104 protein-coding genes, 1 pseudogene and 1 riboswitch (2 of these 106 cut by a window edge) are annotated in these 114,194 nt (G+C 71.3%); of the genes and pseudogenes, 44 read left to right on the top strand and 61 right to left on the bottom strand.

From position 1 onward, the window contains the following. A protein-coding gene (locus tag AB0I04_RS15445; protein ID WP_360884320.1) for an ABC transporter ATP-binding protein crosses the window boundary here: on the top strand, positions 1-649 show its 3' end. It extends 1,136 nt beyond the left edge of the window; the window shows 649 of its 1,785 coding nt (coding positions 1,137-1,785); the start codon falls outside the window, past its left edge; the stop codon is at positions 647-649. Positions 650-823: 174 nt separating this feature from the next. On the opposite strand, the gene menD is transcribed toward AB0I04_RS15445, so the two are convergent. Continuing rightward, entirely contained in the window at positions 824-2,485 is a 1,662-nt protein-coding gene (gene menD / locus AB0I04_RS15440) for a 2-succinyl-5-enolpyruvyl-6-hydroxy-3-cyclohexene-1-carboxylic-acid synthase (RefSeq protein WP_360884316.1), read from the bottom strand. Further along, complete coding sequence (locus AB0I04_RS15435) at positions 2,482-3,435, bottom strand: o-succinylbenzoate synthase (protein ID WP_360884314.1); 954 nt, start codon at positions 3,433-3,435, stop codon at positions 2,482-2,484. The genes menD and AB0I04_RS15435 overlap by 4 nt, the downstream gene beginning before the upstream one ends. Before the next feature lie 470 nt (positions 3,436-3,905). On the opposite strand from AB0I04_RS15435, the gene AB0I04_RS15430 reads away from it, so the two are divergent. Then, a complete protein-coding gene (locus tag AB0I04_RS15430; RefSeq protein ID WP_360884583.1) occupies positions 3,906-4,397 on the top strand; it encodes a helix-turn-helix domain-containing protein in 492 nt (163 codons plus the stop codon). On the opposite strand, the gene AB0I04_RS15425 is transcribed toward AB0I04_RS15430, so the two are convergent. Next, the gene (locus tag AB0I04_RS15425; RefSeq protein WP_360884312.1) at positions 4,391-5,290 is read right to left on the bottom strand and encodes a 1,4-dihydroxy-2-naphthoyl-CoA synthase; all 900 of its coding nucleotides are present in this window, start codon (positions 5,288-5,290) and stop codon (positions 4,391-4,393) included. The genes AB0I04_RS15430 and AB0I04_RS15425 overlap by 7 nt on opposite strands. 188 nt (positions 5,291-5,478) lie before the next feature. Between AB0I04_RS15425 and AB0I04_RS15420 the strand changes: the two genes are divergently transcribed. After that, positions 5,479-6,660 carry an AMP-binding protein gene (locus tag AB0I04_RS15420; protein ID WP_360884309.1) on the top strand — a complete coding sequence of 394 codons (1,182 nt, stop codon included), beginning with the start codon at positions 5,479-5,481 and terminating at the stop codon, positions 6,658-6,660. Here the strand turns inward: AB0I04_RS15420 and AB0I04_RS15415 are convergent. Together AB0I04_RS15415 and AB0I04_RS15410 are read right to left on the bottom strand one after the other, a co-directional pair. After that, the gene (locus tag AB0I04_RS15415) at positions 6,657-7,064 is read right to left on the bottom strand and encodes a ribonuclease domain-containing protein (RefSeq protein ID WP_360884307.1); all 408 of its coding nucleotides are present in this window, start codon (positions 7,062-7,064) and stop codon (positions 6,657-6,659) included. The two genes, AB0I04_RS15420 and AB0I04_RS15415, sit on opposite strands and share 4 nt — an antisense overlap. Positions 7,065-7,397: 333 nt before the next feature. After that, on the bottom strand, positions 7,398-7,820 hold the full coding sequence (locus AB0I04_RS15410; protein WP_360884304.1) for a ribonuclease domain-containing protein: 423 nt from the start codon (positions 7,818-7,820) through the stop codon (positions 7,398-7,400). A gap of 432 nt (positions 7,821-8,252) precedes the next feature. Between AB0I04_RS15410 and AB0I04_RS15405 the strand changes: the two genes are divergently transcribed. Beyond that, positions 8,253-8,468, top strand: coding sequence for a hypothetical protein (locus tag AB0I04_RS15405; protein ID WP_360884301.1), 216 nt, complete (start codon positions 8,253-8,255; stop codon positions 8,466-8,468). A gap of 276 nt (positions 8,469-8,744) precedes the next feature. Continuing rightward, on the top strand, positions 8,745-10,112 hold the full coding sequence (locus tag AB0I04_RS15400; protein ID WP_360884298.1) for an RNA polymerase sigma factor: 1,368 nt from the start codon (positions 8,745-8,747) through the stop codon (positions 10,110-10,112). 78 nt (positions 10,113-10,190) lie between these two features. Here the strand turns inward: AB0I04_RS15400 and AB0I04_RS15395 are convergent, their stop codons facing one another. After that, positions 10,191-11,126: an NADP-dependent oxidoreductase gene (locus AB0I04_RS15395; RefSeq protein WP_360884295.1), complete on the bottom strand. Its 936-nt coding sequence runs from the start codon at positions 11,124-11,126 to the stop codon at positions 10,191-10,193. 112 nt (positions 11,127-11,238) lie between these two features. Between AB0I04_RS15395 and AB0I04_RS15390 the strand changes: the two genes are divergently transcribed. From AB0I04_RS15390 to AB0I04_RS15380, 3 genes are all read left to right on the top strand, one after another. Beyond that, positions 11,239-11,652 (top strand): helix-turn-helix domain-containing protein, encoded by a 414-nt coding sequence (locus AB0I04_RS15390; protein ID WP_360884292.1) that lies wholly within the window; start codon positions 11,239-11,241, stop codon positions 11,650-11,652. Then, positions 11,649-12,245 (top strand): GNAT family N-acetyltransferase, encoded by a 597-nt coding sequence (locus AB0I04_RS15385; protein WP_360884289.1) that lies wholly within the window; start codon positions 11,649-11,651, stop codon positions 12,243-12,245. The genes AB0I04_RS15390 and AB0I04_RS15385 overlap by 4 nt, the downstream gene beginning before the upstream one ends. Before the next feature lie 265 nt (positions 12,246-12,510). Beyond that, positions 12,511-13,773 (top strand): cytochrome P450, encoded by a 1,263-nt coding sequence (locus AB0I04_RS15380; protein ID WP_360884286.1) that lies wholly within the window; start codon positions 12,511-12,513, stop codon positions 13,771-13,773. Here AB0I04_RS15380 and AB0I04_RS15375 read toward each other — a convergent pair whose 3' ends face one another. The 7 genes from AB0I04_RS15375 to AB0I04_RS15345 form a co-directional block, all read right to left on the bottom strand. Continuing rightward, on the bottom strand, positions 13,774-15,027 hold the full coding sequence (locus AB0I04_RS15375; protein WP_360884283.1) for a cytochrome P450: 1,254 nt from the start codon (positions 15,025-15,027) through the stop codon (positions 13,774-13,776). A 101-nt stretch (positions 15,028-15,128) separates the two neighbouring features. Further along, complete coding sequence (locus AB0I04_RS15370) at positions 15,129-15,905, bottom strand: CbiX/SirB N-terminal domain-containing protein (protein ID WP_360884280.1); 777 nt, start codon at positions 15,903-15,905, stop codon at positions 15,129-15,131. Continuing rightward, positions 15,902-17,086, bottom strand: a complete 1,185-nt coding sequence (locus tag AB0I04_RS15365; RefSeq protein WP_360884277.1) for a uroporphyrinogen-III synthase — start codon at positions 17,084-17,086, stop codon at positions 15,902-15,904. The genes AB0I04_RS15370 and AB0I04_RS15365 overlap by 4 nt, the downstream gene beginning before the upstream one ends. After that, positions 17,083-17,454 (bottom strand): nitrite reductase small subunit NirD, encoded by a 372-nt coding sequence (gene nirD / locus AB0I04_RS15360; RefSeq protein ID WP_360884274.1) that lies wholly within the window; start codon positions 17,452-17,454, stop codon positions 17,083-17,085. Before nirD ends, AB0I04_RS15365 begins: the two co-directional genes overlap by 4 nt. Before the next feature lie 47 nt (positions 17,455-17,501). Continuing rightward, positions 17,502-19,982, bottom strand: a complete 2,481-nt coding sequence (nirB, locus tag AB0I04_RS15355) for a nitrite reductase large subunit NirB (RefSeq protein ID WP_360884272.1) — start codon at positions 19,980-19,982, stop codon at positions 17,502-17,504. A 94-nt stretch (positions 19,983-20,076) separates the two neighbouring features. Beyond that, positions 20,077-21,519 (bottom strand): FAD-dependent oxidoreductase, encoded by a 1,443-nt coding sequence (locus AB0I04_RS15350; protein ID WP_360884269.1) that lies wholly within the window; start codon positions 21,517-21,519, stop codon positions 20,077-20,079. Then, positions 21,516-23,618: a molybdopterin oxidoreductase family protein gene (locus tag AB0I04_RS15345; protein ID WP_360884266.1), complete on the bottom strand. Its 2,103-nt coding sequence runs from the start codon at positions 23,616-23,618 to the stop codon at positions 21,516-21,518. Before AB0I04_RS15345 ends, AB0I04_RS15350 begins: the two co-directional genes overlap by 4 nt. A gap of 223 nt (positions 23,619-23,841) precedes the next feature. Between AB0I04_RS15345 and AB0I04_RS15340 the strand changes: the two genes are divergently transcribed. After that, positions 23,842-25,176 (top strand): nitrate/nitrite transporter, encoded by a 1,335-nt coding sequence (locus tag AB0I04_RS15340; RefSeq protein ID WP_360884263.1) that lies wholly within the window; start codon positions 23,842-23,844, stop codon positions 25,174-25,176. Between the two features lie 48 nt (positions 25,177-25,224). Here AB0I04_RS15340 and AB0I04_RS15335 read toward each other — a convergent pair whose 3' ends face one another. Both AB0I04_RS15335 and AB0I04_RS15330 read right to left on the bottom strand, forming a co-directional pair. Then, on the bottom strand, positions 25,225-26,253 hold the full coding sequence (locus AB0I04_RS15335; RefSeq protein WP_360884260.1) for an RNA polymerase subunit sigma-70: 1,029 nt from the start codon (positions 26,251-26,253) through the stop codon (positions 25,225-25,227). Continuing rightward, positions 26,250-26,666, bottom strand: coding sequence for a VOC family protein (locus AB0I04_RS15330; protein WP_360884257.1), 417 nt, complete (start codon positions 26,664-26,666; stop codon positions 26,250-26,252). The genes AB0I04_RS15335 and AB0I04_RS15330 overlap by 4 nt, the downstream gene beginning before the upstream one ends. A gap of 313 nt (positions 26,667-26,979) precedes the next feature. Here AB0I04_RS15330 and AB0I04_RS15325 point away from each other — a divergent pair, with 313 nt between their 5' ends. Next, positions 26,980-28,734 carry an HD domain-containing protein gene (locus AB0I04_RS15325; protein WP_360884254.1) on the top strand — a complete coding sequence of 585 codons (1,755 nt, stop codon included), beginning with the start codon at positions 26,980-26,982 and terminating at the stop codon, positions 28,732-28,734. A gap of 136 nt (positions 28,735-28,870) precedes the next feature. Here AB0I04_RS15325 and AB0I04_RS15320 read toward each other — a convergent pair whose 3' ends face one another. Next, complete coding sequence (locus AB0I04_RS15320; protein ID WP_360884251.1) at positions 28,871-30,460, bottom strand: carboxyl transferase domain-containing protein; 1,590 nt, start codon at positions 30,458-30,460, stop codon at positions 28,871-28,873. 358 nt (positions 30,461-30,818) lie between these two features. Between AB0I04_RS15320 and AB0I04_RS15315 the strand changes: the two genes are divergently transcribed. Further along, positions 30,819-31,247, top strand: a complete 429-nt coding sequence (locus AB0I04_RS15315; RefSeq protein WP_360884249.1) for an SRPBCC family protein — start codon at positions 30,819-30,821, stop codon at positions 31,245-31,247. Positions 31,248-31,729: 482 nt separating this feature from the next. On the opposite strand, the gene AB0I04_RS15310 is transcribed toward AB0I04_RS15315, so the two are convergent. Both AB0I04_RS15310 and AB0I04_RS15305 read right to left on the bottom strand, forming a co-directional pair. Further along, the gene (locus AB0I04_RS15310; RefSeq protein ID WP_360884246.1) at positions 31,730-32,092 is read right to left on the bottom strand and encodes a nuclear transport factor 2 family protein; all 363 of its coding nucleotides are present in this window, start codon (positions 32,090-32,092) and stop codon (positions 31,730-31,732) included. Between the two features lie 79 nt (positions 32,093-32,171). Beyond that, a complete protein-coding gene (locus tag AB0I04_RS15305) occupies positions 32,172-33,587 on the bottom strand; it encodes an MDR family MFS transporter (RefSeq protein ID WP_360884243.1) in 1,416 nt (471 codons plus the stop codon). An 88-nt stretch (positions 33,588-33,675) separates the two neighbouring features. Here AB0I04_RS15305 and AB0I04_RS15300 point away from each other — a divergent pair, with 88 nt between their 5' ends. Beyond that, positions 33,676-34,290 carry a TetR/AcrR family transcriptional regulator gene (locus AB0I04_RS15300; protein WP_360884580.1) on the top strand — a complete coding sequence of 205 codons (615 nt, stop codon included), beginning with the start codon at positions 33,676-33,678 and terminating at the stop codon, positions 34,288-34,290. Positions 34,291-34,321: 31 nt separating this feature from the next. Next, complete coding sequence (locus AB0I04_RS15295) at positions 34,322-34,906, top strand: TetR family transcriptional regulator (RefSeq protein WP_360884240.1); 585 nt, start codon at positions 34,322-34,324, stop codon at positions 34,904-34,906. A 37-nt stretch (positions 34,907-34,943) separates the two neighbouring features. Here AB0I04_RS15295 and AB0I04_RS15290 read toward each other — a convergent pair whose 3' ends face one another. Together AB0I04_RS15290 and AB0I04_RS15285 are read right to left on the bottom strand one after the other, a co-directional pair. Beyond that, the gene (locus tag AB0I04_RS15290) at positions 34,944-35,789 is read right to left on the bottom strand and encodes an NAD(P)-dependent oxidoreductase (protein ID WP_360884237.1); all 846 of its coding nucleotides are present in this window, start codon (positions 35,787-35,789) and stop codon (positions 34,944-34,946) included. 68 nt (positions 35,790-35,857) lie between these two features. Further along, a complete protein-coding gene (locus AB0I04_RS15285; protein WP_360884234.1) occupies positions 35,858-36,439 on the bottom strand; it encodes a TetR family transcriptional regulator in 582 nt (193 codons plus the stop codon). Between the two features lie 117 nt (positions 36,440-36,556). Here AB0I04_RS15285 and AB0I04_RS15280 point away from each other — a divergent pair, with 117 nt between their 5' ends. From AB0I04_RS15280 to AB0I04_RS15260, 5 genes are all read left to right on the top strand, one after another. After that, a complete protein-coding gene (locus tag AB0I04_RS15280; RefSeq protein ID WP_360884232.1) occupies positions 36,557-37,396 on the top strand; it encodes a serine hydrolase in 840 nt (279 codons plus the stop codon). Between the two features lie 26 nt (positions 37,397-37,422). Beyond that, complete coding sequence (locus AB0I04_RS15275) at positions 37,423-38,034, top strand: hypothetical protein (protein ID WP_360884229.1); 612 nt, start codon at positions 37,423-37,425, stop codon at positions 38,032-38,034. 82 nt (positions 38,035-38,116) lie between these two features. Continuing rightward, positions 38,117-38,386: a hypothetical protein gene (locus AB0I04_RS15270; protein WP_360884226.1), complete on the top strand. Its 270-nt coding sequence runs from the start codon at positions 38,117-38,119 to the stop codon at positions 38,384-38,386. Between the two features lie 10 nt (positions 38,387-38,396). Next, positions 38,397-40,199 carry a glutamine--fructose-6-phosphate transaminase (isomerizing) gene (glmS, locus tag AB0I04_RS15265; RefSeq protein ID WP_360884223.1) on the top strand — a complete coding sequence of 601 codons (1,803 nt, stop codon included), beginning with the start codon at positions 38,397-38,399 and terminating at the stop codon, positions 40,197-40,199. Further along, positions 40,199-40,798, top strand: coding sequence for a LysE family translocator (locus AB0I04_RS15260; RefSeq protein WP_360884220.1), 600 nt, complete (start codon positions 40,199-40,201; stop codon positions 40,796-40,798). Before glmS ends, AB0I04_RS15260 begins: the two co-directional genes overlap by 1 nt. A 6-nt stretch (positions 40,799-40,804) precedes the next feature. Here the strand turns inward: AB0I04_RS15260 and rho are convergent. Beyond that, positions 40,805-41,917: pseudogene (gene rho, locus AB0I04_RS15255) on the bottom strand (transcription termination factor Rho); the annotation flags it as partial. Positions 41,918-42,315: 398 nt separating this feature from the next. Here rho and AB0I04_RS15250 point away from each other — a divergent pair. Both AB0I04_RS15250 and AB0I04_RS15245 read left to right on the top strand, forming a co-directional pair. Then, positions 42,316-43,563, top strand: a complete 1,248-nt coding sequence (locus AB0I04_RS15250; RefSeq protein WP_360884217.1) for a histidine kinase — start codon at positions 42,316-42,318, stop codon at positions 43,561-43,563. Beyond that, entirely contained in the window at positions 43,560-44,207 is a 648-nt protein-coding gene (locus tag AB0I04_RS15245) for a response regulator transcription factor (protein WP_360884214.1), read from the top strand. Before AB0I04_RS15250 ends, AB0I04_RS15245 begins: the two co-directional genes overlap by 4 nt. A 33-nt stretch (positions 44,208-44,240) precedes the next feature. Here AB0I04_RS15245 and AB0I04_RS15240 read toward each other — a convergent pair whose 3' ends face one another. Together AB0I04_RS15240 and AB0I04_RS15235 are read right to left on the bottom strand one after the other, a co-directional pair. Next, positions 44,241-44,909 carry a lysophospholipid acyltransferase family protein gene (locus AB0I04_RS15240; RefSeq protein ID WP_360884212.1) on the bottom strand — a complete coding sequence of 223 codons (669 nt, stop codon included), beginning with the start codon at positions 44,907-44,909 and terminating at the stop codon, positions 44,241-44,243. Between the two features lie 125 nt (positions 44,910-45,034). Then, on the bottom strand, positions 45,035-46,399 hold the full coding sequence (locus AB0I04_RS15235) for an MFS transporter (RefSeq protein WP_360884210.1): 1,365 nt from the start codon (positions 46,397-46,399) through the stop codon (positions 45,035-45,037). A 77-nt stretch (positions 46,400-46,476) separates the two neighbouring features. Between AB0I04_RS15235 and AB0I04_RS15230 the strand changes: the two genes are divergently transcribed. Further along, positions 46,477-47,004 carry a helix-turn-helix domain-containing protein gene (locus AB0I04_RS15230; protein ID WP_360884208.1) on the top strand — a complete coding sequence of 176 codons (528 nt, stop codon included), beginning with the start codon at positions 46,477-46,479 and terminating at the stop codon, positions 47,002-47,004. Positions 47,005-47,051: 47 nt separating this feature from the next. Here AB0I04_RS15230 and AB0I04_RS15225 read toward each other — a convergent pair whose 3' ends face one another. Together AB0I04_RS15225 and AB0I04_RS15220 are read right to left on the bottom strand one after the other, a co-directional pair. Then, positions 47,052-47,678, bottom strand: coding sequence for a maleylpyruvate isomerase N-terminal domain-containing protein (locus AB0I04_RS15225; RefSeq protein ID WP_360884206.1), 627 nt, complete (start codon positions 47,676-47,678; stop codon positions 47,052-47,054). Positions 47,679-48,116: 438 nt separating this feature from the next. Beyond that, the gene (locus AB0I04_RS15220; protein WP_360884204.1) at positions 48,117-48,527 is read right to left on the bottom strand and encodes a plectin; all 411 of its coding nucleotides are present in this window, start codon (positions 48,525-48,527) and stop codon (positions 48,117-48,119) included. Positions 48,528-48,637: 110 nt separating this feature from the next. Here AB0I04_RS15220 and AB0I04_RS15215 point away from each other — a divergent pair, with 110 nt between their 5' ends. The 3 genes from AB0I04_RS15215 (at position 48,638) to AB0I04_RS15205 (ending at position 50,891) form a co-directional block, all read left to right on the top strand. Next, complete coding sequence (locus tag AB0I04_RS15215) at positions 48,638-49,180, top strand: helix-turn-helix domain-containing protein (protein ID WP_360884201.1); 543 nt, start codon at positions 48,638-48,640, stop codon at positions 49,178-49,180. Between the two features lie 174 nt (positions 49,181-49,354). Next, on the top strand, positions 49,355-50,221 hold the full coding sequence (locus AB0I04_RS15210; RefSeq protein ID WP_360884198.1) for an oxygenase MpaB family protein: 867 nt from the start codon (positions 49,355-49,357) through the stop codon (positions 50,219-50,221). A gap of 466 nt (positions 50,222-50,687) precedes the next feature. Continuing rightward, positions 50,688-50,891, top strand: coding sequence for a DUF5999 family protein (locus tag AB0I04_RS15205; RefSeq protein ID WP_360884577.1), 204 nt, complete (start codon positions 50,688-50,690; stop codon positions 50,889-50,891). A 50-nt stretch (positions 50,892-50,941) separates the two neighbouring features. Here AB0I04_RS15205 and AB0I04_RS15200 read toward each other — a convergent pair whose 3' ends face one another. Beyond that, on the bottom strand, positions 50,942-51,544 hold the full coding sequence (locus AB0I04_RS15200) for an alpha/beta family hydrolase (RefSeq protein WP_360884195.1): 603 nt from the start codon (positions 51,542-51,544) through the stop codon (positions 50,942-50,944). Positions 51,545-51,657: 113 nt separating this feature from the next. Beyond that, the gene (locus AB0I04_RS15195; protein WP_360884192.1) at positions 51,658-53,760 is read right to left on the bottom strand and encodes an AAA family ATPase; all 2,103 of its coding nucleotides are present in this window, start codon (positions 53,758-53,760) and stop codon (positions 51,658-51,660) included. Positions 53,761-53,954: 194 nt separating this feature from the next. Here AB0I04_RS15195 and AB0I04_RS15190 point away from each other — a divergent pair, with 194 nt between their 5' ends. Further along, on the top strand, positions 53,955-55,082 hold the full coding sequence (locus AB0I04_RS15190; protein ID WP_360884189.1) for a VIT1/CCC1 family protein: 1,128 nt from the start codon (positions 53,955-53,957) through the stop codon (positions 55,080-55,082). 740 nt (positions 55,083-55,822) lie between these two features. Here the strand turns inward: AB0I04_RS15190 and AB0I04_RS15185 are convergent. Then, a complete protein-coding gene (locus AB0I04_RS15185) occupies positions 55,823-55,948 on the bottom strand; it encodes a hypothetical protein (RefSeq protein ID WP_360884187.1) in 126 nt (41 codons plus the stop codon). Between the two features lie 555 nt (positions 55,949-56,503). Between AB0I04_RS15185 and AB0I04_RS15180 the strand changes: the two genes are divergently transcribed. Continuing rightward, positions 56,504-56,920, top strand: a complete 417-nt coding sequence (locus AB0I04_RS15180; RefSeq protein ID WP_360884186.1) for a PPOX class F420-dependent oxidoreductase — start codon at positions 56,504-56,506, stop codon at positions 56,918-56,920. A 12-nt stretch (positions 56,921-56,932) separates the two neighbouring features. On the opposite strand, the gene AB0I04_RS15175 is transcribed toward AB0I04_RS15180, so the two are convergent. Beyond that, positions 56,933-57,640, bottom strand: coding sequence for a TetR/AcrR family transcriptional regulator (locus AB0I04_RS15175; protein ID WP_360884183.1), 708 nt, complete (start codon positions 57,638-57,640; stop codon positions 56,933-56,935). A 211-nt stretch (positions 57,641-57,851) separates the two neighbouring features. Here AB0I04_RS15175 and AB0I04_RS15170 point away from each other — a divergent pair, with 211 nt between their 5' ends. After that, positions 57,852-58,757, top strand: coding sequence for an SDR family NAD(P)-dependent oxidoreductase (locus AB0I04_RS15170; RefSeq protein WP_360884181.1), 906 nt, complete (start codon positions 57,852-57,854; stop codon positions 58,755-58,757). A 29-nt stretch (positions 58,758-58,786) separates the two neighbouring features. Further along, on the top strand, positions 58,787-59,002 hold the full coding sequence (locus AB0I04_RS15165) for a 4-oxalocrotonate tautomerase family protein (RefSeq protein ID WP_360884178.1): 216 nt from the start codon (positions 58,787-58,789) through the stop codon (positions 59,000-59,002). Positions 59,003-59,151: 149 nt separating this feature from the next. On the opposite strand, the gene AB0I04_RS15160 is transcribed toward AB0I04_RS15165, so the two are convergent. Then, positions 59,152-62,295 carry a glycosyl hydrolase gene (locus AB0I04_RS15160; protein ID WP_360884175.1) on the bottom strand — a complete coding sequence of 1,048 codons (3,144 nt, stop codon included), beginning with the start codon at positions 62,293-62,295 and terminating at the stop codon, positions 59,152-59,154. 49 nt (positions 62,296-62,344) lie between these two features. Continuing rightward, the gene (locus AB0I04_RS15155) at positions 62,345-63,979 is read right to left on the bottom strand and encodes a hypothetical protein (protein ID WP_360884172.1); all 1,635 of its coding nucleotides are present in this window, start codon (positions 63,977-63,979) and stop codon (positions 62,345-62,347) included. A gap of 164 nt (positions 63,980-64,143) precedes the next feature. Here AB0I04_RS15155 and AB0I04_RS15150 point away from each other — a divergent pair, with 164 nt between their 5' ends. Further along, complete coding sequence (locus tag AB0I04_RS15150) at positions 64,144-65,319, top strand: ROK family protein (protein WP_360884169.1); 1,176 nt, start codon at positions 64,144-64,146, stop codon at positions 65,317-65,319. Between the two features lie 36 nt (positions 65,320-65,355). Here AB0I04_RS15150 and AB0I04_RS15145 read toward each other — a convergent pair whose 3' ends face one another. The 6 genes from AB0I04_RS15145 to AB0I04_RS15120 all read right to left on the bottom strand — a co-directional run bounded on the left by AB0I04_RS15145 (position 65,356) and on the right by AB0I04_RS15120 (position 70,693). Beyond that, positions 65,356-66,489, bottom strand: coding sequence for a tetratricopeptide repeat protein (locus tag AB0I04_RS15145; protein WP_360884166.1), 1,134 nt, complete (start codon positions 66,487-66,489; stop codon positions 65,356-65,358). A 506-nt stretch (positions 66,490-66,995) separates the two neighbouring features. Then, entirely contained in the window at positions 66,996-67,661 is a 666-nt protein-coding gene (locus AB0I04_RS15140) for a hypothetical protein (protein WP_360884163.1), read from the bottom strand. A 118-nt stretch (positions 67,662-67,779) separates the two neighbouring features. After that, positions 67,780-68,979, bottom strand: a complete 1,200-nt coding sequence (locus AB0I04_RS15135; RefSeq protein ID WP_360884159.1) for a DNRLRE domain-containing protein — start codon at positions 68,977-68,979, stop codon at positions 67,780-67,782. Positions 68,980-69,099: 120 nt separating this feature from the next. Beyond that, entirely contained in the window at positions 69,100-69,543 is a 444-nt protein-coding gene (locus tag AB0I04_RS15130) for an alpha/beta hydrolase (RefSeq protein WP_360884156.1), read from the bottom strand. Positions 69,544-69,649: 106 nt separating this feature from the next. Next, entirely contained in the window at positions 69,650-69,811 is a 162-nt protein-coding gene (locus tag AB0I04_RS15125; protein WP_360884153.1) for a DUF397 domain-containing protein, read from the bottom strand. A gap of 24 nt (positions 69,812-69,835) precedes the next feature. Next, positions 69,836-70,693 (bottom strand): helix-turn-helix transcriptional regulator, encoded by an 858-nt coding sequence (locus tag AB0I04_RS15120; RefSeq protein ID WP_360884150.1) that lies wholly within the window; start codon positions 70,691-70,693, stop codon positions 69,836-69,838. 330 nt (positions 70,694-71,023) lie between these two features. Here AB0I04_RS15120 and AB0I04_RS15115 point away from each other — a divergent pair, with 330 nt between their 5' ends. The 3 genes from AB0I04_RS15115 to AB0I04_RS15105 are packed head-to-tail and all read left to right on the top strand — an operon-like array spanning position 71,024 to position 72,915. After that, the gene (locus tag AB0I04_RS15115; RefSeq protein ID WP_360884148.1) at positions 71,024-71,449 is read left to right on the top strand and encodes a hypothetical protein; all 426 of its coding nucleotides are present in this window, start codon (positions 71,024-71,026) and stop codon (positions 71,447-71,449) included. A 14-nt stretch (positions 71,450-71,463) separates the two neighbouring features. Next, positions 71,464-72,066 carry a cell wall protein gene (locus AB0I04_RS15110; RefSeq protein ID WP_360884145.1) on the top strand — a complete coding sequence of 201 codons (603 nt, stop codon included), beginning with the start codon at positions 71,464-71,466 and terminating at the stop codon, positions 72,064-72,066. 18 nt (positions 72,067-72,084) lie between these two features. Further along, the gene (locus AB0I04_RS15105; RefSeq protein ID WP_360884142.1) at positions 72,085-72,915 is read left to right on the top strand and encodes a MauE/DoxX family redox-associated membrane protein; all 831 of its coding nucleotides are present in this window, start codon (positions 72,085-72,087) and stop codon (positions 72,913-72,915) included. 209 nt (positions 72,916-73,124) lie between these two features. Here the strand turns inward: AB0I04_RS15105 and AB0I04_RS15100 are convergent, their stop codons facing one another. Beyond that, positions 73,125-74,324, bottom strand: coding sequence for an MFS transporter (locus AB0I04_RS15100; protein ID WP_360884139.1), 1,200 nt, complete (start codon positions 74,322-74,324; stop codon positions 73,125-73,127). An 82-nt stretch (positions 74,325-74,406) separates the two neighbouring features. Here AB0I04_RS15100 and AB0I04_RS15095 point away from each other — a divergent pair, with 82 nt between their 5' ends. Further along, positions 74,407-74,865: a helix-turn-helix domain-containing protein gene (locus tag AB0I04_RS15095; RefSeq protein ID WP_360884136.1), complete on the top strand. Its 459-nt coding sequence runs from the start codon at positions 74,407-74,409 to the stop codon at positions 74,863-74,865. Positions 74,866-74,875: 10 nt separating this feature from the next. On the opposite strand, the gene AB0I04_RS15090 is transcribed toward AB0I04_RS15095, so the two are convergent. Continuing rightward, on the bottom strand, positions 74,876-75,172 hold the full coding sequence (locus AB0I04_RS15090) for a MoaD/ThiS family protein (RefSeq protein ID WP_360884133.1): 297 nt from the start codon (positions 75,170-75,172) through the stop codon (positions 74,876-74,878). After that, positions 75,169-76,284, bottom strand: coding sequence for a sialidase family protein (locus AB0I04_RS15085; RefSeq protein WP_360884130.1), 1,116 nt, complete (start codon positions 76,282-76,284; stop codon positions 75,169-75,171). The genes AB0I04_RS15090 and AB0I04_RS15085 overlap by 4 nt, the downstream gene beginning before the upstream one ends. 276 nt (positions 76,285-76,560) lie before the next feature. Here AB0I04_RS15085 and AB0I04_RS15080 point away from each other — a divergent pair, with 276 nt between their 5' ends. Then, the gene (locus tag AB0I04_RS15080; RefSeq protein WP_360884127.1) at positions 76,561-76,989 is read left to right on the top strand and encodes a hypothetical protein; all 429 of its coding nucleotides are present in this window, start codon (positions 76,561-76,563) and stop codon (positions 76,987-76,989) included. A gap of 65 nt (positions 76,990-77,054) precedes the next feature. On the opposite strand, the gene gcvP is transcribed toward AB0I04_RS15080, so the two are convergent. Continuing rightward, positions 77,055-79,892 (bottom strand): aminomethyl-transferring glycine dehydrogenase, encoded by a 2,838-nt coding sequence (gene gcvP, locus AB0I04_RS15075; RefSeq protein ID WP_360884124.1) that lies wholly within the window; start codon positions 79,890-79,892, stop codon positions 77,055-77,057. A 160-nt stretch (positions 79,893-80,052) separates the two neighbouring features. Next, a riboswitch (glycine riboswitch) is annotated at positions 80,053-80,149 on the bottom strand. Between the two features lie 167 nt (positions 80,150-80,316). Between gcvP and AB0I04_RS15070 the strand changes: the two genes are divergently transcribed. After that, positions 80,317-81,204, top strand: coding sequence for a hypothetical protein (locus tag AB0I04_RS15070; RefSeq protein WP_360884121.1), 888 nt, complete (start codon positions 80,317-80,319; stop codon positions 81,202-81,204). A 98-nt stretch (positions 81,205-81,302) separates the two neighbouring features. Here AB0I04_RS15070 and AB0I04_RS15065 read toward each other — a convergent pair whose 3' ends face one another. Then, positions 81,303-82,211, bottom strand: coding sequence for an ABC transporter permease (locus tag AB0I04_RS15065; RefSeq protein ID WP_360884118.1), 909 nt, complete (start codon positions 82,209-82,211; stop codon positions 81,303-81,305). Beyond that, on the bottom strand, positions 82,208-83,167 hold the full coding sequence (locus AB0I04_RS15060) for an ATP-binding cassette domain-containing protein (RefSeq protein WP_360884115.1): 960 nt from the start codon (positions 83,165-83,167) through the stop codon (positions 82,208-82,210). Before AB0I04_RS15060 ends, AB0I04_RS15065 begins: the two co-directional genes overlap by 4 nt. A gap of 120 nt (positions 83,168-83,287) precedes the next feature. On the opposite strand from AB0I04_RS15060, the gene AB0I04_RS15055 reads away from it, so the two are divergent. Then, positions 83,288-84,031 (top strand): TetR/AcrR family transcriptional regulator, encoded by a 744-nt coding sequence (locus AB0I04_RS15055; RefSeq protein WP_360884112.1) that lies wholly within the window; start codon positions 83,288-83,290, stop codon positions 84,029-84,031. Between the two features lie 85 nt (positions 84,032-84,116). Continuing rightward, complete coding sequence (locus AB0I04_RS15050) at positions 84,117-87,026, top strand: flippase-like domain-containing protein (protein ID WP_360884109.1); 2,910 nt, start codon at positions 84,117-84,119, stop codon at positions 87,024-87,026. A 112-nt stretch (positions 87,027-87,138) separates the two neighbouring features. Here the strand turns inward: AB0I04_RS15050 and AB0I04_RS15045 are convergent, their stop codons facing one another. Then, positions 87,139-88,029 carry a LysR substrate-binding domain-containing protein gene (locus tag AB0I04_RS15045; protein WP_360884106.1) on the bottom strand — a complete coding sequence of 297 codons (891 nt, stop codon included), beginning with the start codon at positions 88,027-88,029 and terminating at the stop codon, positions 87,139-87,141. Between the two features lie 99 nt (positions 88,030-88,128). On the opposite strand from AB0I04_RS15045, the gene AB0I04_RS15040 reads away from it, so the two are divergent. After that, positions 88,129-89,055 (top strand): DMT family transporter, encoded by a 927-nt coding sequence (locus AB0I04_RS15040; protein WP_360884103.1) that lies wholly within the window; start codon positions 88,129-88,131, stop codon positions 89,053-89,055. A gap of 3 nt (positions 89,056-89,058) precedes the next feature. Beyond that, a complete protein-coding gene (locus tag AB0I04_RS15035; protein WP_360884574.1) occupies positions 89,059-90,030 on the top strand; it encodes an MFS transporter in 972 nt (323 codons plus the stop codon). A 34-nt stretch (positions 90,031-90,064) separates the two neighbouring features. On the opposite strand, the gene AB0I04_RS15030 is transcribed toward AB0I04_RS15035, so the two are convergent. The 8 genes from AB0I04_RS15030 to AB0I04_RS14995 form a co-directional block, all read right to left on the bottom strand. After that, positions 90,065-91,066 carry a glutathione S-transferase C-terminal domain-containing protein gene (locus tag AB0I04_RS15030; protein WP_360884100.1) on the bottom strand — a complete coding sequence of 334 codons (1,002 nt, stop codon included), beginning with the start codon at positions 91,064-91,066 and terminating at the stop codon, positions 90,065-90,067. Positions 91,067-91,079: 13 nt separating this feature from the next. Further along, the gene (locus tag AB0I04_RS15025) at positions 91,080-91,673 is read right to left on the bottom strand and encodes a MerR family transcriptional regulator (RefSeq protein WP_360884097.1); all 594 of its coding nucleotides are present in this window, start codon (positions 91,671-91,673) and stop codon (positions 91,080-91,082) included. Positions 91,674-92,076: 403 nt separating this feature from the next. Further along, positions 92,077-92,547, bottom strand: a complete 471-nt coding sequence (locus AB0I04_RS15020; protein WP_252781406.1) for a bifunctional nuclease family protein — start codon at positions 92,545-92,547, stop codon at positions 92,077-92,079. A 101-nt stretch (positions 92,548-92,648) separates the two neighbouring features. Continuing rightward, the gene (locus tag AB0I04_RS15015; protein WP_360884094.1) at positions 92,649-93,359 is read right to left on the bottom strand and encodes a MerR family transcriptional regulator; all 711 of its coding nucleotides are present in this window, start codon (positions 93,357-93,359) and stop codon (positions 92,649-92,651) included. 146 nt (positions 93,360-93,505) lie between these two features. Beyond that, positions 93,506-94,069, bottom strand: coding sequence for an FHA domain-containing protein (locus AB0I04_RS15010; protein ID WP_360884091.1), 564 nt, complete (start codon positions 94,067-94,069; stop codon positions 93,506-93,508). A 310-nt stretch (positions 94,070-94,379) separates the two neighbouring features. After that, on the bottom strand, positions 94,380-95,060 hold the full coding sequence (locus AB0I04_RS15005; protein ID WP_360884088.1) for a DUF881 domain-containing protein: 681 nt from the start codon (positions 95,058-95,060) through the stop codon (positions 94,380-94,382). Then, a complete protein-coding gene (locus tag AB0I04_RS15000; RefSeq protein WP_345430249.1) occupies positions 95,057-95,389 on the bottom strand; it encodes a small basic family protein in 333 nt (110 codons plus the stop codon). Before AB0I04_RS15000 ends, AB0I04_RS15005 begins: the two co-directional genes overlap by 4 nt. Further along, positions 95,386-96,234, bottom strand: coding sequence for a DUF881 domain-containing protein (locus AB0I04_RS14995; RefSeq protein WP_360884086.1), 849 nt, complete (start codon positions 96,232-96,234; stop codon positions 95,386-95,388). Before AB0I04_RS14995 ends, AB0I04_RS15000 begins: the two co-directional genes overlap by 4 nt. A 243-nt stretch (positions 96,235-96,477) precedes the next feature. Between AB0I04_RS14995 and AB0I04_RS14990 the strand changes: the two genes are divergently transcribed. After that, positions 96,478-96,918, top strand: coding sequence for a hypothetical protein (locus tag AB0I04_RS14990; RefSeq protein ID WP_360884084.1), 441 nt, complete (start codon positions 96,478-96,480; stop codon positions 96,916-96,918). A 12-nt stretch (positions 96,919-96,930) separates the two neighbouring features. Here AB0I04_RS14990 and AB0I04_RS14985 read toward each other — a convergent pair whose 3' ends face one another. The 7 genes from AB0I04_RS14985 to AB0I04_RS14955 form a co-directional block, all read right to left on the bottom strand. After that, the gene (locus AB0I04_RS14985; RefSeq protein WP_360884081.1) at positions 96,931-98,028 is read right to left on the bottom strand and encodes an alpha/beta hydrolase; all 1,098 of its coding nucleotides are present in this window, start codon (positions 98,026-98,028) and stop codon (positions 96,931-96,933) included. Continuing rightward, positions 98,025-100,526 (bottom strand): mannose-1-phosphate guanyltransferase, encoded by a 2,502-nt coding sequence (locus AB0I04_RS14980; protein ID WP_360884078.1) that lies wholly within the window; start codon positions 100,524-100,526, stop codon positions 98,025-98,027. The genes AB0I04_RS14985 and AB0I04_RS14980 overlap by 4 nt, the downstream gene beginning before the upstream one ends. Positions 100,527-100,554: 28 nt before the next feature. Then, complete coding sequence (locus tag AB0I04_RS14975; RefSeq protein WP_360884075.1) at positions 100,555-101,148, bottom strand: CDP-alcohol phosphatidyltransferase family protein; 594 nt, start codon at positions 101,146-101,148, stop codon at positions 100,555-100,557. A 764-nt stretch (positions 101,149-101,912) separates the two neighbouring features. Further along, positions 101,913-102,890, bottom strand: a complete 978-nt coding sequence (locus AB0I04_RS14970) for an aldo/keto reductase (protein WP_360884072.1) — start codon at positions 102,888-102,890, stop codon at positions 101,913-101,915. A 9-nt stretch (positions 102,891-102,899) separates the two neighbouring features. Next, complete coding sequence (locus AB0I04_RS14965; protein ID WP_360884069.1) at positions 102,900-103,175, bottom strand: hypothetical protein; 276 nt, start codon at positions 103,173-103,175, stop codon at positions 102,900-102,902. A gap of 356 nt (positions 103,176-103,531) precedes the next feature. Then, the gene (locus AB0I04_RS14960) at positions 103,532-105,145 is read right to left on the bottom strand and encodes a beta-N-acetylhexosaminidase (RefSeq protein ID WP_360884066.1); all 1,614 of its coding nucleotides are present in this window, start codon (positions 105,143-105,145) and stop codon (positions 103,532-103,534) included. 263 nt (positions 105,146-105,408) lie between these two features. Then, positions 105,409-106,215: an aminoglycoside phosphotransferase family protein gene (locus AB0I04_RS14955; protein ID WP_360884064.1), complete on the bottom strand. Its 807-nt coding sequence runs from the start codon at positions 106,213-106,215 to the stop codon at positions 105,409-105,411. A 217-nt stretch (positions 106,216-106,432) separates the two neighbouring features. Here AB0I04_RS14955 and AB0I04_RS14950 point away from each other — a divergent pair, with 217 nt between their 5' ends. The 4 genes from AB0I04_RS14950 (at position 106,433) to AB0I04_RS14935 (ending at position 112,229) form a co-directional block, all read left to right on the top strand. Beyond that, complete coding sequence (locus tag AB0I04_RS14950) at positions 106,433-109,093, top strand: methyltransferase domain-containing protein (protein WP_360884061.1); 2,661 nt, start codon at positions 106,433-106,435, stop codon at positions 109,091-109,093. Further along, complete coding sequence (locus AB0I04_RS14945) at positions 109,093-110,700, top strand: glycosyltransferase family 39 protein (protein WP_360884058.1); 1,608 nt, start codon at positions 109,093-109,095, stop codon at positions 110,698-110,700. The genes AB0I04_RS14950 and AB0I04_RS14945 overlap by 1 nt, the downstream gene beginning before the upstream one ends. A 64-nt stretch (positions 110,701-110,764) precedes the next feature. Beyond that, positions 110,765-111,634 (top strand): hypothetical protein, encoded by an 870-nt coding sequence (locus tag AB0I04_RS14940; RefSeq protein WP_360884055.1) that lies wholly within the window; start codon positions 110,765-110,767, stop codon positions 111,632-111,634. A gap of 157 nt (positions 111,635-111,791) precedes the next feature. Continuing rightward, entirely contained in the window at positions 111,792-112,229 is a 438-nt protein-coding gene (locus AB0I04_RS14935; RefSeq protein ID WP_360884053.1) for a DUF6578 domain-containing protein, read from the top strand. A 30-nt stretch (positions 112,230-112,259) separates the two neighbouring features. Here the strand turns inward: AB0I04_RS14935 and AB0I04_RS14930 are convergent, their stop codons facing one another. Both AB0I04_RS14930 and AB0I04_RS14925 read right to left on the bottom strand, forming a co-directional pair. Next, positions 112,260-113,201: an ornithine cyclodeaminase family protein gene (locus tag AB0I04_RS14930; RefSeq protein ID WP_360884050.1), complete on the bottom strand. Its 942-nt coding sequence runs from the start codon at positions 113,199-113,201 to the stop codon at positions 112,260-112,262. After that, a protein-coding gene (locus AB0I04_RS14925) for a proline racemase family protein (RefSeq protein ID WP_360884047.1) crosses the window boundary here: on the bottom strand, positions 113,198-114,194 show its 3' portion. The gene runs 8 nt beyond the window's last position; only the last 997 of its 1,005 coding nucleotides appear in the window; its start codon lies off the right edge, out of view; it ends in the stop codon at positions 113,198-113,200. The genes AB0I04_RS14930 and AB0I04_RS14925 overlap by 4 nt, the downstream gene beginning before the upstream one ends.

Raw genomic sequence — 114,194 nt, 5'->3', positions numbered from 1 at the left:
CAAGACGACACTGGCCAAGCTCCTCACCGGGATGTACCGGCCGACCGCCGGGCGGATCCTGATCGACGGCATCGACCTGGCCGCCCTGTCCCCCGGCGAGTGGCGCGCCCACACGACCGCGGTGTTCCAGGACTTCGTCCGCCCCAGCCTCGTCGCCCGTGAAGCCGTCGGCATCGGTGACCTGCCCCGCGTCGACGACGAGGAGGCGGTGCGCTCCGCACTGACGGCCGCAGGCGGCGACGGCCTGACGGCCAGGCTGCCCGACGGGCTCGCCACTCCCCTCGGCAACTGGTTCACCGGCGGCGAGCAGCTGTCCGGCGGGCAGTGGCAGCGGATCGCACTCGCCCGCGGGCTGATGCGCTCCGAACCGCTGCTGACCGTCCTCGACGAGCCGACCGCGAGTCTGGACCCCGCCGCCGAGGCCGAACTGTTCGGCCGATTCGCCGAACTGTCCCGATCCGGGCAGCGGACCGGCGGCGTCACCCTGCTGGTCTCCCACCGGTTCTCCACCGTGCGGACGGCCGACCTGATCATCGTGCTGGACGGCGGCCGCATCACGGAGGTGGGCGACCACGAGACGCTGCTCGCCCAGGGAGGCGGCTACGCCCAGCTGTTCACCCTGCAGGCCAGGGCGTACGAGACCGGCTGAGCGGACCCACGCCACACCGGCGACACCGCACGAGGCGACGCCGCACGGACCCGCGCTGCATCGGCGACACCGCACGCACCGCGCCGCGCGGGCCAGACCGGACGGACCGCGCCGCACGGGCGACGTTGCGTGGACCGCGCCGCGGGGCGACGCCGCGCGGGCCGTGCCGGACGGTCAGACGCCCAGGAGCGTCCGGACCGCGTCGTGCGCCGCATCGCGCATCCGGGCGTGGAACTCGGCGTTGGCCACGCGGTCGGTCCGCGCCTCCACGATCCGCAGGCCCTCCTTCGCCACGACCTTCGGCAGGTCGCTCAGGGTTTCCAAGCGGGCGTACGGGATGCCGTGCGCCGCCGCGATCGAGGCGATGTCGACCTCGTGCGGCGTCGCGAACACCCGCTCGAACGGCTCGGGGAACGTGGCCTGCGGCAGCAGCGAGAAGATCCCGCCCCCGGCGTTGTTGATCACGATGATGGCCAGGTCGGGACGCTGGTCCTGCGGGCCGATGATCAGGCCGTTCTGGTCGTGAAGGAATGCCAGGTCGCCCAGCAGGGCGTAGGACCGGTTGCCGTGCGCCAGCGCCGCCCCGATCGCCGTCGAGACCAGCCCGTCGATGCCGCTCGCCCCCCGGTTGGCGAGGATGCGGATGCCCCGGCGCGGATGCATCGTCTGGTCGAGGTCGCGGATCGGCATGCTCGCCGCCGCCAGCAGCAGCGAACCTCCGGGGATCGCCGCCACGAGGTCGCGGGCGAGTCGCGGCTCGGTCAGGTCTTCGGTGGCCTCCAGAACCCCGTCCACGGCGTTGCGCGCGATGAGGTCGGCCGTCCGCCAGGACTTCAGCCACGAGTCGTCACCCGAGACGACCGGGATCTCCGCCTCCTGCGCCACCTGCGTCGCCGACCGCACGGGGTCGGGCCAGCGCGCCAGCGACGGCGAGACGACGACATGCTGCTCGGCGCGGCGCAGGAACGACAGCAGCGGGCGGGACAGCCCCGGCTTGCCGAGCGTCACGACGACGTCCGGGTGGTGCCGGTCGACGAATTCCGGCACGCCCAGCAGGAAGTGGTGCGCCGACAGGGCGTGGTCGCCGTAGCGGGCGTTGCCGTTGGGCTCGGCCAGCACGGGCCAGCCCGCCATCGACGCCGCCGCGACGTAACGCTTGACGTTCACCGCGCCGTCGCCGACCACGAGGACCCCGCGCCGGGTCGGGGGAACGTGCAGCACCGAGCCCGGCGTCGCCGCCCGTACCTTGGTCCAGGCGCCGGTGACGTCGCCATCGAGCGGCTCGCACCAGTCCTCGTCCCCGTCGGGGATCAGCGGCTCACGGAACGCCACGTTCAGGTGGACCGGCCCCGGGTCGGGCTCCTGCGCCACGTGCCAGGCGCGGCTGGCCAGCGACCGCCAGTACGCCACCATTCCGGGGCGCTCCTCGGGCGTGCCGACCTCGCAGCTCCAGCGCACCGCCGAGCCGTACAGCTTGATCTGGTCGACGGTCTGGTTCGCGCCGGTGTAGCGCAGCTCCGGCGGCCGGTCGGCGGTCAGCACGAGCAGCGGCACGCCGGCCTCGTGCGCCTCCACCACGGCCGGGTGGAAGTTCGCGGCGGCGGTGCCGGACGTGCAGACCAGCGCGACCGGGCGGCCGCTGCGCTTGGCGATGCCGAGCGCCAGGAACGACGCCGACCGCTCGTCGATGCGGACGTGCAGGCGGATCTTCGACTGCTGGTACAGCGCCAGGGCCAGCGGCGCCGACCGCGAGCCGGGCGCCAGGACCGCGTCGCTCATGCCGCAGCGCATCAGCTCGTCGACCAGCACGGCCGCCAGCGCGGTCGCCGGGTTCATCGCACCGCCTCTGGGTTCGTCGCCGGCGGGGCGCCGCCCAGCTCCTCCTGTGCCTCGGCCGCCCGGCGCCGCCAGGCCGCACCGTCGATCTCGTACCGGCGCAGGGCGTCCTCGTCCACCTCGGGCCGGCGCACGTCGATCGCGCCGTCGGTCACGGTCAGCGGGTCGGAGACGACGTCGCCCTCCAGGAGCGCCAGGGTCCCGAGCCCGCAGGCGTAGGGCAGCTCGGGCAGGGCGGCGGCCAGCGCGGCCCCCGCGGCGAGCCCGACCGAGGTCTCCACCGCGCTGGAGACGACCACCGGGAGACCGCACGCCTCGGCCACGCGCAGCGCGGCGCGCACCCCGCCCAGCGGCTGCACCTTGAGCACGACGACGTCGGCGGCCTCGGCGGCACGGACCCGCAGCGGATCCTCGGCACGGCGGATCGACTCGTCGGCCGCGATCGGCGTGTCCACCCGCCGGCGTACGAGCGCGAGCTCGTCCAGCGTCGCGCAGGGCTGCTCGGCGTACTCCAGCTCGCCCAGGAGCCCGAGCATGCGGACGGCGGTGTCGGGGTCCCAGGCGCCGTTCGCGTCGACCCGGACCTTCCCTCCGGGCCCGAGCGCGTCCCGGACCGCCTCGACGCGTGCCAGGTCGTCCGCCTCGGACTGCCCGGGCTCGGCGACCTTCACCTTGGCCGTACGGCAGCCGGAGACGCGGGTGATCCGGTGGGCCGTCTCCGGGTCGACGGCCGGGACGGTGACGTTGACCGGGATCCGGGACCGCAGCGGCGTGGGCCATCCGTCATGCGCCGCCTCACGGGCCGCGGCGAGCCAGCGGGCGCACTCCTTCGCCCCGTACTCCGGAAAAGGGGAGAACTCCCCCCATCCGGCCGGGCCGCGGACCAGCATCCCCTCTCGCCGTGTCACCCCGCGAAACCGCGTGCGCATCGGGATCGCGAACGCGCGCAATGGCCTGACCCCCTGTCCGAAGACGCTTCCTCCCGCCTTACCTTAGGGCCGCGTGCGCCCCACCCGTGCACGGGACGGTCAGTAGTACCAGGGGGAACGATCTTGACGGTTCCGAAGGCCCGGCCGAGGCGACCCGAGGGTGCCTGTCGCACGAGGGTGATGGCTCACCCGCAACTGGAACCAGCCCGCAGACGGCGCGAAGCACCTGGCCCGAGTGAGGCAGTCGGCCGCCGCGCTCCGTGCTCGAACCCGAACAGATCGGTTTGCCCACAGGCTGACCGGCATGCGCACCCGACCGGAAGCGTTCGCGCTCGCGGCAACGGGGCTGCTCGACGGGCGGACCGCGACCACCCACTGGCGGATGGCCGACGAACTCGCGCGCCGCTACCCGAAGGTCGAGGTACGTCCGCACGCGCTGTACGCGGACCACGGGGACGTCGCGACGAGCGCCGGCACCGGCGCCGCGGTCGATCTCGCGCTGGAGCTCGTACGCCGGGACTTCGGCGCGGCGTACGCGGCCGAGGTCGCACGGCACATGGTGCTCCCGCCGCACCGGAACGGCGGGCAGCGGCAGTACGCCCGCGTCTCACCCCGGCGAGACGTTCCCGAGGAGGAACGTCTGTCATCGATTCTGGAGTGGGCCGAGGCGCACCTCCACGAGCCGATCAGCGTCGGCCGCCTCGCGTCGCGCGGCGGTCTCGCCGCGCACGCTGGCGCGGCTGTTCGAGCGGCACCTCGCCACGACACCGGGGAAATGGCTTCTCCGCCGGCGCATCCAGGAGGCGTGCTCACTGCTCGAGCGCACGGACACGCCCGTGGACGTGGTGGCAGCCGCCGCCGGATTCCCGACCCGTCCAACTTCCGGCGTCGCTTCGCCGACGAACTGGGCACGACGCCCAGCGCCTACCGGCGGACCTTCACCGTCCCCCGGTGACGCGGGCGCCGCAGTGCGGCCTCAGTAGTACCAGGGGAAACGGGACCAGTCCGGGGCGCGCTTCTCCAGGAAGGAGTCACGGCCCTCGGCGGCCTCGTCGGTCATGTACGCCAGGCGGGTGGCCTCACCGGCGAAGACCTGCTGCCCGACCAGACCGTCGTCGATGAGGTTGAAGGAATACTTCAGCATTCGCTGCGCGGTCGGGCTCTTGCCGTTGATCTTCCGGGCCCACTCGAGCGCGGTCCGCTCGAGGTCGGCGTGCGGTACGACGGCGTTGACCATGCCCATCCGGTGTGCCGCCTCGGCGTCGTACGTCTCTCCCAGGAAGAAGATCTCCCGGGCGAACTTCTGCCCGACCTGCCGGGCGAGGTACGCCGAGCCGAACCCGCCGTCGAAGCTGGCGACGTCCGCGTCGGTCTGCTTGAACCGCGCGTGCTCGCGGCCGGCGAGGGTCAGGTCCGCGACGACGTGCAGGCTGTGCCCGCCGCCGGCCGCCCAGCCGGGCACGACGCAGATGACGACCTTGGGCATGAACCTGATCAGCCGCTGCACCTCCAGGATGTGCAGCCGGCCGGCGCGCGCGGGGTCGATGGTGTCGGACGTCTCGCCTTCCGCGTACTTGTAGCCGTCGCGGCCCCGGATCCGCTGGTCACCGCCCGAGCAGAACGCCCACCCGCCGTCCTTGGGGGACGGGCCGTTCCCTGTGAGCAGCACGCATCCCACGTCGCTGGACATGCGGGCGTGGTCCAGTGCCCGGTACAGCTCGTCGACGGTGTTCGGCCGGAACGCGTTGCGGACCTCCGGCCGGTTGAACGCGATGCGCACCGTGCCCTGGTCGACCGCGCGGTGATACGTGATGTCGGTGAAGTCGAAGCCCTCGACCGTTTTCCACGCGTCCGGGTCGAACAGCTCGGAGACCATGCGGTGTTCCCTTCCAGCCCGTCGGCGGCCCGCCGCCTGCAGGCGCCCGCTCTATTCAAGCGCCTCCGGCTCGCCGCCTCGCAGCCGGTTCCCTCGGATCTGCGAGGTGAGATCACGCCGCACGCCTTTACATAGTAATTTAACCCTCAACGGAGACCTGCCGGGACCTGGCTAAGCTGATCGTCGTCATGAGCCGAAGCCTGCACGCCGTCGTCCTGCCGCCCGGACCCGCCCTGTTCCGCCGTCTCGAGGCGGCGCTCGACGGCAGCGGTCCGGCGATCTGCCCCCTCTCCCCGGAGCTGCCCGCCCCAGCGCTCGGCAGGTTGCTCGACGCGCTGCGTCCCACCTGGGTGGAGACCGACGCCGGGAGACAGCGGTACGACTGCGGCGCCGGCTGCGCGCCGGGCCCCGCCGTGGCGGGCGACACCGCCGTGCTGATCGCCACGTCGGGGTCGACCGGCGCCCCGAAGGTCGTGGAGCTGTCGGCGGCCGCGCTCCGGCACTCGGCGACGGCGACGCTCTCGCGGGTGGCCGCGCGGCCGGGCGAACGCTGGCTGTGCTGCCTTCCGCCCAGCCACATCGCCGGGGTTCAGGTGCTCGTGCGGTCCCTGGTCGCGGGCACCGACCCGGTGATCCACCCGCGCTTCGACGCCGAACGCGTGGCCCGGTCCGGCGCCGCCCACCTCTCGGTGGTGCCCACCCAGTTGCGCCGGCTCCTCGACGCGGACGTCGACCTGGGCGGCTTCCGCTCGATCCTGCTCGGCGGGGCGGCGGCGCCTCCCGGACTGGTCGAGACGGCGCGGGCACGCGGCGCCGGGGTCTTCACGACGTACGGGATGAGCGAGACGTGCGGGGGCTGCGTCTACGACGGAGTCCCGCTCGACGGCGTCTCCGTCGACATCGGCGCCGACGGGCGCATCCGGCTGGCCGGGCCGGTGCTGTTCACCGGCTACCGGCTACGGCCCGACCTGACCGCCGCCGTGCGCGACGGCGCCTGGTTCGTCACCCAGGACCTCGGCGCCCTCGAGGACGGGCGGTTGCGCGTGCGCGGCCGCGCCGACGACGTGATCATCACCGGCGGCGAGAAGGTCGTGGCGGGCGAGGTCTCGGCGGTGCTGGCCCGCCATCACGCCGTACGGGACGTCGCCGTCGTCGGCCGCGCCGACCCCGAGTGGGGCGAACGCGTGACCGCTGTGGTGGTCCCGGGCGACGACCCGCCCGGCCTGGAGGAGCTCCGCGCTTGGGTCCGCGCGGAGCTCCCCGCGTACGCCGCACCGCGTCAGCTGGAGCTCGTCGAGGAGCTTCCGCTACTGCCGTCCGGCAAGCCGGACCTGGAGCGTCTGCGCCGCGGTGCGTTCCGGGCGGACTAGAGCTGGTAGAAGTCGGTGTAGTGGTTCGGCGAGAACCAGACCACGCCGCTGCTGCGGTTCACGACGATCCGGTACGCGTCGCGGTGGGCGCCCTTCGCTCGTGAGTACACGTCGTACTCGTTGTAGGTGGCGCCGCTGGGCAGCTCGCCCTCCCGGTTGTCGAACCGCCCGCCGGTGTAGTTGTACTTCCCGTCCGGCCAGGAGTACCAGCCACTGCTCGCGGGGTAGCCCTTCGAGGCCCAGATCGAGCTGGCGGAGCGTGCGTCGGCGCACCGCGAGATCGTGCAGGAGTTGTAGACCGACGCGTGGGCGGGAATGGTTGTGACCACTCCGGTCACCGACGCGGCGGCGAACGTCACGGCGAGGCGCGTCGTCCAGGAGGAGCGGGGATTGCGGGTGTGCACGGAGCCTCCTTGTAAGGGGGACGGACACCGCCATGATCATTCCTCGCGGCCCGCGGATAAAGACCCCACGTACCAAGAAGGGGTGAATCTTTCGTTGCCTCATCGTCGCGGAGGGGACACCTCGCCTGCCAGTAACTCGCAGTACCCGGATCGTCGCCGGCGCTGGAAGCACGTCTGATCCACGAACCCAGAGGAGCTCCGCGCGTGGGTCCGCGTGGAGCTCCTCTGAGTACGCCGTACCACGGCGATTCGAACTCGTCGGCTGCGCCCCTCCGGCGAACCCGGCCTGGAGCGTCTGCGCCGGGCGTGAGCCGAAGGGCGATGCCGGCGGGACTAGAGCTGGTAGAAGTCGGTGTAGTGGTTCGGCGAGAACCACGTCATGTGGGTCTTGCGGTTCACGACGATCCGGTACGCGTCGCGGTGAGCGCCCTTCGCCCTCGGGTACACGTCATACTCGGAGTAGGTCGCGCCTCGGGGCAGCTCGCCCTCCCGGTTGTCGAACCGCCCGCCGGCGAAGTTGTACTTCTTTCCGACCGGCCAGCGGTACCAGCCTCTGGCGGTCGGATAGCCCTTCGAGGCCCAGATCGAGCGGGCGGAGCGGGCGGCGGCGCACTGCTTCTTTGAGATCGTGCAGGACTTGTAGACCGACGCGTCGGCCGGGATGGCGCCGACCACGCCGACCACGGAAGCGGTCGCCGCGAGCGTGATGGCGATCCGGCCGGGCCAGGAGGAGCGGGGGCGTTGGCGGATGTGCACGGAGCCTCCTTGCGAGGGTGCGGGGAACACGCCCTTAATGATCTTCGTTCGCGCCACGCAGATAAAGATCTTCGTCAGGAAACATAGTGAATTCTTCTGCTGACGCTTCGTCACTGCAGCCAACGACGGGGCCGTCACGGGTGTGGCCGTCACGCGGTATCCCGATCATCGCCACCGCCGGGAGCGTCTGATCGGTGAGGAGACCCGCCCGGCGTTTCGGGGCCACGGCACCGCGGGCCCGCAGCTCTGAGAGAATCCGTGACCGTGGTGGTACGCCCTGCATTCGCCCTGTTGGTGTTGATCGCCGTCGCGGGTTGCTCGAGTGAGCACCGTCCGGCGGCGCGGCCGAGCCGGCCGCTGGTGATCCCGACGCCGTCGCCCTCCCCCACCGGTAAACCGCGGCCGGCACGGCCCGGAACGGAGTGCGGGCAGGTGACGACCGTGACCGGCGGACAGGCCAGGGTCCAGGTCGTACGGGGGCGCACGACCTGCGTCGAGGCGATGCGGGTCTTCGAGAAGTACAACGACCCCGACACTCCGGCCGAGGGAACGGCGGGGCTGGTGGTCATCGGCCACTGGACCTGCGCGACGCGGGGCGGGATCACCACGTGCACGTCGAAGGCCGCGACGATCCGGACTCATCCCTGAGGTCGATGCGGTCCAGGTGGCGATCGAGGCCGACGTGGCGTTGGTCACATGGGAATGCGACGCGCCGGTCGGGCGTCATCGCAGGTGAGAACGTGTGCTGATAGCCTATGGGGTTGGCGGGCGAGCAGTCTGTGCGCCGTCTGGACGCGGGCGCGCATGAACTTTTTCGCCCTGCGGGAACAACCCGGGCACAATCGCGCGTTTCAGCATAGAGCACGACGCAAAACGGACATCGCGTCCCGTACCGCTAGGAGACGAAGGGAGGGAGGTGTCCTCATGCCGCGAAACGCTGCTGCGACCATGCCCGCAGGGCCTACGCCTCTCGAGGAACTTCTCGACCGTGGCCGTTCCCAGGGGCACCTCTCGCTGGACGAGGTGCGGTCGGCCTTTCAGGAAGCCGGTATCACCCCCACGCAGGGCCGCTCCATCATTCGCGAGCTGACCGACGCCGGAGTCCGGCTGGCCAGTGAGGACAAGGCCGAGGCCACATCCACCAAGAAGAAGGGTACGGCCACTGTCAAGAAGGCCAAGCCCTCTCGCGCCAAGAGCTCGGCCAAGACCACCGGCGGCAAGACGAAGGCCACGGCGGCCAAGACCAAGACCGCCGAGGCCGAGCCGGAGGCACCGGCCACGGACGCCCCGGCCGAGCCCGACAGGGTGGACGCCCCGGCCAGCGAGCTGGAAACCGACGACTTCGAGATGGACGCCCCCACCGACCTGGACGACCAGTCCTCGGTCATGGGCGACTCGGTGCACACCTATCTCAAGGCCATCGGCCGCAGGCAGCTGCTCACCGCGGCTCAGGAGGTCGAACTCGCCAAGCGCATCGAGGCCGGACTGTACGCCGAGCACAAGCTGGAGACGGGCAGCGGGCTGTCCGAGAGCGACCGCGAGGGCCTCGAGCTCGTCGCCGAGGACGGACGCCGGGCCAAGGCCCACATGCTGGAGGCGAACCTGCGGCTCGTGGTCTCGGTGGCGAAGAAGTACGCCGACCGCGGCCTGTCGCTGCTCGACGTCGTCCAGGAGGGCAACCTCGGCCTGATCCGCGCGGTGGAGAAGTTCGACTACACCAAGGGGTACAAGTTCTCCACGTACGCGATGTGGTGGATCCGGCAGGCCATCCAGCGCGGCTTCGCCGACTCCGCCCGCACGATCCGGCTGCCCGTCCACGTCCTGGAGATGCTGAGCAAGCTCAGCCGGGTCGAGCGGGACATGCACCAGCGTCTCGGCCGCGAGCCGACTCCGGAGGAGCTGGCCGTGGAGCTCGACAAGAGCCCCGCCCAGGTCCAGGAGCTGCTGCGGACGAGCCGGCAGCCGATCAGCCTCGACTCGACGATCGGCGAGGACGGTGAGACCCGCATCGGCGACCTCATCGAGGACACCGACAGCCCGGAGGCGTCCGAGCTGGTCGACCGGCAGCTGATGGCCGACCAGCTGCGCCGGGCGCTGTCCGTGCTCTCGCCGCGCGAGGAGAAGATCATGGCGATGCGGTTCGGGCTGTACGACGGCACGCCCCGCACGCTCGACGAGATCGGCAAGCACCTCGGGCTGACCCGCGAGCGGATCCGCCAGCTCGAGAAGGAGTCGCTGTCCAAGCTGCGGCACCCGAGCAACGCCCAGCCGCTGCTCGACTTCGCCAGCTGAGCGGACCGACCCGATCGCGCGAAGGCCCGCCGGGAGCACCCGCTCCCGGCGGGCCTTCGCGCTTCGCCCCCCCGGTTCTCAAGGGGTGAGGACCGGGCGGCCGCGCACGCCGCCCTTCTCCAGGAGCCGATGGGCGGTGGCGACGTCCGCCAGCGGGAACGTGCCCGCGACCCGCGGCGTGACGCGCCCGTCGGCGGCGAGCAGGGCCAGCTCGGCCAGGCGCGGTCCGTCCGCGCGGATCCACACGTTGGCGACCCGGGTGCCGCGCAGCGGGACCGGGGCCGCCCCGCCGACGACGGCGGCGAACGCCCCACCGTTCCGTACGGCCTCCAGCGCGGCGGGCCCGACGACGGCCGCGTCCAGTGCGGCGTCGACGCCGCCGGGCACGGCCGAGCGGACGGGCGCCGACAGTTCGCGCGTGCGGGGCACGAAGATCTCGGCGCCCAGGCCGCGAACGAGTTCCTCGTCCTGCGCTCCGGCGACCGCGACGACGCGGATCCCGCGCAGCGCCGCCAGCTCGGTGGCGAACCCGCCCACGGCGCCTGCCGCGCCGGTGACCAGCAGGGTCTGCCCGGCCCGCAGATCCAGGAGGTCCAGGGCCTGGTCGGCGGTGAGGACGTTCAGCGGGAGGGTGGCCGCCGCCTCCGGCGACAGCCCGGCCGGCGTTCGCGCCACCGCGGTCGCGTCCAGGACGACCTGCTCGGCGTGCGTACCCAGGGCGAGGTCGAGCCGGTCGGACAGCCCGATGACCTCGTCCCCCGGCGAGAACCCGGCCACGGCCGGGCCGACCGCGTCGACGAGACCGGCGACGTCCCAGCCGAGACCGGTCACGTCCCTGGGCGCCATGAGCCCGCCCTGGACAAGATGCCCGGCCCGGGTGGCCAGGTCCACGGGGTTGACGGCGGCGGCGCGGACGCGGATGCGGACCTGCCCTGGGCCCGGCTCGGGGACCTGGACCTCGGCGAGCTCCAGGACCTCCGGGCCTCCGTAGGAACGAACGATGACCGCGCGCATGGTGTGGTCCTCTCTGCGTGCGTGGATCGGCATGACACGGCGAACCTACGGGCTGCTACTCTCCATCGGTAAGTACGTACCTAGAGGTGCGTAACAGACCCACGGGAGCGCCATGCCCACCCAGACCGCCGCCCAGCGACGGGCCGAGGCCCGTGCCGCCTATGACGCGTACATGGCCGCCTGCCCCGCTCGTGACCTGCTCGACCGGATCAGCGACAAGTGGATCACGCTGATCCTCAACGCGCTCGCCGACGGCCCGCGGCGCTACAGCGACCTGGGCCGGACCATCGCGGGCGTGAGCCAGAAGATGCTCACCCAGACGCTGCGCGCGCTCGAACGGGACGGGATGGTGACCCGCACCGTCACTCCGTCCGTGCCGGTCCGCGTCGACTACGAGCTGACCCCGCTCGGCGTGAGCCTGCTGCCGCTCGTCCAGGCGGCCAAGGCGTGGGCCGAGACGCACATCGAGGAGGTGCACACCGCCCGCGCGGCCTACGACGCCACCGGGGAGAATGGGCACCCGTGAGTCCCCTCATCGAAATCCACTGGCCGGCCGCGGCCGACGAGCGTCTGCGTGCCGGCGTGCACCGCGTGATCCACTCCGTCGTCGAGCTCGGCGGAGCCGTCGGCTGGCTGACCCCACCCGACCGGGCGGAGACCGACCGATGGCTGGACGAGGTCCTCGACCGCACCCAGGCCGGCGACGCCGCCCTGGCGTTCGCCCTCCTCGACGGCGAGGTGGCCGCCGGCGGCCTGTGGCGGCGCGGCGCCACCGACGTCTTCCGCCATCAGGCAGAGGTGCAGAAAGTCATGGCCCACCCGATGGCGCGTGGGCTCGGGCTCGGCCGGCTCGTCCTGGAGGCGCTCATCGACGACGCCCGCACGAACGGCATCGAGGTACTGATCCTCGGCGCGCGGGGCAACAATCACGGCGCGATCGAGCTGTACGAGCGGCTCGGCTTCCGCGAGTGGGGCCGGCTGCCGAACGCCATCGAGGTGGGCGACGAGCGCTACGACGACGTGAAGATGTTCCTCGAGCTGGGACGACCGCCGCACGTCATCCTGCGCGGCTCGCCGCCCGACGGTCCCGGCTCGTCTCCCCGGCGAAGGCAGCCGTGACCGCAGCGCCTGTCTCAAAGTCCCGGTGTCCTATCGACACTGGTCTCGGCCTGGTGCTCGACGGCGTCGCCGCCCGGCTCACCGGCCGCTGACGCCCCGCCCGGAGGCGACTCCTGATCGATCACCGGTTCCTTGGACCCGGTTCCCGTGGGATTCTCCCCGGCACTGGCCCTCGACGGATCTTGATCGTAGTCTGCCGTACGCGAACCGTGACATCGCGCCGGCGCGCGTCGCCGGCGATCTGAGCGCATCATCGGAGAAGGCCATGACCGACCCTCGACCTGCCACCGTCCCAGCCGACGCTCCGTCGGGCGGCTGTCCCGCCCACCCCGGCGCCGTGCCCTTGTACGGGCCGAAGTTTCTGCGCAATCCGTCGGAGTTGTACCGCGAGATGCGGCAGGAGCACGGCTCGGTCGTTCCCGTGGTGATCGAGGGCGACATCCCCGCCTGGTTCGTGATCGACTACCGGGAGGTCCGTCACGTGCTGAGCAACCCGGACATCTTCGCCCGCGACTCCCGCCGCTGGAACGAATGGGACAACATCCCGCCCGACTGGCCGCTGATGCCGTTCGTCGGCTACCAGCCCTCCACATTGTTCGCGGAAGGCGACGAGCACCGGCGCCGGGCGGGTGCGATCAGCGACGGTCTGTTCGCCGTCGACCAGTTCGACCTGCGGAACCAGTCCGAAAGAATCGCGGACGACCTGATCGACACGTTCGCCGCTTCGGGCGAGGTCGACCTGATGGCCCAATTCGCGCACCCGCTGCCGCTGCTCGCCGTCGCCAAGATCTTCGGCCTGCCGGAGGCGGAGACACCGGGCCTGCTGCGGGACATGATGACCACGGTCAACGGCGACGAGGGCGCGCTCGAGGCGTACCAGGGCATCTGCGCGACGATGCAGCGGCTGGTGGCGCACAAGCGCGAGCAGCCGGGCTCGGACTTCGTCACGCGGGTGCTCAATCATCCCGCCGGACTGACGGAAGATGAGTTCATCTCCGACCTGGTCCTGGTGATGACCGCCGCCCAGCAGCCGATGGCGTACTGGATCGGCAACACCGTCCGGCTGATGCTGACCGACGACCGGTTCTCCATGAACATCTCCGGTGGCCGCCGCAGTGTCGGCCAGGCGCTCAACGAGGTGCTGTGGGAGGACACCCCCACGCAGAACTACCTGGGCCGCTGGGCGGCCCGGCCGGTGCGACTCGGCGGACGGCAGATCAACGCCGGTGACCTGCTCGTCCTGGGCCTGGCGGCGGCCAACAGCGACCCACAGGTCCGCCCCGCGTCCGAGCTCGCGGTCGGCAACCAGGCCATGATGTCGTTCAGCTATGGCGAGCACCGGTGCCCGATTCCGGCACCGGAGCTCGCCGAGGTGATCTGCCAGGCCGCGGTCGAGGTGCTCCTCGACCGGCTTCCGGACCTCCGGCTGGCGGTGGACGCCGAGGACCTGGCGTGGTCGCCGTCCGTCTGGATGCGCGGCCTGGTCTCCCTGCCGGTGGGATTCACCCCGATGTACGTCTCCGCCTGATCAGCCGGTGGCGCTCGGCTCCTCCACCGCGACGCGGGCCGCCACCGGCCGGAACACCAGGGGAAGCGTCACGAGGCCGCGGGTGAACACCCCCTGTTCGGCCGGTGCGGCCCCGTCCCGGAACGCGATGTCGTCCATGGCGTCCAGCAACTGGTTCGTCGCCACCTCCACCTCGGTCTTGGCCAGCATGGCGCCGACGCAGAAGTGACGCCCGAGGGCGAAGGCCACGTGGTCGGCCGCCGCGGAGAACGCGGTCGAGGCCGCCAGGTCGTCGCGGAAGACGTCGAACACGTCCGGGCGGGAATAGCGCCGGGGGTCGCGATTGGCGGCGCCGACCGCGCACACGACGGTGCCGCCGGCGGGCACGGTGCCACCGCTGAGCGTGACGTCCTCGGCCACCTGGCGGATGACCATGTGCACCGGCGGGGTGTACCGCAGCGTCTCGGCGAACGCCTTCGGAATGAGCGTGCGGTCGCGGCGTACGGCGGCGAGCTGGTCGGGGTGCTCGAGGAGGTTCCGGAAGAGGCTGGAGATGGCGCGGTCGGTGGTCTCGCCGCCCGCGGCGAGCAGCAGGCTGCAGAAGGCCCGGATGTCGTCGTCGGTCATCTTGGTGCCGTCGATCTCGGCGGCGCAGAGCGTCGACAGCAGGTCGTCCCCTGGGTTCGCCCGGCGCTCCTGGATGATCGGAATGAGGTACTCGCCCAGCTCTCGGCGGGTCCGCTCGCCGTCCGCCGTCACCTCCGGGTCGCCCGCCAGGTTGCCGAAGACCGCGATGATGGCGGTGTACCACCGGTGGAACCGGTCGTGATCCGCCGTGTCCAGGCCGAGCATGTCGGCGATGACGTTGATCGGGAACCGCGTCGTGAATTCCGCGACCAGATCGACGGTTCCACGGTCGGCGAAACGCTCGATCAGTTCGCGGGAGTTGCGCTCGATGACCGGCAGGAATTTCTCCTGGAGTTCGTTCCCTCGAAACGCCGGCGCCACCAGCGCGCGATGTACGGCATGCTCCCGGCCGCTCATCTGCAGAATGGTCCGCCCGTGCACGGGCTCGAGCTGCCACTCGTAGTTGTCGGTGGTGAAGACCGGATCCCGGAAGGCGCGTTGCACGTCCTCATAGCGTGAGATGACGTAACCGCCGCTCGACTCCTGCCTGATCAATGGCGATTCTTCCAGCATCAAGCGGTAGACCGAATACGGGTCTGCGGCGAATTCCGGGGACAGGATGTCGGGCACCACTGATGGCGTGGCCATGAACGCGCTCCTCGATCGGCGGCCAATACCGGTCAAGGCTACGTATAGGTTTCTGTCAGGTCCATACCCGAGTCAGCGGGCACGGAGGTCGTTGATTCATCTCACCCGGCGCGGCTGACCGCTCGGCGGTCCCGGCTCCTCGCCTCGGCGGCGACGGCGGCCATCGCCTCGTCGTAGCGGCGGAGGACGACGCGCGCCAGCGCGTCGTGCACGCCCAGGGGCGGTGCGACCACGTCGGCGCCAGCGGCCGCCAGGCGGTCGTGGAAGTGGCCGGGGGCCAGCAGGTAGGACGCGACCGCGATCCGGCGGGCGCCCTGGGCGCGCAGCCCGCGGACCACCTCGGTCAGGTCGGGTCCGGCGCCGGCCGCGAGGCCGTACGCCACGGGGCGGCGCAGGCGGCGGCCCAGCAGGTGCGCGGCGGAGGCGGCGTCGGCCAGTCCCTCCGGGCTGGAGGTGCCGGCCGCGCCCAGCACGACCGCGTCGGCGTACCGGCCCGTCCCCAGCCGGTCCACGAGGGCCCCGGCGAGCAGCGGATGCGGTCCCAAAGGCCCCGCGACGGCGACGTCGGGGCCGACGCGGCCCGGGATGTCGATCAGGGCGTGGTAGCCGCGGCCGAGCATGAGCGGCACGGCGACCACCGGACCCGCGACCGCCGGACCCGCCACCACCGGACTCGCCACCACCGGACTCGCGACCACCGGGCCCGGGACGGCCGGGAACACCGTCAGCGCGTCCTCCAGGGACGGCGCGGTGATCTCGGCGTAGGACTCGATGACGGTCAGGCCGGGGCGCAGGGCGCGCACCCGGTCGAGCAGGGCCCGGATCACGGCGACGCCGGCGGGGTCCCGGGTGCCGTGCCCGACGGCGAGCAGCGTCATACCGGCTCCGGGGCGCCGGCGAACGGGGCCCGCTCGGTGCGGAGCGGGTCGCAGGCCAGCCGGTAGCCGCGTTTGACCACGGTCTCGACGAGCCCGTTGCGGCCCAGTCCCCGGCGCAGTCGTGCCACCGCCATCTCGACGGCGTGCTCGTCCGGATGCGGGCGCCCCTGGCCCGTTCCACCTGGCAGGGAACGGCTGGGCAGCACCGTGCACAGCTCGGCGCGCGAGACGACGTGCCCGGGCCGGCGGGCGAGTGCACGGAGGATCGCCATCGGGGCGGGCGCGATCGGTCTGATCTGCCCGTCGATCACCACGGCGTGGCCGCGCAGCTCGAGGGCATGGCCGTTCACGGCGATCCGCCTCGACCGCCGCACGGGCAGCTCGGCGGCGAGCGCCCGGACCAGGGCGCCGAGGCGGGCGCGCTCGGGGCGTACCGTCGCCACGCCCCGCTCCTCCAGCGGCGCGGCGGTGACCGGCCCGACGCAGGCGGCGACCACCTGGGTACGCAAGGCCTCCAGCAGCAGGTCTTCGAGGGTGTCCTCGGCCGCGACGGCCAAGGTCGCCGACACCGCCGGCGCACTCGTGAACGTGATCGCGTCGACGGTGCCGGCGACCGCCTGCCCGACCAGTCGGCGCAGCGGCGTCGGGTCGTCCGTACGGGACCAGCGGTACACCGGGATCTCCACGACCTCGGCGCCCGCGCGGCGGAGCGCGCTCGTCAGGTGGGGCGTCGGTTCGCCGTACAGCTGGACCGCGATGCGGCGCCCCCTGAGGTCCTCCTCCAGGAGGTGGCGGAGGACCTCGTCGCAGTTCTCCGACTCCGGCGACCACTCCTCGGCCATCCCGGCGGCGCGCACGGCTCCGCGGGCCTTCGGCCCCCGGGCCAGGATGCGCACGTCGCCGAGCCGCTTGATCAGGTCGTCGCGCAGCCCCCAGCCGTCCGCCGTCTCCAGCCACGCGCGGAAGCCGATTCCGGTCGTGACGACCACGTCGTCGACCGGGTCCGCGAGGATGTCGCGGGTCGCGTCGAGCAGCTCGGCGTCGTCGGCGAGCGGCACCAACCGGATCGCGGGGGCGTACACGACGCGGGCGCCCTTGCGCTCCAGCAGCGCGGACAGCTCCTCGTGACGGCGCGCCGCCGTGACGCCCACCGTGAATCCGGCCAGTGGCTCGTCCTTCACGACGCGGCCACCTCCACGCGGCCGCCGCTACGCCGTATTCGGAAGGTCCGCACCGAGACCTCCGGCTCGTCCAGGCAGCGGCCCGTGGTCAGGTCGAACACCTGCTTGTACATCGGGGACGCCACGGTGGGCTGCCCGCCGCGGCATCCGACGATCCCCCACGCCAGGACGTTCGCTCCGCTGAACGGGTCGTGACTCGACAGGGCGTACAGCTCACCGTCGTGGGTGCGGAAGATCGCGACCTGGCGGTCGCCGACGAGCGCGCAGACGCCGCGCTCGGGCTGCAGGTCGTCGTAGTCGCACACCGTGGTCCAGCGTGTCGCGGTCAGCGTGCCGGTGCCCGCCGGCGCCTCACAGATCTCGGTCATCGAATGCTCCCTTCACTCCGCGATCTCCGGACGTGCCTCCGCATCGGTCACGGGGTCACCTCCGCCATGGCCGGCTTGATCTGGTCGCGCTCGGGCTCGAAGACGATGCTCGGATCGGGCGTGCCCGGCGCGTTGACGAACGAGACGAAGCGGCGCAGCTTGTCGGGGTCATCGAGGATCGCCCGCCACTCGTCGGAGTAGTCCTCCACGTGCCGCTCCATCGCGGCGTCCAGCTCCGCGCAGATGCCGAGGCTGTCCTCGGTGATCACCTCGCGCAGGTAGTCGAGACCGCCGTCGAGGCTCTCCATCCAGGACGCGGTGCGCTGCAGCCGGTCGGCGGTGCGGATGTAGAACATCAGGAACCGGTCGATGTAGCGGATCAGCGTGTCCTCGTCCAGGTCGCTGGCGAACAGGTCCGCGTGGCGCGGCCGCATCCCGCCGTTGCCGGCGACGTAGAGGTTCCAGCCCTTCTCGGTGGCGATGACCCCGAAGTCCTTACTCTGGGCCTCGGCGCACTCGCGGGCGCACCCGGACACCGCCGACTTGATCTTGTGCGGGGCCCGCAGGCCGCGATAGCGCAGCTCGAGGCGGATCGCCAGGCCGACCGAGTCCTGGACGCCGTACCGGCACCACGTCGAGCCGACGCAGGACTTCACCGTGCGCAGCGCCTTGCCGTACGCGTGGCCGGATTCGAAGCCGGCGTCGATCAGCTTCTTCCAGATGTGCGGAAGCTGCTCGACACGGGCCCCGAACAGGTCGATCCGCTGCCCGCCGGTGATCTTGGTGTAGAGGCCGAACTCCCGGGCGACCTCGCCGATGACGATCAGCCGCTCCGGCGTGATCTCACCGCCGGGGATGCGGGGCACGACCGAGTAGGTGCCGTTCTTCTGCATGTTGGCGAGGAACCGGTCGTTGGTGTCCTGGAGGCCGGCCTGCTCGCCGTCGAGGATGTGGCCGTTGCCGAGGCTGGCCAGGATCGAGGCGACCGCCGGCTTGCAGATGTCGCAGCCGCGACCGCGCCCGTGCTCGGTGATCAGCTGGGAGAAGGTCGTGATGCCGCGCACCCGGATGATGTCGAACAGCTCCGCGCGGCTGTGGTCGAAGTGCTCGCACAGCGCCTTGCTGACCTCGATGCCCGCGGCGGTCAGCTCCGCGTCGAGGATTTTCTTCACCAACGGCACGCAGCTGCCGCATCCGGTTCCGGCCTTCGTGCACGACTTCACGGCCCCGACGTCGGTGAGCTGCTCGTCGGCGATCGCGCAGCGGATGGCCCCGGCCGTCACGTTGTTGCAGCTACAGATGACCGTCGACTCCGGCAGCGCGCCGCCCGCCGCCTCGGTGCCGCCGAACAGCGCCTGCTCGGGTGTCCCGGGCAGCTTCGCGCCGACGAACGCGCGGAGCGTCGGGTACGACGAGGCGTCGCCGACGAGCACGCCGCCGAGGAGGGTCTGCGCGTCGTCGCTGACGACGAGGCGCTTGTAGATCCCGGCGACCGGGTCGGTGTAGATCACGTCGAGGGCGTCGGCGGACGGGTCGCCGAAGCTGGCGACGTCGACGCCCATGAGCTTGAGCTGGGTCGACAGGTCGGCGCCGGTGAACCGCGCCTCGCCGTCCAGGAGCCGGTCCGCGACGACCTCGGCCATGGTGAAGCACGGCCCGACCAGGCCGTAGACCATTCCGCCGATGAGCGCGCACTCGCCGATCGCGAAGATGCGGGGGTCCTCGGTGCGGCAGGTGTCGTCGACGACGATGCCGCCGCGCTCCCCCACCGCCAGGCCGGCCGCGCGGGCGAGATCGTCGCGCGGGCGGATGCCCGCCGAGAAGACGACCACGCCGGCGTCCAGGACGACGTCCCCGGCGAGGCGCATGGCGCCGGGCTCGATGCGCTCGATTCCGGCACCGATATGCACGGTCATGCCGAGAGCCTCGATGTGGCGGCGCAGCATCGCGCCACCGCCCTCGTCGAGCTGGCGCGGCATCAGCCACGGCGCCACCTCGACGACGTGGGTGTCCAGGCCGAGCCCCTGCAGCGCGCGGGCGGCTTCCAGGCCGAGCAGTCCGCCGCCGACGACCACACCGGCCCGCGGCCTTGACGTAGTAAGGTCGCCGCTTTCAGCAGAGCCGCTTCCGGCTGCGGCGCGCAGCGCGTCCAGGTCCTCGATCGTCCGGTAGACGAAGGCGTGCTCTGCGCCGGGCACCGGCGGCACGAACGGCACCGACCCCGTGGCCAGCACCAGCGCGTCGTACGGCAGGGTCTCCCCCGCGTCCGTGGTGACGGTGCGCGCGGTCCGGTCGATCGCGGCGATCCGCTCCCCGGTCCGTACGGTCACGCTCTCGTCGTGAGCCGGGTAGCCGAGATCGGCGTCCTCGGTGAGGTAGGACGTCAGCGCCACCCGGTCGTACGCCGTACGGGCCTCCTCGCCCACCACGGTGATCTGCCACCGGTCGGCGGAGTCGCGCTCCCGCAGCGCCTCGACGAGGCGATGTGCCGCCGGACCGTGCCCTACGACGACAAGACGGCCAGTCATCCGATTCAATCCTCCCCGACGCGCTTGACCTCGATCTTGACGATCAGGCGTTTCGCGTCTGCGTCCCGCTTGTTACCGCTGTGCTACAAGCCGCTCACGTACGGCCTGACCTGGTGGGAGACGTCACCTCCTGGGTGCCGAGCCACTCGAGGATGCCTTCGACGGTGTCGCGGCAGCCGCCGCAGCCGGTGGTGGCGCGGGTCTCGGCGGCGACGTCGGCGACGTCGCGCCCGCCCGCCTCCCAGCAGGCGCGGATCCGGCCCTTGCTGACGTTGTTGCACGCGCAGATCGTCGCCGCGTCCGGCATGCGAACGGGCGTCTCGGCGGGCGTGACCGGGTTCAGCCCGTGGAAGAGCAGCCCCAGGCGGTCGGACGGCACGGGCGCCGCGCGGTCGTACAGCTGGGTCAGCAGCCCCGCCGTGGTCGTCTCGCCGATCAGGATCGCGCCGATGAGGCGGTCGTCCCTGATGACGACCTTCTTGTACGTGCCGCGCGTCGGGTCGGCGAAGCGGACGACCTCGGCCTCGTCGTCGCCGAGCGCGGTCTCGCCCATGGCGGCCAGCTCGATCCCGGCCGCCTTGAGCCGGGTGACCTGCCGCGAGCCCTCGTACCGGGCGTCGCCGCCGGTGAGCAGGTCGGCGAGGATCCTGGCCTGCTCCCACGCGGGCGCGACCAGCCCGTACACCGTGCCCTGATGCTGCGCGCACTCCCCGATCGCGTGGACGTCGGGGTCGTCGACCGAACGGAGCCGGTCGTCGACGACCACGCCCCGGCCCACGGTGAGGCCCGCCGCGCGAGCGAGCCCGGTCTCGGGGCGGATGCCGCAGGCCAGCACCACCAGGTCGGCGGGCAGGACCGTGCCGTCATCCAGCTCGACGCCGGTGACACGCCCGTCCTCGGCCCGCGCCCCGGTCAGCCGCGCCCCGACGAGCGTACGGACCCCGAGGTCCCCGATCGTGCGCTGCAGCACGCCGCCGGCCTCGGCGTCCAGCTGCCGCTCCATCAGATGCCCGCCGAGGTGGACGACGGTGACCCGCAGCCCGCGTCCGGCCAGCCCGCGGGCCGCCTCGAGGCCGAGCAGCCCGCCTCCGACGACGACCGCGGACTCGGCGTCGTCCGCGAGGCCCATGATGTCCCGGCAGTCGTCGAGCGTGCGGAAGGCGACGACGCCGTCGGCGTCCAGTCCGGGCAGCGGCGGCACGACCGGGGCGCTGCCGGTGGCGAGCACGAGCGTGTCGTACGGGGTGACCGTCCCGTCGGCCGAGGTCACCGTCTTGCGCTGCCGGTCGATCGCGACGACCTCCTCCCCGAGCCGGGCGTCGACGTCGTTCGCGGCGTACCACCCCGGATCGGTCAGGCCGATGTCGCCGGGCGCGGCGATGCCGGCCAGGACGTTCGACAGCAGTACGCGGTTGTACGGCTGTGCGGCCTCGGCCCCGAACACGGTGATCCGCGGTTCCTCGTCGCGGGCCCGCAGCTCGGAGACGAGCCGGGAGCCCGCCATCCCGTTGCCGACGACCACGATTCGCTTCTTCACGGCTTCTCCACTCGGACGGCGCAGACTTTGAACTCCGGCATCCGGGATGTCGGATCGAGTGCCGGGTTGGTGAGCAGGTTGGCGCGTGCGGGACCGGCCCAGTGGAAGGGCATGAACACGGTGTCGCGCCGGATCGCCCTGCTGAACCGCGCCTTGGCGACGGCGCCGCCGCGCCGGCTGGTGACGCGGATCTCGGCCCCCTCCTCGATGCCGAGGCGCTCGGCCAGGTCGGGATGGATCTCCACGTACGCTTCAGGCACCGCGTCCACCAGCGCGCGTATCCGCCGGGTCTGCGCGCCGCTCTGGTAGTGCGCGAGCACCCGGCCGGTCGTGAGGTAGACGGGGTAGTCGGCGCTGATGTCCTCGGCGGGGCCGCGGTGTTCGACGGGGACGCACCGGGCGCGCCCGTCCGGTGTGGCGAACCGGTCCAAGAAGACGCGCGGCGTCCCCGGGTGGCCCTCGCCCGGGCAGGGCCAGAAGACCCCGGTCTCGGCGACGATGCGCTCGTACGTGATGCCGGAGTAGTCGGCGATCCCGCCGGCGCTGGCCGCACGCAGTTCGTCGAACACCTCGGCCGGTTCGACGCTGAACCTGCCGGGCGCTTCGAGGCGCTCGGCGAGCGCGGCCAGGATGTCCAGGTCGCCGCGGACCTGCGGCGGCCTCGGCACGGCCGCGCGGCGCAGGAGCACGCGGCCCTCCAGGTTCGTGATCGTGCCGGTCTCCTCGGCCCACTGCGCCGTCGGCAGCACGACGTCGGCGCGCGCGGCGGTCTCGGACGGCACGAAGTCGGCCACGACGAGGAGGTCGAGTGCCGCGAGGCGCTCCTCGATCCGGCCCGCGTCCGGGGCCGACACGACGGGGTTGGAGCCGAACAGCAGCAGGGCGCGCGGCCCGCCGGGCGTGCCCAGGGCGCCCAGGAGTTCGGTGGCCGACAGCCCGGGCCCCGGCAGGTCGTCCGGATCGATCCCCCAGACCCGGGCGACGTGCTCGCGTGCCGCCGGGTCGTCGATCTTCCGGTAGCCCGGCAGCTGGTCCGCCTTCTGCCCGTGTTCCCGGCCGCCCTGGCCGTTGCCCTGTCCGGTCAGGCAGCCGAACCCCGACCCGGGACGCCCCGGCAGGCCGAGCGCCAGCGCCAGGTTGATGAAGGCGGTGACCGTGTCGGTGCCGGTGGCGTGCTGTTCGGCGCCGCGCGCGGTGAGGATGAGCGCGTTCGCGGCGTCGCCGAGCAGGCGCACGGCCTCGCGCATCTTCGGCACCGGCACGCCGGTGATCCGCTCGACGCGGTCCGGCCAGTACCCGTTGATCACGGTGCGGACCGTCTTGAACCCCGTGGTGCGCTCGTCGAGGTACGCCTTGTCGATCAGTCCCTCGGTGATCGCCAGGTGCAGCAGCCCGTTGGCCAGGGCCAGGTCGGTGCCCGGCGTGACCTGCAGGTGCAGGTCGGCGCGGCGGGCCGTCGAGGTCTCCCGCGGGTCGATGACGATCAGCTTTCCGCCGCGCTCGCGCTGGGCGGTCAGGTGCCGGACGAACGGCGGCATCGTCTCGGCGACGTTGCCGCCGGCCAGCAGGATCGTGTCCGCGGCGGCGATGTCGGTGATCGGCGCGGGCAGGCCCCGGTCCATGCCGAATGCGCGGTTCTGCGCGGCGGCCGCCGAGGACATGCAGAAGCGGCCGTTGTAGTCGATGTTCGGGGTGCGCAGCGCCACCCGGGCGAACTTGCCGAGCTGGTAGGCCTTCTCGTTGGTCAGCCCGCCGCCGCCGAAGACCGCCACGGCCTCGTCCCCGTACGCGCATTGGATCCGGCGGATCTCGGCCGCGATCCGGTCCAGCGCGGCGTCCCAGGACACCGGCTCCAGAGGAGCGTCCCGGTGCGCCCGCATGAGCGGGACGGTCAGCCGGTCCGGGGCCGTGAGCAGCTCCCCCGCCGTCCACCCCTTCTGGCACAGTGCCCCACCCCCTTGGCTACGCCCCACCGCCCCCGGGGCTCCACCTCCGCCGCCGTTGGCCGGGATGTCGTCGCGCGGCGCGATCGTGCCGGGGCCGACGAGCATCCCGCACTGCAGCGCGCAGTACGGACAGTGCGTAGGTGTGGGCGACATGCCTCGATCGTGTGGTTGAGGCGTTTCGCGACGACGTCCCTCGTGTTACCGGCCCGCAACAAGCACTTCACCAGGGCCGCTGACCTGCGGTGCGATGAACGGAACCTCACAGCGCGGCCCGAATAGGGTGCAGGGAAGTTATCACTGCCGCATTACGCGACACACACCGAGGAAACGGGCGGCTCCTAGCTTCGGCGCAGCACCCCAGCCAGGAGGAAGCCGAATGACCACCATCGAAGAACGCCTTCCCGGCGCCGGCCCCGCCGGGCGCCGGTGGATCGCGGACTGGCAGCCGGAGGACCACGACTTCTGGAAGGAGGCCGGGGCCAAGGTCGCGCGGCGCAACCTCATCTTCTCGATCTTCTCCGAGCACATCGGGTTCTCCGTGTGGAGTCTGTGGTCGGTGCTCGTGCTGTTCCTCGGCCCCGCGTACCACATCGACCCCTCCGGGAAGTTCCTGCTTACGACGGTCCCCACGGCGCTGGGCGCCGCTCTGCGCCTGCCGTACACCTTCGCGGTCGCGAAGTTCGGCGGCCGTAACTGGACGATGTTCAGCGCCTCGCTCCTGCTCGTCCCGGCGGTCATGGCCGCGATCCTGGTCAAGCCGGGCGTGTCCTTCAGCACCCTGCTCATCCTCGCGGCGGTCGCCGGTGTCGGCGGCGGCAACTTCGCCTCGTCGATGGCCAACATCAACGCCTTCTACCCGCAGCGGCTCAAGGGCTGGGCACTCGGCATCAACGCCGGCGGCGGCAACATCGGCGTGGCCGTCGTCCAGCTGGTCGGGCTCGCCGTGCTGGCGACGGCGGGCAAGGACCACCCGCGCCTGGTGGCCGGGATCTACATCCCCTTCATCGTGCTGGCCGCGCTGGGCGCCGCGCTGTGGATGGACAACCTCGCCGGCATGCGCAACGACAAGCGCGCGATGCGGGATGTCGTCAAGGACCCGTACAGCTGGGTCATGTCACTGCTGTACATCGGGACGTTCGGATCGTTCATCGGATTCGGCTTCGCCTTCGGCCAGGTGCTGCAGGTGCAGTTCAAGGCCGACTTCGACACCCCCATCAAGGCGGCGTACCTGACGTTCCTCGGGCCGCTGCTCGGCTCGCTGATCCGGCCCGTCGGCGGCTGGGCCGCGGACCGGCTCGGCGGTGCCAAGGTCACCTTCTGGAACTTCGTGGCGATGGCGATCGGCGCCTCGATCGTCCTGACCGCCTCGGTCGAGAAGTCGCTGCCGCTGTTCCTCACCGGGTTCGTGCTGCTGTTCATCTTCAGCGGCTTCGGGAACGGCTCGACGTACAAGATGATCCCCGCGATCTTCAGGGCCAAGGCCCCGAGCGAGGACGAGGCCCGGCGCCTGTCCGGCGCCCTGATCGGGGTGGCCGGCGCGATCGGCGCCTTCGGCGGCGTTCTCGTGAACCTGGCCTTCCGCCAGTCGTTCCTGACCTACAAGACGGGCAATGGCGCCTACGTCGCGTTCATCGCCTACTACGCCCTCTGTTTCGCCGTGACCTGGGCCGTCTTCCTCCGCCGGTCCCCGCGGCGGCTGCCCGGAATCTGAACCCCGGTGCTGCCCCCGGCCATGCCCGGGGGCAGCACCGTGTTCGCCTCAGAGCGTCGGCGGGAGACCGAAGGCCGGGAACAGCGCCGGGCCGAACGTCGTGATCTCCTGGATCCGGCCGTCCTCGACCCGCAGGACGTCGAACTTGAACGCCCTGTACTCCGAGTCACCCGGCCGGCGCAGGTAGCTCGCGGCGGTCGGCATCCGATTGGCCGACGTCGCGACGAGACGCCAGTCGCCCTCGCGGTCCTCCCCGAACGCCCGCTCGAGCAGCGGCGCGATCGCCGCCAGGCCCTCGTAGCAGAAGGGGTGCGGCGGCATCGTGATACGCAGGTCCTCGGACGCGATCGCGATCGCGGCGGCGGCGTCGCACCGCTCGTGCGCGTCGATGAACCGCTCGAGCAAGGTGCGTTCCGTCCCGCTGAGCTCTCCCGCGGACCATTCGCTGCGTCGCGCCGGCAACTGCCGCTGCATCGTGGCACGAGCCCGCTGCAGCGCGCTGTTGGCCGCGGCGACGCTCGTGTCCATCAGCTCCGCCGTCTCCGCCGCCGACCTGCCGAGCACGTCGCGGGCGATGAACGTCGCGCGCTGTCGCGGTGGCAGCGCCTGCAAAGCCGCGACGAACGCCAGCTCGATCGTCTCCCGCTCGACGACGACCTCGTCGGGCCCCTCGACCGCGGGCGCGGCCTCGTCGAGCAGACCGTCCGGATACGGCTGGAGCCACGGCACCTCGGCGAAGGAGGATACGGCCGTACGGCGCGATCCGCGCCGGAGCTGGTCGAGGCAGACGTTGGTCGCGATCCGGTAGAGCCAGGCGCGGAACAGCGTGCTGCCGTCGAAACCCTCCCGGCCCCGCCACGCCCGCAGGAACGTCTCCTGCACGGCGTCCTCCGCCTCGTCGAAGGAGGCCAGCATCCGGTAACAGTGGACGTGCAGCTCCCGCCGGTGCCGCTCGGTCAGGGCGGCGAACGCCGGCTCGTCGCCCGCGACGGCCGCCGCGATCTCATCGCTCGCGCTCATGCTCATCATGTCGGAGACCTCATCGCTCGCGCTCATCATCATGCCGGAGGCGATCATGCCTCGCCGCCGCGGCTCCGGACCTCCTGCAGCACCCAGCCGTTGCCGTCGGGGTCGCTGAAGGAGGCGAAGGTGCCGTAGTCGCGGCGCTCGGGGTCGTGGCCCGGCATCTGTCCCCCGGCGCCGAAGTGATAGGCCTCCCCGACCTCCAGTCCGCGCTCGGCGAGCTCGGCGCGCGCGGCGTCGATGCCGGCGACCACCAGGTGCAGGCCCTGCAGGGACCCGGCCGCCTCCTTGTTCTTCATGATGCTGATCGAGCACGCCGATCCGGGCGGCGTGAGCTGCACGACCCGGAAGTCCTCCCCGGCGCTGAAGTCGACGTCCACCGTGAACCCCGCCTTCTCGGCGTAGAACGCCTTGGCGCGGTCTACGTCGGCGACGGGTACGACGATGAGCTCGAGTTTCATGTCCATGCTGCGGCCTCTCGGATCGGGTCGGTCGGTCGGTCACCGACGTTCTGGACCATGTAACGACGGCCGCCACGAGAACTCATCGGTGCTGCGATGAGAAAATCCGATCGTCTCCGGCCGGCCCTGGCATGCCCAGGGAATCACGGCAGCGTCGGCGGGTATCGGGTGAAGGGGAGGCGCGTCGCGGCGAAGGCGTGTTGGATGAGGCGGAGGACCGAGCACCGGCAAGGGCGGACGGATGGGTGAGGAGTCGATCGGTAAGGCGGCGACGGCCGGCGGTCCGCGTCGGGCCCACCGCCTCGGCCGGTTAATCCAATTGACCGACCCGGCGGGGTTCTTCCGCCGGGACCATGAGGATCGTGCGGCCGATCCGCTGATCGCCGCGCACAAGACGCATTTCCCGAAGGCCGACGTACGGCGGTTGCGATACGCCTACACGATGGCCGAGCGGTACCACCGCGGGCAGACCCGTAAGTCCGGTGCGCCGTATGTGACGCATCCGCTCGCGGTCGCGCTCATCCTGGCCGATCTGGGCATGGACACCACCACGCTGGCCGCCGCGCTGCTGCACGACACGGTCGAGGACACCGACCTGACGCTGGGCCAGGTTCACGCCGAGTTCGGCGAGGAGGTCGCCGTCCTCGTCGACGGCGTGACCAAGCTGGACGGCTCCAAGTGGGGCGACCGAGCGGAGGCCGAGACGTTCCGGAAGATCATCCTGGCGGCCGCCGATGACCTCCGTGTCCTAGTGATCAAACTCGCCGATCGGGTGCACAACCTGCGGACCCTGCGGTTCCATCCGAAGCCGGAGAAGCGCCGGCGGATCGCACGGGCGTCCCTGGAGTTGCTCGTGCCGTTCGCCGAACGGCTGGGCATCTACGTGTTCAAGCGCGAGATGGAGGACGTCGCCTTCGCGTGCCTGCACCCGGAGGGGTACGAGCGCACGCGTGACGCGGTCGCCGGCAGCGCCACCGACCGCGCCGCCCGGCTCGACCCGCTGCTCGAACAGCTCCGTGAGGCCCTCACCGCCGCGCGCCTGAAAGCACGCGTGGTCTCCCGGGACCGGCACCTGTTCTCCCTGCACCAGGACCGCCGCATGCCGCCGATCAGCCCGGCCGATCCACCGCGGATGGGCGAGGCGGCCCGGGTCACCGTGCTCGTCGACGGCGACGCCGCCGACTGTTATGTCGCGCTCGGGGCGATCCATGGGCTGTGGCGCCCGATGCCGGGCCGGATGAAGGATTTCATCGCGCTGCCGAAGTACAACATGTATCAGTCGCTGCACACCTCGGTGGTCACCGCCGGCGGGGAGGTCCTGGAGTTGGCGGTCCGCACTCCGCAGATGCACCGGATCGCCGAGTACGGCATCATCAGCCAGATCCAGGACGCCGCCCAGGCGTCCGGCACCCACGCCCGCGCGGCCGCGCACCGGGCCGACCTGCAGTGGCTGCGGAACCTGCTCGCCTGGCAGGCGCACGCCCCCTCGGCGGAGTTCCTCGACAGCCTGCGGGTGGACCTGCGCAGCGCCGGGATCGTGACCTTCACCCAGGCCGGGGACGTCGTCACGCTCCCGGCCGGCGCGACCGCCATCGACTTCGCCTACGCGCTCGACACCGACACCGGCCACCGCGCCGTCGGCGCACTCACCAACGGGCGCCTGTCCCCGATGACGGCGCCGCTCGAAGACGGTCAGGTGGTGGAGATCCTCACCGCAGGCGAGGCCGGGTCCGGCCCGCCCGAGATGTGGCTGGAATCCGCCCGCACCGGACACGCCCGCGTCCACATCGCCCAGTGGCTCGCCGACCGGCACACCGAGACCACCGGGCTCGCCGGACGGCGGCTGGTCGCCGACGCTCTCGCCACACGCGGGGAGAACATTCTGGACCTGGAGAGCGACGGCACGATGCTGCAACTGGGCACCGAGTTGGGCTACTCGAACCTGGAGGCCTTGTATGCGGCCGTGGCCGTCGGCGTCGTCACCGTCGATGAGCTCACCGGCCGCCTGACCGTCCTGCAGCAGCGCGAGGCCGAAGAAGCCGCCGCCCTGCGGGAGGACGACGCGGGCGAATGACCGCGCCCGTCGCCGGCCCCGGGCGGTTCGGCAGACCGCCCGTCGGCGACTCGCTCGGCGTCCACTTCTGCTCCCTGAGCGGCGGCTACGGGACCAGCGGGACGTCCGCAGAGTGATCGACCAGCTTGTCGGCACCTTAGGGACGGGTCCCGAAGGAAGGGGGGCCGGTGAGTTCGGGCAGGATCCGGTACGCGTCGCGCACCCAGGCGCACAGCAGCGGCCTGCTGTCGCGCGGGTCGATCAGGTCTTGGACGCCGAACCGTTCGGCGGTGCGGAACGGCGAGGCGATCGCGGCGAGCGTCCGCCGGATCCGTTCGATCTCCGCCTCGGGGTCCTCGGCCTGTTCGAGCTGCGCGCGGAACGCCGCCTCGATCCCGCCCTGGAGCGGCAGCGAGCCCCAGTCGCCCGACGGCCAGGCCCAGCTCCGGCCCGCCCGGTGCCGGTTGACGATCCCCGCGCCGCCGACGCCGTACACCCGGCGCAGGATCAGCTCCGCCTGCGGCACTCGCGCCTGGTAGACGGCCGTGATGGCGCGGGCGCCGGCCCGGATCGTGCCGCGCTCCTCGGCGACCCGTCCGATCGTCATGCCGCCCTGGTCGGTGAGGCTGACGATCGGGAGGTGGAACGTCTCGCACAGGTCGACGAGGCGCGTGATCGCCTGAGCGCCCTCGACCGACATGGTGGCGCCCCGGTACGGGTCGGTGGCGAGGACTCCAACGGGATGGCCGTCGAGCCGGGCGAGCGCGGTGACGGTCGCGCCGCCGTACTCCGCGTAGCGGAACACCGATCCACGATCGAAGATCGCCTCTATGATCGGTCCGATCCGATACGGCCGTCGGGCGTCACGCGGAACCGCACTCAGCAGCGACTCCTCGCGGCGATCGGCCGGATCGCCGGAGGGGACCACCGGCGGCAGCTCGTACACGCTGCCCGGCAGGTACCCCAGGAAGCCACGGATGACGGCGAAGGCGTTGTCCTCCGTGTCCACGAAACGCTCGATCGTGCCGTTGCGGCGATGGACGGCCGCTCCGCCGAGCTCCTCCTTCGTGAGGTCCTCGCCGGTTCCGCCGCGGACGACGGGCGGCCCGGCGGTGAACAGCTGGCCGATGCCCTCGACCATGACGGCCAGGTGGGACATGACCAGGCGTGCGGCGCCGAGCCCGACCGTCGGGCCCAGGCACGCCGCCACGACCGGAGCGAGCGAGAGGTTGCCGACCACGTCGTCCCACGCCGGATTGACCGGGAGGTAGCTGTAGCCCGCTTCCTGGGCCATCTTGACGCTGCCGCCGCCGCTCGCGCCGTCCAGCAGCCGGACGACCGGCAGCCGCATCCGCCCGGCGTACTCCTCGGCGTAGATCTGCTTGGCGTGGATCGCCGCGTCGCCGGAGCCGCCGCGCACGGTGAAGTCGTCCGCGCCGACCATCACGGGACGCCCGTCGACGCACGCGGTACCGGCGACGAAGTTCGCCGGCAGGACGGAGGTGAGCCGGCCGTCGTCGGCGTGGTCGGCGAAGCCGGTCAGCGCCCCGATCTCGGCGAAACTGCCCGGATCGACGAGCCGGTCGATGCGTTCCCGTACGGTGAGCCGGCCCGTCTCGTGCTGGCGCCGCACCTTCGCCGGCCCGCCCATGCGCCGCGCCATCGACCGGCGATGACGGATCTCTTCGACCTCGGCCGTCCAGTCCTCCGGCCCGGGAGCCGTCTCCTGACCGTCCGCTTCGCTCACCTGGGCCTCCCTCGGTCGGGCGATCGAGTAGCGGACATACCGACTAGACGGTATGTATACGCCAGACCGACCCTACGTAGACCGTACGGCCGTGGCGGAGGTACTCGATGCGTTCCGCCCGCCGCCATGCTGCTTGACCATGTCCGCGGCTCAGTCGGGCACGCTCCCCCGCAGGTCGAGGTCGAGTCGCTGAAACACCGCTCCAGGCCTCGCGGCGTAGGTAGATGTCGTGTAATCTAATGTCGTGTAATCGACTCTACGGGAGGTCATCCATGAGCCACTCCGACACGATCACCAGCGTGCCGGTCATTAGCACCGGCACTGTCGCCATCCGTCCCGAGCACGTCCGCCACTGAGCATGGGCTTTCACGTGGTCGTGGACATCGGCTGTCCGTCTGCCGAGGTGTTCGCCTTCCTCACCGACTTCCGCAACATGCCCCGTTGGTACACCGCGGTCGAGCGAGTCTCGGCGCGGCCGGGCGGGTCAGGCTTCCGCATGGTGCGGTCGCTGCCCGGCGGCCCGGCGCACAACGACGTCGAAATGATCACACATCGGCCGAATGAGGAAGTCACGTTCGTCTCGGTCAATGGTCCGACGCCCTTCCGATACCGGTACCGCGTCGAGCCGGTCCCCGGCGGGACGAGGCTGACGCTCGACGGTGAGATCAGCGGGGAAGGCCTGCCCGGCCCCGCCGTTCTCCTCGGCGGGCTCGCGGAACGGCTGTTCAGACAGGGGATGACGAGGAATCTGCGGGCCCTGAAACACATCCTCGAAGGCCGGGAATGACCCGCAGGGTCTGCACCGACTCTGGCGACCGGCTCGCCCAGTGGCGATCGAACGACGGGAGCATAGGCACCCCGAACATGAAGAAAGCCCCCGGCGGTTCTCGCCGAAGGCGTGATCTCAACTCAGATTAGGGATTCTTGAACGCAGGTGGCCGCTATGACTAATTGCGCCACACTGGAACTGTTGCAGGTGTTACGCCGCCAGTTCCACCCGGCAAGCCATGCCTGCGTGCGATGGGCGGACACATACGAAGTGCCCGTCGGTAAGTCTGACAAGGTGCTCGTCCTCCTCGACCGGGTACAGGACCCCGTCGCGATCGAGGAGGACGCCACCAGTAGGTTCATGGGAAGTCACCAGATCATTGTGTCGGGTCGGGGTGACAGTCTGCTAGGCGATTACGTTCGCCTGTGGCGACGACGTCGCCGAGTGCGTCGGCGATGATCAGGCAATCGGCCCGGCCGTCAATCACAGGGCCGCCCGGATCAACCTTCGGCGAAGAGGGGTGCCAGGTCGATGAAGATCCGGTAGTCCTCGATGAGGCCGTCGTCCCGGTTGGAGCGGTAGATCGTCACGACCGGGACGGTGACCGTGGTGCCGTCCTTGCGGGTGTAGGTCACGTTCGACTCGGCGATCGTCGCGGGGCCCTCCTCCCACTGGTCGATGAGCTCATGCGACACGCCCGCGATGCCGGTGCAGAACGAGGCCCAGGTGTCGCGGACGGCCTGGCGGCCGTGGACCGGTTCCGCGTTGCCGAAGCGCATGACGACGCCCTCGGCCAGGTGCGCGGCGTACCGGTCGGCGTCCATGGAGTCGATGTCGTCGAACAGGTTCTTACGGGCGGGCATGGGGCTCCTCCATTGCCTCGGCGGGACGTGGCCCAGTGTCCCAAGATCATCCGCTCGGCGCGACGATATCCGGCAGGACTCAGGCGTCCTGCGAACCGGCGGGGAGCCAGAGCGCGAGCACGATCGCTGCGGCGGTGAATCCGATCGACCACCAGAACGCGACGTCGAACGCGCTCGCCCGGCCGGCCGGGCCGCCGTCGGCGTGGGCCGCGATGGAGCGTTGCAGCACCACCGCCAGGACTGCCGTGCCGAAGGATCCCCCGACCTGCTGCGCCGTGCGGGTGATGATGCTCGCGTGGGGTACCGCCGCGCGGTCGAGTCCCAGGTAGGCGCCGGCCATGACGGGGCCCGTCACGGCGCTCAGCCCCACCCCGCGGACGACGAGTGCCGCGACCAGCCACCACTCGCGGGTCCCGGTGGTGACGAAGGCGAACGGTACGGTGGCCGCCGCGACAAGAACGAGTCCGGCGAACGCCACCCACCGTGGGCCTATCCGGTCGGTGAGGACGCCGGCCGGTCCCCGGCTGACGAGCGCGCCGACGCCCTGGGCGGCGATCAGCAGGCCCGCCGTGAACGCGTCCTGCCCGCGCACCTGCTGGAAGTACAACGGGACGAGCAGCATGGCGCCGTACAACGCGAAACCCGACAGGAAGAGCAGGCCTCCGGCGGCGCTGAATGAGGTGACGCGGAACAGCCGTACGTCCACGAGGGCGTCATCACCGACGACCGACGCCCGGACGGCGAAGACCGTGATCAGCGCGGCGCCGGCCGCCATCGGGACGAGCACGGAGGCATGCCCGAAGCCGCCGTCCCTACCGACCTGGGCCAGGCCGTACACGACGGCGGCGATGCCGGGTGACAGCAGGGCGAGACCGACGCCGTCCAGGCGTGACCTTCGGGTGGCCGGAAAGTCCGGCATCAGCCGCCAGGCCAGGACCAGGCCGACGAGGCAGAAGGGGACGTTCACCCAGAAGATCCAGCGCCAGCCCAGGTGCCGGACGATCAGGCCTCCGGCCATCGGCCCGAGGATGGGCCCCAGGAGGGCCGGGAACGAGATCAGCGCGGTGACGCGGCCGAGCGACCGGCCGCCCGCCGCCTGGAACAGCAGCGTCTGAAGGACGGGCAGCATCAGGCCGCCGCCGGCGCCCTGCACGATGCGGCACGCGATGAGGGCGGGGGCGTTCCAGGCGAGGCTCGCGCCGACCGAACCCGCGAGAAAGATCGCGAGTGCGCTGAGCCAGACGTTCTTGCCGCCCCACCGGTCGACGAGCCAGCCGGTGACCGGGACGGCCATCCCGAGCGCGAGGAGGTAGCCGGTGGTCACCCACTGGATGGTGGAGACGGTGGCGTGCAGCTCGCCGCCGAGCGTGTCGAGGGCGACGTTGACGATCGTGGTGTCGAAGACCACGGCGAGCACACCGACGAGCAGGACGAGTGCGAGCCGGACAAAGGCCGGATCCAGGCGTTCCCTGGCCGGTGTGGGAGTGGCGGACATGGCGGTTCCTCAGAGATGGAAATAAGATACGGCTCTGTATCTACATCGAGAACCAGCCCGCCGTCAATAAGATACGGATGTGTACCTAATGGACCGTCATGTCTCCTCGCGCCGCCGTGGACAGGAGTTGGAGGACGCGCTGCTCGACGCGGCCTGGGACGAATTGACCGACGTCGGGTACGGCCGCTTCACGATCGAAGGCGTGGCGGCCCGGGCCGGCACCAGCCGGCCGGTCATCTACCGCCGCTGGCCGAACCGGTCGGATCTCGCCGTCGCCGCCGTACGGCACCACGGCGCCAAGGATCCGGTCGCGACGCCCGACACGGGATCGGTCCGCGAGGACCTGATCGAGCTGCTGCGCAGAGCCTCGTCACACCGGGCCGAGATCGCCGCCCTGTTCAGCGTGCAGATGGGCGAGTACTTCTCCGAGACGGGCAAGAGCCCTGAGGACTTCCGCCAGGAGCTGCTGAGCGGCAGGCGGCAGCCGTTCGGCGTCGACGAGGTGCTGCGCCGGGGGATCGAGCGCGGCGAGATCGACCCGGACCGGCTGACCCGACGGATCGCGGAGCTGCCGACCGACCTCCTCCGGCACGAGCTGCTCATGACACTGCAACCGGTGCCCGACCCGACGATCACAGAGATCGTCGACGACATCTTCCTCCCGCTCGTGCGAACCCCCGATCGGCCGCCCGTCCATATTTGACCGGTCGGTCTGGAATGGCTAGCGTCCTTACGTGGCAAGGACCAAGGAGTTCGACCCGGACGCCGTGCTGCAGAAGGCGATGGAGCTGTTCTGGGAGCGCGGGTACGAGGCGACGTCGATGGCCGACCTCGTCGAGCATCTCGGCATCGCGCGGGCGAGCATCTACGCCACCTTCGGCGGCAAGCACGACCTCTATCTCAAGGCGTACGAACGGTACGCACAGAGCCGCGACCCCAACGTCGTCGAGGCCCTCTCCCAACCGGGTCCCGCCCTGCCCGCCGTACGGGCGCTGGTGCGCGCCTACGCCGAAGAGTCGGCGACCGACCCGCATCGACGTGGCTGCATGGTCGTGAACACCGCGGTCGAACTCGGGAGCCGTGATCCGCAGGCCGCCCGCCAGGTGGGGGCGAGCTGGGACATCGTGGAGACCGCCCTCACCTCGGCGCTGACCAGGGCCCGGGCCCAGGGCGAACTGTCGGCGGACAAGGACCCGCGGGCGCTGGCCCGCTTCCTGCTCGTGCTCCTGCAGGGGATGCGGGTGCTAGGCCGGGCCCATCCCGATCCGGCGCGGCTCCGCGACGCCGCCGAACAGGCCCTCGCCGCGCTCGAACGGTGAGACCACCCGCCACGGCGAGTGGTCCGATGCCCGTCGATCAGGAGAAGCTCGCGAAGTAGCCGGCGGCCATGTCCTCCTCACCGTGGCCGGCGAGGGCGGCGCGCCGGAAGCGTTCGCGGGCGGCCTCGATGACGTCCATGCGGACCCCGGCGGAGCGGGCGGCCTCGCCGATCAGACGGGTGTCCTTCTCGGCGTTGGTGACGGTGAAGGTCGGCGCGAAGTCGCCGTCGACGATGGCGGCGGCCTTCTGCTGGAGCATGGCGCTGTTCATCGGGCCGGCGCCGACGACGTCGCGGAACGCCTGCGGGTCGACGTCCAGCGCCTTCGCCAGGGCAAGCGCCTCGCCGACCCCCGAGATGAGCGTGAGTGCCCAGGTGTTGGTGACGAGTTTGAGCCCGCTGCCCGCCCCGGCGGGGCCGAGCCAGAGCGTCTCCTTGCCGACCGCGTCGAACACCGGCCGCAGGGGTTCCCGCGCGCCGTCCGGACCGGAGGCGAGGACGATGAGCTGTCCCTGTTCGGCCGGCCGGCGGCTGCCCTGCACCGGGGCGTCGACGAAGACGAGGCCGTGCCGGTCGGCGATCTCGACGAGGCCGTCGAGGGGAGCGAGGCCGACCGTGCTCATCTGTGCCCAGATCTGCCCCTCCCGCAGACCCGGCGCGGCCTGTTCCATGGCCTGGCGCACGGCCGCACCGTCGTTCAGCATCGTGATGATCACATCGGCGCCCTCGGCCGCCTCGGCGGGGGTACCGGCCACCTTGAGCCCGTCGACGGCCTCGGCCTTCGCACGCGTACGGTTCCAGGCTCGCAGGTCGAGGCCCGCGGCGAGCAGGTTACGGGCCATCGCCGCGCCCATGATCCCGGTGCCCAGCAGTGCGACGGTCATCGGTCACTCCTATTTCTTGACTGTTCGTTACAGATTTGCGGCGCGAAGAGACCCCGAAGGACCTCGGGTCACGGCAGCACGGCGAGCGCCGTCTCGACCACACCGGCCAGGCGGCGCCGGTCCGGCCCGGCCTTCGCCATGACGCGAAGACCCTGGATGGCGGTGAGGAAGAAGTCGGCCAGCCGGGGGACGTCGGTGTCCGGCGGGAGCTCACCGCGCTCACGCGCCCGCGTCAGCGCGGCGGCGATCGACTCGCGGACTCCCCTGAGGGCGTCCACGACGATGCGGTCCGAGACGGCGTCGTGCGGAAGCCGCTCGATCGCGGTGTTCGTCACCAGGCAGCCGCGCCGTTCGGCGTCCTCGGCGGCCTCGTCGACCAGGGCGAGCAGCAGGTCGCCGACGACCTTCCGGATCGGGACGTCGCGGTCGAGCCGGTCCGTCATCTTCACGGACGACATCTCGACGTACCGCCGGAGCGCCGCCTCGTACAGCCCGTCCTTGCTGCCGAACGCGGCGTACAGCGAGCCGCGCCCCAGCCCGGTGGTCTCCACGAGGTCCTGGATCGACGTGGCCTCGTAGCCCCGCCGCCAGAACAGCTCCATCGCCCGCCGCACCGCCGTGTCGGTGTCGAACTCCCGCGTCCGCGCCATGGCCCGCACGATAGTGCTATCTGTAACGAACGGTCAAGATTCCCTCCAGGCAATGCCGAGACCAGGCGACTACTTTCTGTTAGTATCCCAATGCAATCCGTCACACCGGTGGGGGCCATGAGAACACAACGAACGATCGCCGCCGTCACGTCCATGCTCGCCGCCGCGTGCGCGGCCGCTGCGTCTCCCCTCCCCGCCCGCGCCGCCGCCCCCATCTGCGCGTCGGACCACGCCCCCGCCCTCGCCGCCCGCCTGTCCGCCGACATCCCCGCGGCGCTCCGTGGCCGCCGCGGGCCGATCGCGGTCGGCGTCTTCGACCGTCCGACGCACACCCGTTGCGGGCTCGCCGCCACGACGCACTTCCAGTCGGCCAGCGTCGTCAAGGTCACCATCCTGGCCGCGCTGCTGCGCCGGGCCGAAGAGGCCCGCCGAGGGCTGACCACTCAGGAGCAGCGGCTGGCCGAGAGCATGATCACCCGGTCGGACAACGCGGCCGCGACCGCGCTGTGGAACGAGGTGGGGCAGGCGGGCATCCGGCACTTCCTGGCCCTCGCCGGGATGGCCGACACCCGGATCGACGCGTCGGGTTACTGGGGCAAGACGCAGATCACCGCCGGCGACCAGCTCGTCCTCCTGAAGCTCCTGACGTTCAGTGGCACCACGGCGCTCGGCGCCCCCTCGCGGGCGTACGTCCTCCGGCTGATGGCCGCGGTCGTGCCGGGCCAGCGCTGGGGCACCCCGGCCGGCGCCCCGGCGGGGGTGAACGTCCACGTCAAGAACGGCTGGGTCGATCGGTCCGACGGCGCCGGATGGCGGGTCAACAGCCTCGGCACGTTCGACGGCCACGGCAAGGACTACCAGATCGTCGTGCTCACCCAGGGGAACCCGACGGAGGCGTACGGCCACGAGACCATCGAGGGCCTCGCCCGCGTCATCCACCGCGACCTCAACTCCTGACGGAAGCTCCCGAGGAAAGGATGCACATGAGGCACAGCAACCTCGTCGCGCTCGGCGCCATGGCGGCGCTCGCGACCGCCGTCGCGCCCACCACGCCCGCCGGCGCGAACGGCCCGCTCCCCAACCCCGCGGGCATCGCCCAGCATCAGGACACGGCGGCGACACCGGCCGCGGCGATGATCCCGACCAAGCGGAGCGTCGCCATCGCCCGTGCCCGGACCTGGCTCACCGCCTGGAACGGCGGCCCCGTTCCCTACAGCCAGACGCGCTACCTGAACGGCTGGCGCACCGACTGCTCGGGCTACGTCTCCATGGCCTGGAACCTCCGGAACGCGAACGGCACACCGCTCAACCACAACACCGACAGCATGCTGCGCGGCGGGTACGGCACACCCGGACCGGTCGTCCACCCCATCGCGTGGGGCGACCTGCGGCCGGCCGACGCGATCGGCTTCCTCGGCGCGGGCAGCATCGGCGACGCCGGGCACGTCATGCTCTTCGAGCAGTGGGCCAACCCCGCACACACCGCGTACTGGGTGTACGAGCAGGCCGGCGACGGCGGCACCCACCACCGCGTCCACCCGATCACCTACAACCACTACAAGCCGTACCGGTACAACAAGATCCTCGAGGGCTGACCCCTCGCATCACCGAGAATCCTGCCCGATTGCGGGCAGGATTCTTGCGTTTGTCCGTAGTGAACCGGCAACATCGACGCTCGTGTCCGGACACCCCCACGAAGAGCTCGTCGCGCACCTCAGCCGTACCTCGCCGCTGACTCCTGGCGAGGCGGCGCGCGTCGTCGCCGACGTGCTCGCCTACTTCGCCGAGCCCGCCGAGGACTTCGTCCGCCGGCGGCACGCGGAGCTGAAGGCGCGCGGGCTGACCAACGACCGGATCTTCGAACGCATCGCCGCCGAGCTGGCGTCGCGGCGGGTCGCTCCCCCCGAGCTCTCGCTGCGCCAGCTCCGCCGGATCGTCTACGGATGAAGGAGACCCCATGTGCGGAATCGTGGCCTACGTCGGTCCCAGGGACGCCGTCCCGATCCTGACCGAAGGGCTGGCCAGGCTGGAGTACCGGGGCTACGACTCGGCGGGCCTGGCCGTCGTCGGCCGCTCAGGTGACCTGCGGGTCCGCAAGGCGAAGGTGCGCGTCGGCGAGCTGGCCGCCGACCTGCCCGCCCGGTTCAAGGGCGCCCCGGGCATCGGGCACACCCGCTGGGCCACGCACGGCGAGCCGAGCGACCTCAACGCCCACCCGCACGTCGCCGGGACCATCGCCATGGTGCACAACGGCATCATCGAGAACGCCGACGAGCTGCGCGCCGAGCTGGTCGCGGACGGCGTCGTCCTCACGTCCGAGACCGACAGCGAGGCGCTGGCGCACCTGATCGCCCGGTCCGGCGCGGCCGAGCTGGAGGACGCCGTACGGGAGGCGCTGTCCCGGGTCGTCGGCACGTACGGGATCGCCGTCGTGGACACGCGCCACCCGGACGTGCTGGTCGCCGCCCGCAACGGCAGCCCGGTCGTCCTCGGCATCGGCGAGAAGGAGATGTTCGTCGCCTCCGACGTCGCCGCGCTGGTCCGCTACACGCGGCAGGTGGTGCACCTGGACGACGGCGAGCTGGCGACCGTACGGTCCGACGGGTTCCGCACGTCGACGCTCGACCGGCGGGCGACCCGCAAGGAGCCCTCCGTCATCGAGGCGGAAGAGGCCGCGTACGACGCCGAGGGCTACACGCACTTCATGCGCAAGGAGATCCACGAGCAGCCCGCCGCCGTGGAGCGCACGCTGCGCGGCCGGGTGGACCTGCGGTTCCACACCGCGCACCTGGGCGGCCTGAACCTCGACCCCCGCGAGGCGCGGGAGATCCGCCGCGTCAAGATCCTCGGCTGCGGCTCCGCGTACTACGCCGGGCAGGTCGGCGCGCAGCTCATCGAGGAGCTGGCGCGGATCCCGGCCGACGCCGAGCCCGCCTCGGAGTTCCGCTACCGCAACCCGGTCGTCCAGGCGGACACGCTGTACGTCGCGGTGAGCCAGTCCGGAGAGACGTACGACACGCTCGCGGCCGTCCAGGAGCTGAAGCGCAAGGGCGGACGGGTCCTCGGCGTCGTGAACGCCGTCGGCAGCGCGATCGCCCGCGAGTGCGACGGCGGGGTGTACCTGCACGCCGGCCCGGAGATCGCCGTCGCCTCGACCAAGGCGTACACCTCCACGGCGGTGGTCTTCGCCCTCATCGCGCTGCACCTCGGACGGATCCACGACCTGTCCCCCGCCGACGGCCGCCGGATCGCCGAGGGCCTGCGCGCCCTGCCCGCGCAGATCGAGGAGATCCTCAAGCAGGAGGACCGGATCGCCGAGCTCGCCCGCGAGTTCGCCGCCTACCGCAGCATGCTGTTCATCGGGCGGGTGCGCGGCTGGCCGGTCGCCCGGGAGGGCGCGCAGAAGCTCAAGGAGGTGTCCTACGTCCACGCGGAGGCGTACCCGGCGAGCGAGCTCAAGCACGGCCCGCTCGCGCTGGTCAGCCCCGAGCTGCCGGCCGTCGCGGTGGTCCCGGACGACGAGCTGCTGGAGAAGAACCTCTCGACGCTGGGCGAGATCCGCGCGCGGCGCGGCCGGGTGCTGACGGTCGGGCATCGGGAGCTCGGCGACGACGCGATCGTCATTCCGAAGAACGAGCCCGAGCTCGATCCGATCCTGCTGTCGATACCGCTGCAGCTGCTGGCCTACCACGCGGCGGTGACGCTGGGCCACGACGTCGACAAGCCGCGCAACCTCGCCAAAAGCGTGACGGTGGAGTGATGGGGCTCCTGACGTTCGCGGGGGTCGCGGCGCTGCTCACGCTGGTGCCGGGACCGGACTCGCTGCTCGTGCTGCGGACGGCGATCGCGTACGGCCGCCGCGCGGCGTTCATCGCGGCGCTGGGCGTCCAGGCGGGCTGCCTCTGGTGGGGCGCGGCGGCCGGGTTCGGCCTGACCGCGGTGCTGGCGGCCTCGCACACGCTGTACACGGTGCTGCGCTGGGCGGGCGCCGCCTACCTTCTCTACCTGGGCGTACGGCTCCTGGTGAGCCGACAGGAGGCGACCGGCGACGCGGCCGAGTCCCCCGGGCGCGGCTGGTTCCTCCGCGGCCTGCTCACCAACGCGCTGAACCCGAAGGTGGGGGTGTTCTACCTGTCGCTGCTGCCGCAGTTCGTGCCGGCGGGCGCGCCGGTGCTGCCGTGGAGCCTCCTGCTGACGAGCGTGCACGTCGCCGAGGGCGTCGCCTGGTGCACGGTGCTGGCCGTGCTGGCCGACCGCCTCGGGCGGCTGCTGCGCCGGCCCGCCGTGGGCCGCGTGCTGGACCGGGTCGCGGGCACGGCGTTCCTCGGCTTCGCGCTCCGGCTGGCCCTGCGGCCGTGAGGGACGTTATTTGGCGGTCTCCCGCATGACCTGCAGGAGGAACTCCGCGTTGGTCGGCGTGTCGCGCAGCTTGCCGATGAGGAGCTCGGCCGCCTCCTGCGGGCCGAGCGTGTGCAGGACCCGGCGCAGCCGGCCCACGACCTCGAGCTCCGCCGAGGACATGAGCAGGTCGTCGCGGCGGGTGCTGGATCCGGTGACCTCGACGGCCGGGAAGGTCCGCTTGTCGGCGAGCTCGCGGCTCAGCCGCAGCTCCATGTTGCCGGTGCCCTTGAACTCCTCGAAGAAGACGTCGTCCATGCGGGAGCCGGTCTCGACGAGCACGGACGCGAGGATGGTCAGCGAGCCGCCCTCCTCGATGTTGCGGGCGGCCCCGAGGAACCGGCGGGGAGGGTGGATCGCCGTCGTGGCCACACCGCCCGCGAGGATCCGGCCGCCGGCGGGTGCGGCGAGGTTGTACGCCCGCCCGAGGCGGGTGATCGAGTCGAGGATGACGACCACGTCGCGGCCGAGTTCGACGAGCCGCTTGGCGCGTTCGATGGCGAGTTCGGCGACGGCGATGTGCTCGGCGGCGGGGCGGTCGAAGGTGGAGTGGACGACCTCCGCGTCGACGGACCGCCGCATGTCGGTGACCTCTTCGGGTCGCTCGTCGACGAGCACGATCATCAGGTGGCATTCGGGGTGATTCGCGCGAATGGCGGTGGCGAGGGCCTTCAGCATCATCGTTTTGCCCGCCTTCGGCGGGGCGACGACGAGCCCTCGCTGTCCCTTTCCGATCGGCGCGATCAGGTCGACGATCCGGCCGGCCAGGTCATTACGCCCGGTCTCCAGACGGAGCCGTTCCTGGGGATACAGCGGTGTCAGCTCGGCGAAATGCGGCCGTGCCGTGGCGTTCTCCGGCGGCAGCCCGTTCACCGTGTCGACACGGACCATGGCGTTGAATTTCTCCCGCTTGCCGTCCGGCCGCGGGCGGCGCGCCGCCCCTTCGATGAGGTCGCCGGTGCGCAATCCGTGCTTACGGACCTGCGCGAGGGAGACGTACGCGTCGGTGGGGCCCGGAAGATGGCCGGAGGTCCGGACGAACCCGTGCTTGTCGCCGATCTCGAGGATGCCCGCGACGGGAGTGGCGGGGGCGTCCCGCTCAGCCGGCGCACGGGGCGGGGTGGTGGTGGTTTCGAGGGTGCTGGTCATGGAATTCCTTTCGAAATGCGGCGCCGTCAGCACGGCGCGCGAGAAGAGGGGGCGGCCGGTCGGGCCGCCGTGGGCGGGTACGCGAGAGCGGTACCCGAGGAGAAGGAGGCCTTTTCGGGGGTGAATCGTCGCCTGCCGGAAAATCAACGGCGGCGGTGGGACAACGCCCGGCTGGGAAAGCGCCTCATCCGACGGAGCGGGAAAGCCCGGCGCTGCGCACAAGATATAACACAGGTCGCGCCCCGACACCAGCCGAGGGAATTCCCCGCCCGCGGAACTGGCTCCCGCGGGGGAGGCGCGGCGCCGCCTCGTTCTGCCAGGATCTCAGCGTGAAGTCCCTGGTCCGCCCCCTCGTCAGCGTGACGACCTACCGCCGTTGGACGTTCCTCTTCGGCGGCACGGCCATCCTGGTGCCGTACATCCTGATCTACGCCGGGCTCCTGCAGATCATGGGCCACGCCGACCGGCAGGCCGCCGACAAGGTCCTGGAGAGCCTGGTCATGCTGGTGGTCTACACCGCCATCTCGAGCGCGGTGGCCTTCATCCCCGCGGTGCGGATCCTGTCCCGGACGGCGGCGGAGACGCTCCTCGGCGTCCGGCTGCCCGCGGAGACCGCGGAGGGCATGCGCTCCTGGCGGTCCCGCCGGCGCACCGCCGCCTGGTGGGTGCTGCACATCGGCGTGGGTGGCGGCACCGGCATGCTCGCCGTCGTCGCCCTGCCGCTGGCCCTGTTCCTGCTCCAGACGCCGTACACCGGCGAGCGGATCGGCCGGGAGTTCCTCGGCCGGTACTCGGAGTTGCCCGTCTGGTCGACGGTGGCGCTGGGACTGATCATCCTGCCGCTGGTCGTCTACCTCGGGGCGGGCGTCGGCGCGGTCCTCGCGCGGGTGGCGCCGGCCCTGCTCGGCCCGTCGCCGGCGGACCGGCTGGTCCAGCTCGAGCGCCGCGCGGAGCAGCTCATCGAGCGCAACCGGCTCGCGCGCGAGTTGCACGACTCCATCGGGCACGCGTTGACCGTCACCACGCTTCAGGCGGGCGCCGCCGTCCGCCTGCTGGACTCGGATCCGGAGTTCGCCCGCCGCGCGCTGTCGGCGATCGAGGAGACCGGGCGGACGGCCCTGGAGGACCTCGACCACGTGCTCGGCCTGCTGCGGGAGGACCCGAGCGCCCGGACCCCACAGCGTACGCTCGCCGACGCGGAGGCCCTGTTCGAGCAGACCCGGTCCGCCGGTGTGGAGGTGCGCGCCGAGGTCGGGGAGACCGAAGGCATCCCGTCGGTGGTGTCCCGCGAGGCGTACCGCATCCTGCAGGAGGCCCTGACGAACGTCCTCCGCCACGCCGGTAAAGTGCCCGTCGACGTGCGGCTGGGCGTGCGCGCCGAGCGCCTCGAACTGGAGGTGACCAACCCCGTCGCGACCGCCGCCGCGCCCCGATCCGGCGGCGGCAGCGGACTGCGCGGCGTCCGCGAGCGCGTCGCCCTCCTGGGCGGGCGGTTCACCGCCGGTCCCGACGGCGCGCGGTGGCAGGTGCGCGTCACGATCCCGGTCGTCCCCCTGATGGAGCTGCAGCAACAGTGACCGACATCCTCATCGCCGACGACGAGCCGCTCATCCGCACCGGACTGCGCGCCATCATCGACGCGGAACCCGACTTCACGGTCGTCGGCGAGGCCGCCGACGGCGCCGAGGTGCTGCCGATGGTACGCACGCTGCGGCCCGACCTCGTCCTGATGGACGTCCGCATGCCCGCGGTCGACGGGATCCAGGCGACCCGGACGATCCTCGGGGCGGTCCCCGAACCACCGCGGATCCTGGTGGTCACGACGTTCGAGAACGACGACTACGTGTACGAGGCGCTGCGCGCCGGGGCCAGCGGCTTCCTGCTCAAGCGGGCCCGCCCGCCGGAGATCCTGCAGGCGATCCGCACCGTCGCGCTCAGCGACTCGCTGCTGTTCCCGGCGGCGATCCGAGGCCTGGCGGCCCGGCACGCGGCGGGCCGCGAGACCGACCGGATCCGGCGGGCGCGGCTCACCGAACGGGAGGAGCAGGTGCTCACCCTGATGGCTCGGGGCCTGTCCAACGCGGAGATCGCGGCCGACCTCGTGGTGAGCGTGGAGACGGTCAAGACCCACGTCGGGAACCTGCTGGCCAAGCTGGGGGCGCGCGACCGTACCCAGGCGGTCATCGTGGCCTATGAGTCCGGCTTCGTCCGTCCTACATGAGCTCTAACCGCGACGGGCGCGGGTCTGTTCCCGTCAGCCGTTCTTCGCGGCGGCGGCCTTCTTCACCGAGGCGGCGTAGACGTCGACGTACTCCTGCCCGGACAGTTTCTGGATCGCCGCGATGACCTCGTCGGTGACGGCACGCGGGTCGGCGTCCTCCGGGAACCGCAGGGGCTCCCCGAAGCGCACCTCGACCCGCATGATCTTCTTCGGCATCTTGTGCCCCATCGGCTGGACCTGGTCGGTGCCGATCAGCGCGCAGGGCACCACCGGCGCGCCCGACGCGAGGGCCAGCCGGGCGACGCCCGTCTTGCCCCGGTAGAGCCGGCCGTCCGGGGAGCGCGTGCCCTCCGGGTAGATCCCGAACAGCCGGTCCTCCTTGAGCACGCGCAGCGCCGTGTCGAGCGCGTCGGCCGCCTCCGACCCGCCCCTGCGGTCGACCGGGATGGTGCCGACGCCGCGGAAGAAGGCCGCGATCAGCCGCCCCTTCAGCCCGGTGCCGACGAAGTACTCCTCTTTGCCGATGAAGACCACCTTCCGCGGCGCCATGAGCGGCAGGAACAGCGAGTCGCAGAACGACAGGTGGTTCGAGGCCAGGATCGCGGCCCCGTCGGGAACAGTGCCGGTCACCTTCGGCCGGAAGACGACCCGCAGGAGGGGTCCCAGCAACACGTGCTTGAGGAGCGAGAAGAACACGGTCACCCTTTTCCACGGACGCGTGCCCGACAGTCTGGCGTCTCGGCTCCGTAACGTCCTTCCCTTTGAGTAACAAGAAATGTGTCACGGTTCTTGTACCGCGCCATCACTTGACGTACAGAGCGGCGACGCTAGCCGCGGCGGCCCACCGCGACGGCGGCCACCGCCCCGGCGAGGGCGATCGCGGCGGAGACGGCGAGGGCGACGTCCGTCCCCCGGGTCAGCGTCGGCGCCGACGTGGCGATTGCGACCACGATGGCCACTCCGACCGATGCCCCGATGTACCGTGCGGTGTTGTTCGCGCCGGAGCCCATGGCCGTACGGGACGGGGGCACGCTCTCGACGGCCAGCCGGGCGAGGGCGGCGTTCAGCAGGCCGCTGCCCACCCCGCTGACCACCAGGCCCGGGGCGAGCCGCCACCATCCCCAGCCGGCCGACAGGCCCATCAAGGCGACGTCGCCGAGCGCGCACAGCACCAGGCCGGCGGCGATGAGGTGCCGGCCCCGGGCCGCCACGCGGCGGACCTGGAGGGAGACGGCGAACGACACGCCGGCCCACAGGCTGAGCACGGCGCCCGCGAGCAGCGGCGGCTCCCCGAGGACGCGGCCTACCATCGTCGGCAGGTAGCTCATCACCCCGATCACCGCGACGCCGGTGAAGAACGCGCCCCCGGTAGCCACGACGAAGTCCGCCCGGCGGAACAGCCGCAGGTCGAGCAGTGGCTCGCGGATCCGCGACTCGACGACCACGAACGCCGTGAGGAGGGCGGCCGCGGCGGCGAACAGGACGAGCACCTCCGCCCTGGCCCATCCTCCGCGCCCCAGGGTGATCGCGCCGAGCAGCGCCGCCACTCCGGTCCCGAGCGTCAGCACTCCGGGCAGGTCCGCGCTGCGCCGGTGTTCGGCCCGGGACTCGCGCAGCCCGGTCACGGCCGCCCCCGCCAGCACCGCCGACGCGACCGCCGCGACGACGTACCACGCCCGCCAGCCCGCGAACTCGGCCAGCCCGGCGGACGCCTCCGGCCCGAGCGCGATGCCGAGCCCGAGCATCGCGCCCCACACGCCCGTCGCCCGCGCCCGCTCCGGGCCGGTGGGAAAGGCGTGGCCGATGAGACCGAGCCCGGCCGCCAGCAGGGCCGCGGTCGCACCGCCCTGGAGGAGACGGCCGGCGACGAACGCGAAGGTCGTCGGGGCGAAGGCGCACAGGACGCTGGACATCGCCAGGGTGAGCGCGCCCGTGACGAAGACCCGCTTGCGCCCGTGGTCGTCGGCGAGCCCGCCCACGGCGAGCAGCAGCACGGCGGTGCCGAGCGCGATGCTCCCGAGGATCCACGTCTGACCCGCCGTTCTGGCGTTCAGGTCGCGTGCCATCGCCGCGAGCGTCGAGAAGGTCGCGTTGTAGTTCATCAGCGCGAGCATCGTCGCGGCGGAGACGACGGCGAGGGTCCGTCCCTCCCGGACGCGTTCGCCGACCCGTACGGCCGTCTGCACTGCCATCACCTCGGTTCAATCAATGAACTAAGAACGGGCCGACTGTAACACCATCGGTTCGTTGAATGAACTAGCCTGTGCGCATGGCACTCGGGAAGGACTACGTCGCGCAGGACTGCGCGCTCGCCCGCGCTCTGGAACTGCTCGGCGAGCGGTGGACGCTGCTCATCGTCCGCGACGCCTTCTACGGAGTCCGCCGTTACGGCGACTTCCTCGCCCACCTCGACATCCCCCGGGCGGTGCTCGCGGCGCGCCTGCAGGCCCTCGTGGACGCCGGAGTGCTCGACCGGCGGCCCTACCAGGAGTCACCCCGGCGTCACGAGTACGTGCTGACGGAGCGCGGCCGTGAACTCTGGCCGGCGCTGAACGCGCTCGGCCACTGGGGCGGGGAGTACCTCTCCCCGGCCGGACCGACCCGGCTCTACACCCATCTCCCCTGCGGCACCCGCGTCGGCCGGACGGGCACCTGCGCGGCGTGCGGACGGTTCGCCCGGCCGGAGGAGCTGGAGGTGCGACCCGGCCCGGGCGCCGACCGGCCGCACCGCGACGATCCGGTCTCGCGCGCGCTGCGGCGCCCGCACCGCCTACTGGAGCCGCTGCTCACCGAGTGAGCCCACCTGGCCGCCACAACCCGCTCACCGAGTGAACCGGTCGGCCGTCACTCGGGATGCCAGTCCGGCGAGCGTCCTGACGCGCGCAGCACCGCCTCCCACTCGTCTCCCCTGCCGGGTGCCGGCAGGTGCGGCACCCCGGTGCGCCAGGCAGCGGCGATGACGTCGGGGCGACGGGGGCGGTGGTCCTTGTCGAGCGCGCGGGCCAGATCCCAGGCGTGCAGGTGCCACTCGACGCACACCGCTCCGGCGTAGTCGCCCGCGGTCAGCTTGGTGCCCCGGTAGGAGAGGTACGGCTCGTCCCACACGTCGAGCAGCCGGTCGGAGTACGCCTCGGCCGAGACGGCGAACGCGATGATGTGCTCGCGCCCCGTCGCGGGCGGCAACACGGCCAGCTCGGCGGCGTTCTGCCGGGACAGCTGGCGCATCATGAGGGCGGCCGGGGCGTCCTGGGCGAACAGCCGCGACAGCCGGCTGTTGGGGGCGTCGTTGAGGTACTCGTGGAAGTTCTCCGCGACGCAGCGCAGGTGACCGGCCAGGTCGATGGCCTGCCACTCCTTGCACGGCGTCGGCACGGACCAGTCCGAGAAGTGCGCGGCCAGCTCACAGATCGCGAGGACGCCTTCTCGGCATGCGCCGAGAAGGTCTCGCCGATCCGGCGGCGTGCGCTCCAAGTCATCCCCCCGGACAGAGCACTTCCTGCTGGCCCGCATCGCCGTGGCCGGGACGGCCGCTGTTGCCCACGACGACACCTGAGTCGGTAGAGTCTCAGAGTTCATCGGCCCGTGCCACTCCGACCTGGCCGTGTTCACGCTGGTGGGGCACTGTCTTGTACCCCTTGGATGAAAACCAGCGGCGATTTCATGGACAACTGGCGACGGCGCGAGCGAAGCGCACCGAGGGTCAAGCCGCTCCATCGGTCAGGTCACCCCGTGATCCCCCGCGGCGTGGCGCTGTCATGGTGACGGGACCTCCCCCGGCGAGGCGGGCCGCGGAGGCACCGCGGCCGGATCACCGTCCGGCCCCCGCCGGCGGCGCTCCGCCGACGCGCGGGGCCGCGGCCGGGTGACACCGGGCCGGTCGCCCCGCGCGACCGGGCGCGCGGTGGTCGCTCAGACGTGGGCGGGCGGCGTGGTGCGCAGCGCCAGTTTGTGGGCCTCGCGCAGCGTGCGAAGCCGGTCGACCTCGTCGACGTACGGGCGGACGCCCGGCTTGGCCTGGGCCTTGCGCGCGGCGATCTGGGCCGCACGGCGCTGCTTGGCGTCCCCATGCTCGTACGTCTTCGGGCCCATCGCCGACCGCTGCGCCGCCTCGGCGGCGAGGAGCGCGTCGTACAGGGCGCGATCGTAGGCGACCGCCAGCGGGCGCAGCTCGTCGAGGGCACGGCCCTCGACCTGAGCGGCGTGGAACTCCCGCTCGGCGTCCTGCGCGGCGGCGAGCCGGTCGTGCAGCTCCGCGGCGAGCTTCTTGTCCGCGGCGTGGCGCTCAGCGACCTCCGGGCTCACCTTGCGACCCAGGACCATGGCGGCTCCCCTTCTCTCGATGCTCTCCGAGCCAAGGGTAGAGGGTACGGCACTGGGACATGCGGCCGGGATGCTTTCGCGCAACCGCCTTTACGCAGTAAGGTGCGATCATGTCGCAGCGGGCACCGCTCACGCGTGAGCGCATCATCGAGACCGCGCTCCACCTCATCGACGGCCAGGGGCTCGGCCGGCTGACAATGCGCCGCCTCGGCGACTCGCTTCAGGTCGAGGCGATGGCGATCTACCATCACCTCCCGCACGGCAAGGAACAGCTCCTCGAGCAGCTGATCGCCCACGTCGCCGCGCTGCCGGTGCCTCCCGGCGAAGGCGACCCGCGTGAGCGGCTGCGCTCCTGGGCACGGACCTACCGCGACCGGCTGCTCGAGCACGTCGGCGTGATGCCGCTCATCGTCACCCGCCGCAACCCGGGAGCGCTCGTCACGACCACCGTCTCCGTACGCGAGGTGCTGCGCGCGGCCGGACTTCCGGAGTCCGAGGCGGCCGTCGGCGCCCACGTCCTGCTCGGCTACCTGCTCGGCACGGTGGCCCTCGAGGCCCGCGAGCGCGCCGCCGGGACCGCGTCCGGCGAGGACGTGGACTGGGACACACGCTTCCTCGCAGGCTTGGACCGCGTCCTCACCGGGATCGTCTGACCGCAGCGCCCCGGGCCTGGACCGCGCCCCCCGGACCGCCTGACCGGGCGACGCCCTCATCCCCCTGGAGATAGGTGCGCCCGCTGTGGGCTCGGCTACTGCGTCGTCCGGCGATCTCGCCTACGATCATGGCAGTCCGATTCCGGTAATTGCCCCCTTACACGGAGAATCTGGATGGCCCGCTATACCCGACTCCGGCAGATTCAGGCCCTCGACCCCGAGCGCGACTACCAGGACATCTTTCGGATCAGCGCCGAATACGAGTTCCCCTGGGATCTTCAGCGGTCGCTGGAGCTCGCGCTGTTCCGCACCTTCGCGGTGCCGTCGATCGGCGAGCTCCTCGACCACACCGGGGAGTTCGCCCGGAAAGGTCAGAAACGCTACGACGACACCGTCGCCCTGCTGTACGAGATGACGCAGGACGGCGGGCTGGACGCCGAACGCGGCCGGGCCGCCCTACGCCGCATGAACCGGATCCACGGCCGGTACTCGATCTCGAACGACGACTTCCTCTATGTCCTGGCGACGTTCGTGGTGGTCCCCGTGCGCTGGATCTCCGAGTACGGCTGGCGGCCGTACAGCAGGCACGAGGTGCGCGCCGCGACGAACACCTTCCGCCACATCGGCCGCCTCATGGGACTGAAGGAGATCCCGGAGACCTACAGGGAATTCGCCGACCTCCTCGACCGTTTCGAACAGAAGAACTACGCCTTCAGCGACGCCAACCACCAGGTGGCGGAGGCGACGATCGCGATCTTCGAGGGATGGTTCCCGAGGTTCCTGCGCCCACTCGCCCGGCGAGGGCTGCTGTCGGTGACCGACGCGCCGCTGCGCCAGGCGCTCGGTCTGCCCCGCGCGCCGCGGGTCCTGGAGATCGCCGCGCACCGGACGCTGAAGCTGCGCGCGCTCGCCGTCCGGCTGATGCCTCCGCGCCCGTCCTCCCGGCCGAAGAAGCCATACACCCGCTCGTACCCCGGCGGCTACACTCTGGAGGATATCGGCCCGGCCTGGGTCAACGACCTCGGTCGGCGGACGGCCTGACCGGCCTTCCGCACGGGCGTGGGCGGCGGGATCGCCGTGGATCGCGAATGGCGCCGTCGCCGCGGCGCGTACGGCCGGCCGATTCGGGGGTGCAAAGACGCGCTCCGCTACATGACCGAAAACTGCCCTGCGCCTGGCCGTCGCCCGGGTGCCGCGGGGAAAGACGGGCCGCACCCCGTGCCCGTCCGGCCCGACGAAACGCGGGCGATGCACCGTTCGACCTGCGTGATCGGGCCACCGCGCCAGATCGTTGTCTGTACCGAGAGTTGTTCTTTGGCCGATTTGGATGCGGGTACGGACCGATAAGCCGTAAAGTGATCTCTGTCACGAGGAGTCACTGGGGGCCATCGGAAAAAACCGCCCGGCTGGGCTATGTCCGCACGCGGGCGAACCGCAGCACACTCGAAGACGTCTTAGTGACATGAAGCAACCGAACCTACGAGTAGTCGAGACCGGAGGCACGCACATGTGCCCGCACGAGCCGCCATGCCCCTCGGCGACCGCACCCGACCGTGAGGCCGCTCGGACCATCACCTGCCACCCCGAGCAGGGGTGGAGCCTGCTCTGCAACGGGGTCGTGCTGTTCGAGGACACCGGCGAACTGCTTCCCGACGGGGGAATCATCGCACCCCACCGCCCGACCGACCTTCCGGAGCACACGGCGGCGTGACGCGTTCTCTTCGGGGGACCTGTCCATAATGATGATCGAACCCGGGGGACTCAGCACGTACCGGCGCTCCATCGGCGCAGCCACTCCCCCACCACCGCCCCCACCGCGGCGGGCCTCCTGGCCAGATCATGCCGTTCCCCCGGCAGGATCTCGACCCGGGTGGCATCCGCGGGATCCGGGACACCGAACGGATCACGGTCGCCGTTGACGACCACGACCTCCACGCCCGCCGCCCTCAGCTCGGGTGCACGGGAACGTTCGGGCCTTCCCGGCGGGTGCAGCGGAAACGCGAGCGCGATCACTCCGCGCGCCCCGGCCTTGAGCGCCGTACGGCACGCGACACGCGCGCCGTTGCTCCGCCCGCACTGAATCAGCGGTACATCAGGAAACCTCTCACGGAGCGCGGCGATCACCGTGAGCCAGGCCTCGTCCTGGCGTTCCGCGGACCCGGGCGCACGCCGTCCGGCACGGCGAAACGGCTGGAGGACGCGGGCCACGGCCCCATCGACCGCGAGCGCCTCCTCGCGGACGGCCAGCAGGTCGGGCGCGTCGATCCCGCCGTTCGAACCGTGGGTCATGACCAGGAGGAACGCCGGCTCCGCCGGCGCGTCCAGGGTGACCGCGGCCGGACCCTGCGGGGTCGCGATGTCCATGCGAAAACCGTACTCCCCGGCCGGATGGCGCCTTCAGCCGAGGTGCCGGCTCACAGGGGTGCCGGCTCACAGGGAAACAAGCCCCGGCGACAAGGGCGGTCACCGACGGCGGATCAGGAGCCGGCGTGTGCCGTACGGCCGAGCCCGAAGGCGACCGCGGCGTCCAGCGGGAGGGCAGCTCCCTCGGCGAATGCCTGGCCGAACCGGTCCGGGCCGAGCGTTCCACGGAGCACGCCCTCACACCACCGGTGGGGCTCCGCCAGCCCATGGAGCCGATCCACCGACGATCCGATCGAGTGCCACATGGAGTCCGCGGCACCGAGCAGGCGGGCGGCGGCCTCCGCGTCCGCGTCCGTCGTCGCCCAGGCGAGAGACTCCAGGCAGAACGTCATCCCCCATCGGTCCCCCAGCGTGTGCTTGAGGTCGAGCGCCGCGCGCAGCAACGGCCTGGCTCCCGCCGCGTCGCCGAGTTGCCAGGTGGCGATCGCCGTCGCCCACAGCGCGTGGGCCTCCGAGAAGGCCGCGCCGTGCTCCCGGGAGATCGCCAGGGATCGCTCGGCGCAGGCGAGCGCCGCCTCATGGTCGCCGAGAGCACTGTGGAGGATGCTCAGGTGGAACAGCGTGAGCCACTGGCCGTCCGCGTCGTCGGCGGCCCGGCTGCTCTCCAACGCCCGGGTCATCAGTGCCTGGGCGTCCGCGAACCGGCCCTCGAACAGCGCCGCCAGGCCCGCGCACTGCACCGCACGTCGTTGCGCCAGCGGGTAGCCGATCCGCTCGGCGAGGTCCCGGCACTGGTCCAGAAGGTCCACTGCCGTCGTCGTGTCCCCCTGCAGGATGCCGAGCCGGCCCGCTACCCACAGCGCGTCCGCCCGGGCGCGGCCCGAGGCCCGGCGGTGTTCCAGGGCCCGGTCCAGCCAGTGACGGCCTTCGCTGAGCAGTCCCCTCGTGATGCAGTAGCGGCCCAGGTCGGTCGCGATCCGCACGGCAAGCGTGTCCTCGCCGGGAGCGGCCAGCGAGTGGTCCGCCGCAGTGCGGAGGTTGGGATGCTCGAGGCGCAGCCGGGAGAGCCAGAGTGCCTGACGAGGGGTCATGAACTCCGTCATGGCACGCTCGGCCATCGCGAAGTAGTGGTCACGGTGCCGGTCCCGTACCCGGGTCTCCTCAACCGAGCGGGCCAGCATCTCCTGGCCGTACTCCCGGATCATCTCCGGCAGGCGGTACCGGCACAGCCGAACCGGAGGCTCCCGTACGACGATCGACATATCGATCAGCTCGGTGAGAATGTCCAGAACGTCGTCGGTGGCGATGCCGTCGCCGGTGCAGACGGCTTCTGCGTCGTCCAGGTCGAAGCCGCCCTCGAAGACGGCGAGCCGGCGCCACAACGTCCGCTGGAGCGGGGAGCACAGCCCGGAGCTCCAGTCGATCGCCGTACGCGGCGCCTGGAGCGGGGGAAGGTGCGTGCTGCTTCCCTCCGTCAGCAGCCCGAAGTAGTCGTCCAGCCGCCACAGGACCCGGTCGACGGACATGGCCCGGACCCGGACCGCGGCGAGCTCGATCGCCAGCGGGTTGCCCTCGAGCCGGTGGCACAATCGCAGGACGGAGCCGTGGTTGGCCTCGGTGACGCGGAAACCGCGGGACGCGGTCGCCGCCCGGTCGGCGAAGAGGCGTACCGCGTCGGACCCGGACACCGCGGCCAGGGAGGGCGTCTTCTCCGGATCCGGCATCGGCAACGGCCGGACGGGCAGGACCTGCTCTCCGACGACGCCGAGCGTCTGCCGGCTGGTGGTCATGATGTGCAGATTCCGGCCGGCGCGCAGGAGCAGGTTGGCCAGCTGCGCGCAGGAGTCCAGCAGGTGCTCGCAGTTGTCGAGGATCAGGAGCATCCGCTTGTCCGCCAGATGATCGACGAGCACCTCGAGCAGGCTGCGGGCCGAGTCCTGCCGGGTGCCGAGCGACGCCTCGCAGATCCCGAGCGCCTCGGCGACGGCCGCGACGAGGAGTTCGGGGTCGTGCACCGGTGCCAGCTCGACGAACCACACGCCGTCGGGGAAGGACCGCTGGGCGCGCGCCGCGATCCGCAGGGCGAGGCGTGTCTTGCCCACCCCCGGGTCTCCGGTGAGGGTCAGGAGCCGTCCGCGGCGCAGCGCCGCCGTCGCCTCGCGCGACTCTCGTTCGCGGCCCACGAAGCGTGTCCCACCGGCCGGCAGGTTGCCCACGGCTCTTAGCGTAGGCATGCCGGAGCGGCCCCGCCACCGGCCACCCTCGGTACTGCGAGACCATGGAGGAGCTGTGATGACGCCGCTCGGAGGCGTCACCGGATCAGCGACACCCGGCTTCGCGGCACCCGGTGCGGGGATGACTTTCCGGTCCTGGCAGGTTGTCGGTACAGATGGGGACGACGAGGAGTGCCATGGGCAAAGCTGCTGATCGAGAACGCGTCAAGCGCTGGCGGGACCTCCTCGCCAGCGAGCGCGACGCCGCCACCCTGTACACGAGTCTCGCGCAGGCCGAGAACGGCGAACGCCGCGAGATCTTGGAGGAGCTCGCGGCGGTGGAGCTGAAGCACGCGGCCCACTGGGAGGAGAAGCTTCGCGCGGCCGGGGCGGAGGTGCCCCTACCCGGACCGCCCAGTGTGCGCACCCGGCTACTCGCGGTGACGGCTCGGCGCCTGTCCACGCGCGCGGTCCTGCCGATGATCGAACGTGCCGAGCGTTCGGACGCGGGGCTCTACGACCGTGACCCGGACGCCGCGCCGGGGATGGCCGACGACGAGCGGGGCCACGCCCGTACGCTCGCCAAGCTGATCGACGGCGGGAAGCCCGATCCGCGCGTGCAGATCTCCCGCCGGGAGGGCTGGCACCGCACGGACCGCTCCGGGGCGCTGCGCGCCGGCATCTTCGGGGTCAGTGACGGCCTCGTGTCGAACACCGCCCTCGTCATGGGCTTCGCGGGATCCGGATCCTCCCGGACCGCGATCCTGCTGGCGGGCGTCGCCGGACTGCTGGCCGGAGCGTTCTCCATGGCCGCCGGAGAGTACGTCTCCATGTCCAGCCAGCGGGAGATGTTCGAGCGGGAGATCGCGCTCGAGGCGCAGGAGCTGGAGGAGACCCCGGAAGAGGAGCACGCGGAGCTGGTCCTGCTCTACCGCGCCAAGGGGCTGGATCGCTCCGACGCCGAGCGCCTCGCCGACCGGATCATGAGCGACAAGAAGGTCGCCCTCGACACGCTCGCGCGGGAAGAGCTGGGCCTGGACCCGGACGAGCTCGGCTCCCCGTGGGGCGCGGCGGCGTCGAGCCTGCTCGCGTTCGCGATGGGCGCGTTCGTCGTGGTGCTGCCGTACCTGATCGGGGGCGGCGCGGCCGCGCTGCTGGCCGCGATCGGGCTGGCGGTCCTCGCGTTGTTCGGCGTCGGCGCGGGCATCGGCGTCCTCAACGGGCGGCCCGCGGTGCGCTCGGGTCTGCGCCAGGTGGTCGCCGGCGGTCTCGCCGCCGGGGTGACGTTCCTGGTGGGCCACCTCATCGGCACCGCAGTGTCCTGACCGTTCCTAAAGACTGAGCAGGAGTTGGGTGTGCTCAGCTGGACGCTCCGAACGGTGTTGGGCGTCCTGGTTCCCTGCGTTCGCTCCGCGTCCGGGCAGCACGACTCCTGATCGTGGTCCGGGAATGCGGGGGCAGGGTCCCTTACGCCCCGGAGCGCCCGGTCGGGCCTGGACGGTCCGATGCCCCGCACGATCACTCTGGCCGTGCGGGGGCGGGGCCGTCCGTCGCCGGATCGGGTGTCCCAGGGCGCGTCGTCCGATCGCCACCGCCGCCGCCTGATGGCCGGTGACGGGGCGTCGATCAGTAGCGAGGGGCGCTGCCAGTGCTGAGTGCCCCACCTGGAGGTGTAGCCGGGATCAACGGCGACGACGGTCAGGCCGAGTTCGGCCGCCATCGCCACCAGCCTGGCCACGGGCAGGCCGGAGATCAGGTTGCGGAACCGCTTGCGCCGCCCGTGCTTTTCGCGGCTCGTCTCCGCGGCGAAGTCCAGGTCCTCGATCGCGATCGCCAGGTTGTGTCGTTCAGCCCAGTGCAGCAGCCCGATGAGGGCGTGGCGGACCTGGGCGTCGCGATGAGTAGCGGTGCCGGTCAGGTCGTAGTCGAACCGGCGGGGCTCGCCGACGGGGTTGCCATGTTCGTCGAGTCGCCAGGCGGCCAGGTGGTCGGCGTTGGTGTCCACACCGATTACGCCACCAGAACGAGCGGCTTGCAACGGGACGGTCTCGACCGCCGGGATGGTTCAGGAGGCGGTCAGGTACCAGCGCCCGCGTTCGACGTCCTCGCAGATGCGGTAGGCCACGGCCCGGTTCGCGCAGGTGCGGGCGCCGGGTCTTGGCGAACCACCCATCCGCGTCGCGGTAACCACCCGGTGCCTTCTTCGAACCCTTCTCCCCAACCGGCAGAGACAGCCGGTGGGTGATCGTGGCGATCCCGGCCTCGAGGCTGCGGATATGGGTGAGCTGGTTGCGCCGCGCCAGCGCCCACTGGTCGTGCGTGGCCTTGGTGATCGAACCGGCCCACCGCGAGGACGACTCGGCGGTTAATGCCCGTTTCCGGTCCGCCCACTGGCCGGTGTCATGATCCAGCCCCGCCGCACACCGTGTCTTCAGGTCGCTGGAGGCGAGCGAGCCGAGGTGATCACCCACGAGCCGCAGCACCGTCTCATCCTGCGGCGTCAGGCCCTTGAGACGGTCACGGATCGCCACACCGGACGGCCCGACCGCAACGAACGGCGCATCGATGGAACGCAGCTCAGCCATGTGATCCTCTGCGCTCCGTCCGCCCCGTCAGATTCACACCGCAACCATAGCGTCACTCACAGGAATATATGCATACTCCTGCACACTCGAATTCCAGCAGTTCAATACCCCGGGTCGGGGCCGGCGCGCTGCTCAGAGAGAATCGGCGCATGGCCGAAACCATGACCGAAAACGAGTGGCGCGACTTCGTCTCGACCGGAACCCGGACCGGCAAGGCCGCCGTCGTCAAGGCGGACGGCACGCCGCACGTCACGCCGATCTGGTTCGTCCTCGACGGGCCCGACCTGCTGTTCACGACGCACGAGTCGGGGCTCAAGGGGAAGGCGCTGCGCCGCGATCCGCGCATCTCGATCAGTGTGGACGACCAGACCCCGCCGTACTCCTTCGTCTCACTGTGGGGCGAGGCGTCACTGTCCGAGGACGTGGACGAGGTGCGCCGCTGGGCGACCGTGATCGGCGGCCGGTACATGGGCGCGGACCGCGCCGAGGAGTACGGTGCCCGCAACGGCGCGCCCGGCGAGTACCTCGTCCGCGTCCGGATCACCAAGGTCGTCGCCCAGCGCGACATCACCGACTGAGCGACGGGCCGCTCAGGCCGTTGGGGAGGCGTCGGCCAGCCGCCTGAGCCACTGGCGCAGCAGGGCCGTCTCCTCCTCGGTCAGGGCGTCCGGCGGCGCCTCCTGGAGCCTCGCTCCCAGGGCCACGGCCATGGCGGCGGTCGTGTCGGCGGAGGGGTCCCCTTCGGTCGACGCGTCGTTGGGGACGGTGGCCGCCCCGATGACGGCGTCCCGGACCCGCCGGGAGAAGTCCGGGTCGGGGTAGAACGCGGGCCGGGAGATCAGCGACAGCGCCACGCCGGAGTTGGCGGACATCACCATCCGGGCCGCCGTCTCCGGCGAGATCCGTAGCCGCCCCGCCGCCGCGCATCGGCGCAGCACGGCGAGCAGGAGTTCATGTGCCTCCGCGACCGCCGCCGGCGGTGCCGACAGACCCGGGGAGAACATCAGCCGGTAGTAGTTCGGGTTTTCCACGGCGAAGGCGACGTGGTTGTCCCAGCCGTCCCTCAGGTCCTGAACCGGATCCGCCGACGGCCGTGCCGCGCGCTTGCCGGCCAGATACTGCTCGAAGCCGAAGTCGACGACGGCCGACAGTAGGCCCTCCTTGTCGCCGAACTGCCGGTACAGCGCCGGTGCCCCGACCCCGGCGGCATCGCAGACCGCGCGGGTCGAGAAGTCGGCCTCCGAGGAGCGCGACAGCAGGTCGGCCGCTGCCTCGAGTATCCGCGTTCTCACATTCACGGTATCGACGGTAACACGCTCTGCGATCATCCGGGACGTCAGATGATGCCGCCGTTGACGCGGATGACCTGGCCGTTGCCTGGTTATAGCATCGCTACGGCCATCATGATAGCAATGATACGTATCGTCGATAACGTCGAGTTGCGATCGTCGCTACGCCTGACGTATCGTCGCTAACGCTTCGAAGGAATCATCGATACGAGGAGGCCTCATGGTCGCCGACGACAAGGTCGTCCTCATCACGGGCGCGTCGAGCGGATTCGGCGCGCTCACCGCCCGGGCCCTCGCCCGCGCCGGGCACACCGTGTACGCGGGCATCCGCCAGACCACGAGCCGAAACGCCACCGCGGTCGACGATGTCAGGCGGTACGCCGACAAGCACCGCGTGGCCCTGCGCGCCGTCGAACTGGACGTCGGACGCCAGGACTCCGCCGACGCCGCCGTCGACCAGGTGATCTCCGTTCACGGCCGGATCGACGTCCTGGTGCACAACGCCGGGCACATGGTGCTCGGACCGGCCGAGGCGTTCACCCCGGAACAGCTCGGCGACGTCTACGACGTCAACGTCCTGGGCACCCAGCGCGTCAACCGGGCCGCCCTCCCGCGCATGCGCGCCCGGGGCGAGGGACTGCTGGTCTGGGTCGGGAGCTCCAGCACCCGCGGCGGCTGCCCGCCGTTCCTCGGCCCGTACTTCGCCGCCAAGGCCGCCATGGACGCCCTCGCGGTCAGCTACGCGGCCGAACTGATCCGATTCGGCATCGATACCGCGATCATCGTGCCCGGGGCGTTCACGTCCGGCACCAACCACTTCACCCACGCGGGCGCGCCGGCGGACGGCGAGCGCGCCGCAGAATACGACGAGAAGTACGCCGCGCTGATGGAAGACGTCAACGCCCGGCTGGCGGCCCTCATCCCGCCGGACGCCGACGCGCGTGAGGTGGCCGACGCGATCGTCCACGTCGTCGGCCTGCCCGCCGGAACCCGGCCGCTCCGCACGCACATCGACCCGAGCCGCGACGGCAGCGAAGTCGTGTCCGCCGTCGCCGACCGCATCAGAGCCGAGTTCTTCCGCCGCGTAGGGCTGGAAGACCTCCTGACCGCCGGAAGCAGCCGCTGACCGGTTCGACCGATCGAAGGGAACACACAATGCCGTTCGCCAACTTCAAGGTCCCGGCGGGAACGCTGAGCCCGGAGGAGAAGGAGAAGCTCGTCACCCGCGCCACCGACCTGTACGCGGAGATCTACGGTGACCGGGCACGCGCCAACACCATGGTGCTCGTCGAGGAGGTCGCCGACGGCGGCTGGGGCATCGGCGGCGACGTCCTGACGCTCGCCAAGCTCCAGCAGCACTCGCAAGGCTGACCTGACGGCGAGGCCGCCGCCGAGTCGCTCGGCGGCGGCCTCCTTGGCGGCGAGTCGACGCGCGAGAGTTCGCGTTGGTCGTCGCGGTCGATCTTCTCTCCCCCGGCAGAGACCGAGGTGGTAGGTTGCCGCGCGTTCGCGGACGGCTTTCAGCGCAACGGGGATTCGACGTACGGGGTCAGGACGACGGGGCCCAGCAGGCCGGTTCGCTGGTTCGGCAGGCGGTAGGTGGCGCCTCCGGTGGCCTTGACCGCGTTGTAGAGGGTGGTCGACACGGTCACGGTGATGGTGTTGGAGCCGGCGTGCAGCTGCCTCCCGAGGTCGATGCGGCTGATGTCGCTCTGGTCGATCCCGCTCACCGGGCGGCCGTTGACCTCCACGCGGACGGTGTCGACCGCCCTGCCGAGGTCCAGGTAGGCGCCGTTGTCCTTGTTCCAGCCGGCGGGCATCACCACGGTGGTGGTGTAGGTGCCGACGCCGGAGGCGTTGCCGAGGCCGGGACTCGTGGTGATCTCACTCCACGATGGCAGGGTGCCGTCCTGCCTCGCGACCACATTGGTCGCGCGCAGGGTCGTCTTCTGGGTTTGGTCCTGCGTGGCTCCGGGGGTCCAGGATTCGGCGGAGAGTCGCCAGGACGTCAGCTTCTGTGGCGGCGGAACGTCCTTGATGACGGTGGAGACCGTACGGCCGTTGTCGAGGGCTGCGGTGTAGTCGCCGTCATCGGTGGCGCGGGCCAGCAGCGAGCCGTCGCCGCCGTAGCGGACGTCCGCGTTCGTGTTGACGGCGTGTCTTGGGCTCGGCCCCTTACCGATGACGGCGATGACGGTGACGTCGTACGGCGCGAGCTTCACCGGAACCCTGATGGAGCCCTGCTCCTTGGTGTAGGCGGCGATCGAATCGATCGTGCCCGTCCAGCCGTCGAGCCGGTAGGGGCGTCCGCTGCCGTAGAGGGAGATCGTGGTGTCGGCCTGGGAGCCGGTTCGGTTGTAGACGAAGTAGTAGTCGGTGTCGCCCGCGTTCCGGTGCACCGTCTCCAGTGCTCCCCCGGACGATGCGGCCTTGGCGTCGGGCCGCAGACCGGTGTGGCCGAGCGCGGCCGGGAGTCCGGACTCGTCGGCGACGTGCCGGACGCTGGACTGGTGCAGTAGTTGCGTGGTCAGGGCCTTGATGCGCGCGTCCTGGCTCGCGGTGCCCGCGCCGGGCACGGCCGAGGGGGCGTCGCCGATGACAAAGACCGGCAGGCCCTGCCGGGCGAGGGTGAGGATGCGCTCGGCCGCGTCAACGGTGATGGTGGTCTGGTCGTTCAGGACCAAACCCTTGTAGGCGGCACCGTCGGGCAGGAGGCGGTGGTCCTTGTACGGCGTGTCGGGCGTCAGGTACTCGTAGGTGTAGCCCGCGGCGGCGGTGGCCGAGCCGACGCCGAGCATGTGCGTCGTCGCTTCCTGGGAGCCGACGCTCTGCCCGGCGAGGCCGAGATCCTGGTAGTAGACGGCCAGGTCGAGCCGTGGCCTGCCCTGCCGCAGGACCAGCTGGAGCCGGGAGAGGTGGTCGTTGACCGATCGGTAGTCCCGCCACTGCGGGACACGCGGTCCGAACAGCTCCCCCACGTTGAGGTAGCCCCGGATGTTCCACGGGTTGTATCCCGGCCACGCGCCGCCCTCGCCGGGGTTGGGGGACGCGAGCCCGGCCGGTGCGTCCTTGTAGGCGAAGCCGTGCCACACGACCTGGGTGACGCCCCCGGCGAACGCCTTGTAGGTGGTGTCGAGGTTGCCGTTCTGGGCGTCGCCGTCGACCCACGGCTGGTCCGTCGTGAGGTCCTGGTTGAGGTCGCGGCCGGAGACGGTGGATCGGTAGGCGCCGTTGAAGACGGCGCAGCACTCGGTGGAGATCCGGGTCGTCCCGACGCTGTGCGCCCCGCCCGCGAGGATCTTGTAGTCCTGCTCGGCACCGTTGGAGTTCGGGCTGCCGAAGTCGAGCGACTCGCCCTCGGGCACACCCGTCACCCGGGCGGCCCGGCCGGTCTGGATCGGGTCGCCGTAGGCCTGGGCACGGTAGTTCAGGCCGTGCGACCTGGCCCAGCGCTGCAGGCCGGTCACGTACCGGTCGATGTAGAGGTCGCTCCAGGTCTGGCGGTAGTCCTGCCGGTAGCGGGCTCCGCTGCCGTCGCTGAAGTCGAACGCCGGAACGGCCGTGCCCTGCTGGCCGGCACCGGTGAGCGCCGGAAGCGCCTCGATGACGGAGTAGCCGCGGCGCTTGCTGAACTGGGACGCGAAGTCCCAGGTCCACAGCTGGTCAGCACCCATCTCCAGGGAGTCCTCGAAGATGGAGCCGGTGCCGTTCATCCGGCCGAGCAGCCGCTCGGTCTCGGGGGTGAAGATGGCGGAGTTCCAGAAGGAGGCGACCGCGTTCGCTCCGGAGCTGCTGAGGTGATCGACGACGTAGTTCGGCGTCGTCGCGGTCAAGCCGGTCTTCGTCAGGCCGTCGGCCGTCTGATAGAAGGCGAGCAGCGCCCAGGTGCCCGAGCCCGCCGGCGCGGTCCAGTCCAGCGTGCCGTCCTTGGCGTCTTCCGTCAGGTCGGTGACCGTGGACCTGTCCAGCTCCCGGGACCCGCCCTTGGGCGCAGGGCACGAGTCCTCGACACACTTGACGGCCGCGACGGCGACGAGCGTGGTCTTCGCCCCGGTCGGCACGCCCGTAGTTGGCGTGGGCAGAGCTCCCTGGAAGGTCGTTCCGGCCTTCACGAACGCGGTGCCGTACACGAGCTGCTGTGCCGCCGCGGGGTCGTTGACGTCGGTGACGGTGGGCACGGTCGGCGGGTAATGGGGGCCCATGTTCTGGTCCACCGTCAACCCGTACTTGCTCGCCTCGGCGATGATGACCTGCAGCTTGCGCGTCCACAGCGTGGTGCCCCAGCCGTAGGTCTTCAAGAACTCGGGCTGCTGGTTTCCGGCTCCCGGCACCCCGAACGGGGACACCTCCACGCCACCGGCGCCGGACGCCGCGATCTGCTTGACCTCCGCGCGCAGTTCGTCGTCGTCGGTGTCGGCGAGCGGCACCCACCACCGGTACTTGGGCCGCACGCTCGCCGGCGGGTTCTGGAAGGTGCCTGCCGTCAGCGCCGGTGCGCGATCCGGCACGATGGCGACGGCGCTCGGCGGTGCCGTCGGCACGCCGGCGACAGCGCCTGCCGCCGGCGGGACGCTCATACCGAGGGCCACGGCGCCGATGGCGAGCATCCGGCCGACACCGCGCCGGCGGCTGGTACGGCCGGGTGGGGGCGAGTTCAGGATCACGAATCAGTTCCTTATTGAACGGTTTTAATCCCGTTGGCCGAACGTCCGTTCAGGACGTGATGTGGATTGCGGCGACGCCTTCGGCCGGGAGGGTGAGGGAAAAGCTCGTGATGCCGGTGGTGCGGTCCGTCTTGAGCTGAAGGGGCTGGTCGTGGAGCTCGCCGGCGTCCTGCAGGGCGCGTAGTTGACGTCGGCTGGGGTACTCCGGGGAGCCCATCTCGACCCACTCGCGTTGCGGGTTGGTGTGGTCTTCGTCGATGAGCTGGACCCGAGCCCGGGCCCGGGCCGACAGGCCACGCACCTGGACGGTCAGTTCGGCGGGCTGGGCGGGAGCGGGGTGACTGCCGTCGCCGGTGGCGAGGGCGTGGTTGTAGAGGAGGATGTCGACCTTGCCGCCGGCGCCCCCGGTGACCGCGATCCCGCCGACCGTGGCCGGCGCGCCGGACAGGGTGAACGGAACGCTGCGCTGCCCCACTTTGTGGAGGATCTGCAGCAGTCGGTAGGACGGCTTCTTGATGCCGTGGATCGTCTGCAGGCCGAACCCGCCGTGGAACGGCTTGTCGGCCTGGCCGGCCTCTTCGAAGATGTCGGTGAACGCCCAGTAGGACAACGCGTCCACGACCCCCGCCGTCTCAATGATGGTCCGCAGGAAGCTCGCCGCGGCGTCGGACCGGTCGAGTGCGGCGTCGCCGAGGTCCGCCGAGACGTTCGTCTCGGAGATATAGAGGGAAACGCCCTTAGGCGTGTCGGCGCGGTTCTGCTTGAAGAATGTCGCCGCTCCGTTCGGCCCCGCACCGGTATCCGTCTCGTACCCGTGCGCGGCGCCGAAGTCGACCGGGACACCATTGGCGGTGGCCCACTGCATGAACTCGCGGTAGTACTGCACGCCGGGAGAGCGTGGCGGGCCGAAGCTGAGCTGGCCGGCCGACGTCGCCGGGCCACCGACCCGCAGACTCGCGTCGACGTTCTTGATCGCCTCCGCGGCGTATCGGTACAGCTTGAAGTAGGCCTGCTGGTCCCCGTTGAAGAACACGGACAGATTCGGCTCGTTCCAAACTTCGAACGGCCACTTGCGTACCTCGCCGATGCCGTAGCGGTCGACCATGTGCCGCGCGAAGTCCCCGACGACCTTGCCCCAGAGCGCGTAGTCCTTCGGCTCCATCTGGTTGAAGTCGTAGAGGAAGACGCCGAAGGGTGGCGGGGCGGACTGCAGGGCCGCCGGCATGCTGCTGAGCTCGACATAGGGGTGCATACCGTGGTCGACCAGTGCGTCGTAGATCTGGTCGACGTTGAAGAAGGAGTAGTCGTCCTTCGACAACGCCGGATTGCGCGGCCGGCCGTTGACCGTCGGGAAGTACGTGCTCATCGAGCTGTTGAGCACGCCGTGGAAGCGCAGCGACTGGATGCCGAGCTCGTCATGGCACGCGAACAACTGGTCCTGGTAGTCCCGGCGCAGCGCCTGCTTCGCCCAGTCCCCGCCGACGACCCGCTCCCACACGTGAGGGAACGGCGAGGTCGGCTTGGTCAGGTCGACAGTGGCCTGCGCGCCGGTGGACCGGGCCTCGGCCGCCTCCGCGGTGCGGGCGCGGAGCAGCTCAGGGCCCAGGACCGCGCCGGCTGCGGCGGCACCGCCGACGAGCATCTGACGACGGGTGAGGCCCGAGCGGGCGGGGGTCTCTGCCATGACTCTCCTTAGGGCACGCCTCGACGCGCGCCGGTTCCGGCGACCGCGCCGAGGCGACGGCGCAGGTCGTGTGCCGGAACTTAACGCTCGGACATACCCGGATACAACGGGCAGAAGTGTTGCGATCACGCCAATTAATCGCCGAATCAGCTATAATTGCCGCTGTGACACACGGACTCGAGACGACGAGTCCTCGTGGCGCGGAACGGCGCGTCGTCGAGCTCCTCGACCAACACGAGGCCCTCACCCGCGCCGAGCTCGCCCGGCTCGCCGCCCTTCCGGTCAGCACGGTGACGGGAGCGACCGCCCGGCTGCTCGCCCGCGGCGTACTCGAAGAAGCTCATGGGCACAGTCCAGCGCGCATACGGGGTCGGCCCGCCACACCGCTCCGGCTCGTACGAAAGGCATCCCTGGTCGGCGCCGTCGTCATCACGCATCGGGTCATCCGTGCCGCGCTCGTCTCGACCGACGGGCAGCTGTTCGGGCGGGTCGAGGAGCCGTACGACTGGCTGCAGTGCCCGGACATCGTCGCCGAGGTCGCCCGGCTGCTGGCCACCGCCCACGAGAAGGCCGCCCACTCGACGTCCGTGGACCACATCGTTCTCGGCCTGCCCTTCCCGTATCAGCAAGGCGTCGGCTTCTCGCGGCTCGAGGCGTTCGTCGCGCGGCCCGCGGAGGCTCCGCCCATGTCCGCGTGGCTGTTCAGGGACCTCGCACCGGACCTGACCGCGGCCTTCGGTGTACCCGCGACGGTCGACAATGAGTGCAACCTCGCCGCCCTCGGCGAGCTGGCGTTCGGCGCCGCCCGGGACCGCCGGCACGTCATCTACCTGAAGCTGGTCACCGGGATGGGCGCCGGGCTCATCGTGAACGGACAGCTCGTGCACGGCGCGAACGGCCTCGCCGGCGAGCTCTCCCATCTCCACGTCGACGACGCCGGCCCGATGTGCCGCTGCGGGGCGCGCGGATGCCTGGGCATCGTCGCCAGTCCCGACCAGATCCTCGACGCCGCGCGCCCAATGCTCGGCGCCGACGTGAGCATCTACGACGTCCTCGGGCTCGTGGCCCAGGGCGACCCCGCCGTCCGGCGCGTTCTCGACGACGTCGGCCGCCTGGTCGGGCAGCACCTCGCCCCCGCCTGCGTCATGCTCAACCCGCAAATGATCGTCGTTGACGGGACGCTGGGCCCCGCGGCCGCTCCCGTCATCGAAGGTCTCCATGACGGCCTGCGCCGGCACATGCCCGCCGGGGCGTACGAAGCACTGACGCTCACCGTCGGGAAGCTGGGCGGCGACGCGGAGCTACTCGGAGCCGCCCAGGTCGCTCGCACCCGGGCATGAGGCCGAAGGGAGCGAACGCCCGGGGTCCGGCCGCCCCTACCCGAGGTCGGCGTCGGGCCAGCCGGGGGGCAGGATGGGCATATCCGAGCCCATGGCCTGGCGGAGGCGCTCGGCGAAGCTCTCCTGCAGCGCGCGCCCCCATGGGTAGGCCGTGGCGACCCGAACGGCCTCCCCCATCACCTCGTAGGCCTCGGCGGGCAGGCCGTCCGCGCCATTGGCGTAGCGGGCGGCGATCAACGCGTACATGTGGTCGAGCGCCCCGAAGACCTCGCCGGTGAGCGCCGGCAAGGAGTTGGCGCGTACGGCGGACTCCACCTCGCTCTCCCACCAGAGGTCCTCGCCTTCGGCGGCGAACGTCCGGCGCAGCCTCGCGCGCACGTGCTCGCCGAGCGCGGGGTCGTCGAGGCCCCGCCGCCAGATCTCCTGGGCGGCCTCGTCGCGGCCCCGTAGGGGAAGCGTCCGGGCGAGCAGCTCGATGGCCAGGGGGACGACGTCCGGGTCGGCGTCCTCCCCCGGCGTCACGCTCCCGAACGCGTTGATCGCCTGCTCCAGGTGGGCGATGCCCAGGCTGACCGCGAGCCGGGCGTGCGCCTGCGCGTCACGGCCCCGGTCGACGAGGTCCAGCGCACCGGACAGCACCCGCTGTGCGCGGGCCGGCTCACCCCACTCGATCAGGCGAAGGGCCAGGTCGTGGGCTGCGACCGGCGCGTACTCCGGATCCTCGGTGGCGATGACCTGCTCCCACCACTCGCACGCTCGGCGGGCGTCGCCCTCCTCGTCGGCGATCTGGGCGAGCGCGAGGCAGGCCGGCGGGAGGTAGGCGCGGTTGCCGAAGTCGACGACGGTACGCCAGGCGTCGCGGGCCTGGTCGCGCTCGCCGGCCCGCTCCCATGACAGCGCGAGATGGTACGCGGCGCGGGCACCGTACTCCGGATCCCCCGTCGCGATCGCGAGCCGGTCCGCCTCGCGGGCACCCTCGTGATCTCCGCGACCCTCCAGCACGACCGCCAGGCCCAGCGCCGCCTGCGCTCGCTCGGAGGTGTCGCCGGTCTCCAGGACATTGCGGAACAACTCGGCGGCGCGTTCGAGATCGCCGCTTTCGGCGTGGTTACGGGCCTCTTCGAGAATGGTCGACGGGTCGGCCGTCGCCTCGCCCGGAGTCGTGCTCATCGCTCCCTCCGATCGCACGACGACCCGTAGGCCGGGGTCCGTAGTGATGCCTCGTCGCTCGCACTCATTCTCCGTGCCCTTGGGGGTAGGCGCCGCTTTTTGCGATGAGCCTAACGGGACAGACCGGGCTTCGTCCCCTTCCACGCCGTCGGTCTGGCCGCTGAAGGTCACCAGCGCAGAGAAGCGTGCGAACACGTTGTCCTACGGCTACACCGGCTCACTGCACTACGTCGAGTACGACCACCTACTATTCGTAGCCACGACGGCCGCCGGTCGAATCTGACCCAGTGAGAACGTCGGCGGCATGCCAAACCCGTCAGGCAGGCCCAGCCGATGTGGCTGAGGGTCGGGAAGATCCTTCCTTCGTCATCGCCTCTGCCACCGGTGAGCCGTTAGATCGGGCTGATCGTGGGATTCCCCTTGAAGCCGACTGCGTCGCCCGCAAGAAGCCCCGCCGTGAGCAGCAGCGGGTGATTGCTGCCGCTACGTTCTGATCCGGCCTCCGTTCAGGACATGCGGCGGGCGACGTCCTCCGCCAGGCCGAGGACCAGGGCCGTCTCCTTCGGGCCCGGCCTGCTGTGGGTGCGCGCGGACACGTCCACCACGGCGTTGGACACGCGGAACTTGACGTGGATGTCGTAGATGTTGGTCTCCAGCAGCGGAATCTGGATGCTCGAGTCGTCGACGTAGGTGTAGCCCTGCTCGCCCACGCCTACCGGCGTCGCCGGCGTCCGGTGGCTCCGGGCGGCCGGTTCGCGCGACTGGGCCTGATCCCGTGTCGCTCTCGTCTCGGCGGAGACGTGGCCCTCGCGGATCCAGGTCTGGACGCGGATGCGAACCGTGCGGAACGGCCGGTCCTGGCCCGCCGGCACGCTGCTCCACTTGCACTGGGAGGACACGTCGCCGCTGTGGCCGCCCAGCCAGTTCTTGGGCCGGGAGTCGCCCGGTTCGCGGGCCCCGTGGGAGACCAGCGGCGCGAGCGGCTGCGGTGGCGGCATGAGGGTGCAGGCGTCCAGCGCGGCGAACCGGCCGTCAGAGGTGAACAGCCCGGCGTCCCAGGAGACGGCCAGCCCGCAGCCGCCGACGAGGATCAGCGGCGCGAGAAAACGGGCGTACGCGAACCGGCGGCGTCTGCGGCCATGGAGGATGGTGGTCTCGGGAGGGAAGGACACGACCCAAGCGTCGCACGGCCGGTGACCATGCGTGACTTCGGCGCTGCGCGACCCGGGTGAACCGCCCGACCTCATGGATCAACGGGACTGCCTGACTTCAGCGGCTGGCGGCGCGGGCTCACTTGCGCGACGTGTAGGTGATCACAAGTGTCGGGTCCAGCCCGGGGTTGTCGTTCCCTTCTGTGCCCAGCCCGAAGAAAGTCATCTGATTTTGCGGAGCCGGTGTCTCGTTTCCGGCCTTGAGCAGCAGCCCGTGCTCAGAGCGGGGTGAGCCGATCCAGTCGTGTACGAGCGCGGTCGCGTCGAGGTCGCACATCATCGGGTCGTCGGCGTTGGCCAGAATGCCCTTGCGGGCTGGTTCGCCGTAGTCGCCTCCGGGATCGGTCCACGCTTTGCGGGCCGCCGCGTTGTTCCATGTCGCCTTGGAACTGGTGAACGAGCGACGCAGTCCATAAAGCCGGAACGAGCCGACCTTGTCCCCACTGGATTCGAGGGCGCAGTCCCACAGGCGCAGATGTGCCTCGACCTTGGCCGCGTGGCGGAGCAGCGTGGGTAGCCGCCCGAAGCCGAAGATCACGCGGTCGACGCCGGCGCCGCCGGTATGGTGGCCCGCCCTCAGCGGCGGTTGGCTCGATTGGCCGGCGGCGACAACGGTTTTCGGGCGGTCCGAGGACAGCATCGCGGCCGCGTTGGCGCGTAGGATGATCTCGGTACGACCGGCCGACGGGAACTGTACCGGCAGGTTCGGGCCTGGGATCGTCGCCCCCGACCTGGTCGACACGGTCACCCGGTAGGTGTAGCTTCCTCCGCTCGGGCCGGTGAGGGTGGGTACGGCCGGGTCGACGTACCTGGTGTCATGCGGGCCCAGCGTCGCGATCACCTCCGGCGTTGAGGCCGTGAAGGGTTTGTAGGGGCCGCTGCGATACACCAGGTACCCCATAACGTCGTTGGCGGGTAGGCCGGTGGCGTTGACGAAAGCCGGCCAGGTCAGCTCGATGCCCCTCGGGCCGATGACGCCCGGCGTCGGCACGACGGTCGTCGGAACCGACGACGGCGGAATGGGAGACCTCGTGATCGGTATCGGCGTAGGCTCCGAAATGGCCGGCGTTCGAGGCGTACCCGAGGGTGAACCCATCGTGTGCAGCAGTGCGCCGGCCACGATGAAGTAGGTGCCGTAGGCGAAAGCGCTGACGCTGAGCATCGCAAGGGCGATGGCCGCCGCCGACATCTGTTGTCTCCGAGCCACCCCCGCGTTCACCGCGGTCGCAAGGCCGCCGAGGCCGCCACCGAGCGCACCACCGACGAAAAGCAGCGGCATCGGTAGCAGCACCAGCACTGCCTGCCACCGGGGAAGCCCCTTAATCTGACGTAGCGTCCTTTGGAGCCCCGACTCATAGCGGATCCCCCTAAACCTACGCATGCTCCCCCTTAAGGCCCCTTACCGGACAACGTCGACAAGGAAGCCTGCCATACACCGGAGCCGGGGGACGGACGGATTCGGGCCATCGGCACCGGCCTCGACGAGGATGAGCGCGTCGACGAGTTCCGGGCACGCGGCGGCCGTCAGCATCGCGGTGTGCCCGCCCAGCGACTGACCGATCAGCGCCACCGCGCCCATCCCCAGCCGCTCGATGACGGCGACGACGTCCGCGACGTACGCGGCGCGGGACACGTCACCGGGGTACCGTTCGCTGCGGCCGTGTCCACGCTGGTCGACCGCGACGACGCGGTGTCGGCGGCCGAGCGGCCGTGCCGTCGCCTCCCACTCTCCCGCGTGACCGGCCAGGCCGTGCAGCAGCACGACCGGTGGTCCTGACCCGCCGCTGTCGAGGCACCGCAGGCGGACACCGTCGCGCACGACCACACGCTCGATCCACTCCACACCGGCCCCCGTCCGCGCACGTCTGCCATCGCTACGCTCAAGCGATGGAACGCCGCCGCCGTCCTGGTCGGCTACTTGCTGCACCAGGCGGGTGTCCGGCGGCCCGTCAGTGGACGACCACCGCCACCTCGACGCACGAGCCGCCCTGGGCATTGCTGCGCGCGCTCTTACGCCAGGGCATCGCCGCGACCTCGACGCAGTCCCCGCCTTGCGGATTGCTGCGGCTGCTCTTGCGCCAGTCGGCTCCTGCCAGCTCCGGTGCTGCCACGACACGCCCTCTTCCGTCGGTCGGCTACAGCTGGTCCATCACCGCCGCGATCATCGCGAGCGACTTGTCGACGCCCACGCCGTTCGCGATCAGGTGATCGACCATCTTCCTATATTCCTGGATTTCCTCCTTGCGTTCCAGATAGAGCGCGCCCGTGGAGTACTCCATGTAGACGATCGGCGAGTCCGTCGGGTCGGGGAACCGGAGGTAGTTGAACGACTCCGGCGTGGCGAGCACCGGGCCCGCCTCGTACGGGAGGATCTGGATGACGACGTTGGGGAGTTCGGACAGTTGCAGCAGGTGCTGGAGCTGGGCGCGCATGACCTGGCGGCCGCCGACGATGCGGTGGAGGACCGACTCGTCGAGGATGGCCCAGACGCGTAGCGGGTCCTCCTTGGTGAGGAGCTCCTGCCGGGCCATGCGCAGCTCGACGCGGCGGTCGACCTCTTCCGGTTTGAGGCGGAGGACGTCGACGCCCATCAGGGCGCGAGCGTAGTCGGGGGTCTGGAAGAGGCCGTAGAGGAGCTGGGAGCGGTACGCCTCGATCGACGAGGCCGCCGTCTCCAGGCCCAGGAAGATCGAGAACTGGGCGGGGAGGACGTCGTCGTACCCCTGCCACCAGCCCTTCTTGCGTGAGTCGCGGGCGAGGCCGGTGAGCGTCTCGCGGACCTTCTCGTCCGTGACGCCGTACAGGTCGAGCAGGTCGCGGACGTCGCGCGGGTGCAGCGGCGTCCGCGCCGTCTCCATTCGGCTGAGCTTGGTGGGTGAGCACTCTAGGTGCCTCGACGCCTGTTCCAGCGTGAGGTTGCTTCTTTCGCGGAGCCGGCGCAGCTCCAGCGCCACGCGGCGCCGCCGGAACGTCGGGCTTTCTTTGATCGCCATCGTGCCTCCTTGGGGGGATTCCGCAGCACCATCGTTGCGAGGCCGATAACCCTCCGCAAGCAGTTCGTCGCAATTCGCACACGGGACATGCGTCTAGCGGCTACTCCCGCGTCAGTGGCCTGTTCCGGACATCGACCACCGATTCAGATGGATAGCGGCGATACGCCCGCCGCCCTGACGAGCGCGGGCGTGGGGATCTGCTAAGAACGCAGGCCGCCGTTTGTAGAAACTTTCTTTTTACTCGTCCGTTGACTCCGTAAGTTTCCTTCCTCACCATCGGAGGCATCCCGGGCAGGCCTGTCACCTCGAATCCACCGAACGGAGACTGTCATGGGCTGTTCCAACAGCAGCTCTCCCGCCTTTGGCGAGATGTCCTGGTTCTGCTGTGGTAGCTCCTGGGGGCCGTGCGGCAGCGCCGGCCACGGCGCCTGCGGCACCTGCAACTCGGGATCCCACCAGTGCGCGTGGCCCAACACGTCCGACGCCTGCTTCAACATCACCCGGCCCGACCAGTGCGGTGAGGGCCTGTCCCGGCGCACCTGCGGCCACGTCTTCTACGTGACCAGCACCTGCAGCGGCAAGTGCGTGAGCGTGTCCATCGCCGACTGCGGGCCGGACACCAACGCCTTCTGCGGCGAGCGCTCCTGCTGCGGTTCGACCTGTTACACGAACCGCCTCATCGACCTGACCCCCTCGGCGTACAGCGCCATCCTCGACCTGTCCAGCGGTCTTTCCGCCGCCCGAATCGACAGCTGACCGGAGGCCCCGCCATGCCCCAGCCAGACCGCCGCCGATTCCTGACCTCCGCGGTCCTGGGCGGTTCCGCCGTCGCCGGAGCCACCGCGCTCGGCTCCCTCGCCCCGGAGGCCGCCTTCGCCGCACCTCCCCGGCTCGACCTCGACCCTGGCGCCCTGGACCCGAACTTCGCCGAGGGCCGGATCACCGCGATCAGCGGATCTCTGATCAAGGCGTCCGGCTCCGACCGGACCCTCCACCGGATCCACGTCACCGACGGCACCAGCATCTGGAAGCTCCGCCCGACGACGTTCGAGCAGATCAAGGTGGGTGACGGGTTCTACGCCCGCGGCGTGCGCCTGCCCGACGGCTCGCTCGCCGCCGACGCGATCTGGGTGAACATCGTCAACCTGGACGCGTCGATCGCGTCGATCGAGAGCAAGCGGCTGCACCTCGACCACGCCGGCAAGAGGGTCGTCGGCCATGTGATCAGTGGCACGACCGCCGCGGTGTACAACCACGCGCCGGCCGTCGCCGACCTCACCCGCCTGCAGGTCGGCAAGCACGTCAAGGTGATCGGCGCCTGGCGGCCCGACACCAATGAGGTGGACATCGCAACCGTCTACGCCGGTGTCTAGCCGAGGAGGGGAATACAGATGATCGAGTGGTCGGCGTCGGTTCAGCCACTGTTCGTCGGTGGCACCCTGCTGTGGTCCGGCGCGATCAAGTTCGCCGGCCGGTCGGCCCGTCGCTCCGCCGAGCGGTCGGCGCTGCCGTCGCTGGTCGGCGCGGGCCGCGCGCTGCTCGCCTACCGGCTGACCGGTGCGCTCGAACTGGCGCTGGCCGCGGTGCTGCTCCTGCCGCCCGTGTACGCGGGCGAGGCGGTGGCGGCCGCCGTGCTCGCCACCGGCTTCCTCGGGTACCTGGTCTACGCGCGGATCTCCGCACCCGATTCCTCCTGCGGCTGCATGAGCACCCGCCGTACGCCGGTGACCGGGCGTGGTTTCGGCCGCGCGGGGTTGCTGTTGGCCGCGGCGCTGCTCGGGACGCAGGCGGACCGGTGGTGGGGCGGTGGCCTGGCCGCCCATCCGTGGGCCGCCGGAGCGACGCTCCTCGGCGAGGTCGCGGCCCTGGTCGCGCTGTCGCCGGAGGCCGACCGCATGTGGCTGCTGCCGCTGCGACGGCTGCGGGTACGGCTACGGCATCCGCTCGCGGACCGGTCGTTCGAGATGCCCCTGGAGTCCAGTCTCCAGCAACTCCACCGCAGCCCCGCGTACCGCCGCGTCAGCGGGCTGCTCCGGTCGGGGCTGAAGGAGACCTGGGACGAGCAGGACGTCCGGGTGCTCTGCTACACGGCGGAGTACGAGGGCCGCCGCGCGACGGCGGTGTTCGCGGTGCCGCTGCGGCACTACCGGCCCGAGGAGATCCGCGGCGCGCTGGTCGACGAGACGGCCGAATCGACGCTGCTCGTCCTCGCCGGCGCCTGACCCCCATGGCCGGGTGCCCTCCGCCGGACGGAGGGCACCCGGCCTCTACCCGCCCCCGCAGCCCGCCTCTACCCGCCCTGCAGCCCGCGTCTACCCGCCTCCACAGTCGGTGTCTTCACTCGCCTCCGCGGCCGGCGGCTCGGCGTAGGTGGTGTGCGGTGACCAAGCCGGACCTCCCACGACTGGAACCATCGCCCTCTGTAACCGCTTCACGGCCTTTGAGCCAGATCCTGACAAGCGACAGCGTTTGCAGGGGCGCGACCCGGCGTGTGGGCACTGAATGCCCAGGTGGCGAGTGCGCAGAGCGCGAGCGTCGCGCCGAGGATGGCCGGGCCGATCCAGCCGGTGGCGTCGAACAGGGCCGTGGTCGCGGCTGCTCCCAGGGCGGAACCGAGGGAGTAGAAGACCATGTAGGCGCCGATGGTGGTGCTGGTGCGGTCGGGGTAAGCGGTGGTGAGAGTGTGCTGGTTGCTCACGTGCACGGCTTGAACGGCGAAGTCGAGCAGGATCACGCCGAGGATCAGCAGCGGAAGCGACCACGATAGCTGCCCGATCACGGCCCAGGAGGCGAGCAGGAGTGCGAGTGCGATGCCGGTGACCCGGCGCGCGTGCCCGGCATCGCCCCAGCGTCCCGACCGGGCGGCACCGAGAGCTCCGGCCAGCCCGGCGACGCCGAAGAGCCCGATCTGCGCTTCGCTGAGGTGCCACGGCGCACCGGCCAGCGGCAGGGCCATGCCGCTCCACAGGGTGCCGAACGAGGCGAACAGGAAGAACGCGATCAGCCCGCGGCTGAGGAACACCGGCTGGGCGAACAGCCCACCGAAGGACCGAAGGACCTGCCCGTACCGTGCCGTGTTCGGGCGAACATCCGCGGGCAGCAGGGTAAGGGTGAGCAGCGCGAGCACGGCGGCGAGGATCGCCAGGGTCAGGTAGATGCTCCGCCATCCCCACAGGTCCGCGAGGACCCCCGCGATGACACGCGCGCCCAGAATGCCGATCACCACGCCCGAGGTCACGATGCCGAGGTTGCGCCCGCGCTCGGCCGACGGAGAGACCGCTGCCGTGTACGCGACGGCGGTCTGCACCACCACCGCGAACACGCCCGCCGCGGCCAGTCCGGAGAATGCCGCCCAGGCGACCGGGGCGGCCGCAGTGATCGCCATTCCTGCGGCCACCAGGACGAGGTGCGCGGCGATCAAGCGCCTGCGGTCGAGCACGTCGCCCAACGGCACCAGCAGCACCAGTCCTGCCAGATAGCCGAGCTGGCCGGTGGCCACGAACCAGCCGAGCGAATCGACCGGAACGCCCAGGTCGCGCCCCATCGGGCCCAGCACCGGCTGCCCGGCGTAGACGCTCGCCACCGCGACCCCGCACACCACCGCCAGCAGCAGCCTCGTCCTCCAGTTCACAGACACCCCCATTTGGTTTTGTTTTGCAACCGATTGGAGGTTAGGCCAGAATGGTTTCAATAAGCAACTCATTGGAGGGGTGATGGCAGGCGACGACACCGGCGGACAGAGCCCTGCGTGGACGGACCCGAGCTGCCCGGTCGCCCGCACGGTCGATCTGGTCGGCGACCGGTGGAGCCTGCTCATCATCCGCGACGCGATGGACGGCGCCCGTTCGTTCACCGACTTCCAGCAGCGCACCGGCATCGCCCGCAACATCCTCACCGAACGGCTCCGCAAGCTCACCGCCCACGGCCTGCTCACCCAGGTCGACGCCCCTTCGGGCAGACGCAGGCTGTACGCGCTCACGGAGGCGGGCAAAGACCTCTTCCCCGTGATCGTCACGCTGCGACAATGGGGCGAACGCCACGCCTTCAAAGCGGGCGAGACGCACTCGGTCCTGGTCGACGGCAACGGTGCCCGCGTACCCGACCTCCTGCCCGTGGCAGCGAGCGGATCGCCGCTGACAAGCGATACGACCTCGGTGCGACGGCACACCTGATCCCCGGCCGTCAGCCCCCCGCCATGGCACCGATGATCATGAACGGCTCGGCTCCGGCCGCGACCGGCTCGGGTAGTGGCGTGTCGGGCGGCTCGTGGGACAGGTCCTGTTCGCAGGCGTAGAACCGGACGAACGCCCGGCGCCGCTGTGTGCCGTGGTCGCGGATCGTGCCGCGCAGCACCGGGTAGCGGGCCTCCAGCGCGTCGAGAACGGAGCCCGGCGTGGCCGGCGCGGGCACGTCGAGCTGCACCTCGCCGTGTACCTGGGCGAGGACCTTCAGGTGCGCCGGCAGTACGACGCGGATCACGACAGTGTCTGGACTTCGACGGACAGGACGGCCGGGAGGTCCCGGACGATGGGCGCCCACGTGTCGCCGGCGTCGGCCGAGACGTACACCTGCCCGCCGGTCGTGCCGAAGTAGACGCCGCAGGAGTCGAGCGCGTCGACGGCCATCGCGTCGCGCAGCACGTTGACGTAGCAGTCGCGCTGCGGGAGCCCCTTCGTGAGCGGCTCCCAGTCGTTCCCGCCCGTACGGCTGCGGTAGACGCGCAGCCGCGCCTCCGGTGGGTAGTGCTCGGAGTCGCTCTTGATCGGGACGACGTAGACGGTGTCCGGCTCGTGGGCGTGCACCGCGATGGGGAAGCCGAAGTCGGTCGGCAGGTCGCCGCTGACCTCGTGCCAGGAGTCGCCGGCGTCGTCGGTCCGCATGACGTCCCAGTGCTTCTGCATGTAGACGGTCTCCGGCCGCGACGGGTGCATCGCGAGGCGGTGGACGCAGTGGCCTACCTCGGCGTCGGGGTCCGGAATGCCCTCGGAGCGCAGGCCGCGGTTGATCGGCCGCCAGGTCTCGCCGCCGTCGTCGGTGCGGAACGCGCCCGCGGCCGAGATCGCCACGAACATCCGCCGCGCGTCGGCCGGGTCGAGGATGATCGTGTGCAGGCACATCCCGCCCGCTCCCGGCTGCCAGGACGGTCCCGAGCCGTGCCCGCGCAGCCCTGGCAGCTCCTGCCAGCTCTGACCGCCGTCCGTCGACCGGAACAGCGCCGCGTCCTCGACCCCGGCGTAGACCGTGTCGGGATCGGCCGGCGACGGCTCCAGGTGCCAGACCCGCGCGAACTCCCAGGGATGCGGCGTGCCGTCGTACCACTGGTGGGTGCCGGGGACGCCGTCGTACTCGAACCGGTTGCTCATCGCCTCCCAGGTCCGGCCGCCGTCGTCGGACCGCTGGATCAGCTGCCCGAACCACCCGGTGGACTGCGAGGCGTACAGCCGTGACGGGTCGGCCGGAGAACCGGTGAGGTGGTAGATCTCCCAGCCGCCGAAGTGCGGCCCGCTGATCTCCCAGTCCTCCCGTCGGCCGTCCGAGGTCAGGATGAACGCGCCCTTGCGCGTGCCGACGAGTACGCGTACGCCGCTCATGGTCACTCCTCTCCGCAGCCGAGCGCCCTGACGTCGCCCAGAAATGCGGTCCGATACCCGAAATGTCGTCATTGACCTGCGGGTTCGCAGGTCACCCACGTTAGACCACGGCGAGCCGAAAAACTCATCGCTGACACGAACAGGTGGCCCGCCGGACCCCGGGTCCTCAGCCCTATCGCGAGGGGCCCGTGATGGGGACCTGAGGCTCTTGTCCCGGCGCACCCGGCTCAGCAGAGTTGATCTTTGCTCGAAGCAACAAGATCAAGGAGCAACGCAGTGCGCCTCACCCTTCGCAAGACCGCGCTCGTCGCCACGGCGGCCGTCATCGGCCTGGCCACGGCGAGCCTGAGCGGAACCGCCGAAGCCGCGGCCAAGGTCAAGCCCGTCACCGTCAGCTGCACGAGCAAGCAGGGCGACAAGGGAACCCTCTACGTCTACAAGGCCAGCTGGGGGATCTACCAGGTCGACTACCGGATCAAGCTCAAGGGCTACGGGAAGCGCACGGCCAACGACATCCAGGTCAGAGACGAGGGCGGGCTCCCCAACGACGAGAAGTACTCGACCGGGAAGGCCGTGTCCGACAACAAGGTCCACGGATTCCACTCGCAGCAGTACGGCCGGTCGTTCGGCTACTACCACGTCAAGTTCATCTTCGACATCCCGAAGAAGAAGGACCACTGGTGCACCACGAAGAAGAGCATCTGACGGCACGATGAGACGGCGGGACCGCGGGGCGACCCGCGGTCCCGCCGTCGTTCAGCGGCCCGGCCTCAGGACTCGAAGGCCTCCGGCGGCGGGCAGGAGCACACCAGGTTGCGGTCGCCGTACGCCTGGTCGATGCGGCGCACCGGCGGCCAGTACTTGTTCTCCCGCAGGGCGGGCAGCGGGTACGCCGCGTCCTCCCGGCTGTAGGAGTGCTTCCAGTCCGTGGTGAGCAGCGACGCGGCCGTGTGCGGGGCGTTCTTCAGCGGGTTGTCGTCGGCGTCGTACTCCCCTGCCGCCACCCGCTCGATCTCCTGGCGGATCTGGATCATGGCGTCGCAGAAACGGTCGAGCTCGGCCAGGTCCTCGCTCTCCGTGGGCTCGATCATCAGCGTGCCCGCGACCGGGAAGGCCAGGGTCGGCGCGTGCAGGCCGTAGTCGATGAGCCGCTTGGCGACGTCCTCCGCCGTGATCTTCGCGTCCTTGGCGATCCTGCGGAGGTCGATGATGCACTCGTGCGCGACCAGGCCGCCCCGGCCGGTGTAGAGCACCGGGTAGTGGCCGGACAGTCGCTTGGCGACGTAGTTGGCGGCCAGCACCGCCGTCTCCGTCGCCGCGCGCAGCCCGTCGGCGCCCATCATCGCGATGTAGGTCCAGGAGATCGGCAGGATGCCCGCCGAGCCCCAGGGCGCGGCGGAGATCGGGCCGCTGCCCGTCTCCGGGCCCGCCTCCGGCCGCAACGGGTGGTTGGGCAGGAACGGCACCAGGTGCTCGCGCACCCCCACCGGGCCGACGCCGGGACCGCCGCCGCCGTGCGGGATGCAGAAGGTCTTGTGCAGGTTCAGGTGGGAGACGTCCGCGCCGAACTCCCCGAGCCGGGCCAGGCCGACCAGGGCGTTGAGGTTGGCGCCGTCGACGTACACCTGCCCGCCCGCGTCGTGCACGCTCTTGCACACCTCGGTGATGGTCTCCTCGTAGATGCCGTGCGTCGAGGGGTACGTGACCATGATCGCGGCAAGCTGGTCGCGGTGCTTGTCGATCTTTGCGTGCAGGTCGTCGAGGTCGATGTCGCCGTGGTCGGTGCTCTTGACGACGACCACGCGCATCCCGGCCATGACCGCGCTGGCGGCGTTGGTGCCGTGCGCCGAGGAGGGGATGAGGCAGACGTTCCGGTGGCCCTCGCCGCGGGCGGCGTGGTAGCCGTGTACGGCGAGCAGGCCGGCCAGCTCACCCTGGGAGCCGGCGTTCGGCTGCACCGAGACCTTGGCGTACCCGGTGATCTCCGCGAGCCAGGTCTCCAGCTCCTCGATCAGCCGGACGTAGCCGCGCGCCTGCTCCAACGGCGCGAACGGATGGATCTGCGCGAACTCCGGCCAGGTGATGGGCTCCATCTCGGTGGTCGCGTTGAGCTTCATCGTGCACGAGCCCAGCGGGATCATCGAGCGGTCCAGGGCGATGTCCTTGTCCTGCAGGCGACGCAGGTACCGGAGCATCGCCGTCTCCGAGCGGTGCGCGTGGAAGACCGGGTGCGTCAGGTAGCCGCTCTCCCGACGGACGGCCGGAGGCAGCGCGGCCCCCGCGTGGACGGACAGGGCCTCGTTGTCGGCCAGGCCGAACGCCCGCCACACCGCGGCGACGTGCTCGTCCGTCGTGGTCTCGTCGCAGGCGATCCCCACGTGGTCGGCGTCCACGAGCCGGAAGTTGATCCCGCGCTCGCGCGCCCGTCGTACGACCTCCTCGGCGCGCCCCGGGACGCGGGCGAGCACGGTGTCGAAGAAGGTCTCGTGGACGATCTCGGCGCCGACCGCGGCGAGGCCGCCCGCGAGGCGTACGGCCTGCTCGTGGACCCGTTCGGCGATGCCCCGCAGTCCCTCCGGGCCGTGGTAGACGGCGTACATGCTCGCCATCACGGCCAGCAGCACCTGGGCGGTGCAGATGTTGCTCGTGGCCTTCTCGCGGCGGATGTGCTGCTCGCGCGTCTGCAGCGCCAGGCGGTAGGCCGGACCGCCGTCCACGTCGACGGACACGCCGACGAGGCGGCCGGGCAGCTGCCGCTGCAGGCCCTCGCGTACGGCCATGTAGCCGGCGTGCGGGCCGCCGAAGCCGTACGGCACGCCGAACCGCTGCGACGTCCCGACCGCGATGTCCGCGCCGAACTCCCCCGGCGGCGTGAGCAACGTCAGCGCCAGCAGGTCTGCGGACACGACGACCTGCGCGCCGCGCTCGTGCGCGGCCTCCGTCACGGCCGACAGGTCGCGCACGGCGCCACTCGCGCCGGGGTACTGCAGCAGGACGCCGAAGAACTCGCCGTCCGGCAGTCCCTCGGACAGGTCGGCGACGACGACGTCGATGCCCAGCGGCAACGCCCGCGTACGGATGACCTCGATCGTCTGCGGCAGCGCGTCGGCGTCGATCAGGAAGGTGTCCCCGGCCTTTGAAGCCCGGTGCGCGAGGGTCATCGCCTCGGCCGCCGCGGTGCCCTCGTCGAGCAGGGAGGCGTTCGAGACCGGCAGCCCCGTCAGGTCGCTCACGACGGTCTGGAAGTTCAGCAGCGCCTCGAGGCGGCCCTGGGAGATCTCCGGCTGGTACGGCGTGTAGGCGGTGTACCAGCCGGGGTTCTCCAGGACGTTCCGGAGGATCACCCCGGGCGTGACCGTGCCGTGGTAGCCCAGACCGATCATCGAGGTGAGGACCTGGTTCTCCGAGGCCAGCTCACGCAGCCGGGCCAGCGCCCGCACCTCGGTGAGCGCCGGAGGCAGATCCAGCGGACGGTCGGTACGGATCACCGTGGGCACGGCGGCGTCGACGAGGGCCTTAACACTCGGAAAGCCGACGGCCTTGGCCATCTCGGCGCGGTCGCCGCGCGACGGCCCGATGTGCCGATCGGCGAAGGGGACCTCGGTCATTGGGGAGCCTCCTGGTGCGATGGATGCGCAACCACCACCGGGCAGGCCGGTGGCCGGTCTCCCCCTCTGTCAGTGAACCTGAGAGCTTCACCGCGCCGGAGCGCGGCTTGCACCTTCGGTGAGGTCTGGCGTGGATCGCCGGCCTGCTTTCCAGAGGTGCCTAACTCGTACGGTCCTTTTGCCTGAGAGGTTCCGGGGAGGGTTGCTCCTTCGGCGCCCCGCACCACGCTGTGCGAAGTCTCTCCCGTACGAGGTCGACGGCGGTTCCACCCTACCGGAGGCGTCGCCCGTCGCCACGGTCCCGGTTCCCCGAAGATCACCACTCTCGGAGATCACCGGCTATCCGGAGATCAACGCTCCAGAAGATCAGTGCGTCGTCCCGTGCGACGATGGGCGGCCCGGCGACGGCGACGAGGAGGGTCCGATGGACGAGACCTGGCGGCTGATCGAGTGTTGTCACGCGTTCGTCTACTTCGCGCCGGAGGCCAAGGCGGCGTACGCCGACGCGGGCCTCAAGGGCTTCTGGATGGGCTACTTCGCCTCCCGGTCGGCGGCCCTGGGCGCGCCCTCCCCCGAGGTGGTCACGGCCGCGTTCTACAACTTCGCGCCGCGCATGGTCGCCCGCGCGATCCCCGACGCCTGGCGCTATTCCTCGCCCGAGACCGTCCTGGCCGCCCGGACGGCCGTCGTGGACCGGTCCCTGCGCCGCCTGCTCGGCGACCTGGTGGACTCGGCCGACGTCGCGGAGGCCGCGGCCCTGGCGGGGCGGGCGGCGGAGGCGGCGCCGGCCCCGGGCCGCGTCCTGTTCGCGGCGCACGCCGCTCTGCCCCGGCCGGCCGAGCCGCGCCTGGCGCTGTGGCACGCCGTCACCGCGCTCCGGGAGTTCCGCGGGGACGGGCACGTCGCCGCCCTGCTCGCCGCCGGGCTCGACGGCTGCGAGGCGAACGTCGTCGCGGGCGCACTCGGCCTCACCCCGCCCGAGCAGCGCGACTACCGGGGCTGGACCGAACAGGAGTGGACGGCCGCCGCCGACCGGCTGCGGGACCGGGGCCTCCTCGACGCGGACGGCGCGATCACCGCCGAGGGCCGTGCGGACCGGCGGGCGATCGAGGACGTCACCGACCGGCTCGCCCGCCCGCCGCTGGACGCCCTCGGCCGGGACGGCGCGGCCCGGCTGGCCGAGCTCCTTCGCCCGCTGGCGCGGCGGATCGTCGAGGCCGGCGCCGTGCCCTTCCCGAACGCGATGGCCATGCTCCGGTCCGGCCACGGTGCCGACGACCAGGGCGCCGGCGCGGACCCGGCGCCGTCGTGACCTCGGCCGGTCCAGGGCTGGGCGGCCCCGACCAGTCCGGGGCGGCCGCCGCCGGTCCGGTCCGGGGCGGCCGCCGCCGGTCCGGTCCGGGGCGGCCGTCAGCGGTTCACCGTGCGGTACCGGTGTACCGCCGCCGGGACGAAGACGAGCAGCAGAACGGCCGACCACAGCAGGGTCGCGGCCACCGGGTGGCGGAGGGGCCACACGAGGTGGGCGTTCCCGACCACGCCGGGGCTGCCGAACAGATCGCGGCACGCCGCGACGATCGCGCTGACCGGGTTCCAGTCGGCGATGAAGCGCAGCCACGCCGGCATACCCGTGGTCGGCACGAACGAGTTGGACACCATCGTGATCGGGAAGATCAGCGGAACGAGGTTGTCCAGCGTCTCCTCCTTGATCAGCAGGCCGAGCAGCACACCGCCCCAGCTGATCGCGTAACGCATGAGGACCAGGAGGGCGAAGGCGGTCAGGGTCCGAACCGGTCCCTCGTGCGGGCGCCAGCCGACGGCGAAACCGCAGGCGACCATGACCACCATGCCGAGCGCGCCGGTGATGATGTCCGCGCCCGTCTGCCCGAACGGCACCGCCGACCGTGCCATCGGCATGGACCGGAACCGGTCCATGACACCGCGGCCGGCGTCCTGGGCGACCACCATCGAGGTGGCCAGCACGCCCGTGAACGCGGTCATCCCGAACAGGCCGGGCATGAGGTACTCGCGGTAGTTCCCCCCGCCCGGGACCGGGATGGCGCTGCCGAACACGTAGCCGAACATCACCACCATGACCGCCGGGAACACCAGCTGGCCGACCAGCTCTCCCGGCTGCGACTTCAGGTGGCCGAGATTCCGCCGCACGATCGTCCGCCCGTCGGCGAGCGCCCACCGGAGCCGCCCGATGGCCGACGCGGGCCGCGTCGGCAGCCGCAGGACGCCCACGCCGGCTCCGCCGCCCATGCCGGCTTCCCCGCCTACGCGGGCTCCGCCGCGCACGCCGTCTCCCGCGCTCACGCCGCCACCTCCTCTGCCGTGGGAGCGCCGGTCAGGCGGAGGAACACCTCGTCGAGCGTCGGGCGACGCATGGCGACGTCCTCGGCCGCGACGCCGGCACGGTCCAGTTCGAGCACCATGTCGGTGAAGGACACCGAGCCCTTGACTGGCACCCCGACCTTCCGGTTGGCGTGGTCGACCTCGGGCTCGGCGCCGGCGGTCCTCCTCAGCACCGTCGCGGCCGTGTCGAGGGTCGCCGCGTCCCGGACGACGACATCGACGCGGGTGCCGATCGTGGCCTTCAGCTCGTCGGGAGTGCCGGAGGCGATCACCTGTCCGTGGTCGATCACCGCGATCCGGTCGGCGAGTTGGTCGGCCTCGTCGAGGTACTGCGTCGTGAGCACGACCGTCGTCCCGCCCGCGACGAGCTCGCGGACGGTGTCCCAGATCTCGCCGCGGCTGCGCGGGTCCAGCCCGGTGGTCGGCTCGTCGAGGAACAGCACCGGCGGGGCGACGATCAGGCTGGCGATCAGGTCGATGCGACGCCGCATGCCGCCGGAGTAGGTCCCCACGACCCGGTCGGCGGCGTGCGCCAGGCCGAACCTCTCGAGCAGCTCGTCCGCCCTGGCACGGGCGACGCGCTCGGGCAGGTGATAGAGACGGCCGAACATCCGCAGGTTGTCGCGACCGCTGAGTTTGTCGTCCATCGAGGCGTGCTGGCCAGCCAGGCCGATACGGAAGCGCACCTCGTCGGCGTCGCGGACGACGTCGTATCCGGCCACCCGGGCCTGCCCCGCGTCCGGGAGGGCGAGGGTGGTCAGCACGCGCACCGCGGTGCTCTTGCCCGCGCCGTTCGGCCCGAGGAGCCCGCAGACGGTGCCGCGTGCCACCTCCAGGTCGATCCCTCGCAGGGCCTCGGTCCGGCCGAACCGCTTGCGCAGCCCCTCGGCCCAGACCGCGATCTCCGAATCGCTCATGGTCACCCCGTTCTGAAACAGCGTACGTCGTACACGAGTTGTGTACATCGTACGCACATCTGCGTACGCCGTACAAGAACTGATACGATGTACGCACGTTGACCTGCGGGAAGGGGCCCGATGACGGCGGAGGACGGCGACGGCGGCACGGCGCCGGAAGCGCGCGTGACCATCTGGGAGCGCCTCGAACGCCCCGCCCGCGGTCCCCGGCCCGCGCTGACCCACGACCAGATCGCGCGCGCCGGGGTGGAGATCGCCGACGAGCAGGGGCTCGACGCGGTCTCGATGCGGCGGCTGGCCGAGCGCCTGGGCGTCGCGACCATGGCGCTGTACCGGTACGTCGCGGGCAAGGACGACGTGCTCGAGCTGATGATCGACGCGGTGGCAGCCGAGATCGAGCTCCCCCGCGCCACCGGCTGGAGGGAGCTCGCACGAGGCTTCGCGGGCGAACTCCGCGCCGTCGGCCTGCGGCACCACTGGCTGACCGCGGCGCTCGCGCGCACGCCTCACGTGCTCACGCCGAACCTGGTCGAGCGCGTCGAGGACATGCTCCGCTCACTCGACGGGCTCGGTCTCGAGGTCGACACGATGATGGCCGTGTTCGGCACCGTCAACGCCTTCGTACGCGGGGCGACGGCCGACGAGGTGATCCGGCGGGAGGCCGTACGGAGGGGCGGCTGGGCATCGGAGGAGGAGGCGAGGATCGCCTACCTGCCGTACGTCCGGTGGCTGATCGGCACCGGCCGCTATCCGACGCTCACCCGCTACATCATCGAAGGCTCCAACGAGGACGACTCGCAGTGGCAGTTCGAATTCGGCCTGGAATGCATCCTGGACGGCATCGCGGCCCGGCTCGGGATCTGATCCGCGTTCCCGCCGAGGCGTCGATCGGGCGACACAACGGACACCTCCCGCACGTTCCCGGCGATGGGCTGGGAGGATTCACTGCGTGTCCGTGAACGAATCCCCCGGCCGGCGCCCCGGCCCCGACCGCGCCGTTCAGGGAAACCCTCCCCCACCACCGGCCACCGAGACGGCCGCGGAACCGCCTCGGGACCGCTCTGCCCCCCGGACCGCGGCGGAGATCCCGGCGGCCCGGCCCACCACGGAGGCCCCGGACGACGAGACGACCGCGGAGAACCCGGGCGCCCGGCCGGCCGCCGACGCCCCGGCCGAGGAACCAGCCGGAGGCGTCCCCGCCGAGCAGCAGGCCGCCGAAAACCGAGCCGAGGAACGGACCTCGGGCGTCCCGGGCGCGGGGCGAACCTCACGTGTCCGAGCCGAACAGCAGACCGCAGACCCAGCTGACGAGCAGACCGCAGGCGACCCGGCCGACGACCATGCCTCAGCCATCCCGGCCGACGGGCGAGCCGCAGGGGACCCGGCCGACGAGCAGGCCTCAAGTACCCCGGCCGACGAGCGGACCTCAGCCATCCCGGTAGACGAGCGGACCTCACGCGCCCCGGCCGACGGGCGAGCCGGCGGCGTCCGGGTCGACGAGCCGTCGCTGCCCCGGCGGATCCGGCGGCCGTCGGACGCCATCCGCTTCCTGCTGTCGGTGAGCGTCATCGTGCTCATCCTGCTGCTGGCCCACGTCGCCCGGCACACGACCAGCGGCCTGGCCTCCGACATCGCCAGCGGCACCGAGCGCGCGCCGCACCTGCTCCTCACCCTCGCCAACCTCGCCTCGGGAATCGGCGTCCTCGCCGTACCCGTCGCCTTCGGCGTGGACCGCGTCATCCGGCGGAACGGTCTGCGGGTGGCGATCGGCGTCCTCGCCGCCGTGGTCGCTCTGGGCGTCTCCCTCACCCTCGACTCGTGGATCACCGCGGCGGGCATGCGCGACCTGGCGTGGTACCTGACGTGGAAGCGGCACGGCGGGTGGTTCCCCGGTCCGGCGCACATCGACATCACGCCCGTGATCGCCTACGTCACCGCAGTGGGGCTGGGCGGCCGTACCCGCTGGCAGCTCGTGACGTGGACCGTGATCGGCCTGGACGCCGTCGCGTCGCTGGCGACCGGCGGCATCACGCCGCTCGCGGTGCTGACCACCTACCTCATCGGCCGCGCCGTCGGCTACGCCACCCTGTACGCGGTGGGGTCGCCCAACATTCGGCCGCCCGGCGACGCCGTGGTGGCCGCGCTCCGGCGGGTCGGCCTCGCGCCGGTCCGCGCCGCGCGCGCCGACGACGGCCCCGAGGACACCCGCCGCTACACCGCGACGCTCGCCGACGGGCGGGCCATCGCCGTCACCGTGCTCGACCGCGATCAGCAGACGGCGGGACTGCTCTACCGCCTGTGGCGGCGGGTGCGGCTGCGGGGCGGGACGCCGCCGCGCACGATCCGGTCGCTGCGGCGCTCGCTGGAGCAGGAGTCGCTGATGGCCTACGCCATCGCGGCGGCGGGCGCCTCGACTCCGGGACTGCTGGCGACCTCGGAGGTCGGCAGTGAGGCCGCGCTGCTCGCCTACGAACACGTTCCCGGCCGGCTCCTCGCCGACGTGCCCGACGAGGAGCTGACCGACGAGCTGCTCACCGCGATCTGGGCCCAGCTGAAACTCCTGCAGGACCGGCGCCTCGCCCATCGCCGGCTGGCCGGGGAGAGCGTCCTCGTCAACGAGGCCAGACGCCCGTACCTCGTCGACCTGCGGGCCGGAGAGACCGCCGCCGGCGACCTCGTCCTCCGCATCGACCTGGCGCAGTTGCTGACCGAGCTGGCCCTGCGCGTCGGCGCCGAGCGGGCCGTGCGCACCGCCGCCGACGTGCTCGGCGCCGACGCCCTTGGCGCCGCCGTGCCGCTGCTGCAGAACGTCGCGCTCGCCCGGTCGACGAGGAACGCCCTGCGCCGGGACAGGAAACTGCTCAGCCGGATCCGCGAACAGATCCGCGTCCTGCGGCCGGAGCTCGTGACGGCCGCCCAGCCGTTGCACCTCGATCGGTTCCGGCCGCGCACGCTCGTCAGCGTCCTCGCCGGAACCGTCGGCGCGTACCTTCTCCTGTCGCAGTTGGGCAACGTCAACCTGCCCGATCTCGTGGCGCACGCCGACCTGCGCTGGTTCGCGGTCGGCGCGCTGACCTCGGCGGTCAGTTATCTGGCGGCGGCCCTCATGCTGATCGGGTTCGTGCCCGAGCGGCTGCCGCTGGGCCGTACGATTCTGGTGCAGCTCGTCGCGTCGTTCGTGAAGCTCGTGGCGCCCGCCGCGGTCGGCGGCATCGCGGTGAACACGCGCTATCTCCAGCGGGCGGGCGTGCCCGCCGGCCAGGCGGCGGCGAGCGTCGGGGCCTCCCAGCTGACGGGGATGGTCTTTCACATCACGATGCTGGCGCTGTTCGGGTACATCACGGGCAGTGACAACAACAGCCCGTCGCTCCCGCCGTCCCGGATCATCATCGTCTCGCTGCTCGCGGCGGCCGTGCTGGCGATCCTCGTGCTGTCGATCGGGCCCCTGCGCAGGCTCGTCGGCTCGCGGATGCGTTCGATGTTCTCCGGAGTGCTCCCCCGCCTGCTCGACGTGCTGCAGTCACCCAAGAAACTCGCGACCGGGATGGGCGGCACCATCCTGCTCACGCTGGCGTTCGTGCTCTGCCTGGACGCGTCGATCCGCGCGTTCGGCGGTTCGCTGAGCCTGACGACGGTCGCGGTGGTCTTCCTCACGGGCAACGCCCTCGGCTCGGCCGCGCCGACGCCGGGCGGCCTCGGCGCCGTGGAGGGCGCGCTCTCGCTGGGGCTGACCCTCGCCGGGCTGCCGGCCGGGACGGCGACGTCGGCGGTGCTGCTGTTCCGGCTGCACACGTTCTGGCTGCCGGTCCTGCCCGGCTGGGCGTCGCTGTCCTATCTCCAGCGGAAAGGGGCGATCTGACCCGGTGCCGCAACGGCGTCCGTCTCCACTGCTTCGCGCAGCGCGGCGTCCGTCCGAGCGCCGCGCACCGCGTTGACCGCGTCGCGCACCGCGGCGTCGGCTCGAGCGCCGCTCACCGCCTCGTCGCGTCGCGCAGCGCCGTCAGCATCCCGCCGAGCGCGGGATCGCCCAGGGACGTCTCCCGGACCGCCGCGTGGATGGCCCGCACCGGCTCCGGGGCGCGGACCTTGCGCACGACGAGGCCCGGATGGCGGTTGGCCAGGCCCAAGCCCGGGATCAGGCTGACCCCGAGACCGGCGGCGACAAAGCCCTGCGCGGTGGCGTAGTCCTCGCTCTCGACCAGGAGATCCGGGCTGAAACCCGCCGCCGCGCAGCCGGCGAGCAGCACGTCGAGACAGGGCCCCGGCCGCTCGCTGCCGACCCAGGGCTCATCGGCGAGATCCGCCAGGTCGAGGACGCGCCGGGCGGCGAGCCGGTGCCCTTTGGGCAGGACGGCCCGGTAGGGGTCGTCCAGCAGGTGGACGAGGTGAACGCCTTCATGGTGGGCGTCCCGGGCGCATACGACGATCGCCAGGTCGGCCTCGCCGCGCGTCACCTCCGGCAACGGGTCCTCCGGATCGGTCATCGTGAGGTCGACCCGCACCCCCGGCATGCTCTGGCGGAAACGCGCCAGCGCGGGCGCCACGAGGGTGGCGCCCGCAGTGGCGAAGTAATGGATCGTCAGCCGTCCGGTCCGCCCGGCCCGCAGGTCGGCCAGCGCCGTCTCCGCCTCGGCGACCTGCCTGCCGATGACCGCCGCGTGCTCGGTGAGCAACCGGCCGGCCGCCGTCGGCCGTACGCCCCGGCCGACGCGCTCGAGCAGCGCCGTCCCGGCCTGCTTCTCCAGCGCCGCCACCTGCTGGCTGACCGCCGACGGCGTGTACCCGAGATTCGCGGCGGCTGCGGTCACGGAGCCGGTGGTGACGACCGTACGAAGGATCAGCATGCGCCGAACGTCGAGCATGCAGGAGAGCTTAACGGTTCATGCAGAATCTTTCGCTTGTCGTTACGTGTTGCCTCCGGCAACGTTTCCCGCGGAACTGATCGAGGACGGAGGCTCACAGTGATCGGCGGACGCGGCTCTCTGGTGCGCATGGCGGCGCTCGCGCTGCTGTGGGGATCGGGCTTTCTCTGGATCAAACTCGCCCTGAACCATGGGCTGACCCCCGTCCAGATCACGGTCGTCCGCGCCGCGCTCGGGTCGGCCGTCCTCCTGTGTCTCGCCCGTTCCGCGGGGCAGCGTCTCCCCCGGGACCTCGGGACGTGGCGGCGTCTCGTCGTGGCCGCCTTCTTCTGTAACGCCCTGCCGTTCTTCCTCTTCGGGATCGGCGAGCAGACCGTCGGCTCGGGCGTGGCCGGCGTGCTGAACGCGACGACTCCGCTGTGGTCCCTCCTGGTGGGCCTCGCCATCGGCACCGAGCGCGGGCTCCGCCCCGTCCGCCTGGGCGGGTTGCTCCTCGGCTTCGCCGGGACCCTGCTGATCTTCGCGCCGTGGCACGCGGCCGGGTTCGTGAGCCGTGGCTCGTTCGTCCTGCTGGGCGCGGCGGCGAGCTACGCGATCGCCTTCGCGTACATGGCCCGCAGGCTGACCGGGAAGGGCACCGCTCCCATCGCGCTCTCCGCGGCCCAGCTCATCGCGGCGACGGGCCTGAGCGTCCTCACCCTGCCCGCCGACGGCTTCGCGCCGGTCCACGCGGACGCGAAGGCCCTGATCGCCGTGGTCATCCTGGGGATCTTCAGCACCGGTCTGACCTTCTATCTCAACTACCGGCTCATCGCGGACGACGGCGCGACCAGCGCGGCCACCGTCGGGTACCTGCTGCCGGTCGTCTCGGTGGCGCTCGGCGCGATCGTCCTCAGCGAGCCCCTCAGCCTCCGCGTCATCGCCGGGATGGCCGTCGTGCTCGTCGGCGTCGGCATGACGCGCGCACGGCCCGGACCCCCGTCGGCCGTGGAGGCACCGGCCGCCGCCGCCTCACGGACCCACTGAGCGATCACGCAGCCGTCCTCTCCGTGGCGGGTCCGGGCCTTCCGCGCCGTGTTCGCCGCCACCGTGTTCAGCCAGCTCGGCACCAACGTCGGCTATGTGGCGCTTCCGCTGATCGCCGTCTCCCGGCTCGGTGCGGGTCCCGGGCAGATCGGGGCCCTGGGCACGCTGGGCACCGTCGCGTTCCTCCTCATCGGGCTGCCCGCCGGCGCCTGGGTGGACAGGATGCGCCATCGGCGCGTGCTGATCACCGCGGACCTCGTACGGGCTGGGCTGTTCGCCTCCATATCGGCGGCCGTCTGGCTGGGCGGCCTCACCCCCGGTCTCCTCTATGCGATCGCCCTGCTGAACGGCTGCGCCACCGTCTTCTTCGACGTCGGATCGCAGAGCGTTCTGCCGCGGCTGGTCGGACGCGAGAGCCTCGTCCAGGCGAACGCCGCGGTGGTGAGCCTCATCGCCGCCGGCAACGTCGCCGGACGCGGCGCGGGCGGCGCCCTCGTCCAGGTACTCACGGCGCCCGTGGACGTGGCGTGCACGGCCGCGGCCTACCTCGCCTCGGCTCTCCGGCTCACCGCGGTCGACGGTGATCTGGTGCCGCTCCGGCCCGAGCGTCCCGATCGGCTGGGCGCACGGATCGCGGACGGGCTGCGGCACGTGTTCGGCGACCGGGAGCTGCGCGCGCTCGCGCTCACGGCGACACTGACCAACCTCGGCACCCAGATCGTCAACACGATGCTCCCGGTGGTCTTCGTCCGCGACCTCGGTCTGCCGGCGGGTGCGCTGGGGCTCACCGGCGCGCTCGCCGTCGGCTCCGCCGCGGCCGGACTGATCGGCGAGCTGTCCACGGTGCGCACGGCGCTCTGGGCGGGCGCCGTCCTGCTCACCGTGGCCTTCCTTCCCGTCTCGCTGTCCCCGGTCCGCGGGCGCCGCACGCTGCCGCCGATCGTCTCCGCGGAGCAGGAACCCGTTCGGCCGTAGAAACGCGGGATGGCGTCCTGGAGGGCGCCACTCGTCACGCCAGCGCGGGCACCCGCTCTGCGGCGGGAATGGGGCCGGGCGGAGTGCCGTCGCCGAAAGGCCGGCCGCCGAGCTCCTCGCGGCCGTGCGGGGTCGTCCAGCCGCGCAGATCCGGGCCGAGCGGCACGATCCTGCTCGGGTTGATCTCGTGGTGGACGTAGTAGTAATGCCGCTTGATGTGGTCGAAGTCGACCGTGTCCCCGAAACCCGGCGTCTGAAACAGGTCACGGGTGTACGCCCACAGCACCGGCATCTCGGTCAGCTTGCTGCGGTTGCACTTGAAGTGGCCGTGGTAGACGGCGTCGAACCGTACGAGCGTGACGAACAGCCGGATGTCGGCCTCGGTGATCGTGTCGCCGACGAGGTAGCGCCGGCGCTCGAGCCGTTCGGACAGCGCGTCGAGCCGGTCGAACAGGCGGCGGAACCTCCGCTCGTACGCCTCCTGGTCCCGGGTGAAGCCGGTCAGGTAAACGCCGTTGTTCACGTCGCGGAAGACATCCTCGTTGACGGCGTCGATCTCGTCCCGGAGCCGCTCCGGGTACAGCGCGGGCGCGCCGGGCCGGTTGTGGGCCGTCCACTCGGTGGACAGGTCAAGGGTGATCTGCTGGTAGTCGTTGGTCACGAGCCGCCCGCTGGGCACGTCGACGATCGCCGGGACGCTCACCCCGCCGTCGTAACCCGGCTCGGCCTTCTGGTACGCCTCGGACAGGAATCGGATGCCGAGGACCGGATCACGGTCGTTCGGGTCGAGGGTGAATCGCCAGCTGCGCTCGTCCTGAATCGGGTCGACGATCGCCATCGAGATGGCGTCCTCCAGGCCCAGCAGCCGCCGTACGATCACGGCCCGGCTCGCCCAGGGGCAGGCGCGGCTGACCACCAGGCGGTACCTCCCGGGCTCGACCGGCCAGGGCGAGGATCCGTCGGCGGCGATGCGGTCGGTGAAGTGACTCGGCGACCGCTTGAACTCCTTGTCGTCCTTCTGCTCCGTGACGCTCAATCTCAGCCCGTCCTCAACCGGTCTTGCGGACCCTTCGGCGGCGGGCCAGCTCGTCGTGTGGGCTGTCACCGCCCGCGTGCGCACGCTCGGAGGGCATCTCGGCGAGGCTGCCCTCGACCTCCTGCCACACCCGGCCCAGCGCTATCCCGAACACCCCCTGGCCGCCCTGCACGAGATCGACGACCTCGTCGGGCGACGTGCACTCATAGACGCTCACGCCGTCGCTCATCAAGGTGATCTGCGCCAGGTCGTGGACCCCGCGGTCGCGCAGGTGCTCCACCGCCGTGCGGATCTGCTGCAAGGAGACGCCGGTGTCGAGCAACCGCTTCACGACCTTCAACACCAGGATGTCGCGGAAGCTGTAGAGGCGCTGGGAGCCCGAGCCGTGGGCGGAGCGCACGCTGGGCACCACGAGCTCCGTGCGCGCCCAGTAGTCGAGCTGGCGGTAGCTGATGCCCGCCGCGGCGCATGCCGTTGGACCGCGAAACCCGACGTCGTCGGGCAGAGGTGACACGCTCCCGCCGAACAGGAGCCCCTGCTCCCCGGCGCGTTGAGACGCATCGTGCCTTTCGCGGGTCGCCTTGCCCTCGCCGCTGCTTGCCGCCACGCGGACCTCCGGCTCTATCATCCCGCAGCGATCCACCAAGGGGGTTTGACGGAATTACGCCGCAGGTGTTCAAGCAGCACGGTAGGTCGCGACCCCTGCAGGGTCAACGTTCGCGGTCGGCGCGTCGCAGCCAACACAAACTGTTACGACGTCTAATAAACCCCGCAATCGACGCTTACAACGGCACCTACCCACGTTGTGACGCTCTTTGAGGCACAGAAGTTCCCGGGAAGCGGGGAGGAAACCTTTCCCTCCGGATTACGATCCTGCTACTGAGCGGAGTCATGGCGACGCATGCCGGGAGCGCGCCGGAAGGTGCCCGGGGCGGGTCGGCGGCGTCGATTTCGGGGCGCGACTGAGAGGCGCCCGAGACGTGGTCCCGGTGCCGGGTACGAGGCGCCGCTCAGGTGGCGCGGCCGAAGTCCTCCGGAGAGATCGTGTCCAGGAACTCCCGGAACTTTTCGACCTCGTCCTCTTGTTCGTCGGGAATCGCCACGCCCGCCTCGTCGAGGACGTCCTCACTGGCGAAGATCGACGCGCCGGTCCGCAGGGCCAAGGCGATCGAGTCGGAGGGGCGGGCGCTCACCTCGGCGCCGTTCGAGAACACCAGATCGGCGAAGAAGATGCCCTCCCGCAGCGCCGTGATGTTCACCGTGCGCAACTGGACGTCGAAGGCCTCGAGGACGTCGCGGAAGAGATCATGCGTGAGCGGGCGCGCCGGCAGCACACCCTGCTGGGCGAAGGCGATCGCGGTCGCCTCCACCGCGCCGATCCAGATCGGTAGGTAACGGTCGCCGTCCGTCTCCTTCAGCAGCACGATCGGCTGGTTGGAGGGCATCTCGACCCGTACGCCGACGACCTCCATCTGCTTCACAGCGGCTCCCTGCTGAAGACGGCTACCCGAAACCCTTGTAGCCAACGTACACCCCAGTCCCGCTGAGCCGGGGAGTCGAAGACGAGTCGAAATCGCGATCTCTACGGATCGAGGCCTTCCCGCAACCCCATTGAGACCAGCGCGGCGTGCAACTTCAGCGAGAGCGCCGCGATCTCCCGGGCGGTCTCGGCGGCCCGGGCGCGCGCACCCGGGCTGCGCTGGCGCATGGTGGGCGCCACCGCCGCCTCGATCAGGCCGATCTCGCGCTCCGCGGCGGACTTCACCGCCCGAAGGTGACGCGCCTCGAACCCGAACGACCGCAGCGCCGCCGCCGCACGGGCGATCATGAGCGCGTCCCGGTCGTAGTGGCTCCCCGCCCGGCGGATCAGCCCGAACTCCTCCAGCTCGTCGAGGGCCTCGCCGTCGATCCCGGCCGCGTCGGCGAGCTGCCGGCGGGTCAGGCGCACCTCGGCAGTCTCATCGGCGACGCTGTCGGTCGCGACGAGGCCCCGGGGCGCCCGGCGCCGGGCGCCGAGCGGAGGCGGATCCAGGCCGCGGTCGACCGCGTCCAGGTGCTCCTTGATGACGCGCAGCGGCAGGTAGTGGTCGCGCTGAGCGGCCAGGATGAACCTCAGCCGCTCGGCGTCCGCCGGGACGAACTTGCGGTAGCCCGACGGACTGCGCTCGGGCTCGATCAGCCCCTCCGCCTCAAGGAACCGGATCTTCGAAACGGTGATGTCGGGGAACTCGGCGGACAGGAGGCCGAGCACCTCCCCGATCGTCATGTACGCACGGGCCGCGGACGTGCTCATTCCCACCCCCGGTCCGACGGCGTGCGCAGCCGCACGCCGTCCTGCGGCGCCCGCGTGCCCGCGTGACGCCCGTCACTCACCGCGTCCTTAGGCGCACGGCCCCCGCGCGCCCCCTCAGAATCGGCCACACCGCGCCTCCGGCTTCGTCACGGCCCTCCCGCCGGCCGGCCATCGCCCCTTCCGTCGGCGGCGTACTGCGGGTTGGTGAGGAACACCAGCCGGAACTTGCCGATCTGGACCTCGTCGCCGCCGGACAGGCCCGCCTCGTCGATCCGCTCGCGGTTGACGTAGGTGCCGTTCAGGCTGCCCACGTCGCGCACGGAGAACTGCGATCCGCGACGGTAGAACTCGGCGTGGCGGCGGGACACGGTGACGTCGTCGAGGAAGATGTCGCTCTCCGGGTGACGCCCCGCCGTGGTCTTGTCGCTGTCGAGCAGGAACCTGCTCCCGGCGTTTGGTCCCCGCTTCACGACCAGCAGGGCGGTGTCCGGCGGGAGCGCCTCGACCGCCATCTGGTCGGGGGACAGCTCATCGCCGCCCGGCTCCACGTCGGGAACCGCGCCGAGCGAGATCGTCGACGTCGAGTCGCCCGGCTCGCCCGGCATCGGCGGCGGCGCCGCGCTACGGGTGAGTGGAGTTCCGCACTGCGAGCAGAATCGCGCATCCTCCGGGTTGGCGTGACCACACTGCGTGCAGTAGACGCTCGGCATTGATCGGCTCGGCCTCCTACCTATGGCCTCGGGTGTGCCTCTGGCACCGTACGGCGCGGACGTCGAGCACTGACGGCACCATCGGCACCGTACCTCCGGTCAGCCCCAGCACACGATCCCCCCTTCAAGCACCGTCGGTAATGGCGCTTTCATTCCCTCGTCCGCCATCACGACGGTTGCCGCAACCTACGCGGCATTGACCGAGGGGTCAACCATGACAAGAGTCCTGTCCCCTCAAGCTACCTTCGACAGTGATCGTCGGTCCATGCCGCCGCGCGGGGAAGCCCCGGCGCGCGGCCGCACCCTCGGTCTATGGCGACCGTATCGCACGGATGACGATCCTCTGTTCCTGGGCAACGGACCCCCGCGCGCCGGAGTTCCGAAGCGTCTGCAGAACTCCGCCCGGAATGCCGAGCGCGGTGGCGAGCGTGTGCGGGTCGCCGATGACGAGGAACCGGTACGGCCGCGTCAGAATCCGCCCGTCGGCGACGACGCCTCCGGAGGCCGCGTCGGCGAGATACGTGCTGACGCCGACGCGGACGTCGTCGACCTGGATCACCTCGGCCCCGGCGTCGCGCAGCTCCTCCAGCGTGTCGAGGAGGTCCTCGGCCCGCAGGCGACCGCGCGGATCGTCGACGGTGAACTGGATGCCGGGACCCGCCGCGGGCAGGGTGCCGGCCAGCATGCCGTACGTCGCGGCGCGCCGCCGGGCGTCCTCGACCGCCGTCTGGCCCTGCGTGTCGCGCTCGAGCCCGGACTTGGTGTTCTCCAGATCCCGGATGTCGCCCCGCAGCCGCTCCGAACGCTGGGAGAGGTCCCCCAGGATCCCGACCAGCTCGTCCTGCCGGGCGGTCGCGAACTTCGTGGTCCGGTCGTTGGAGCGCACCTCGGCCGTCACGGCGAACCCCAGGGCCGCGCACAAGACCCCGATGAGCAGCCGCCCCCGGTCGAACCGGCGCGCGCGGCCCGGATCCGTCTTCGACTCGCTCATGCCTGGAAGAGCTTGCGGCGGATGGCGGCGACGTTGGAGAAGATCCGGATGCCGAGGACGACCACGACGCCGGTGGACAGCTGCGACCCCACGCCGAGCTGGTCGCCGAAGAACACGATGAGCACGGCGATGATCGTGTTGCTGAGGAAGGAGACGACGAACACCTTCTCGTCGAAGATCCCGTCCAGGCGGGCGCGCAGGCCACCGAACATTGCGTCGAGCGCGGCCACGATCGCGATCGGCAGGTACGGCTGCAGCCACAACGGCACGTCGGGATGGAAGAACAGGCCCAGGGCGATCCCGGCCAGGAGCCCGACCAGAGCGATCACCTCGACGGCACCTCCCCCGCGTAGCGGAGACTGGGGGCCGGCGCGGCGGGAAGTAGCACGCTGTCCTCCTGGCGGATGTCGAAGCGGATGCCGAACGCGGCTTTGAGGGTACGGAACGATCGGGCGGCCGGTGAACTCGCGAACGTCCCGTCCATCCGGCGCGGATCGCCGAGGGCGGTCACGGTGTAGGGCCGGGACAGCGGCCGGTAGTCGACCAGGATGGCATCGCCGGCGAAGCGGATCGCGGTGGTGGCGGTCATCCGCTGCCCGTTGACGGCGACGGCGGTCGCTCCAGCGGCCCAGAGGGCGTTGACGAGCCGCTGCATGTCCTGGTCGGTCACGCGGCCGTCCTGCGGATACCCCCGGAGGTTCGAGTCGTCCAGGACGACCGTCAGCCCCGCTCCGCGGGCCGGAGCGTCCGCCGCGACCGCGGCCAGCCGGTCCATCTCCTGGCGCGCGGTACGCCCGTCGGCGCTGCGCGCCAGGACCGTCCGGCGGAGGCGGTCGGTCTGCCCCCGCAGCCGGTCGGCCTGCCGCTGCAACGCCTCGCTCTCTCCGGTCCGCTGCCGGATCTGGGTGAGCAGCGCCCTGCGCTGCCGCTGCGCGACGGGTTCTCCGCGGTGTACCTGGACGACGGCGATGGCTCCGAGCAGGCCGAGGACGAGGGTGCCGGCGAGCAGCCGCGCAGACCGGCCCGTGCGGCTGCTCCGGTCGCCGTCGGCGGCTCGCCGGGCGGCGGCCTCCTCGTAGCCGGGGTCGAGCCCCTTCCCGGCGAGCAGGTCGGCGAGCAGCGACATCGAGGCGTCGGGCCGATTCCAGCGCGCTCCTTCTCCCCGTTCACTCATCCGGACATTCTCCCAAGCCCGCGGCACCGGCCGGACACGGAGCGAGTCCGCCGCAGCGAGCGGAGTGGGCGGTGAGGGACGAGCCGCCCGCGAAGCGAGTGAGAAGGACGAGCGACCAGACAGCAGAGCGAGTCCGCCGCAGCGAGCGGAGTGGGCGGCCCCGGTCCGGTCGGCGGCCCTTTCACAGACAACTCTTAGGAAGCGTGCACGGCCTTCCCAGAAACGCACGGTGGACTTGGTCCCATGCGCAGCAGGGGATATGGGGGAACGACGGGGGACCGCGCGGGCGTGGTCCCGCTCATGCGGCTGCCGATCAGTGGCTGGACGGTCCGGATCGGCCGGGCCGCAGCCGATCGCGCCGCTCTAGAGGTGTACGAGGGGCGCCGGCTGACGGACGTCTGCGTCGCCACGCCGGTGTCGGTGTCGGTCCTCCGCGGCGCCTGGCGCAATCCCCGGGGAGGCCCAGGATGGGCGCTGGCCTGGGGTCAGCTGCCCGCCGGGGTGTCGACGGTGACGGCGGAGTTCACCGGGTCGGGTCGCACACCGGTCATCAGCCGCGTGCCGGCCGTGATCCTCGAGCACACGTACTGGGTGGCGGAGGCGTCCGGGGACTTCGCCGGCGTCATCGTGCACGCCGGGCCCGCGCTGGTCTCCGGGCGGCTCCGCCGCGCACGCGGCCGCTGACAGCTCGCCGGCTCAGGGGACGCGGCGGGCGGCGAGGTCCTCGACGGCCCGCGCGACCTGAGAGGGCGCGGAGATCAGCGTCAGATGCCGGGCGCCGGGGATCAGCGTCGGATCGGGGGCGCCGATCCGACGCGCGGTCTGGGCCGCGGAGTCCTTGGCGAACACGGCGTCCTGCGCTCCGTACACCACCGCCTTGGGCACGCCGACCGACCGGAGCAGCGTGAGCCGGGCCTCGGCCAGGCCGGGGACGCCGTACCGCAGCATGCCCCAGACCCCGGACTCGGCGCCGGCCACCTGGAAGGGCCTGCGCCACCGGTCCAGCCCGGCCGCGTCCAGCCGCGGGCAGCCTGGACCGCACTGCGTGGAATAGATCGTGCGGATGAGCCAGTCGGAGTGCACGACCAGGCGCAGGATGGTGGTCCGATAGGGCGGCGCGACCAGGTAGCGGAAGGCGGGCGGCGGCCCGGCCCCGGTGCTGAGGGCGTCGCCGTCGAGGAACATCAGCCCGCCGGCGCGGTCCGGTGCGCGCAAGGCGGCCTCCGCGATCGTCGCCGCGCCGGACGAGTGGCCGACCAGCAGCGGCCGTCGCAGGTTCAGCGCGTCGAGGAAGGCCAGCAGCTGCCGCGTCTGGTGATCGAGGTTGTACGGGGCACGCCGGGAGGTGTAACCGGCCCCGTTGAGGTCGAGGGCGTACACGCGGTGGTCGCGGGCGAGGAGGTCGGCGACCGGCTCCCAGGTGTCGGCGGACTCGGCGGCCCCGTGTACGAGGACGACCGGCGACCCTGCGGTGCCCCAGGCGCGGTACCGGGTCATCAGGTCGCCGGTCCGTACATAGGTCAGCCCGGCCGGGGCCTGGGCACGGCCGGCGGTGGCGGCGTTGTAGACGACCGAGAAGAGTGTCGCGACGACGGCGAGGGCCAGCGCGGTCAGCCCCAGCCGCCGCGCCCATCGCCGCCACCAGGGGCGTCGGGGCCGGGACGGCGCGCCTCCGTCCCGTTCCCCGGGATCCGTCTGAACGGGGACGGCCTCCGCCGGGTCGTCGGTCGGAGCGCCGGCGTCCGTACGCGCACCGGAACCCGCCTCGTCGGCACTCGCGTTCTGGTCGATCATGAGCCGGCGGCCTCCACGACGCCGGCCCAGCTCTCCAGGAGCGACTGGGCGGAGTCAGGGTCGGTGCCCTCGGCCCACAGGTGGGTGACCGCCTCGGCCGGGTCGGGCAGCACGAGCACCCAGCCGACGTCGTCCTCGATGACGCGGACGCCGTCGGTGGTGTCGATGGTGCGGTCGCCGGCCGCCTCGACGACGTGCCGCATGACGCTGCCCTTGGCCGCCCAGGGGGTGGGTACCGACCGCTTGAGCAGGTGGGCCTCGGGGATCCGCTGGTCGATCTGGGAGAGGGTCAGGCGCGTGCGCGCCACCAGGCCGACGAGGCGCATGAACGCGGCGATGCCGTCGATCGTGGGGCTGAACTCGGGGGTCACGAAGCCGCCTCGGCCGTCGCCGGCGAAGATGATGTCCTCCGCGGTCGTGGCCTTGGTCAGCACGTCCTGGGAGGTGGAGGTCCACTCGACCTGCACGCCGTGAAAGCGGCACACCTGCTCGGCGACCCGCGTCGTCGTGACCGGCAGGGCGACCCGGCCGCCGCGCCGCTCGGCGGCGACGAGGTCGAGGACGACGAGCAGCCCGCGGTCGTCGCTGATGAGCTCGCCGTTCTCGTTGACGAGGCTGATGCGCTCTCCGACGGTGTCGAAGCGGACGCCGAACGCCGCCCGCGAGGAGGACACGAGGTCGCCCAGGCGCTGCAGGTCGCGCATGCGCTCGGCGAGGGTCTCGGTGGGCGACACCTCGTCGAGGCGGTTGTTGACGGTGAGGACCTCCCTGACTCCGACCCGGCCGAGCAGCTGCGGCAGGACGAGGGAGGCGGTGCCGCCGGCGCAGTCGATGACGATCTTCAGTTCGGCCTCGCGGACGCCGCGCATGTCGATGCAGCGGAGGAGGTCGCGGGCGTAGGTCTCGAAGATGCGGGGCGGGTAGGTCAGCTCGGCGATCTCGCCGGGGAACGCCCGCCGGTACTCCTGCCGGCTGAAGACGCGCTCCAGCTTGCGCTGGGCGGACTGGGACAGGTCCGCGCCGTTCTCGTCGAGGAAGAGGATGTCGACGCCCTGCGGGTCGCCCGGGGTCGTACGGATCACGATGCCGCCCGAGCAGTCCTCCCGGGCGGTCTCGTAGCGGGCCACGGGGACCGGGCAGGCCTCGAGGTCCTGGACGTTGATCGCGCTCGCGGTCAGCGCGCTCTGCACGGCGCGCTTGAGCGTGCGGGCGGCCCGGGATGCGTCGCGGGACGCGGTGACGCCCGCGCCCTTCTTGAGGGTGGTGGCGTACGCGCTGGCCAGCCGCACCGCCAGCTCCGGCGTGATCTCCACGTTGACCAGGCCGGACACGCCCCGGGGCCCGAACAGGGTGCGCTGGCCGCGGGACTCCCAGATGACGCTCGTGTTGACGACCGCGCCCGCCTCGATCGTCTTGAACGGGTAGACCTTGACCTCGCTGGAGATGTACGCCTCGGCCTCGATCACGCACTCGTCGCCGACGATCGCGCCCTCCTCGATACGGGCGGCGGCCATGATGTCGGTGTTCTTGCCCACGACGCAGCCACGGAGATTGGTCTGGGGCCCGACGAAGACGTTGTCGTGGATGATGGCGCGGTGCAGGAAGGCGCCCTCCTTGACGACGACGTTGCTGCCGAGGACGGTGAACTCCCGCAGCTCCGCGCCGGACTCCACCTTGGCGTAGTCGCCGATGTACAGCGGCCCCTTCAGGATCGCCTCGGGGTCGACCTCGGCGCCCTCGCCGACCCAGACGCCCGGTGACATCTCGAAGCCGTCCAGCTCGACCCGAATCTTGCCGGACAGCATGTCGGCCTGTGCCTTGAGGTAGCTCTCGTGGGTGCCGACGTCCTCCCAGTAGCCGTCGGCGACGTAGCCGTACAGCGGGGCGCCCTCGGCGAGCAGCTTGGGGAAGACGTCGCCCGACCAGTCGACGGACTCGCCCGCCGCGACGTGGTCGAGGACCTCGGGCTCCATGACGTAGATGCCGGTGTTGACGGTGTCGGAGAACACCTGTCCCCATGTCGGCTTCTCCAGGAACCGCTGGATGCGGCCGTCATCGTCCACGATGATGATGCCGAACTCCAGCGGGTTGGGCACGCGCTTGAGGCCGATGGTGACGAGCGCGCCGTTCTCGCGGTGGAAGCGCACCATGTCGGTCAGGTCGATGTCGGTGAGCGCGTCGCCGGAGATGACGAGGAAGCGGTTGTCGCGCAGCGCGTCCTGGGCGTTCTTGACGCTGCCGGCGGTGCCGAGGGGCATCTCCTCGGTCGCGTAGCTCAGCGCCATGCCGATCTCTTCGCCGTCGCCGAAGTAGTTGCGGACGAGCGCGGCGAGGAACTGGACGGTGACGACGGTCTCGGTGAAGCCGTGCCGTTTGAGCAGGCGCAGCACGTGTTCCATGATCGGTTTGTTGACCACCGGCAGAAGCGGCTTGGGCTGGTTGGCGGTCATCGGACGCAGGCGAGTGCCCTCGCCGCCGGCCATCACCACGGCCTTCAATGGAGCCACTCCTTCACGGGTGCGCCGATCATGGTCGGGGTTCCGCTCCCTTCAGCTCGCCGGACGTGCGGTCGGCCAGCACCAGCCGGCGGACCTGGACGGTGTAGAGAACAGCGGCCCACCAGTACAGACCCGTTCCCCAGATCGTGAACGCCCAGCCGAAGACCTTCGCGACGGTGGCGTAGGTCCCCGTGTGGGCGCCCAGGAACAGCAGCGGGAAGGCGTAGAGCAGGCAGAGCGTCGCGGTCTTACCCACGAAGTGCACCGGGAGGGCGGCGTAGTCGTGCCGCCGCAGGATGGCGAGGGGCACGGCCATGTACACCTCGCGGGCGACCAGGAGGAGCGCCACCCAAAGGGGTACGACGTCCCGGACGACGAGCCCGATGAGCGTCGCGAAGATGTAGAGCCGGTCGGCCGCCGGGTCGAGGAGGGTGCCGAGCTCGCTGGTCTGGTCCAGCATGCGCGCCAGCTTGCCGTCGAGCCAGTCGGACAGCCCCGCGAAGACGAGGATGCCGAGCGCCCACCAGTCCTCCTTGACGAGGACCAGCCACAAGAAGACGGGAACACCGATCAGACGCGCGAAACTCAATGCGTTCGGCCACGTCCACAGACGGTCGTTCAAACGCCTACCTCCCGCTCCCCCACGCTGGTCATGACCTTACCTGTCGGTACCGCCGCGCGGCGTCGCCGGTCCGCCCCCACGGCGACCGGTCGCCGCCGGCGGGCACCCCGGGCCGGGCGCATGATCGGCGGATTCGCCGACGGGCGGGCGAATCATGCCCTGGAGAGCGACTCGTCCGGGTCCGGCCATCGGCGAGGCGAGGGTGGCCGCGACCCGGACGGCGTGTTATGCCGAGGTCACCCGGTCCGGGGAACGGCGGGGTGCGGGCGCCTTCAGGTGCTCAGGCGGTGTCGTGGCGCTCGGTCCACGTGCCGCCCTCCGCGGGTCTCGACGTCGGTGCTCCCGCCGTGGTGGGCGTGGGCGGCGAGGCCCACGTGAGCTCCACGCAGCAGCCGCTGGGATTGCTGTACCGGCTCTTCCGCCAGCCGTGGTCAGGCGATGGGACGCCTGGGTCTGTGCGCCGCATGTGACCCCCTCTGGGACACCGCCCGCGCGGATCGGCCCTTGGACGGCCCGCGGATCGACGCGCTGGCGCGCGGGGGGCGCGGCCGGCACCCTCATGTGATCGGCATCATATCCCGGCATGTGCATTATGCACATGCCGAGATCTAGAGTGTGTCTCCCGTCGCGGAAGGTCCGGCCCCGGCGCGGCCGTCACTGGCGCGGAGCTTCGTGCCCTTGCGGTCCAGCCCCGGCGCGGCCGTCACTGGCGCAGCGCCGATGGCGACGTGCCGCGCCGTTGCCGTCCGGTCCCGGCGCGGGCGTCACCAGCGGTTGTGGACCTGTGGGCGGATCCGGCCGTCGTACAGGTCGCGGATGGCGTCGAGCGTCGCCTCGGGCAGCGGTGCCAGATCGGCGGCTGCCGCGTTGGCGCGGACCTGCTCGGCGTTGCGGGCGCCGGGGATCACCGTGCTGACACCGGGCTGCTGAATGATCCACCGCAGCGCGATCTGGGCTGGGACGGCGCCCGGCGAGGCGAACGCGGCGAACTCCCGCGCCGCCTCCACGCCGGTGTCGAAGTCCACCCCCGAGAACGTCTCACCGACGTCGAACGCCTCGCCGTGCCGGTTGTACGTCCGATGGTCGGCCGGACCGAACCGGGTGTCGTGGCGGTAGCGTCCCGACAGCAGACCGGACGCCAGCGGAACCCGCGCGATGATGCCCACGCCGGCCTCGGCGGCGGCGGGCAGAACCCGCTCCAGGGGCTTCTGCCGGAAGGCGTTGAGGATGATCTGGACGCTCGCCGTGCCCGGGCGGGCGATCGCGGTCAGCGCTTCGTCACACGTCTCGACGCTGACGCCGTACGCGGCGACACGTCCCTCGTCGACGAGGGTGTCCAGGGCGTCGAAGACCTCGTCGCGGGAGTAGACCGGCGTCGGCGGGCAGTGCAGCTGGACGAGGTCGAGCGTGTCGACGCCGAGGTTGGCCCGCGACCGGTCGGTCCAGGCGCGGAAGTTGTCCAGCGTGTACTCCGCCGGATCGAGTGGCGCGCGTCGCCCCATCTTCGTCGCGACGAAGAGCCCTGGGTGAGCACGCAGGAAACGGCCGATGATCTGCTCGCTGCGGCCGTCACCGTAGACGTCGGCCGTGTCGAGGAGCGTGACCCCGGACTCGACCGCCGCCTCGAGGACGGCGACCGCGTCCTTCTCCTCCACCTGGCCCCAGTCGGCGCCCAGCTGCCAGGTGCCCAGCCCCACGACCGACACACGCCGGCCGATCCTGTCGATGAGACGTTCCTCCATGACAGGCCATTATCGGGTGCGCCGCTCCCCGAACCGTCCCGACCCACCGCCCGGCACCCGCTCCTCGGGCCGTCCCGGCTCCCCGCCCGGCATCTGCTCCCCGGGACGTCTCGGCTCCCCGCCCGACATCCGTTCGCGGCGCAATCGCCGGACGGCGATCAGCATGGGGTCGTCGGCGGGGCGCTCCCCGGCCAGCCATTCGGCGAACTCCGTCAGCTCCTCGTCGGTGAGTTCGCCCATGGGCCTGCCGATCCAGGCCGCCGCCCGTCCGGTCCTGTCGGTCACCGTCGGCCCCTCCCCCGTTAATGGGGCGCTGGACGCCGGTGTCTCGTCACCCACGGCGTCCAGCGCCCTTATCACCGGCCCCGGATGCGCGAGAGGCCGGTCTGTGGAGAGGCTGGATCTACTGGGGCGGATCGACGCGCCTCTCCATCTCTGGTCCCGGGCGGCGGGCTGGGCGGTGCGATTCATTTGGGAAGATCCTCGTAGGATCGGCACACCCGCCTAATACCGGAACATTCCGAACTTAACGCCCCAGGTGAGCGCAGGGGAAGAAGTCTTTACTTGACGGAAAATCACAACGCTTGTCTGATTTCGGCCGTGAATAGTGACCTCGCTGGACCGTCCGGATCCCGGGCCGTTCAGGACGTGGGCCAGGGCACCTGGGGCGAAGGGTAGTACGCGCGGCCGAGCACCGCCCATCGAGGCCCCTGGGCGGCCAGGCGCAACCGGAAGTCGTTCCACGACCGCCCGTTCTGCGGCGTCCAGCCGATCTCGGCGATGGCGGGCAGGCGCGGCAGCGTCATGTAGTCGATGTCGTGGTCGCTGACGATGGTCTCCGTCCACAGAGGCGCCTCGACCCCGGCCACGTCCTTGTCCGAGACCCCGTCGATGAGCGTCCCCGGGTCCCACTCGTACGCGTCGCGGACCTCGACGAGGCCGGCCCAGTCCTGGCCGAGCGGAGTGCTCGCGGTGTACTTCATGTCGAGGTACGCGTGGTCGGCGGGCGACATGACGAGCCGGGCGCCCTGGCGTACGGCGGCGCGGGCGGTCGCGGTGCCCTCCTCCGAGCCCTTCGCCGGCTGCCAGTACTGCGCGATGGCACCGCGCGGGACGGTGGCCGCCCCGATGTCGGCCCACCCGGTCAGCGTCTTGCCGTGCCGCCGCACGATCTCCTCGATCCGCCGCAGGTACTCGGCGTAGTCCGCGGGCTTGGTGCTCATCGCCTCGTCGCCGCCGATGTGGAGGTACGGGCCGGGGGTGAACTTCGCGAGCCGCCCGAGGACGTCGTCGAGGAACTCATACGTCACCGGCTTGCCGATGCACAGAGAGCTGAAGCCGACGTCCGTGCCGGTGTACAGCGGCGGGGCGTGGCCGTCGCAGTTCAGTTCCGCGTACGAGGCGAGCGCCGCGTTGGTGTGGCCGGGACCGTCGATCTCGGGCACGACCGTCATGTAGCGCTCGGCGGCGTACCGGACGATCTCGGTGAAGTCGCGCTCGGTGTAGAAGCCGCCGGGGCCGCCCCCGACGGCGGTGCTGCCGCCGTACGACGTCAGACGCGGCCGGCCGGGGATCGCGATGCGCCAGCCCTGGTCGTCGCTGAGGTGCAGGTGAAGCATGTTGACCTTGTAGAGCGCGGCCGTGTCGATGTAGCGCTCGACCTGGCGCACGGTGAAGAAGTGGCGTGCCACGTCGAGCATCGTGCCGCGCCAGGCGAAGCGCGGGGCGTCCTCGATCTCGACGCCGGGCGCGCTCCACGGCCCCGGCCGTACGGTGGCGGACTCGATCGCGGGCGGCAGCAACTGGCGGAGCGTCTGAACGCCGCGGAACAGCCCGGCCGGCGTCCCGGAGGACAGCCACACCGAGTCGCGCCGCACGCTCAGGCGGTAGGCCTCGCCGCCGCCCCCGCCGGTGAGGGACAGCGCGATGGCGCCCGTGGCCCCGCCGGTACGCGAGATCGGCACCGGGTAGCCGGTGGAGCGGCGCAGGATCCCGGCGAGGTACGTCCCGGCGCGGTCCGCCCCGGGCCGTACGAGGATCCGCGTGCGCCGGGTGAGCGAGAACGACACCCCGGAGAGCGCGCGAAGGGACGCAGGCGCCGGGACGACCTGTGGGGCGGCGACGGCGTGACCTGCCGTCGGGAGCGGTACGGCGGCGACGGCGGGAGCGCCCGGCACGGCGGCGAGGGCCGCGGTCGCCGCCGAGGCCGTCAGGACCCTGGGGAGCCGGGGCCGGCGCGGCGCACGCGACGGCACGGTGGGAGCGGATGTCAAGCTCGACCTCCGGTGGGAATCGGCGGCCGGACGGGCCGCGGCCGGTCACGCCCGCTCCCGGCACAGGAGACCGGGGACCCCGACGAGCATTAGTTAAGAAGCTTTCCTTACCTTAAGGCTAGGAAAAGCAAGCACTCCTCGTCAAGACCCCGGAGCCGGACTCAGGCGGCCACCTGGGCCTCCGTGCCGTCCTCCGGAGATCCACCCCGGGCGCACCCAAGACGCGAGATCCGCAGGCGGGCGGTTCACAGGCTCGCCAGGGCGATCGCCGTCCAGTGCTCGAAGCGGGAGTAGCCGTCGGCGACGGCCTGCGTCTCCGGGACGGGCATGTCGAGGATCATGTCGGCGGCGTCCAGGAGGTCCCAGTAGGGGTGGCGGCCGTCGTGGCCGACCGTCGCCTGGTAGATGGCCAGGAAACGTTCGGCGACGTCGACGCCGTACTCGATGGCCAGGTTGATCCGCATCCGGGCCAGGTCGACGCCGTACGGGCCCCGGCATCCGGTGGTCCAGTCGACGATGCCGGTGAGCCGGTCCCCGGACCACAGAGTCTGCCCCGGATGGAAGTCGCGGTGGATGAACCCGGTGGGAGTCTCGGGGGCGGGGCCGGAGATCACCTCGAAGACCCGTTGCCACAGCTCGGGGCTGCCCGACCAGGCGGGCGGGCGCCGCTCTCCGTACACGGCGGGATCGTGATACGGCGCGTAGGACCGCAGGTCCGGCTCGGGCGGCACCTCGTGGACCCGCGCGAGGGCCTGGGCCATGGCGGCCAGGTAGGCGTCCATGTCCCACGGCGTGGCCGCCGGGCGGCCCGCCACGCGCGTCACCAGCAGCGCGGGGACGTCGCAGATACGGCCGTACGGGTCGGCGGCGAGCAGGCGCGGGGCGGGGACCTCGGTGTCGTCGAGGAGTTCGAGGACGGCGGCCTCGTTGGCCGGGACGTACCAGGGGTCGGTCCGCAGCCGCGCCAGGTCGTGGAACCGGCGGACCACCAGGCGGCGTACCGGATCGATCCCGGCGTCGATCGCGTGCAGGGTCGTCGAGCCTGCGCCCATCGAGCGGATCGAGGTGATCCTGCCGCCCACTACGTCACGGACCCACCCCAGGACCCTATCCGGCGGATGCGGAGATGCCATCTACCGCGGGGAGCCCATGTCTGCCACGGTGACCACCTTAATTCTCCGTCGATTACCCCGGCGTCGTCTGCTCGACACCGTCCGTTCGCCGGATGCGGCTATCGTCTCTGCGCCACTCCCAACGACAAGAGGCTCAATGGCTAACTCCGATCGCATCTCCGAGGTCTACAAAGGCGAGATCTGGGCCGAAAGCACGCAGCGGGTCGCTCGTGATCGTATCCACTGGCTCGTCGACCAAGCCACCGGAGAGGTGCTCGATATCGGGTGCTCGCAGGGCATCGCCTCGCTCCTGTGCGCACGGCGTGGGCTGACAGCCCTGGGCGTGGACATCCAGGCCGACCGTGTCGAGTACGCGAACAAAGAGCGCGAAGCCGAGCCGGAGGACGTACGGGAGCGCCTGACCTATCGGCTCGCGGACGCGTCCGCCCTGGACGTGCCCGACGACTCGTTCGACACGGTCATCATGGGCGAGATCATCGAGCACTCCCCGGACGCCTCCCCGCTGCTGAAGGAGGCCGCGCGGGTGCTGCGCCCGGACGGGCTGCTCGCCCTGACGACGCCGTTCGGCCTCAGCAAACACCACGACCACTACGCCACCTTCTACGTGGACTCCGTGGTGCGGCTGCTCGCCCCGCACGTCTCGATCGAGAGCCTCGACATCGTCGACAAGTACCTGCGGGTGCGGGCACGGCCGGGGGCGATGGCCGACCCGGACCGGCTCATCCTCGACTCCCAGCCGATGATGGAGCGCGCCTTCATCGCGATCCAGGAGTCGATGCACGACGAGAAGGAGCGGATGCGTCGCTACGACGTCGCGATCGCCCGCTATGAGCAGGTCAACGCCCGGATGAAGAACCTCGAGGCGCGGCTGGCCCACCAGGCGTACCGCACCGAGTACGTCACCTGGCAGCTGAAGTCGGCCAAGAGCCGCAAGTGGTGGCGGCTCGGCGAGGCGCTGTGGAGCGCCAAGCGCCCCGCCGAGGCGCTCAAGCTGCCGAAGAACGTGGCGAGCGCGCTGAAGGCGCCGCCGCGCCTGACCGAGCCGAAGCCGGTCACGACGACCGGCTCGCCCGACCAGAGCGGGCACTACTCCGCGATCGCCATCCCGGAAGTCGTCGTCCCGGACGGGCCGGTCGCGCGCGACCTGAAGGTCGCGGTGATCCTCGACGTGTTCAGCGCGATGGCGTTCCGGTACGAGTGGCAGCAGATCAAGTTCGGCCCGGACGACTGGCGTGAGGTCCTCGAACGCGAGAAGCCGGCGCTGCTGTTCGTCGAGTCCGCCTGGCACGGCAACGACGGCCGGTGGGCGACGATGATGAGCGCGGCCGGCGCGCCGAAGCAGCCCGTGCGCGACCTCGTCGCCTGGTGCCGCGCCCAGGGCATCCCGACGGTCTTCTGGAACAAGGAGGACCCGCCGAACTTCGACCGGTTCATCGAGACGGCCAAGCTGTTCGACCGGGTCTTCACCGTCGACGCCGACTGCATTCCGCGTTACGTCGAGGCGCTGGGCCACGACCGGGTCGCGTTGCTGCCGTTCGGCGCGCAGCCGCGCATCCACAACCCGGTCGCCGTGCCGGGCGGGCGGAAGTACGAGGTGGCGTTCGCCGGGACGTACCACTCCAAGAAGTACCCCGAGCGGGCCGCGCAGATGGACACGATCCTCGCCCCGGCCCGTGAGTTCGACCTGCACATCTACAGCCGCATCTCCGACGACCCGGACTTCCAGTTCCCGCCGGAGTACGCCGACCACATCGTCGGCTCGCTGCCGTACGAGCGGATGCTCGCCGCGTACAAGGCGTACAAGATCTTCCTGAACGTCAACTCGGTCACGAAGTCGCCGACGATGTGCGCGCGCCGCGTGTTCGAGCTGTCGGCCTGCGGCACGCCGGTGGTCTCCGGGCACTCCCGGGCTCTGGAGGAGGTCTTCGGCGACCTCGTGCGACTCTCCACGACTCCGGAGCAGACGACCGAGGCGCTCGTCGAGCTGATGAAGAGCGCGGACCTGCGGGACCAGATCGGGCACCTGGCCATGCGCGAGGTGTTCGCCAAGCACCTGTACGGGCACCGGGTCGACTCGGTCCTGTCGGCGGCGGGCGTTTCCGTGCCCAGCCGGGAGCGCTCGATCTCGGTGATCCTGCCGACCAACCGGCCCGAGCAGATCGACCACGCCATCGAGCAGGTCGCCTGCCAGGTCCACCGGCCGCTGCAGCTCGTGCTCGTCACGCACGGCTTCTCCTCCGACCGGGCCGAGGCCAAGGCGCGCGCCGCCGGGCTGGAGAACGTCGTGGTCCTGTCCGCCGACGCGGGGCTGACGCTCGGCGCCGTGCTCAACCTCGGCATCGACGCGGCCGACGGCGCCTACCTCGCCAAGATGGACGACGACAACCTGTACGGCCCGCACTACCTGAGCGACCTGGCGTACGCCTTCGACCACACGACGGCCGGGCTGATCGGGAAGGGCGCGCACTACTGCGAGATGCGCACCCACGGCGTGACCCTGCTGCGCTTCCCGCATCTGGAGCACACCGAGGCGGAGCTGATCCAGGGCGGCACGATCCTCGCCGACGGCGACGCGATGCGGAAGCTGCGGTTCTCCGACCTGCCCCGCGCCGTCGACAGCGACCTGCTGCGCCGCGCGCAGGCCGAGGGCGTCGGGATCTACTCCGCCGACCGGTTCAACTTCGTCTCCGTGCGCGGCGACCGCGAGGCGCACACCTGGAAGGTCAGCGACGAGGAACTGATGCGGCACGGCCGCGTCGCGTTCCACGGACCCGCCGAGGAGCACGTCATCTTCTGATGCTGGACACCGCCTCCCAACCGGCCGTCGCGGCGGCGGCCCCGCGCCGACGCCGCGACGAGTTCCTGCTGCCCGCCGCGCTGCTGGTGGTTTACGCCGTACTGCTGCTGTGGAACCTGTCGGTGCCGCAGCCGGTCGACCACAGCCGCTACATGGACGCCGCCCGGTCGTTCCCGTCGCGGCCCGCGGACCCGATCTTCAACCACCAGTACCTGCGGATCGGGCTGACCGCGCCTACCGCCGTGGTGATGCGCTTCTTCGGGTACTCCGAGGTGACCTACCACGCCTTCCCGGTCGCGGCGGCCCTGCTGCTGTTCGCGTCCGTGTACGCGATCGGCCGCATGCTGTTCAACCGCCTCGTCGGCGCGGTGTCGGCGGTGGTCCTGGCCTGTATCGGCATCGTGGTCGTGGCCGGCACCGAGCTGCTGCCGGACCTGCCCGCGACCGCCCTGTTCACCGCCGCCGTCGCCCTGGCCGTCGCGGTCCGCCGGAGCCTGCTCGCGCACCGACGGATCTGGCTCGTCGCGATCGGCGTGCTGATGGGGTGGAGCTACCTCGTCCGCGAGTTCATCGTCTTCGCCTGGCCGCTGGTCCCCGTCCTGCTGTGGCGGCGGATCGGCCGGTGGGACACGTTGTGGGCGTTCGTCCCGGTGGCGCTGACCGGCGTGGGCGAGACGGTGTTCAACGCGTGGTTGTACCACGACCCGCTGGCCCGCCTGCACGCCGGCTCCGGCCTCGGCGACCTGCCGTCCCGCCCGGAGGTCGCCAAGACCTTTCACAACCTGCCACTGTGGGTCTACCTGTGGCGGCTGCCGCAGCAGCTCGCCATGCTCCCCGAAGGGCCGGGTCTCCTCCTGCTCCTCGCCCTGACGCTCGGCGCCGGCGCGCTCTGCGCCGTCCGGCTCGTACGGGTGTGGACGCGCCGCGGGGACTCTTCCGACGAGGGAGAGTCGGTCGGCGGCGGGCGAAACGTGCGGCGGGCCGGGGTGTTCGCGCTGTGGGTCGCGATGCTGTGGGTGCCGCTCACCCTGCTCGGCGGCGTGCTGAACCCGGCGCATCCGAAGCTGCGCCTGCAACTCCTGCGGTACTGGTATCCCCTGTTCCCAGCCTTCGTCCTCGGCGGCGTCGCGGTGCTGTGGCTGCTCGCCCGCGCGGTCCGGCTGCCGGAGCGCGTCCGGTCGGCCGCGCCCGTGGTGGTCGTGGGCTGCGTCGGGCTGGCCGTGACCGGGCTGTCCGTCCTCGGGCTCCCGGGCAAATCCGGCTGGGCGGGCTCACCGCGCGTGTCGTCGGACGCGCTGCCGGAGTTCCGCTCCTGGCTGACCCGCTCGGGCGCCCGGACGGTGTGGACGGACACGAAGCTGTACCGGATCATCCCGATCTACTTCGTCAGCCCCACCGGCCACCGGGTGTGGCGCGGCCGTCTCCGGCCGCTGACCAATGCCGGGCAGCCCGCCGCCGGCGACTACGTGGTCGCGTACAGCGTCGGCAGCGACGCCTGTCCCCGCTGCGGCGACGCCGCGCGGATCGCGTTCCCTGGCATCCCGTCCACCTGGCACCAGGTGCTGACCAGCCATGACCACCTCCTCCACGTCTGGCAGGTGACCTGAAGCGCTCATTGCCGAAAGTGGCCGCTGATCGCCAGAGATCGTCCGTCGTACGTAACCTCGGCCTGTGACGGATACAGCGGGACGGTTGGTCGACCGGTGGACACAGCAGTGGGTGCGCTCGACCGGGCGGCGGGTCGACCTCCGAGCCGAGCCCTGGCTCGACGGCCCTCGCGGTGGCCGCGATCAGGTCGGCGACTCCTGGCTCACGCGGGAGGCCGTGCGGCACGACGGCCGAATGCTGAACGGCGAGCACGACGCGGGACTCCTGCGGTCGGTGACGTCGCTGGACGGGCCCGGCTTCGACTCCGGTGAGCTCCTCCCCGAGGTACGGAACTTCTACGAGCACACCGCCCGCTGGCGGCTCGAACTCTGGTCGCAGTGGTCGCCTCTCGCGTGGCCGTTCGGCTGGCTGATCTCGGCGCTGTTCGCCCGTCGGCTCCAGCAGCTGAGCCTGCCGCTGCGGCCGCTGGACGTTGCCCACGGGATGAGCAGCGAGCTCACACCCGTGGTCGGTGCCGACGGGCGGCTGATCGGCACCTCCTGGCGACGACGGCTCCGGGCGAACGGCGCGACGGTGTTCAGCGGCTGGTACCAGCACGTCGCCCTGCCCGGCCGGCGGCGGCCCAGCGTCCGGGTGGTGTTCCCGCTGCCCAACGGACGACTGGTCGTGCTCTTGCGCCCCGAGGTCACGGCGGGCGGCGGCCTGACCCTGATCTCGCCCGCCGGCCGCTGGGGCGACGACGGCGCCTACCTGGTCGTCGACCGAGGAGACGTCTCTCCCATCCGGGCCCGGCGTATCCCCGTGCACGAGAGGTTCCACGTCTTCGTCGACACCGAAGGCATCCTGCGCACCGACCACACCCTGACCTTGTGGTCCCTGGCCGTCCTACGTCTCCACTACCGTCTCGACGAGACGAAGGCCGGACTCACCTGATCTCCTCACACGGGTGGTGGGAAGGCGCTCGGCCGTCGATCAACCGCCTCGTCTCCGGTCACGGCTCCCGGATGCGTTCGACCGGTGCCCGTCGTCGGCGATGCGTAGCGCTTGGCACGCGCACCACAGGCCGCAGGGACTGTCGGACCCCAGCGGCATGAGCGGATACCGGGTCGAGAAGCTGAGCGCGGTCGGGCAGACTCGTTCCGTGGAGATGACCGTTTGGGTCGATAGCTGGCAGATGCAGTGCTGCGGTGAACCGTTCACGGTCGGTTCGGAGGTGTCCTGGACACTTCGCGAAGTGGAATCAGGGTGGCTGGCATCGGTCCTCGGCAGCGGTGTCGCGGGCACGGTGGACGCCGCGGAAGAGCACCATGGCGGCCTGTCGGAGGAGACCCCGGTCACGCGGGCAAAAGTCAGCCGGATTACCGCGGTGCACTGCCGGTATGCGCCACGGCCGGGAGGGGAGTCACGGACGCTTTATCCCGTGGCGGGCTCGGCCGCAATCAGCGCGGTGACTTCGGCCGACGGCTGGACGCCGGCACGCGATGAGCTGGCGTTCGTCGGCTATCTGGTCCGGATCGACATCCCCTGACCTACCTGTCGCGATGTCCGAGCGGCAGGGTCAGCCGGCTCTGGCCAGGACGGCCTCGGCGGTGACGAGGTCCTGCCAGGACATGCCGACGCTCTTGAACAGCAGCGGACGGTCGGACGCGGGGCTGGTGTGCCCGGTGACGACGTCGCGCATCGGCACGAGTTCTTGCGTTTGCAGGGCGCCTTCGTGAAGCGCCAGGCAGACGTCGCCGGCCTCACGGAGTGCGGTGGCGATGTCTTCGACGACGACCGTGGCGCGGGCACACAGCGCGGCGGGGACCTCCCGGGCGTCCGGTTCGTGGGAGCCGACGGCGATGACGACGGCGGTGTCGAGGACCAGATCGGCGTCGAACAGGGGGGTCCGGGCCGAGGTGGCGCATACTATGACGTCCGCTGCGCGTAGCACGTCGTCTGCCTGCGGGCTGTTCAGGGCGACGACGTCCGCGCCGTCGGCGGGCTTGGCCCGGGTGTCTCGGACGATGTGAGTCACGGTCTCGAGCGACCTGTGCGGTGTCAGTGCTGCGGCCAGGGTCGCGACGTGCCCGTGCGCCTGGGGTCCGGCGCCGAATACCGCCAGTCGCAGGGGGCCGGATGCGGCCAGCAACCGCGGTCGAACGGCCGCCACGGACACCGCGGGCGTGCGCAGCGCGGTCAGCGCCGTGCCGTCGAGCACCGCGACCAGGTTGAGGGAGTCCGCGTCGAAGAGCAGGTAGGACGCCTGGATGCGCGGAAGGCCTCGGGCGGGATTGCCGGGCGCCACGGTCGCCACCTTGATCCCCACGTGTGCCCCCGAGCGAGAACTCTCCGACGGCATGAGCAGGAACTGGCCCGCGCCCAGGGGAACGGCGTGGCGGGGCAGGTCGGCGGCGGGGTCGAGTCCGGAGACGAGGGCAGCGGTGATCGCCTCGACGGCGTCGACGGGGCCGCAGGCGGCGCGCACCGCGTCGGCGTCGAGGACCAGCGGGGCGTTCACCGGAGCACGAACCCGGGGAGCAGCGGGTCGGCGGAGTCGACGACGAACGTGTGCTCACCGGTCCGGTAGGCCATGCCGGTGACCTGCGGGACGACGGCCGGGCGGCCGGCGGCAGTGGTGGTGGCCACGACGGTGCCGGTGAACAGGGACCCGACGATCGACTCGTGGCGCAGGGTCGGACCCGCCGGCGCCACGCGGCCCTGCTCGGCGAGGACGGCCAGCCGGGCGCAGGTGCCGGATCCGCAGGGTGAGCGGTCGACCTCACCGTCGGCGAAGACCGTCACGTTGCGCTGGTGCACCTGGCCGTCGACGGTACCGAAGTCCTCGTACAGGATCGTGCCGTAGATCCCGCCGAGCCGGGGATCGCTGGGATGTACGGCGTGCTCGCTGTCGTCCAGCATCGATTTGACCTCGCGGCCGATGGTGATGAGGTCTCGGTAGTGCGACGGACTCACGGCCAGGCCGACGCTGGTGGCGTCGATGCCGGCGTAGATGGCCCCGCCGTAGCTGACGGTGACGGCGACGTCGCCGCGGGATGTGCTCAGCGTGATGTCGCGGGCGAGCACGTAGCTGGGCACGTTGATGAAGTCGACGGCCACGGTGCGCCCGCTGTCGCGGTGCACGCGCGCGGTGACCCGCCCCGACGGGACGTCGATGACGACGTCGACGGTGCCGTCCCGCGGAGCCTGCACCAGCCCGGTGTCCACCGCCCAGACGCCGAGGGCGATGGTGCCGTGCCCGCAGGCGGTGGAGAAGCCGTCCTTGTGCCAGAACAGCACGCCCAGGTCGGCGCCCTCGTCGTCCGGAGGTACCAGGAATCCGCCGTACATGTCGGCGTGCCCGCGCGGCTCGAAGCACAGCAGTTCCCGTAGCCCTTGGGCGTCCGGGCTGTTCAGCGCGCGCATCCGCCGGTCCGCGACGGTGACCCCGGGCAGCGCCACCGGCGGGTCCGCCACGATTCGGAACGGTTCCCCAGCGGTGTGGTAGTCGGTC

Origin of the sequence: Actinoallomurus sp. NPDC050550 (assembly GCF_040655075.1) — a bacterium.
In the GTDB taxonomy this organism is placed as follows: domain Bacteria; phylum Actinomycetota; class Actinomycetes; order Streptosporangiales; family Streptosporangiaceae; genus Actinoallomurus.
Note: the sequence above shows the minus strand (reverse complement) of the source record. Positions and strands in the feature narration are given on the sequence as shown.

Excerpts from the sequence above, each read along its gene's own strand:
- menD (WP_360884316.1), bottom strand. The coding sequence starts at position 2,485 with ATGAACCCGGCGACCGCGCTGGCGGCCGTGCTGGTCGACGAGCTGATG.
- AB0I04_RS15425 (WP_360884312.1), bottom strand. The coding sequence starts at position 5,290 with ATGGTCTCCGAGCTGTTCGACCCGGACGCGTGGAAAACGGTCGAGGGC.
- AB0I04_RS15420 (WP_360884309.1), top strand. The coding sequence starts at position 5,479 with ATGAGCCGAAGCCTGCACGCCGTCGTCCTGCCGCCCGGACCCGCCCTG.
- AB0I04_RS15400 (WP_360884298.1), top strand. The coding sequence starts at position 8,745 with ATGCCGCGAAACGCTGCTGCGACCATGCCCGCAGGGCCTACGCCTCTC.
- AB0I04_RS15395 (WP_360884295.1), bottom strand. The coding sequence starts at position 11,126 with ATGCGCGCGGTCATCGTTCGTTCCTACGGAGGCCCGGAGGTCCTGGAG.
- AB0I04_RS15390 (WP_360884292.1), top strand. The coding sequence starts at position 11,239 with ATGCCCACCCAGACCGCCGCCCAGCGACGGGCCGAGGCCCGTGCCGCC.
- AB0I04_RS15380 (WP_360884286.1), top strand. The coding sequence starts at position 12,511 with ATGACCGACCCTCGACCTGCCACCGTCCCAGCCGACGCTCCGTCGGGC.
- AB0I04_RS15375 (WP_360884283.1), bottom strand. The coding sequence starts at position 15,027 with ATGGCCACGCCATCAGTGGTGCCCGACATCCTGTCCCCGGAATTCGCC.
- AB0I04_RS15370 (WP_360884280.1), bottom strand. The coding sequence starts at position 15,905 with ATGACGCTGCTCGCCGTCGGGCACGGCACCCGGGACCCCGCCGGCGTC.
- nirD (WP_360884274.1), bottom strand. The coding sequence starts at position 17,454 with ATGACCGAGATCTGTGAGGCGCCGGCGGGCACCGGCACGCTGACCGCG.
- nirB (WP_360884272.1), bottom strand. The coding sequence starts at position 19,982 with ATGACTGGCCGTCTTGTCGTCGTAGGGCACGGTCCGGCGGCACATCGC.
- AB0I04_RS15345 (WP_360884266.1), bottom strand. The coding sequence starts at position 23,618 with ATGTCGCCCACACCTACGCACTGTCCGTACTGCGCGCTGCAGTGCGGG.
- AB0I04_RS15340 (WP_360884263.1), top strand. The coding sequence starts at position 23,842 with ATGACCACCATCGAAGAACGCCTTCCCGGCGCCGGCCCCGCCGGGCGC.
- AB0I04_RS15335 (WP_360884260.1), bottom strand. The coding sequence starts at position 26,253 with ATGATCGCCTCCGGCATGATGATGAGCGCGAGCGATGAGGTCTCCGAC.
- AB0I04_RS15330 (WP_360884257.1), bottom strand. The coding sequence starts at position 26,666 with ATGGACATGAAACTCGAGCTCATCGTCGTACCCGTCGCCGACGTAGAC.
- AB0I04_RS15315 (WP_360884249.1), top strand. The coding sequence starts at position 30,819 with ATGGGCTTTCACGTGGTCGTGGACATCGGCTGTCCGTCTGCCGAGGTG.
- AB0I04_RS15310 (WP_360884246.1), bottom strand. The coding sequence starts at position 32,092 with ATGCCCGCCCGTAAGAACCTGTTCGACGACATCGACTCCATGGACGCC.
- AB0I04_RS15305 (WP_360884243.1), bottom strand. The coding sequence starts at position 33,587 with ATGTCCGCCACTCCCACACCGGCCAGGGAACGCCTGGATCCGGCCTTT.
- AB0I04_RS15300 (WP_360884580.1), top strand. The coding sequence starts at position 33,676 with ATGGACCGTCATGTCTCCTCGCGCCGCCGTGGACAGGAGTTGGAGGAC.
- AB0I04_RS15290 (WP_360884237.1), bottom strand. The coding sequence starts at position 35,789 with ATGACCGTCGCACTGCTGGGCACCGGGATCATGGGCGCGGCGATGGCC.
- AB0I04_RS15285 (WP_360884234.1), bottom strand. The coding sequence starts at position 36,439 with ATGGCGCGGACGCGGGAGTTCGACACCGACACGGCGGTGCGGCGGGCG.
- AB0I04_RS15280 (WP_360884232.1), top strand. The coding sequence starts at position 36,557 with ATGAGAACACAACGAACGATCGCCGCCGTCACGTCCATGCTCGCCGCC.
- AB0I04_RS15275 (WP_360884229.1), top strand. The coding sequence starts at position 37,423 with ATGAGGCACAGCAACCTCGTCGCGCTCGGCGCCATGGCGGCGCTCGCG.
- glmS (WP_360884223.1), top strand. The coding sequence starts at position 38,397 with ATGTGCGGAATCGTGGCCTACGTCGGTCCCAGGGACGCCGTCCCGATC.
- AB0I04_RS15260 (WP_360884220.1), top strand. The coding sequence starts at position 40,199 with ATGGGGCTCCTGACGTTCGCGGGGGTCGCGGCGCTGCTCACGCTGGTG.
- AB0I04_RS15235 (WP_360884210.1), bottom strand. The coding sequence starts at position 46,399 with ATGGCAGTGCAGACGGCCGTACGGGTCGGCGAACGCGTCCGGGAGGGA.
- AB0I04_RS15230 (WP_360884208.1), top strand. The coding sequence starts at position 46,477 with ATGGCACTCGGGAAGGACTACGTCGCGCAGGACTGCGCGCTCGCCCGC.
- AB0I04_RS15220 (WP_360884204.1), bottom strand. The coding sequence starts at position 48,527 with ATGGTCCTGGGTCGCAAGGTGAGCCCGGAGGTCGCTGAGCGCCACGCC.
- AB0I04_RS15215 (WP_360884201.1), top strand. The coding sequence starts at position 48,638 with ATGTCGCAGCGGGCACCGCTCACGCGTGAGCGCATCATCGAGACCGCG.
- AB0I04_RS15210 (WP_360884198.1), top strand. The coding sequence starts at position 49,355 with ATGGCCCGCTATACCCGACTCCGGCAGATTCAGGCCCTCGACCCCGAG.
- AB0I04_RS15205 (WP_360884577.1), top strand. The coding sequence starts at position 50,688 with ATGTGCCCGCACGAGCCGCCATGCCCCTCGGCGACCGCACCCGACCGT.
- AB0I04_RS15200 (WP_360884195.1), bottom strand. The coding sequence starts at position 51,544 with ATGGACATCGCGACCCCGCAGGGTCCGGCCGCGGTCACCCTGGACGCG.
- AB0I04_RS15190 (WP_360884189.1), top strand. The coding sequence starts at position 53,955 with ATGGGCAAAGCTGCTGATCGAGAACGCGTCAAGCGCTGGCGGGACCTC.
- AB0I04_RS15180 (WP_360884186.1), top strand. The coding sequence starts at position 56,504 with ATGACCGAAAACGAGTGGCGCGACTTCGTCTCGACCGGAACCCGGACC.
- AB0I04_RS15170 (WP_360884181.1), top strand. The coding sequence starts at position 57,852 with ATGGTCGCCGACGACAAGGTCGTCCTCATCACGGGCGCGTCGAGCGGA.
- AB0I04_RS15165 (WP_360884178.1), top strand. The coding sequence starts at position 58,787 with ATGCCGTTCGCCAACTTCAAGGTCCCGGCGGGAACGCTGAGCCCGGAG.
- AB0I04_RS15155 (WP_360884172.1), bottom strand. The coding sequence starts at position 63,979 with ATGGCAGAGACCCCCGCCCGCTCGGGCCTCACCCGTCGTCAGATGCTC.
- AB0I04_RS15145 (WP_360884166.1), bottom strand. The coding sequence starts at position 66,489 with ATGAGCACGACTCCGGGCGAGGCGACGGCCGACCCGTCGACCATTCTC.
- AB0I04_RS15135 (WP_360884159.1), bottom strand. The coding sequence starts at position 68,979 with ATGCCGCTGCTTTTCGTCGGTGGTGCGCTCGGTGGCGGCCTCGGCGGC.
- AB0I04_RS15120 (WP_360884150.1), bottom strand. The coding sequence starts at position 70,693 with ATGGCGATCAAAGAAAGCCCGACGTTCCGGCGGCGCCGCGTGGCGCTG.
- AB0I04_RS15115 (WP_360884148.1), top strand. The coding sequence starts at position 71,024 with ATGGGCTGTTCCAACAGCAGCTCTCCCGCCTTTGGCGAGATGTCCTGG.
- AB0I04_RS15110 (WP_360884145.1), top strand. The coding sequence starts at position 71,464 with ATGCCCCAGCCAGACCGCCGCCGATTCCTGACCTCCGCGGTCCTGGGC.
- AB0I04_RS15105 (WP_360884142.1), top strand. The coding sequence starts at position 72,085 with ATGATCGAGTGGTCGGCGTCGGTTCAGCCACTGTTCGTCGGTGGCACC.
- AB0I04_RS15095 (WP_360884136.1), top strand. The coding sequence starts at position 74,407 with ATGGCAGGCGACGACACCGGCGGACAGAGCCCTGCGTGGACGGACCCG.
- AB0I04_RS15085 (WP_360884130.1), bottom strand. The coding sequence starts at position 76,284 with ATGAGCGGCGTACGCGTACTCGTCGGCACGCGCAAGGGCGCGTTCATC.
- gcvP (WP_360884124.1), bottom strand. The coding sequence starts at position 79,892 with ATGACCGAGGTCCCCTTCGCCGATCGGCACATCGGGCCGTCGCGCGGC.
- AB0I04_RS15070 (WP_360884121.1), top strand. The coding sequence starts at position 80,317 with ATGGACGAGACCTGGCGGCTGATCGAGTGTTGTCACGCGTTCGTCTAC.
- AB0I04_RS15060 (WP_360884115.1), bottom strand. The coding sequence starts at position 83,167 with ATGAGCGATTCGGAGATCGCGGTCTGGGCCGAGGGGCTGCGCAAGCGG.
- AB0I04_RS15055 (WP_360884112.1), top strand. The coding sequence starts at position 83,288 with ATGACGGCGGAGGACGGCGACGGCGGCACGGCGCCGGAAGCGCGCGTG.
- AB0I04_RS15045 (WP_360884106.1), bottom strand. The coding sequence starts at position 88,029 with ATGCTCGACGTTCGGCGCATGCTGATCCTTCGTACGGTCGTCACCACC.
- AB0I04_RS15015 (WP_360884094.1), bottom strand. The coding sequence starts at position 93,359 with ATGAGCACGTCCGCGGCCCGTGCGTACATGACGATCGGGGAGGTGCTC.
- AB0I04_RS15010 (WP_360884091.1), bottom strand. The coding sequence starts at position 94,069 with ATGCCGAGCGTCTACTGCACGCAGTGTGGTCACGCCAACCCGGAGGAT.
- AB0I04_RS15005 (WP_360884088.1), bottom strand. The coding sequence starts at position 95,060 with ATGAGCGAGTCGAAGACGGATCCGGGCCGCGCGCGCCGGTTCGACCGG.
- AB0I04_RS14995 (WP_360884086.1), bottom strand. The coding sequence starts at position 96,234 with ATGAGTGAACGGGGAGAAGGAGCGCGCTGGAATCGGCCCGACGCCTCG.
- AB0I04_RS14990 (WP_360884084.1), top strand. The coding sequence starts at position 96,478 with ATGCGCAGCAGGGGATATGGGGGAACGACGGGGGACCGCGCGGGCGTG.
- AB0I04_RS14985 (WP_360884081.1), bottom strand. The coding sequence starts at position 98,028 with ATGATCGACCAGAACGCGAGTGCCGACGAGGCGGGTTCCGGTGCGCGT.
- AB0I04_RS14970 (WP_360884072.1), bottom strand. The coding sequence starts at position 102,890 with ATGGAGGAACGTCTCATCGACAGGATCGGCCGGCGTGTGTCGGTCGTG.
- AB0I04_RS14955 (WP_360884064.1), bottom strand. The coding sequence starts at position 106,215 with ATGGGCGCAGGCTCGACGACCCTGCACGCGATCGACGCCGGGATCGAT.
- AB0I04_RS14950 (WP_360884061.1), top strand. The coding sequence starts at position 106,433 with ATGGCTAACTCCGATCGCATCTCCGAGGTCTACAAAGGCGAGATCTGG.
- AB0I04_RS14945 (WP_360884058.1), top strand. The coding sequence starts at position 109,093 with ATGCTGGACACCGCCTCCCAACCGGCCGTCGCGGCGGCGGCCCCGCGC.
- AB0I04_RS14935 (WP_360884053.1), top strand. The coding sequence starts at position 111,792 with ATGAGCGGATACCGGGTCGAGAAGCTGAGCGCGGTCGGGCAGACTCGT.